The sequence below is a fragment of the Bradyrhizobium sp. USDA 4354 genome, assembly GCF_054060315.1.
This window is the reverse complement of the sequence record NZ_JBSSDC010000001.1, coordinates 3132340-3247682: the sequence shown is the minus strand read 5'-3', so window position 1 is coordinate 3247682 and position 115343 is coordinate 3132340. Positions and strand designations below refer to the sequence as shown.

The following is a 115343-nucleotide window of genomic DNA, read 5'->3' as shown; positions in this document are numbered from 1 at the left end:
GGCGTCCGTGAATGAACGGTAGCGCCACCGCGAGGCCGCCATAGACATTCGTCTCCTGCACAGCGATCCAGCAAAAATCGTCGAGCCGCGGCAAACCACAGTGCTCAATGATGAAGTTGAGACCTTGGAAATCGGTCGCCGCATGATCGACGTCATGAACATCGAACGCATCCTTATCCAACGGAATAATTGTCGGTCCCTTATGGACATGGATGTTGGTGATACCGAGCTTCTGGCACAGCTCGAAGCAGCGATAGGCGTTGGGATCCGTAAGCTTCCACCCGCGCGAGTCGCCCTTCCACTCGGCCGTGTACAGCTTGACGCCCTTGATGCCGAACGTCTCCTTCATGTAGTGAATATATTCAAGTGCCTTCTCGCCATCCCGCGGATCGAAAGCACCGTTGATGATGAAGCGATCCTTGTACTTCTTTGCCATCTCGGCATTGCGATCGATGGTGTTGAACCCGTTCTTGTAGAATTCCGTCAGATAGGTCGACTGAACGACAGCCATGTCGTCTGGGCCGTCGACGAACAGATCGTGGTACATCTGATCGGCGCTGTACTTCTCGAACTGCTCTTTCGGCCAGAGCTTATCTTTGGGGCTCAGCGATGTGTGATAAGCGTAGAAGCAGTCGATGAATTGCTTGCCGTGGACGTTGAGCTGGTTCGCCCGGGCTACCGTCCCAAAAATGGGTGTGACCGTCGATGACGAAAACTTCCTCACCGGTGGGAGTGATGAACATGATGGTCTCCAGGAATTCTTGGTTAAGCCTATTTCGTTCGATCCACGCCATGGTCGCGCGAGGACAATTCGAGAAGCGGCGGGGCTACAGCCGCGTGCGGATGCAGCCCCGCCCAGTCAGGGAGAAACTAGAGCTCACTCGATGTATTCGAAAACCTCGTCCATGTTGCCGAACAGCGTCACCGTGTTATCATCGATGCGCACCATCCGCCCGTAGTGGGTCGAGGTGTTCACTTCGAAGATCTCGGCTGTCATCTCCTTGCCGAGAATTTCGCTGATTTCGTCCATCTTGAAGATCAGCTTGCCCTCGCCATCGATGCGGATCAGGGCCGGCTGATAGGTCACGGTTACGTTCGGCTTTTTGCTCATGAACTCGGCGATGGCACGCGCCTCGACGCTGTCATTCATGGTGACGCCGCACTGGTGGGAAATGGTTTGCTCGAAGCGAAGGTCCCCCATCTTCTGAAAGATATTTTGGTTAGTCGCAGATCTAGAAACGACAGACATCGCAGGTTACTCCTTGGGAAGGGTGAGGCCTAGCTCACCGAGAATCTTCTTGATGCGTTCGACCGACTGCGCGCGCGCGTCGGCGTACTGCACCGGCTTCGAATGCGGTTGCGACCAGATCGGCTGCAGGCCGGCAGCCGCCTTGTTGGCGAGCGCGACATGCTTGTGCACCCAGCCCTGGAACAGCTGCTTATTGTGAGCGCCATGGTGATTGTCGGTCACCAGAAGGTGCATCAGATCGATCGTATTGGCGAGATTGCGTTCGTAGTCCGCTTCCGCGGACGAAATCACCGGTGGCGTGATGAAGTCTCCGTTCGACGAAGCCACTTGCATGAGGAAGCCGCTGCGGAACAATTCGCCGAGCAATGGCTCAAACACGATGTTTGTGGCGAAGTACTGCTCGAGATAGTCGGCCGAGCCCATGATCGACTCGATCGCTTCCCGCGTTCCTTGCCAGCCCTTGTCTTCCAGCCAGGCGCGCTTGCCGGCCGTGTCGTCGAAGCTCGGAATGTCCATCCCGATCTCGGCGAGATAGAGCGTTATATCCTGGGAAAGGCGAAGCTTGTACGACGAGTTCGTCAGCGTCGCATTGTTGATCATCTGGGTGTAGCCGTAGCGCTGAGCCTGCATCAGCGACGTGCCGAGACCGAACTCAGCGTGCTTCCACGCACCGAGATGGTTCTGCAGGATCTTGATCCAGGCCTTGTCGAAGCTCTTCGGCGCACCCGACTTGCGCCCGTTGGCGATCACGGCTTGGACCATCGCTTCGATCTTGGACTGGCGCTGGTAGTGAGTGCGCTCCCACTCCTGGTCGGGGGCGCGGAACGCATGCCAATTCGAGCTGAGAGCCGCCGTGTTGTCCTTGGTGTATGCACCCTTGCCGTTGGGAAAGGAGATGATCCAGTCCTGTAACAGGTAACGTTCCGGATCCGGTTGCACGTCGACCGTCACGTCTTCGTAATGCGTGGCGCGCTTGCTACGTGGCTCGAAATAGCGGTATCGGCGGCTATCCGAATCCGGAAACACCGCAGAACCTGCGGCACCGGATTTGGCTGATGCGGTTTGAACGGCAGTCATGGTCATCTTCCTCCTCCTGTTGTTGGCTCTAGAATTGCTCGTTAGGCGGTCAAGGCGTCTTAGTTGTTGGCCGGCGTGAACTTGTCGAAGAAGATGCGGTCCGACTCGACATCGTTCATTTGCAACACTGGCGTTAGGGCCTCGATCATTGGCGATGGTCCGCAGGCATAGACGTCGACGTCTTCACCGTAGTCCGCGCTGCGAAGGTGCTCTCCGACCGCCTCGTGCACGAAGCCCTTTGCTCCGCTCCAGGCCGTGTCGTCGGCCGCATGAGAGAGAACCGGCACGAAGGTGAATTCCGGATGCTTGATGGCAAGCTCCGCGAAATGATCCAGGTAGAAAAGATCGTTCTGCGTCCTGGCCCCGTAGAAGAAGTACACCGGACGTACTTCCCCGGAGCTAATGTGATCATGCAGGATTGACCACAGCGGCGACATTCCGGATCCGCCGCCGACCAGGATCATGGCACCAGTCTTGTTTTCTCGTCGGAAGCAGGTCCCGTAGGGTCCTCTGACCCCGACCTCGGTTCCGACGGCGAGATCTCCGTCGAGCCGTGAGGAGAAGCGTCCGTTGGGGTACTTCTTGATGATGAACGCGAGTTTTTGGCTTTCGCTCGGCGAATTTGCCATGGAAAACGAGCGCGTAATCGTCTCTGGTCCCGGAAGCGTGATGTCGACATATTGACCCGCCCAGAACTTCAGAGGTTGCTCCAGTGTAATTTCGAGGCGGCGAATGTCATGGGTCAGCGCAGAGATGCTGGTCACCGTACCCTTGAACTCTTTGACGGGAATCGATTTCAATAGCACTTCCTCGTCGTAGTTGAGGAGTTCCACCTCGAGATCCGAGTAGGCCAAGGTGCGACAGAGCAAGATGTAGTCCTGACCTCGCTCCATCTCGTTGAGAGCGAACGTGGAATATTTCTTCAACTCGACATCGCCGCCGGTGAGGACGCATTTGCACGCCGAGCATTGGCCCTCCTTGCAACCATGAGGGAGTGCGATGCCTTGGCGGAAAGCGGCGTCGAGAACGGTCTCGTTCTCTTCAACCTCGAACTCTATGCCTACTGGCTGCAGGCGAACGACATTAGTGGGCGCGCCCATAAGGGGCCTCCTCAAACCAAGTCTGCAAATCTTCAGGGGATCTATCGGGAAGGAGCCGGCCGGAGCCGGCCCCTTCCGTTCAATTAGTTGCAGGGATTGATACTGAATCCCTTGCGATACTCGGCAAGATGCTTCTCTCGGTCGGCTGGGCTCATCTCCCGCAGCGTAAGCAGCGGACTCTTGAGAATGTGGCCACGGACATCATCGAGCGTCCACATTTCCTTTTCTTCGAACCGCAGGTGCGGCCTGGGCCACCAGCGTCTTGCCATCCGTGCGCACGAAGCCCAGGTCCTTGATGGCGTCGGCGATATCCACGTTATGGTAGACGCTTTCCCATTCGCGGCGGCCGCTGAACCGCCCCATCGCGGGGGTCGGACGTCCCTGGTACTCGCCGGCGAAGGCTTCGACAGCCGTCCAGCGATCGAGCTCATGGGCGAACGTGTAGAGCTTGCCGTCGATCTCGTCGGTGACCATGTCTTCGCGGATGAGGCATGGAACGAGGCACGACCAGCAACGATGCGGATAGACGTACCCAACATCACTATTGAACAGGATGTTGGTCTGACCGCGATGCGACAGCTTTTCGTACCACTTCCAGAACTCGCCGAACTGCGCATACCAGCCCGGATACTTGTGTTCGAACCACTCGAAATCCTTGTCGGTCTGCGCCTCGATGCGCCAGAAGTTCGCCGACCAGCCGACAGCGAAGAACTGCGCAACCTTATGCACGTAGTGCTTCTCGGTCAGGCGCTTCCAGGCCGTTTGCACATCGTCATGATGGATCTTGATGCCGTACTTTTCGAGCGGCAGCATATAGGTCCGGTAGTAGTCCTCGAAGATCCAGCGGTGCCACATCTCCGCGTAGGACTCCTTGGTCTTGTCGCGGTTAGTGGTGCCATACTCGATGAACGTCCCGATCGCCGCGTCGACAATGGCGTGATTCTGCCAGAAGGCATACCGAAGGTCGCGCTCGAGCAGCAGGTGGTTCTCCGGCTCCTTCAGCATCGACATCAGCATGGAGTGGCCGTTGCCGATGTGGCGGCTCTCGTCCGATTGGACCGATAGGAAGACGGTTGGCAGCGCATAATCGCCGTTCCGGGCGGCTTCCGACGGCATGGCGACGAACAGCGTATTCGTGAACGCGGTTTCGGCGACCACGGTCAGGTAGACGTTCGCGGACGTGATGGCGTCACCAGTGATGAAGCCTTCGCCAAACTGGCGACCGATGGTTGTGGCGTAGCACTTGCCGAACGCTTCCTCGGTAATGTCGAACCCAGCCGGGTCGATGTAGTTCTCCATGTACCACTTCTTCAGGTTCATCTGGATGGTCGAATGACGGAATTCGTCGACCATCTGCATGGTGAAACCGGTGCGGAGATCTTCGCCGGGCGCCAGGCGTCCGACCATCGCCATGGAACGTGCCGCAGAGATTTCCGGGAAGGGGATGATCGCCAGGAACAGCTTCATCCACTCGACCCATCGCGGCTCGACATTGCGGAACATGTCGCCGCGGAGCGCCGCGTCAAGCGCGCCGTAGACGCGATTGTCCTTTTCCTCCTGCATTGGAAAATATGAGCGGAGGACCTGCTTCATCGGATCCTTCGGTGCCTTCGTGATCTTGTAGTCCGTGGGAAAGGTCATCGCCTCCTGGACGTAGGAAGGATTCCATCCGAGGTCTGCGATCTTCTTTGCAGCCTCACCCACCGAAATGCCGCGCTGGGCTGTGATTTTGTTGAGTGTTAACGTTCCAGACATTTAGTCTTTCCTCCTGATCGGGTCAGAAACCACATCGATATTCCGCCTACCCAGAACCTTGATGGTCCAGGCAGTGCTTACCCGTGCGTTACGGGCCACCTCACGGCCGTTTGCGCGACCGGACGTTTGATATCGGCAAGGGTCTTGGGACGACTGTGGTGCACCGGAAGATGATTAGCAGCGATCTTCAGTCCAACAGACGTTCCGATCACAAGCATCATTCCGCACAAGATGCGCCCTCAGCCAGGCATCCCCTTCCCTCGTTCTTGTCGCGGCTCGCCCCAGACGGAGCAGTCAGCGTTGTTGTGCTCCGGAGCTTTGCAATGGGCGTGCCAATGAGTTCGGTATCTCGCCAAACTGGTTTCTGGCTGAACGGATGCGCGGATGACCGTGGACAGAGACATCACAGCTGCCAGCTTGCGCCGAACCGAGATGCAAATTGCGACAGATTTTCAGAATGAGATTCTCAGCTACGAGAGCGCGCCAGTTTGCACTGCAATGTTTGCGTCGCAATAGTTCGCTCGGATACTGAAATTGATTTTACTGCCCGTAGAACGCTGCACGCGTTCGGAAAGGTATCCCGAAGATCGGCTCTCAGCCGCCACATAGCGGCAGAGAGGTGGACCAAAGCTCCCTTGTGGAACGCGCCTGGAGCGTGGATCACATTGATGGCGATCGATTCCCTGTTTCGGGACTGCCGTTCCGATGCGCTATGTTGAACCTGTAGGACATCCGGACGCCCCTTCGATCTTCACGAGGTGACAGGCCTGCCTGCAATCGGCAGCAGCGCGGCCGGCTCCTCGCGCGCATGGTCCAATTAGCGGTAATCCTCCATAACGGCCGAGCGCTCTCCTTGCTCGCACCTCGAGATCCAGCGGCCGGAATAAAGGGCGTAACAGCTGTGATCGCAGAAAGGCAGCCCAGTGCTGAATTCTCTCAGATAGCTCGCCTGAATTGGCTCACAGCAAAGCATGCAAAAGGTCTTCGGGCACGGCGTCCTGCCGTTCACCAGAATGAACCTCATGTGGCGTCTCCCAATGCGAAGCAGCACCATCCCATAGTTTGGTTGAAGAACGGTCTAAGCAGCTCGCAACCAGCGGAGCCACTTATGGTCAGCCTCCCGGCGTACTCTGAACCGGTCGACGCACCTCTTAGAGCAGAGCGCCCTTCGCCAGCAGTAGTAACGGATGAGTCCAAACTTTCCGCCGCAGACGGCGCAGCAGCTCGCTGTGCCGTGAACGGGATTTCGGGAGCTATCTCGCATTCCGGCCTCCTGGAAGCATCACGTGGACAATTCTGCTGAGCCTCCCCCGGCACCGCGCCCGCACCCGACGTCAGCTATGGTCGTGGCGCTCCATGTCTCGCGACGTCTACCGACGCCGGGAGAAGAGCTTAAGTCTCAAGAGTTTGATCTCTGATTTTCGCCTCAAAGCGAAGCGGCTCGCTTTTTGGCCGTGTGCTTCGCCGAGGGATACCTGCACAGGGGATGTGCAACGGGCGTGCCAGATCGTTCGATGGCATCTCAGCGGGCGAATTCCGGACAAGCCACCGATAGAGCCACGCCGGCCGACGCAAATTGCGACAATGATGCAGAATGAGACTCTCTGCGAACCGGGAGGCTTTGTTCATCGCGCAGAGATTACACTGCAATATGAGCTCGCACGGAACTGATCTGATCGAACGCTTCGCGCCCGCCGCGCGAAAATTGTCGGACGGGCTTCTGGTGGCATCTTCGGCTACAGTGGCCGAGCAATCGCACGGGCATGCGATAACGTCAGATCCATCGCAAGTGAATGCATGCTCGCGATGGATCAAGTAGTTCTAGTATCAAGGAATCAGGACCGCGCGTCCATGGATCCTGCCGGCATTGAGATCGTGCAACGCCTTGTTTGCATCCGAGAGGCTATATTCGGCCGTGGCGAGTTCAACCAAGCCTCGATCCGCAAGCGCCATCAACTCAGTTAGCTCAGCCCATGTTCCGACCAGGTTTCCGATGATGTTCTTCTCGGTAATCACCATGTCGACGGTTGGGACACGGATGTCCTCGCCGTAACCAACGACGTAGTAACTCCCCATAGGACGCGTCATTGAGAGTCCTTTGGAAGTTGTGCCTTTCTCTCCGACGAAATCAATCACCGCCTCCGCGCCGTTTCCGGCAGTCAGCGCCAAAACGGCCGCCACTTCGTTGCCGTCAGCCTTGACCAAGTGGTCAGCGCCTGACTTTTCGGCAAGTTTCAGCGATGCCTCGGACTTGTCGACGACGACAACATCGGCTGCGCACATTGCCTTGAGGCACTGGATTCCGATGTGGCCTAACCCACCCGCACCGATAACGACGCAGAATTCACCTGGCAAGAGGTGACGCGTGGCCTTCTTGACCGCGCGATAGGCCGTGAGGCCCGCATCCGCGTATGGCGCGACATCCTTTGGCGCGAGAGTCCGCGGCAGTGGGACGATATTGCGCTCCGATGTGCAAAGGAATTCTGCATAGCCGCCGTTGCAATCAAGCCCCGGAAACGCGCCAGGACCATGCATGTCGAAGCCTCGACGACATGCGAGACACGTGCCGCCGGTGATCTTCGGATGGACGATGACTGGATCGCCCTTCTTCAGTCCCTCGACCTCCTTACCAACCTCTTCGATCCAGCCAGCATTTTCGTGTCCCATGATGATGGGTAGCAGTTTGTCGCCGCTCGGATCCATATGCGGCTTCCAGACGCCTTCGATAATATGAAGGTCGGTCCTGCATACGCCCGCACCACCGATGCGGACGATGACGTCCGTCGATTTCGTCAGCTTCGGATCAGGCACTATCTCTTCGCTGACCCACTGGTCGTTGGAAAACTTCTCGTCATACGCTCTCAATACTTGGGCTCTCATCATCTCCTCCGTCTCCCCGGCGAACTTCGGTTCGCCATCGGCGATCGAGCCTCAGCATTTTTCATGCCAGCACTTTTTCTTCGAGGAGCCGACAGCCCTTCCTCGAAGCGAAGCAACAGCTACTGCAGTGCACTCCGAGGGACGCCGTTCACCTCAGATGAAACAACCCGCTACTACCAAACCTGTATCGGTGTCATCTAGCGTTCTCGATCGTCAGGGAGGATCTATGGCCAAGCAGGGCTCGATACAAGGAATGGCAGCCGGCCTTTGCAGCGCATTGCTTGCCGCGCACACGGCCAGCGCCCAGATGCTGTCGCCTGCCGCCAAGACTCCCGATGGCTCAACACTGTTCAAGCAGCAATGCGCCACGTGTCATACAACAAACCTGTCGGATCCAGTCCGACAGGGACCATCGCTTTACAAGATCGTCGGGCGGCCTGCTGGCAAAGTCGACGGGTTTCACTACTCGGACGGGTTCGCCAAAGCAGACTTCGTCTGGGATGAGACCAGGCTCGAGGCCTGGCTGACCAATCCGCAGGCGGTGATTCCGGGTGCGGTGATGGCTTATCGACAGTCCAAACCGGAGATCCGCGCGGCGATCATCGCCTACCTCAAGGAGTTCAACTGAATGTCAAAACCGGTTCACTCGATGATCCGCGTGCTCGACGAGGCGAAATCGCTGGACTTCTACAAGCGGGCTTTCGGGCTGGAGATCGCCGATCACCTGAAGTTCTCCGACTTCGCCCTGATCTATCTGCGCCATCCATCTTCGCCGTTCGAGATCGAGCTGACCGTCAATTTCGATCGCAAGGAGCCTTACGCGCTCGGCGACGGATACGGACACCTCGCCGTCGTGGTCGAGGATCTCGACGCCGAACATGCCCGGTTCGAGCGCGAGAAGCTCGCACCGGGTCCGCTGCGCGACTTCAAGCACGATGGCAGCACGCTGGCGCGCTTCTTCTTCGTCTCAGACCCCGACGGCTACAAGATCGAGGTGATCCAGCGGGGCGGGCGTTTCGCCTAACCAAAACAAGACAGACAGCATTGGAGGAGCTTATGAGGGAAGTTGATCGTCGCAGGAAATTCGACCGCCGAGTCTTTCTCAAGGGTGCGGCAAGCACGGTGCCGATTGTCGCGGCCGCGACCACCACAGGGCTCGGCATCCAGGATGCTTGGGCGGACGATGCAGCTGCGCTGACACCCGCTCAGCTGAAGACGTTGGTGAAGGTCGCGCGTGACATCTTTCCGCACGACATGTTTGGCGACAGTTACTACGTCACGGCGATCAAGCCGTGGGACGTAAAGGCGGCGAAGGATCCGGCGATCAAATCGCTGATTGCGGACGGCATCGCCAGGTTGGATCAGGATGCCCGCGAGCGCCACCAGGTGCCGTATGCCGAGGTGCAATGGGAGACTGACCGCGTGGCGCTGCTCCGCGGCGTTGAGCAAAGCGACTTCATCAAGACGGTGCGCGGCGACCTGGTCGTCTCGCTGTATAACCAGAAGGAGCTGTGGCCGAAATTCGGCTATGAGGGCTCCTCCGCCGAACACGGCGGCTACATCAAACGCGGCTTCTCCGACATCGACTGGCTGCCGAAGGCTTAAACCCGGTCAACATCCCATCAGGAGGACCGCACCATGGCAAAATTCGATTTGAACGACCCGGGGGTAGTTGTGATTGTGGGGTCTGGCGCCGGCGGCGGTACGCTGGGCAACGAGCTCGCGCAGAAGGGCATCAAGGTCGTCATTCTCGAAGCAGGTCCGCGCATCGAAAACCAGGACTTCATCAATGACGAATGGGAGAGCTTTTCCCAGCTCGCTTGGTGCGATGCGCGCACCACGTCAGGCAGCTGGCAGGCGGCCAGGGATTTTCCCAGCCTGCCAGCCTGGATCGTGAAGGCGGTTGGCGGCTCAACCACCCATTGGGCCGGCGCGTCGCTGCGCTTTGACGAGCACGAGTTCAAGACGAAGAGCGCCTATGGCGGCATTCCCGGCGCCAATCTCTTGGACTGGCCGATTACGCTCGCCGAAATGGAGCCGTGGTACGCCAAGGCCGAAAACAAGATGGGCGTCACCCGCACTAATGGCATTCCCGGGCTGCCCGGCAACAACAATTTCCGGGTGCTGGAGGCCGGCGCGAAGAAGCTCGGCTACAAGGAAGTGCACACCGGCAGAATGGCCATCAACAGCGACGCGCGCGACGGCCGCGGCTCCTGCCTGCAGATCGGCTTCTGCTTCCAGGGCTGCAAGTCCGGCGCGAAATGGTCGACGCTCTATACCGAAATCCCCAAGAGCAAAGCCACCGGCAATCTCGAGGTGCGCCCGAACAGCATGGTCAAGATCGAGCATGATGCGAGCGGCAAGGTCTCCGACGTGGTCTATGCCGATGACAGCGGTGTGATGCAGCGGCAGAAGGCACGCGTGGTCGCGGTTGCCGGCAATTCGATCGAGAGCCCGCGTCTGCTCCTCAACAGCGCGTCCAGCATGTTCCCCGATGGCCTTGCCAATTCATCCGGTCAGGTCGGCCGCAACTACATGCGGCACAAGACCGGCAGCGTCTATGCCGTGTTCGAGAAATCGGTCCATATGTATCGCGGCACCACCATGGCTGGCATCGTCCGCGACGAGGCGGTCAACAATCCGGGCCGCGGCTTCGTCGGCGGCTACGAGATGGAAACGCTGTCGCTAGGCGTGCCCTTCATGGCGGCATTCCTCAAGCCGGGGGCCTTGGGACGCGAGTTCACCAACGCCATGGAAAGCTATCCGCGGATGACCGGCATGTGGCTGGTCGGCGAGGACATGCCGCAGGAGACCAACCGCGTCACGCTCGATCCCAAGGTGAAGGACAAGTTTGGCCTTCCGGTCGCGAGCGTGCATTTCGACGATCATCCCAATGACATCGCGATGCGGGCTCACGCTTACAAGCAGGGCGCCGCGGTCTATGAGGCGGTCGGCGCGACCGTCACCTACCCGACCCCGCCCCCATAATCTCGGCACCAACCGTATGAGCGAGAACCCCAGGGATGGCGTGGTGAACAAGTTCGGCCAGACCCACGACATCAGGAATTTGTTTATCTCTGACGGCAGTCAGTTCACCTCTGGCGCGGCCTGCAATCCGACGCTGACGATCGTGTCGCTGGCGATCCGGCAGGCGGACTTCATGGCTACTGCGATGCAAAAGAAAGAGATCTAAACGCGACCGAAGGCGGGCAGCCCTGTCATTTCGGGAGTGACAGAGCTGCGTCGGTGTGCTGCCCGCGCTCCAATGCGGATAGTCGGGGCTCCGGTCTGCTGCTCCGCAAGCCTGACACAGGAGCAACGAAATCGGTTTGTGCGCTATCACCGCCGGAACGATAGATGAGACAGCAACATCGCAAGAGCGAGGCGAAATTTTTCACCTCCCCATGATGTTCGAGGACCTCGTTGTGGAGACTCGTAAGGAACTTCGCGACGCTCATCCTCTCCCTTGCCGCAATCTCCTCAAGTGTGTCCCAAAATGCGAGTTCAAGACGGATTGATGTGCAATGACCTCCGATCCGCAACGAACGCGTCTGGGTTTCGTAATTACGCTGAGGCTGTCGCGCAAATAAATTGCACACGGCGGTCCCCTCGAGATGCTTGATTCCGGTCATGATGACATAGTCCGCTGCGTCGCGCAGCCATTTCGCGGTGAAATTCACCGGAACTGGAGCCGAAATGCCATACGATCGAATCGACGCCCGCATCCTTGAGATCGTCCAAAAGAATAACCGTCTGACTTCCGAGGTGATCGGCGAACTTGCCGGGCTTTCTGCCACCGCCTGTCAACGGCGCCTGAAGAGGCTTCGTTCGGAAGGTATCATCGAAGGCGATGTCTCGATCGTTTCGCCGAAGGCTGTTGGGCGGCCGCTTCAAATGCTTGTGCTAGTGACTATGGAGCGGGAGCGTTCAGATATCATCGATAGATTCAAGAAGGCCATCAAATTGTCAGCTGAGGTTGTCAACGGATTCTACGTGACGGGGGACGCGGACTTCGTCCTATACGTTACCGCTACTAGCATGGAAGAATACGAGGAGTTCACTCGGCGATTCTTCCATGTGAACCCGGACATCAAGGGGTTCAAGACGATGGTCGTATTGGATCGCGTGAAAGCCGGCTTCGTCATTCCAGTTGAGAGTCCGTGCCAGGATTGACTGATCGCTGATGCGGTGTCTCCTGCGCGGGTCGACGCGTTCGCGCCTTTTTCCGTCGCTCAACCGCTATAAAACGCAAAAAACGTCCCTGCGATGCTCTAGTCTCAGGTTAACTTCCCCAGCTGGTCTTGACCCCTCCGGAATTGGGATTGGCATGCACCTCAAGATTCGCTTGCTCATGCGCAAGATCCGCCTTTCGCTCACAGACCGGCCTCGGGCAGCCTCACATATTCTGCTGGTTCGCTGTCGTTGTCGAACGCCGGCGTCATTCGCTACCTGTACGCACTGAAACATTGCCCGTCATGGGGGGAAGGCAATTTGGTTGTCGAGACAGAGCGCGTCGAGAACCACAAGCACGCGGAAAAAGAGAGTCCGCCCCGCTTCTTCGATCTGGAAGGATCCGAGAATATTTCGGCAGTGCTTTGGGGGCGCTGGCACGGTGCCAAAATTTGCGTGCATGGCGCTTGCGGCCCCTATCCCGACAACGTGGGCCTTGGCCGCATAAAAGGCGAACAAGCCCCGAAAGGCGTCACGGGAAACGGCAAGGCTTAGCCATCGCAATATCTCCCCACGAATTCTTCTACGATTAGTCAGCACTTGCACCCCTTTTTGCTGCGCCCTGCGCCTCCGCGCCCCTTGAGCTCTCGTTGCAGTTGATCCGCCCTTGGATTACCATTTGGTTGTTTTTAGAAGCCCTTTATCCGGCATGGGAGTTGAGTCATGTCGCGCACCGGAGCGTTTTTGTTAGGCGCACTCGGTGGGTTGTTACCTATACTGGTAACCGTGCTCGCCGTAGATCTTGCGCCGTTTATCGATCACCCTGAAGTCCTTAGTGTCGGCAATTATGTAGGCTATGCAATACGGGTCGTTGTGCTGATCTTTCTCGGCGGCATGATGGCATTGCTAAACAATGAGGTGAAACAGCCATTCGCAATTGTTCAGCTCGGCATCGCCGCACCTGCACTCGTTACATCATTTATAAATGGCGCGACGCCAGCTAAGCCCCCCGCAGTCCAGCATGCCTCCTTCTCCATTGTTTCCGTTGCATACGCTGACGAGGTGCGTTCGGCACCGGTCAAAGCGCAACTAGCTGGATTCCTTGAAGACGTAAATAAGGGCCTGACTCAACGACTGGACGGTGTGGCCGCACAAAACCTACAGAGATCTCAGGACGCATCGCAAAAGCCCCCGCAGGGACTTGGCAACGCTTGCATAACTGTCATGGGGAGAATCCCCGGTCCGACCGGGCCGATAGGCGGACCTTGCACAGTGCCGGCACCAAACGGTGGTGTGACTAATGGCTACATCGGTCAATAAGCTATGACACGCATGACCCGCCGCACCTCACCGTAGGTTCACTGCATGCGCGATGTTCTCTTGGCCACGCCCCCGCTGTCGTGGCGACGACCATTAGCGAACCCTGCGTCTTCGGAAGCGCCGAGGCTAGCGCCTTCCAGAGCTCAGCATTTTTCCAGATGTGGAGCTCGTCAACCAAGACGAAAGCCGGCGTGCGACCATGTGCAGGTGCACCCTCGCCAGAAATTGCCTCAAGAAAAGAGTCATCTAGCTTAAATTCGATCGGCCTTTGCACAAGTCGGGCATCACGCGCCGCCATTCTGCCCTGGCGTGTTTGGAGGGCTATGTGGGCGGGCTAATGTCCTCCAAAGCGTTCGCGTTTGCGGCGAGCTGAGGTTTTCCGCCCTTCATGCCGCCCCCCCCTCGACAAGGTCGCTAATTCGCGCCAATTTTTTGGAATGCGGCAGGCGCACCTCATTGTCACTATTGCGGTAGTTTTCTTCTGACGCAGACAAAGACGGTTCAATTACGCTGCTCCACGCTGTCAAAGATGAACTCGTGGAGAAACACTATCTGCCAGAGGCAGGCTTCTTCGCGCGGGATCATTCAGAACCTATCCAAGCCAATGACGCCGCTCATCTAGAAACTAAAGAGGCGGGTCCGCCAAGCGTTTGCCGGTCATCCGCCTCGCGGTGGATCGAGCTACGTCAACCTGTATGAAGACCTTTGGTCCTTGCAGGGGATTATGGACCGAATATCTGTAAGGCGCATCCAGTACGCCTCACCCGGCAATGTCGATGTCAACGGACGCGCAGACATCTTCGACGAGATGCACATCTCGCTCGCCGAATTTGCTAAGAACTTTGAAAACCTGAAAATGGGATACGGTAACCTCTACAGGTTTTTGGCCGCGAACCAGCTACTCAAGGCTGATGCAGAGCGTTTCGATAAATCAGGCCCCCTGGCTGACCGCATCAATTCGTTGGCGGGAGCTTTGGCTGCGGCGCTCAAGCTGCCAGATATCGAAACGATTTACCGTCTGACAGATCGAAACGCATTGTCGTTCGCAAAGATTGTGCTCTCCTATTTCCGTCGCCTTGAGCGCTACTATCTCTTTTTTGCTGAGGGGCGCGTGCAGGAAGGCTAGCGCCGCCTGTCGGTGTTCCGCCCATTTCGAGCGCGCAAGCAGCGCAACACAAGGAAAAGGCCGCCCCGTAGGACGGCCTTCGGAAGCTTCGCCATTGACGTGACGACCGGGGCGGTTGGTGACACAGCCGCCCCACTCCGGAAAGGTGGCTCGACGGGCCGGAAAGTCAACGCGCCGGATAATTCTCAAGGTCATATGCCTTCGCCAGGACGTCACGATGGCGTGCACGATCTTGTGCTCGCCGTTGGCTCGCGCGGTGAACCTCACTGGAGGCAGTCCACTTCGCATGATTCCAGAACTCGACCTAATGCATGTTATTGCAGCCAAACTGCGGTCGTGTGGGCGGCTTTGCAAGCGCACAGGCCGAAGGGCACAGTGGGATTACCGTGTCTTCGACCGCAGAAAGCTTAGAGCTTCGGTGACGATCTTAAGGAGGTTATGACCATCTATTACGACTGCTCCCCACACATCACCAGCCATTGACATACCAGCCATCGCCCTGCCTGCCATTGCGGGCGGTCGTTCGTACACTTCGGCAGCTTCGAGCCCTCTCTGGCTTGTGGTTTTGACGTGCTTGAACGCGTTGGCCGACTAGCTCGCTACTCGGAACTGTTCGCATTCTTCTCTGATTGCTTTCGCAGCTTCGCGCGCCTATCGCGATGCGCCTTTCCGTCCCATTGCGAGCGGTCTCCCGGATACGCCAAATAGTCGACGGAATGATCTATCGCCACACAGGTGAGGAAGCCTTTCCTCACGCTTACGGGTTTTCCCGGAAGTCGTTCACGGTTGGCTCGACAATCTCATTTAGGTAGCGCTCTAGATCTTCCACTCAGGCCCCACATCAATGTTCTCAGGCGCAACCGCTCGTTTCTCTATCGATGCAGATTGAGAAGCACCTTGAACGTGCCTTCTCCTTTTGCTCGCGCGGTTGCCGGAGTGGTTGCAATTGCGGCATCCAGGGTCGGATTGCCGGATGAGAAGCCACGAATAAGCTGGTATTGGTAGTCGAACGCGAGCACACCTACGAACGTGGTCCCATCCACGTAGCCCGTTGCATAGGTTGATACTGTGAACTGGAAGCCAGGGACAGGAATCGGGGGCAACCCGGGCAACAATTGGGCTTTGTGTCCCGGTGGAAGCTCACCGCTCACCACGTTCTGACAGATCGTTGGCCTTTCGACATTTCTAGAAATGAACTCGTCCGCACAATAGAAGCTGAAGTCTTCAAGACCCGCGAGCTTGTTCAGGGCTGCAATTTGCTGAAAGGGACTCCTCACGCCTACTATTGCGAGAAGGCGCCCGTCCTCGTTCCGCTTGACTTGGCCGCCCGTAACCGTTCCCACTAATCCTTTCAGCGCGTTGGGTCTGAAACAAGGGATGGTCAGATCGGTGATCGCCATACAAAATCTCTCCGCCCACAATCTTCACTTCGGAAGGAAGTCCCGGCCCTAAGGGCTTATTGATGTCAGGGCGAGTTATCTCTGTGAGCCTTCGGATAGCGTCGTAGCCCACGACGTTGAAGAGGTTCATTAACTTCAGTTCAGTCTCTTCGTAAGTCCAACTCAGATAGGGCTCCTTAAGCTGCCCCGTCGCGTACAGCCTAAACTCGCGGCCGTTCGTCAACAGGAAATATGCTGCGCTAATCTCGGGGTGCGCGCAGTAGGTGTGAGCCTGCTCAACATCGTCCTGAGTAAGGGGCTGCGAAGGCGCTTTAACCTCTACGGCCCAGCGCCCATAGGACGTCGCATCGCAGATTCGCCCTGCCAAGGGAGGGTCTTTCTTTGGCTGCTTCCGCCCCAGGAAGGCCCTGTCGTACCGCAGCGGGACTTCGGTGCGGATATTGGCGACTGTTCCGTGTGCATAGCCAAGTCGGTGGAGAAGAGGACGCACGATGATTTCTCGCACGCCCGTTTCGTTCATCGCATCGAAGTTCGGGGTCATTCGTCTCGTCCCTTCAGAGGCGCTTTCGCCATGCACAACAAAACTTCCGCCCTACGCCATTACAGTGATTCGACGTGTAGGCTCGTCGCCGAACACGTATCGCGTGGCTTAGAGGCTCAAGAGCTCTTCGAGGCCCCTACGCACGAAGGAGCAGGCTGGGGTGACTATGCAAAGATGGTCGAGCTACTAGAAGACTTCGAGGAGGAGGAGCAAGTTCGAATGATGCATCAAGGGCACGCCCGTGCCTCTGACCTTGTTTTCCTCGCACCGCGCAATGGTTGAGCGACTTGCTACCGCATTGCTCGACAAGAAGCGCTTGGAAGCCGATGAGGTCGCAAAACTCCTTGCGGACTGACCAATATCAGCGTTCAGCGAGGAAGCTCTGAATGTCTCTAATCATGCTGGCAACGTCTTCTCTCTTGAAGCCCTTGCTATCCCCATGTGCAGCACTGTTGCGAATATCTGCAAATGCTGTGATTTGCTTCTGACGGAGCCTATTGTAGATGCCAGCCTTAGCCAAATCCGCGTTCATCCTGTCGAGCTTCCCAACTTGCAAGCCATTTTCGGTGCACATCTCACGGAGAGTAGTTTCTAGCACAACTCCTGCAATAACGGCAGCAGCAGTTTCGTAACCCGAAGCCAACAGCTCGGCCGCCTGATCGAGTTCACTGTCAAAGACTTCACTCTGGATCAGCGTTTTGAGACTGGAAAGGTAGCCGCCCTCGAAATCTTCTCTTGCCGCAGACAGCACCGCTCTTTGCTTGAGAAATGTCTCATAGTTGGTCGTGTACATCGACGGCTCTTCGCGCTTCACGAACTCCTGAAAGTGCTGTGAAGTCTCGCCGCAGACCGTGACCAGCAGATGCCGGACCTTTACAGACCAACTAATAAGGTCGTTTTGATCGATGCGATGGCCGGCAAAGCCATATTCGCCTCCTGATTCATACTTCTTGGAGGCGTCAATTGCATCAGCTTGTTTGCTCAAGTCCTCAAACCGACGTCCGAAATCTACCGCCACAACAATCCTCCATCAGTCCTCAGCACGCCATCCGTATCTCGGAGATGATCGTATCGCATCTAAGCCTCCAGCACCCACCGCAAGAACCGCTCCGTGCGCTCTACATGGGCCTTGGTGGCCGGCGGCGTGAACTGCAATCCTGACAGCGCTCCAGTGGCTACAGGCACTCGTGGAGCTTTATAGGTCCCGGCAGTCTTCTTCGCCTTTCTCCGCTCCCAAGCAGACCGTGTGTTGCTTTTCTTCGGCAGCAACGGCTCCACATGAGCCCTAACCGTCGCGCCAAACAGTGGCAACGGACCTCAATAGGTCTCCACAGCCTTCAAGAGCTTTTGTATCGGTGCGCCATGCCGTCTTGTAAGTAACGTCCAGCGCCTTTTCGACCTCTCTTACGGTGATCACTGCTGGCAACGTGTTGAGCATGTGAGCGGCCTGAATCCATGAAGCCAAGCGGAGCTTAGACCCCTCTAGCGGAGTGCCCGCAGTGACCGTGAACTGTTGCCGGCATTCAGAGCAGAGGTAGATAGAGGCCGGGACGGTGCGACGCACCACCAACCACGCTAATGGTACGGCCTGATGCTTTGCAATGAGGACATACGGGACCGTTGGGCCACCTAATGCGCTCCAAAGCCGCCCTGCAATCGTCCGCCTGCACGAGAGCTCCCTCGTGTTTTGTCTCGTATACATCTTCCGTAGTGTTGTCAGGCAACCTGGATTCGAACCAAGATAAACAGAGTCAGAGACCGAGTGTCACGAGAGCAAGGCCGACATCTTCGCCGGCCAAGCTCTATGATTTCGTACTGGAAGGGATCGCCTTAAACACAATAGACAGCAGCGCGAACACTATAGCTCCGACAATGGATATGCAGATCGTTGCGAATTTTAACCACGTAAGAGCTGTCGCTCTCTTGGCATCGTCATCGCGAATAGCGCGTCCGGGCTGGAGAAGCATACGAAGGATAATATCCTCACCCAGGTCGGACAGACCGTAAATAGCACCCCCCATTCCGCAGAACATCGCGAGGGACGACACGAGCGACGAGCCAGCTTGCTGCGTAGCCACAACCCAAGACAGCAGGCTAAAAAAGCCCAAAGCAACAGCAAAACCCATGTCAAATAGCAACACACGGTCTCGGTACAGATCGAGCGCGGATTTCCCGAACGCTGTCGGCTGTTTGAAAGCGGCTATCCTGAACTCGTTGAGATCCTGGGCGCTATATCCGCACCATCGCCGCTCAGGGACCTTCATCGGGGCGACTGCCCGGTCGACCGCCGCCCTGAACTTATGGTTTGCACCGAAGAAGCCGAGCGCCGCTACGCCAGTCACAACCAGGCCAACGATACAGACCCCGCTGAAATCCATCAGACCCCCAGCATAAGCTTGCTAGCCCGCGATATGATTAGCCTGCAACCGGCGCAGGACTTCAGCGATTCTCCCCGGTGTCGCGCAGTATTTCAACGAACGAAACCGCCCACTTCAACGTTGCCCATACGGGAGCATCCACGGCACGTTGACTTGGCCGGATTCTCGCAGCAGGTTAACACCGTCTGCGGGATCTGCGGTTGAGGGCCTCAAGCCCTTGAGTCGCAGGAAGAGCGTATTACGCGGCCGATGAATTTGGCGCCGGGTCGGGTCGGCTTACGTCTGGACGACGGTGCCGCTAGTGAGCCTTAACGCCGACCGCGGCCCGACCTTCACGAGAGCCTAACATCTCCCCGCATCTAAAATCGCTGGAGGTAGCCAGCCCGGCGAGAAACCAGAAACACCATCGCAATCGGTACCGTGCGCGGTAGCACCATTCGCACTTACGATTTGAGAATTTCACTGCCCTGTTGCGCGAATACGACATACAATACAACTACATTGTGCCTACAATCAGAGGATTAGACGTTGGCAGGGGACATCCGATGTTTATTCGAATATTTGCCGCGAGCGCGGCCGCATTTCTGTTGGTGAGTTGCTCCATCCACCCGCTTCCAGAAGACGTCACAGGTGTAAATACGTATCATATTGCTCGGCAAATCCGCTGTGAAACGCGGGAAGCCGCGCTGCAGTTTCTAATCCGACAACTTACACGGCTTGCCACCGATCATGATGATCAACTCGGCGATCCAATCGCCCGACAAGTATTAGCGGATTATGAAGCGGACCCCGACTCGATTAGCAACTTCAATCCCGATCGATTTCCGGGTCCGAAATATGAACAGGTGCGAAATTTTTATCGCGTAATCTACTCGACGGCGATTGCCTACAATTTTGACCTCACCATGAGTGAACAAAATGATCTGGGCACCACCGTGAACCTATTGGGTCCTTGGGCACGAAAATTGACGCTTGCTGTGTCAGGCGATTTCAACAGGAACCGAACTAACGAGCGTTCCTTCACGGTGACGGACACCTTCAGCGAACTCTTGGTAAGAGTAAATGTGCCGGTTCGAGGTCATCGATACTGCGACGGGCAAATCAAGCAGGCCAACTACGTCTATCCTATCGCCGGTCATATCGGTGTCGACGAACTTGTGAAGACCTTCTTCGAACTGGTTTATCTCGGGCAGTTGTCTGAAAAGGACGCCGCAGCCGGCGCGATCGGCGCTCCAACCATTGCAGACAAACTTACCTTCACGACGACAATTGACGGGTCATCAACGCCCAAAGTCATTTTTACTCCCGTCGGCACTGGCTTCCAACTCGCCGACGCTTCGCTCACTGGTTCGCTAAACCGGACGGACACTCATAAAGTCACTGTGGGTCTTGCTGTAGATAAGGACGTCCTAGCTTATCTTACTGCGCTGCGTAGCTACCTTTTCTCCCGAGAACGAAGCGGCGGTGCCTCCGTCGTCTCCCCTTCGGTGCGCAGGGTGCCGCCCCGCGCCCCTGTGCGCACACCACGCCTACCGGCGGACGACATATATGTAGGAACCACTCTTACTGCCCAGGCTCGTAATTGGGCCGAAGAACTTGCGGCCAGAGCGGTCGACCAACTGAAAAGTCGCGAGCTCCAGCTCATCCGCGCTCCATAAGGGATCACCTCCAAATGGCAAAATCAGTCTCGAAAGCCCAGAAGCGCGCGCCACCTCGCCCATCCAGGCGCACAAAGAAGGCAAAAACACTGGTCATCAAGCCAAAACCGAAGACCCGAACGCCTAGGACGGTAGACCCAATTCCGCGTGACAAAGACGAAGATCCATTTGGTGATTTGTGATTCCCTCGCGCATGCAGAGCTAACCCTTTTTAAACCGCTACTCGAAGGAGCTTCGCGATGATTAGAGCAGCCGCATTCAATCAAGGGAAATTTCCGACCATAAGTTTTGTGAATCTGGCTAAGGCGCCCCTTGAGGTCGACCTCAAGAAACTGGTGTCAGCATTAGAAAAGCAATTGGAGCGAGATTTCGTACCCATATGGGGTTATCCTGCGAAGCTTCAGGTTGCCGACAAGCCGAAGCCTGATGAATGGCAAATTGTCTTTCTGGATGATTCTGATGCGGCCGATGCCCTCGGTTATCATGATCTGACCAAGGACGGACAGCCCGTGTCAAAGGTCTTCGTCAAGAGTACCGTCGCGGCCGGGGAGAAGGTGAGCGTCACCACGTCCCATGAGTTGCTCGAAATGTTGATCGATCCCGGCGCGCAGATGTGGGCTCAAGCCAGCAACGGCCTGTTTTACGCTTACGAAATGTGTGATGCGGTGGAGGACGGGGAGTATGAAATCGATGGCATCGCCGTAAGCAACTTCGTCTACCCTTCTTTCTTCGAATCCTGGCATAAGCCGCGGTCGGTCCGATTTGATCATCTAAACAAGGTCAGCAAACCGTTCCAGACTTTGAAAAAAGGGTATCAAATCGTCAGCAACGGTTCAGCAGCGCGAGAGATCTTCGGCTCGCGCCACAAGGAGCGCCATTTCCATGAGGTCGAAGATCGCACTATGCATCGCAGCGAATATCGCAAACGAATAGCGAATATACGCGCTGCCAGAGCCAATATGCCGGCAGCACTTGTTACCGAAACCGGGTTAGCAGCCGACACGAGAACGCCTCGCGCGGCTGTACTGCATCACGCCGGGCGACTCTTAACGGAGTTGGCCGCCATGGTCGACCCGCTTCCAGGTGGCGATCCATTTGAATTGGCAAGACGCGGTCGTCAAAGCAGAGTGGTCGATCCGCTACCTGGTGGCGACCCGTTCGAATTGTGACGCGGAGCTACCGGTGGCACCGACCTTTCCTGTAAATACATGAAAATCGACTGCCCACGACGCAGAAGCCAATCAGTATCTTGCAGCCGCTTGATAGAAGCGTTCTGTCCTCTGGACGCGATTGTGCTAGACCCGTTCTGCGGGTCTGGTTCGACGGTGGTGGCTGCGCGACGTACTGGCCGATCAGGTGTCGGCATCGAACTCGAAGCACAGACATGAAACGGCGTCCGTATGCCCCAACCCATCGGACTTTTCACTTACGACAAGAAACTCATTCTGGAGCGGTCCTATTGCGTTTCAAGCCCATCTCCCGTTGCGCCTCTGATCTCAATACACGGCAGTTGGACGGGGAAACTGGCGCTGAGGCGCGTCGGAGCAAGGCATCCAACCGTATCCCTGAAGGGAGCCCTCGGCCGTACCCTCCGTTGCGCCGCCGCCGTCTCCTCGTGTGCCGAAGATTTCCCGTCCGGCCGCGATCGGCGCAGCCGGCAGAACCAAACGGGAGATAAATAGATGAAATGTAACGAAAAGAACCAGCGCCCCCAAGGAGTTTTCGTGGTCGAGGGCAAAGGCGACAAAGCCTTCTGGACCAGGATCGGCGCCGCTTGGCCGCATGATGACGGTAAGGGCTTCAACCTTCAGCTCAGCTGCATGCCGCTGGATGGCCGCCCGATCGTCCGCGAACCGAAGGGCGACAAGGAGACGGCGCGATGAGCCCCGTTTCCACTTCCCGCTTGCCTGGGCCGGCCAGCAGAACAAAGCCGTGCGGGGAAGGGGCCGCAAGGCGCGGGTCGATCACCGGAGCCTCTCCGCGCAGAAGGTTTCCGCCCTCACTCGTGGCGACCGCGTCAAGGTCGCTGCACTTGAGCGAGTGCCGAAGCTGCATGTCGGCCACGAACAGCGCGCCCGAACCGGGTCGCACCTCTCATTCAATGACGCTTCAGCTGCAAACGCAACTCTATCTCGGCGCTCCAACCTCCAGCCGTTTTGATGAAGAATGCGCGTCGCTGGAGCGCCCGGCTCCGATGAAATGTCCGCTCGCAAACCGCGCTCCCGTCCGAGGCGGGAGCCCTCGTCCCGACATCACGGTCTCGGAGGTTTCGTTCGACAACGCTGACAAACAAACAAGGCCATCCGCCTCGTCCAGTTGTGTACCGGCGTGCCGATCGGGCACCAAGCGTCACTGGAGCGGCAACCGTTTCAGTCGCCCGTTCGAGCGAGCGACCTCGCGAACTCCGCCCCTCCGCGGCGGGCCCCTTAGCGGAAAAACGGCTGGACGCGGTTGCACCAGCGTTCTCTCTCGCGTTACAGTGAAGCGCCCGTCGCTTTTAACCAGGTTCAGATGTCGATTGAATCAACCCCGGCCATTATCGAAGACGTTATTCGTATTTCCAGAATTCCCAATCGCGAAAACGTTTACACTATCAGTCCCTTCGGGTATCGCGTTGGATTTGCCTTTCAGCAGCAGCGCGCACTCAATCTCGTTTCTGCCCTCAAAGCGAATCTCGGGAGAGACCTTCAAACCCGTAGCATCGTGATCGTCGGCGGCGGCGTCGCCGGCGTCACCGCTTTTTCTGCCTTGGCCAAATTGCGCTGCGAAGACGTCAAAATCTACGAGCGCGCCTCTGACGTGCTGGACCTGCAGAAACCCGCGCGCCACCGTCTGGTCCATCCGAACTACAACAAGTGGCCGATCGTCGATAAACTGAACATTTTCACAAATTTCCCTATTCTAAATTGGCATGCCGGTCCGGGAGACCAAGTAGTCGCCGAACTAAGAGAGCAGTTCAATTCGATTGTCGCCGACGCCGACCTAGCCCAGGCAATTTTTTACGAAATGAAGTTCGAACGGATAGTTCGAAACGATAAGACCGGCACCACTATTCAGTTCACAAATGTGACAACCGGAGCTTCGGAAGAAGTGTCGTGCGATATCCTGATATTCGCTTCGGGATTCGGCCCGGAACGCAGGACTGGCGGACACTTCAGAACGTATTGGGATAAGCCCCTTCCTTTGTCGGACGGCCCCAAAATCGACAAGCCGATCAAGATCTTCGGCACCGGTGACGGCGCGCTCATCGATATGCTCAGGTGCTACACCAGGGTCGGCGAGGACTTTTGGAAAATTCCGCTGGGCCTCATCTCTTATTTCAGAGACAGGAAGCATCTTTCTATTCTTACCGGACGCCCGTCCGATGTATCCAGCAGGTCTCCTTCGCTGGATTGGACCCGCTGGGAAAAAGCGATCCGCGAGCATGAGCTGACGACTGCGCCGCTGGTATGGCAGCTGGCCACAGCGAACGAAAACCCGTCCCTCTGCGCCGCCCTGAGTCTCAAGGAGAAGGACTTCTATTGCGATCTGATGAAGCGCGCTGGGAAACAAAAGTCCATCAACAAGTTTCTTGACTCTAGGTTGAAGGAGAGGCCCACGGAGACGCCGGTTCCGGAATTGATCGGACTTAACGAGACGCCGTTCGAGCCCACATCCGCGCCGATCAACAAGATGCTTCTGGCCTTTCTCATTAACACGGATCGCATCAAGTACAGTCGCGTCTCGAAAGCGGAAGCGGAACAGATGATCGACAAGATCGCCAAGATGGAGGCGGACGAGGCCGCCCGCAGGATAGACATCGTGCGCATAGGCTCCACTGCGCCGGTCACCGGCGCATTCGGGCTGTCTCGGGAAGAAGTTTTGGTGCTGACAATTTTATCCGGCAGCTCGCCTCCGAACACCGAGCACGACGACGGGCTCCTTGACGACGCGATCAAGGATCAGGCGGGCGGCGACCCTGCCAAGTACAAAATCAGCGCAGCTCAAAGAAGAACAGAAATCATCTCGAAATTCTTCGAAGTGCATTTCGACGCGGAGGAAAAGTGCGCTACATTCGAGCCAATGGGGCACTTCGATGACGGGCGATTCCTCATTAGGAAACCTCAAAATCTCACCGATGAGCGGGTGAAGTCAACCTTATGGGACCTTGGCGGCTTGGAACGGGAAATATTCGGATTTCCGCTGGCGTGGCGGCAAGAGCACGTCGTTGCAGACCAGGGCATCTAAATGCTGATCACCCCGTCGCTCGTTCTGGAAACGCCTTCCACCCCACGGCGTGCCCGCTTGTCTTTCCTGTTTGCGACGCCGGACGACAAGATCGTCGGGCTGACTTCCGACTGGCTTGCCAGCGGAGGCGACGAGTTCAGGATCGACGTGAGATCGGAAAGGCAGACGATCGGCCTGGGCGAGCAACCTCACCCGCTTCTTTCAGAGATGGAAAAGATTGGTCCGGCGCGATGCGGCTTCCTATTCTTCCTGGACGAAAGGCAGACGATTGCGCCGACATTCGGTCGTCTAAAGTCCTCCATGCCGGTTCGAAGCATCGGAGGAGCTCTCGGCCGTAAGGTGTCTTTTTTGGGACTGCGCCCATATTCCGAAGGAACCGTGCTTCCGCACTACGACGAAGCGATGTTGGAAATCGCCGGCAGCAAGCGATCCGTATTTCCCCTGTTGGCCGTCCGTTTCAAAAACTTGACCGCGCTGTGCCGGCAATTCAAGGTGCTCAATGGGGCAATGCTCGCGGACGAGGAAGGTCATTTCGTCGGCATCGTTGTTGGAAGAGCCGACGAAATCCTGCTTGCCGCTCCGATCGCGGACTTGTTGGATGCACACGGCCTTTCTTTTCTCTCTGAAGACCGAATAAAGTCCTGGAATCGCAAGTACGAGCCGCACGCCGAAGATTTCGAGCTTGGCGAATTGCCCGCCGTGCCCGAAGATTCGATGTTGGATCAGCTCACAAAAGAGCCCGCATGAAACTATCGCGGCCCTTGAACAAGGAGCAATGGCGTTTGCAATTGGTGCAAAACGCTGCATTCGCCGCGCTCGAGGGTTCGAAGCGCGCCGCCCTTCGTAATTATAGGAGCGGACCACGGCGCAAGGTCATATATGTCTACGATACCGATATCATCAAGACGAATTGCGCACCTTGGATCCAAGGACCGGTGGTGCACGAAGCTGAGAAATGGATAGGCGGTTACGGCCAAGTATTGCCGCTACGCCCCACCTACGATCGGGAGCTCCAAGAACGGCTGAAGATATCACGAGATGAAGACCGACAGGCTGAAGCGGTTGCGCAGCTGATCGTCAAGCATGCACTAAAAGCTCGTCTTGAGGTAAGCGCGACGCTTCCGATTTATCAGCTTCCGGCACATTTCCGCGAGACTACAAAAGTCTACGACGCTGTTCGCAAGCAGGCGGATGCTTTTGACCGTAACGACAGCAATGCTATCATAAAGCGCTCGGTCGCCGCCGTGTCTGGCGCGCTCGTGGTGCTTCGGGACATGGCGGCAAACACGCCGCGAGGCACTGCGGGTCAAAAGCGGATCTCCGAATTCACGTTCTCAATCGTCAAAAGGATTCTCGACAAGACTCGCAACCCAGTAAAAGCGGTAAGAGAATGGGATCGATTCTATGCGCTGAACGTAAACAACGGCGGCATATTCTCGACCAAAGCCTTTCGCGGAATAGATTCAAGGAGTGCGCGCGATTCGGAGAACGGCGCCGTAATCGATTGCTTCACCAGAGACCTTTCTGACATCGAAAAAGATCAGAAGCGGACACTCACCGGTGCCGCTGAGAAACTAATAATCGTACAGAAAGGACGCTTCTCCGCGAAGAGCGAGACCATAGCAGACGATGCAGACGCTATCGCAGATCTCTTTCTGATAAATAAGCGACTGAAGGAGGCCGATACAGAGTGCGGGTTGGTCTTGGTCACGGGCGATCGTAATATAACGCAGCTTTTCTTCAGTGAATTTCATGCCGCACTGGACATCGATCGGAAACTTGCAAGAAATTTCGGGCGCAATTTTATCCACCATCATTGGGCGTTCATCGATGAGGTGGCCGTCGATGTAAACGGACAGTTTCAGAGTTCGCCGGCCAGCGGGCGCCCCACCATCGAACACGCAACAAATGATCGCCCCCCTGAATTTTTTTCGGGTCTGTTGGCGTTTAGGGATGAGCCGGACCTGGAGCTGGGGAAAGAGGACTGGGAAGCCGAGGCGCTGAGGAACAAGCAAAACATACTGTACGAAATCTCCACGAGAACGGAACAGTCGAAGTACAGCGAATTCTTGAGCGACGTCGACGACACTGCGATCGGATCGGCCTATAAGGTCTGGGCTGAATTCACAGAAAGGGCGGTCATAGCGGCCGAGTTAGACGCATATAGCGAACCGGCGTTCGGCGACCTGCAAGATCTTAGAGAGCGCGTGGTTAAAGTTGTCCAGAAGTCGGTCCAAAACGAAGAGATAAATTGGGAAAGACTTCAAGATGAAGTAACCGAAGAGGTCGTCCGCGCGCGCGATCGGTCGAACGTTGTGTTTTCGGACATTGGCGCCGACGTGTTGATGGCCGCCCGCGAAAACGGCGTCCGCAATCCGCCGGACCTGATGTTGGACCGGCTCAACAATACGAACGTCATTTTCGATAGGTTAGCGAGCCCGGAAAATGTGTACAGCACGGTTGATAGCTTCAACGCCGATTTCGATCGGATCGCTGAAGATTGCCACGACTCCACTGCCGACGGCGACGATCGGCAAGAAGTCTATTTGAAATACTTGGTCCTCGGCGCACTCGTCGCTAGTGCCGAAAGGTGGTCGGTCGCGGAGGAGCACGCGCGCAATGCGATCTCAATAATCGAGAGGTCGCGCCGATCGAGAAAGCCGATTCCGACAAGGGAAGACGTCGAGCGGGGCGCTGCAGAATCATTCTTGAGCGGACGCGAAGCATATTTTCTGCGCGCGATAGCGTGCCGCATACTTGCGCACGGAGATCGGGACTTGGCAAGAGCCGAGGCATTCCTGTCGATCGCACGCGAGAGACTGGATGAAGACCGGGAGAAAGGATCCGCGACTGTTCCATTCATTCGTTTTGACAACGAGAAGCTTGCTCTCGCGCTGAGCGGTTACTACTGGAAGCGAATGTCCAACAGCAGCGATTCTTGCGACGAAGCGGTCGATAGCATCTACGTCGCTGTGTGTGGCTTACTGGAGGAAAGGGCGCGCCTGATCTCCAACTCGAAGGCCCGAACATCGGTGGTAGGCGAACGGTACGAATCAATTAAGCCCATAACGCTCGTGAGCATTGCAACCAACCTAATCCAGGTCAAAGCAATCTGGTCGTTCAGGGCGGCCAACGACAAAGTCGACGCCGCTTGTCCGGTTAGTTCGGCGTTGTTGAAAACTGCGCTGCATGACATCTATTGGAACAGCAATATCGTCGAACGCCTGAAACGACTTGTTCCTCCTCGATTGGCCCCCTATCACCCGAACAACGCTTATCGCCCGCTATCGATCTGCACTCCGCTTATTCTGCGATATGCGGCCGTTGGTGCATTACTTCTTAGCGATGACGGAGCAGGGTTTTGGCGCCCGACAACGATCGACGAAATCGATTCAATCTTCCAAAGCGACCAGAATTCCACGCGGTATGACCCCTGGAGATATCCTCGCCTACAGGAATTCGCTCGAAGATTGGTACAGGCCCAAGTAATGTCTCGGTGACCACGAACTCGGTCGGACCCAGCAATTGTTCGGAAGCAGTGTCAGCGCTACAGGACGGCCATGAACCGGGTCCGGCGAGCCCATAGGCTGGCGGCGAGCGACACGCTCTGTCCCACCAGCGAAGGGGGTCTGCTGAAACGACCCTGCCTTCCCTGAAGCGGTTGGACGGCAGCTGCGCTGCTAGCCAAGTAGAAGCCGCAATTCCCGCTCGGCGAGCGGCGCCTTGTAGTGGGTTTGACGCCGACATCGGCGTGAGGTCGCCGTTCATTTGGGGCCGCCTCGTTGCGGTGCACCGCGGCAGTCCGTGTTCAAAACCGCATCGCATTTTGCGACCGCGGCATTCCAGCTCCGGGCGCACGTTTGATCGGGCCAAAGCCCGCCCGGTCTCAGCTGATTGCCAAAACGGCTCCAAACGAGCCGCGGCGGTTTTTCCTCGTCCGGCGGTAGACCGCCCGATGCGTAGGAGCTCGGAGTAGCGAATGGTGCCTTGGACCGTTCTTCCAAATGTAAGATCATGACCCTGACTACACGGGAAATTTGGCAGCCGACGCCAAGCAGAACGCTGAACGGTTGCCTGCTACCCCCCCCCTCCCCCCCGGGTCAAGCTCGCGGACCTTCTTCAAAATTATCCAAAAAGGCCCGGCGTAGACATTCGCCAACTCGCCCACGGACACTCAGAGGGCCGTGCTCCGCGCTCCCTACTGCCCATTCTTGACGGTCGAGTCGTTCGCTGGGTATGCTTACACGGTGAAAACGCTTGGCCAAAAAATCCGCGAACGCCGCGAAGAGCTCGACCTCTCGCTGCGTGAATTCGCAAAGAAACTCGATTGCTCACCCCCCTTCATCTCCGACGTGGAGCACGGTCGGCGCTTTCCCTCCGAGCCAATGCTGGAGGAGATGTCGCGCCTGCTGAAGCTCGATGTCGCGGAAATCAAGCGGCATGACCAGCGCGCGCCGCTGGATGAAATCAAACGCATGACTGAGCAGGACCCCGGCTACGCCTTCGCGTTCCGCACGCTCGTCGATAAGAAGCTGACGCCGCAACAGCTTCTTGAGCTCGTCAATAAGAGCAAGCCTCTGCCCAAAGGAGGCAAGAAGTGAGCACGTATCGGGCGAACCGGGGGCCGTTCGCGACCCGTCCTTTCTACAAGCCCGCGGAGATCGACCGCATCTGTGCGGACGCTTTGAAAGCCGCGGGGCTGATGCCTGACACGCCAGAAGCTGTCAGGGTCGAACGGTTCGTCGAAAAGCACTTCAAGGTCTCACCGCGGTACGAGGCGCTTCCCGAAGGCGTGCTCGGCTATACATCGTTCGGGCCGAAGGGGGTCACGGGCATCGTGATCACGACGGCGCTGGATGCGGAAGGCGGCAGCGTCTCCGAGCGCCGCATCCGGACGACGCTCGCCCATGAGGCGGGGCACGGCCTGCTTCATACGCATCTCTTCGCCCTCGGCGAGAAGCCGCCGAAATTGTTCGAGGGCGGAAGCGACCGACCGGAGATTCTGTGCCGGGACGTTCACGGCACGGCGCACGAGCCGCGCTACGACGGGCGCTGGTGGGAGTTCCAGGCGAATCGGGCGATCGGCGGTCTGTTGATGCCGCGCGGTCTCGTTATCAAGGCGGCGGCCCCTTTTTGCGAGGAACGCGGCGGGCTGGGCCTGCCCACGTTGAAGGAGGACGAACGGGAGCGCGCCGCCCGCGAACTGGCTGAAATCTTTGATGTAAATCCTGTAGTCGCCCGTATCCGACTGGATGATCTTTTCGCCCGCCCGGAGAGCGGTCAGCTGACCCTTTGATTTTTTTTGCCGAACGTGTTAGCTATATAAGCTAACGTTGGCATACACTCCGACGGAGAATCTGGATCGGCACTACAGCCCCGGCAAAGGAACGAACATGGAGAGCGGAAAGATGAGTCAAGCGAAGGCGAAACCCGATAAGGAACCGAAGTACATTATCAACATCGAGGGGGAGGAATTTCCCTGGGACGAGGACACGATCACGACCGAACAGATTGCCGAGCTGGGCGGCTGGGACATCTCGCAGGGCGTGATCGAGGTCGACCAGCACAACGTCGAACGGACGCTTGCGCCGGGGGAGACCATCGAGATCAAGCCGGGCCAGGGATTCGGCAAGAAGCACCGCTGGAAGCGTGGCTGATGCGCGCGCGTATCAGCCACGAGCTGGCCCTCCTGCGCCGCCACTTCGGCGACGTCGAGCACGCGGAATCGAACGGGGAAGACTGGTTCAGGATTCCACGTTACATGCTGCCCAAAGGCTGGCGCATCAGCAACGAGGCGGTGAGCGAGCTGCCGGTCTGTTTTCTGATCAAGGGCAACTACCCCGGCGATGCGCCTTACGGATTTCTCACGCTGGCCGGACTGAATTTCGAAGGCGCCGCACCGAATAACACAGGCGCTCCACCTTCGCCGCCACCCTTCTCCGGCGAGTGGCTGCATTTCTCGTGGTCGGTGGAGAATTGGTCGGCAACCGCCGAGGTGGGCAAAGGCTCGAACCTGCTCGCGTGGGTGCGGAGTTTCATGGTGCGATTGCAGGAGGGGGCATGAAGGCATTTTTGAAGTTGGAGAACGGCGCGCTCGATGATTTGATGGCGCACCTGCTGCCGTCTGACTCCGAAGAAGAGCAAGCGGCGTTCCTGTTTTCCCGCACCGTGCGCAGCGATCATCAGGTCACTTTCGAGGTCGCGGAAACGAAGAAGCTTGGTCCTGGCGACTTCATCGTGCAGCAGGACGACTATTTGGAACTGGCCGATGAAACGCGCGCCGCGCTGATCAAGCGCGCGCACGATATCGACACGTCGCTCGTGGAATTGCACTCGCATCCCGGCCCATGGCCCGCGGGCTTCTCTTACGCCGATCGCCTTGGGCTGCAGGAGACCGTGCCGCACATGTGGTGGCGGCTCAAGAAGCGCCCCTATCTCGCCATCGTAGTCGCGAAGTCCGGGTTCGACGCCCTGCTCTGGCTCGACAATCCGAAGATCCCGCGTCCGCTGGACGGGATTGTCGAGGGCAGTCGCGTGCTGAAGCCGACCAACTTTTCTCTGGGAGGCTGGGGATGAGCGATCTTCCTGCCCGCTTCGACCGGAACATCCGCCTCTTCGGCGAGGAAGGCCAGCGCAAGCTGCGAGCCACGAGCGTCGCGGTTATTGGCGTCGGCGGGCTCGGCAGCCCGCTCGTCCAGCACCTCGCCCTGCTCGGCATCGGCGGCATCACGCTGGTCGACGACGAGGAACTGGACGAGACAAATCGCAACCGCTTCGTCGGCGCAAGAAATGATGATCCGGTGCCTGGCAGTCCAAAAGTCGAACTGGCCGCGCGTCTTGTGCGCGAGATCGATCCCACCATTCGCGTCACTCCGATAAGGGCAAGCCTGATCAGCGAAGAAGTGTTTGCTACCGTGAAGCAGGCCGATTGGATATTTGGCTGCTTCGATGAGGACGGCCCGCGCGCGATTCTGAACGAATTGTGCGCCGCCTACGCGAAGTCCTATATCGATCTCGCCTCGGACGTACCGGAGGAAGGCGTCTACGGCGGACGCATCTGCGTCGCATGGCAGGGCGGCGGCTGCCTGCACTGCCTAGATGCTCTCGATCGGCGCGATGTCGAACTATACCTGAGCACGGACGCCGAGAAGGCGAGCCGCGCCGCAATCTACGGCGTACCGGTGGAGGTGCTGCGCGAGACCGGGCCTTCCGTGTCGCCCATCAACGGCGTCGTCTCCGCGCTCGCCGCAACCGAGTTCATGGTCGGTGTCACCGGCGTGAGAGAGCCGCAACGCCTGATCAACTATTATGGCCAAGTCCCCAAACTCACCACGGCGAAGCCGAAACCGGATTGCTATTACTGCGAAGGAATTCGCGGCAAACCGCAAGACGCGGATGCCGAGCGCTTCCTGCGGATGCCACATCTTCGTGAAAACCGGCGGAGGGAAACGCGCTGAATCAGAGAACCCGGAACCGCCCGCTGCGGTTCGGGAGATTTCTCCTTGCCGTTCGAAAGACAGAGCTCTGGTGCCAGCTACTGACCAGCTACTACGTTGCCTGCCGGCCCGTATCTCGTCATACGCACGAACAGCATGAAGTGCTCTGCTCTTCAAGGAAAACGTGCTGCGTGGATACGTGAGGCTCGTGGCCGAGCGTAACGGTGTAAAGCTCGGCGCCGACGCAACGTTTCAAGCTTTTGATCTACGACTTGCCATTGGTTCACCTCGGCTATGCGCCGGACTTTGCGACCCAAAGTATGATTGCCCAGTGTCGCGGCCCGTTGGACAACGACTTCAAGTCATTCGGTCTGCTATACTTTAAAAATGCAAGATGATCTGAGCAGCCGACGTCAGCGGGCGGCCATATGGGGTTTCTGCTTCCTTCTTTCGATTGTTATTCAGCAATCCGTGTTGCGGGCTCTGAATGCACTACAGCCGGGGATCACACTCAACTTCCTCGCATTCACTATTGTGACGCTCGCTTTTTTGCCACGTTCATTTTGCATGTACGGGGCTACGCATCCCTGAGATACAAATATAGTCTTGCTGCTTCGATGGATGTCCAGCGGATTCGCTCTGGTGCTAATCGTGTTGTGCCTTGGCAATTTGGCAGATATCTATGCTGTAGGTGTAGGGGCGGATGATCTGCTTACAAAGGCATTCATTGGTTTTAGTTTCATCTTTTATGTAGCTGAATTGTCGGGTCTTGGCTTTGGTGCTTCGTTGCTGGGACAGAAGCTTGGCTTTGTTGCAGTGATGCCGAGCATTGTTGGCATGCTCATACTTGCATATGCGTCGTATTGTGATCTCCCGCTATTGTTCGGATTGAATCCCCGCATTTCCTAGGTTCACTGATCTGGGTACCCATACCCGAAGCTCTTTTCGCTGTTGGGAGCATTGCGCTGTTCTTCCGAGCCGCCGGAGATTCGACGTAGGCATACGCATCCGGATCACCGCAAACCAGCTTTCCCGAGCTCAGCAATAGCTGTAATCTAGAGCAATACTTTGCTTGATCGGCGCCGTCCGGAGGATCTGGAAATGGGCGCACATATTTCGCGAATTGGGTTCGTCTTATTACCCCTTTGCCTGGTCTTCGAGCCGTCGGTTTGTTCTCCTGAGGGCTCGATAGCCTTTAGCCAGGAGCCGGCGGGCGGTTGGCACGCAGGGACGGCTGAAGCGGCTCAAGCTTCGCGGGTTTCTACAGCATGAGAGCAGCGATTTTAGACGTTGTCCGCCTGCGCGAGCCGTTCGAGAGTTTGTGAGAGCCATGCATGCGGATTGACAACATTCATCTTCATCTGTCTGCAGAAGCGTGGCGATGCCCGCCTCGGCCCGGCCGACCCGATGACTGTGGGCACGAGCATTTTGATGCCGGAGGAGTCGTTTAGCATTTTCGTGTAAACCGTCAGACCGTCAGATTTGGTTGCCACTCGCCGCGAGAAATGGATGATGGCCAGCGAGCAATTCCGACTATCACCCTTCTTTTTTCTGTTTGCTCCGTTGCCTGCGCTTTGACGCTCTCGGAAACCCGCCTTGCGGAGTTGCACAAACACTCTCATAGCAATCCTTCTCACCATTGTAGTTGGCCAGCGCTTCGACCAACGGCGGCGTGACGTGCTGTTTCAGCTCGTCGGGGATAGGCTCAGGACCGCCTAGCGAGTTCAACGCCACCTCGACCAATTCGATTGCGCGATCCTTGTTGCCGCTCTCATAATAATACTGCGCGACCGCCCCATAGGTCAGGTACTTGAGGCCACCGTCCCGGTGCGGAGGATTCAGCGCAAGAATGTGTTCGGACAACTCTTTGCCCATCGCAAAGCGCTCGGCAGACGGGACGTGGGAGTTGTCATTCGCCGGATTGAAGAGTTGGCGCAGCGCCTCTTCCATCCACACCTCATTGTTTTTGTCGATCGCGTCGCGAGCGAATTGCCTCATAACCGGCAAGCCAGTCTGCATGTTGCGCAGTTTGTGAAGCAACAGATCCGCATGGCGCGCGCGGAAGTTGAGGTCGTCCGGCATCACCGCGAGGGCCTCTTCGACCGCCGAAACCGCCTTTGCCCAATCCTCCGCCTTCATCGCGGCGAGAATCGGCTCAGTCAGCGCCCGCTTGCGCGTCATTTCATCCATTTCGCGTCGTCCGGTTTCGATCCGCTCTGTGTCGGCGGCTTTAGCTTCATCGCTGGTCCGCCAGCTGCCGTTAAGAACTTTCGGCAAGACGTCATCGAGCTGCATCGGACGACCGATAAAGGCGATGTGGCCGTCACGATCAACGACGAACGAGGTGGGAATCCCGACAGAAAAGCTGGAATCCATCCAAAGCTTGTTCATTTCGCCTGTGGAGTCGAACCCGATCCGAAAGTTCAGGTTCGAGAACTTGTCGGTCAACCACGCGTCCAAGCTTGTTCGGGCCTCGTCCGCCGTTGGAGCTTGTTCGTAAGCTGCGACGCCGAGCAGCTCAAGTCCGCTGTCTTTGTATTTCTCTTGCAGCTCTACTAGATGAGGCATCACTGCCGCACATGGTCCGCACCAAGTTGCCCAAAATTCGACGATGTACACCTTCCCGGGCTGAAAGCTCGTGAGGGGCTCGCCTCGCAGCCAGTTCTCCACCTTGATCGGGGGAGCTGGGGATTCCATGTGCAGTACCATGTTGCTCTCCAAAACTATTGCCACTCGTTGCGCGACTTTGTGTGCTAGCCTGTCTCTCTCAGAAACAGAGCACACGGGTTCAAGAGAAGGCGAGCATCACTCGTTTGCGCATCTGGTCTGCGCTCGGCCCTCACTCCGCGTTTCTGCATCCCAATAGCAACAGACGTGCCATCTCGGTAAGCACGCATCAAGCGCCTGACTACGCTTTGAAAACTCCAAGGCGCCCCAAAAGCAGCCGGTGTTTTGAACCTGACAGACTTTGTCCGGTGTCAGAAGTTGGATCACGAAATCGTTGTGGCTGAGCGCTTGGTTTCATGCTAGCCGATCCGGCAAGACCACTTGTCTAGGACTGCCGCCGCCCTAACGCATCATGTAGCAATGGCAGATAGGATCGTCGCAAGGGAGGCGCGCTCCCGCTCCAGGGTGACCAGCACAAGCTTTGGAATAGGTCTTCCCACCGCCTTCGGCGAGACGATTAAGACGTCGGCTTCGATGATGCCCTCTGAGTGGAGCCTCTTCAGTCGTCGTTGACAGGGCGGTAGCAGAAAGCCCGGCCATTTCGCCGAGCACCTCGCAAGTCAGGCGGTTGTTCTTTTGCACAATGTCTAGGATGTTGGCGTCTATTTCGATCATATCGCATGATCAGCTCCCGCCTGAGGTGAATTCCGCCGCGAAATTCCTGTGCGATGCAGGACATCGTCCGAACCTCAGGAAAGTGCGCCGCAAATAGGTTCAGGACAAGAGTATGCTGAATGAAGATAAGGAGCGCAGGGAAATCAAAGCCATTGCAACCACCATGCTTTCAGACCTGCTGGCAATTCTTGCGGAGGATTTCACGGAAGCCTCTATTCCATCGGGCAGCGCAAGGCGGCGGTTTCCATCAGCAGACCACGAGCGACTGCCCGCTACTGGCTGTTTTTCTGGAGGATGGGCAGAGGATTCACCTCACCGTCACGAAGGCCCGGTCATAATCGTCCTTCCACGAGGGTAATAATCTCCGGTGCCGTTTTCTTCGATATGGCCGGCATCTATGCACCGCCGCTCGAGGTGCTCGGAACAAGGGCGCCTATTATCAATGGGTCAGACGCTTTCGCGACGATCTCGTCTACGAGCCATTCCATGCGGGGGAAAGCGGATTTCGTGAGATCTGAAACGAGACCTCGGTGCCCTTGCAGCGCGGGTGTACTTCTTTGTTGACCGGGACTTCGATGACTTCCGCGGCTTTCAATCCGATCCAGCCACTACATTCTGCACCGATCAGTATTCCATCGAGAACTATTTAGTCACGCGGGAGGTATTGGAGGAACTGTTGAAAGACGATTTCACTGTCCTGCCGAGCCGGATGTACGCGGTGCTTGCATAGCAGTGTTCGACGCAGGGCTAGCCGAATTTCTAGTAGCGACCGAAGCAATCAATTCCGTCTATTTGTCGGGAGAAGGAGGGGTTTCGAACTCAAGAAGAACCTGCCCAATCGGCTCAACAACGCGGCTCAAGTCGCACTTGTCGTTGTGAAACCCATTGCAATCGGCCCGGAGAAGATCGTTATTTTCGATGAACAGATGAGCGCGGAGCAATTCGACGCGCTCAAGGCCGAGTTTACCGGGTTGAACCCGCAGAAGCGCTATCGTGGCAAGTTCAATCTGTTGTTTTTCATGAAATGGCTGGAACTGCTAGCCGCTGAGCGCGCGGCTCAAAACTCAGTTCACTTCAGCAAGCTCGGTAATGCAAATGGCGTCAATTCAGGAGGCATTACGATCGGTGTGCTCGGCTCCAAGTGCGAAGCGCCGGCCGGACTCAAAGAATTTCTGCACACTGTTCATCAGCGACAGTCGAAGCTCATTCCCAGCGTATCCGGTGGTTATCTTCGCCGATGATGCGCTCTAGCAGGTCGTCGAATAGGAGGCGCATCTTGTTGCGTACTTGCTGCGATCGCCTAGCGCGTTCCTTGGTCGGTTTCAGGGAGCTGGCCTTCCGGAAGGGAGAACGCGAACAAAAGCCATCACACCTCTCGACAGGCTCGCTTGCTCGTCGCAGCATTTGAGCATGAAAAAGTCCTCGACCTCGAACTATGCCGTGCTTATCTTGAGTGCAAGCAACTGAGGACAACGCCGTAGGAGCTGCTGCGCGCCACCACGGGACGCCCGCTGCGCACCTGCATTGATGCCTGCTACCGCGCTCGTAGGCACGACTACCTCGATTACTACAAGACGCTGGTACGCGCCTGGCGACCGGGGCATTTCAGTCTCGCCGGCGCGGCCGAAGATGGCCTTACCCTTCGACGGAAAGCGGTGGGGCGTACCGAGCGGCCGCCGGGGCACATCCTCCAGGAGCCGATGCCTCACCTGCGAGGCACGACTGAGAAACAGTACGCGTGCCTGCGTCTGGCGAACCACCTCGGGATCACGGCGGCCGAAGCTAAGGTCGGCAAGTTTGGCGAAGAGGTCGCGTCGTCGTCACCTGGTACGACCGCGAGATCGAAGGATCGCCTCGCCAGACGATTCCACCAGGAAGAGATGTGCCAGGCGCTCGGCGTGCATCCCGCCGTCAAGTACCAGAGCGAGGGCGGCCCCTCGGGGTTGCGTGCCGTTCCCGCGATCCAAAGCGGCCGACGAAGCATTCGAGACGATCGTTCGTGACGTCGCGACCTTGCGCGATCAGCTTGGGGCCGGACATTTTGGCAATGTCAAAGTCCCGACTGCCGGTGATCTGAATGTGCATCCGGGTCTTGTAGGGGCACCGGCAAACGCGTTTCGCGGTGCACTCAAAGCATCGATTGAGAAGCATCTCTCGCCGCAGCGCCTCAACACCATGGCCGCGATGGGCACCGCACCGCCCGAACCCTGGGTTTTCATCTCGATGTTTAAGGGTCCCGCAAGCTGGCCTAATCCCAGGTGATGGCATGCAAGTGGCACAGATGTTCAGCGCTATCGGCGGAAAGCACGTGGTCCCGGAACCGAGCACGGACAATCAAAATCCGACCACTTGTCGACACGCGGCGGTTCACCGGAAAGCATGCCGCCTCATGGTCCGCCTGCTGCGCTAACGCACGAGCCGCCTCCCAACTCGCCGGTCAGCTCGCCGCCGATCTGAACGTCGGCCAACTGACCGATTTCGGACAACTGCGCGCGCACTTTGTGGCCGCTCCTGCCCCTTGTCGCGGCTCACGGCCCAGCTTGCGCGGTCTGCGATCCGTGCCCCCTCATCGGCAGCATAGCGTCCAGCGCCTGATCGATATCATTGCAGATGACCGTTTTGCCGCCATCGCGCGCGATGGACGATTGCGCAATGCGCCGCATGAACTCCTTGATGAAGGCGGCGCTGACGCCCTCGCTCTGTCGCACGGCTTCAGCGACAACGGCCTCCGTGAATGGAAGGCGTTTGCCATAGAGCCGCACCAGCTTGTCGCGGCCATGAGCATCAGGTAAAGGCACCTCGATGACCTGGTCGATCCGGCCAGGCCGCGCAGCGATCGCGCCCTCGAGCTCTTCCAGTCGGTTGGTGGTAAGTAAGAAGAGGGTGTCGGCGTCCTCCTTCAGCCCATCCATCTCATTGAGCAGCTTGTTGAGCAGCACTTCTTCTCTCGTATCTCGCATCTCATTGCGGTCGCGCGCGATCAGATCGACGTCCTCGATCACCACTATACCGGCTGCAACAGCCGGGCGAGGTTCATATATACACCGAGCGCACCGACCTCCCCGGCTGTCATTATTAGGGTGGTCTGATCAGCCAGGTTAGTTGCGAGGTATCGGATCGTGTGGGTCTTGCCGGTGCCGGGCGGGCCATAAAGCAAGATGCCCTTGCGTGTCGATTGGCCGAGCCGGCGCAGCGCATCGCGCATTCCGACAAAGCTCAATACATTTCCATCGAGCAGTTTGAGCACCTTTTCGGGCAGGATCACGTCCGCGCGGTCTAACCCGGGGCCAACGATGCACCGTAATGCCGCGCGAACGGCCGCTGTAATTCGGATCCCTCTCGAGGACAGGATCTTGCCACGGTACGATCCGGCGGATTGTACCGCTCTCTCCAGTTCAACGAAGCAGTGCTGCGCGAAAGACTCGCCGGCCCCGCCGGCGGGCACCGCGACCTCAATGAGCATCATCTCTTCTGGGTCTGTCCCGCATTGTTGAATGGGCTCGCGGTAATAGGACAGCACGACAGCGTAACGAAACTCGTTCGCCACGGATAGCCACAGCCCATTGTGCAGGCATTTGACTGGCGTAGCCTCGCCGTTGTCGAGCTCGTGGTATTGTGGCGACGTCAGCAAGACGGGATCGTTTCCGGCGCGCCGGAGCTGCGCGAATGAAGGCTTCTCCAAAGTCCATCGCTGCTGCAGCAGGCCAAAGAAGCGGACCGGCGAAGCGAACAGCTTGTCGATTGCGATCTGGATGTCCGCGCGCATGTGGCCGGGAAATTGCCGCACCATAGTCACGAGGCTGTTCGGCGGGATATCGGCGAAATGCCAGGCAATCGCGTCACGGGCCCATTCGAACTGGATTTCGGACGGATCTGGCGCCTCGGTTTCGCCAGCAGGCTCGGAGGTGATTTGCAACGTATGTCCTTCAGCTCGGATTCGTTCCTGCGCCGCATCGAAGAGCGCCTTTGCAACTGACGGTGGGAAGGGACCGCACGTGGGCCTTGTCCTGCCGTTCGATCAACATGGAAAGGCCGTAGGCATCGCGCTGATGTCTGCCGAACACCTCCCGGAATAGATCCACCACGAAACCGCGCGGCGTCTTACCGCCATCTTGAAAAACCAGCTGTACAGACTCGGGCACAGTGCAAACTTGATGGCCCATTTGAAGCTCCTAGTATGAGTGAAACGGTTTGTCGTTGGCCTTACTTCGTCTGATGCGCTCTACTCCACGCACGGTTGTTAGAGGAATTTGCGCTTTGCCGTCCAGGCGCCGCACGGACGCCGGAGAACTCATTGGCGGCTCACGGTGCGCCCCATCAAGGCCGGCGTCGATTGGGCCGAATGGCGCAATCGACTGCGATAGCCGAGTAAGGACACGCAGGCTCCAGCGGATCCAACGCACAATCGCGTCGTGTAGCAGGGCGACGGCATGTTTGGGCTTTGTCAGTATGCTCACAGTTGTGCTCTCTCCTGCAGTCCTCACGCGCCGTGTTGGTGTAAAGGGCGAATGATGTCACTGCTTGTCATCCAGCCTCTCTCGTTTCCGGATCTTTCAGCAAAGTTGCATGCCGGTCGCGAAAACGACTCTCAAATTGCTCTTTGCAGGAGACTCGGGAGCATGAGCTTCGCTTCTTCTCGCGAGTTGGAAGATTAGCGAGCGGAAATTCACGCGCATCGCGGTTCTGCCAATGGCTCTAGCCACACTCTGGCCGGACTTTTCGCAACCGACATCCCCCTTTTGGACAAGGGCTAGCTATAGGCCCCGCCGCGCCGGGATACGGCCGCACTGGCGCTAACAACCGCATCACCGATCACTATGATGTCCGCTGACTCTTGGGTTGCGCCTCATCACTGCTGATGTGGTGGATAATAGGCGGCATGGGGCGTCGGCAATCAAGAATAGCCAGCGGTATCGGCGACGCGGTGCCGCATAATGCATCGACAGCTGCGGCATTTTCGTTCTTTGTGCCCAACATCGTTACCGGACAACTCCTGCCGTGTCTCCGGCGGAGCTACCGAATCGGTTCGGTGGCGGCATGGCAGGAAAGACCGGCACGCGCGCGAAGCGCGAGATCACATCAGCGCTGGCGAAGCGTTATCGGGTGGGCGGGCAGCTCGAGAAGGAACGGATTTCAGACGAATTTTGCGCCGTTACGGGGCGGGGTCGTCAACACGGGATCCGAGCACTGAGGGTTCGGCGGTGCCGCGACGACGGGGCCGGAGCTACAGAGCTTTCATTCACGCTGTACTAATTGTGCTATGGGACAGTTCTGAGCGGCTCTGCAGTAAGCGGCTCGTGGCGAGGACCCCGTTCTTCCTTCCGGGTCTCGATCCTCTGTTCAGCTCATTCCACACCTCGTCTCGCCTTAAGGCGTCCTTCTTGTTGTGGAAGAGGTGAAGTGTCGGGCGATCAAGGTCCGCCTCTCGCCGTATAAGCGTGTCGGGATCGACTGCTGTGAACTTCGCTGAGGGATTCCAAACAACGTCCTTGATCCGGCTCTCGCGGTCGCAAGGCGCGGTTACGAGGCGCCGCGTCCTCTCGGATCGATCCCAGTCAATGCAGTGGGCGCGCCGCAGCACGTCAATGAAGAAATAGACCTTTGCGAGATGCATCCTCTCGGGCGCCATCACCTTAAGTGAAAAGAACACGACGCTCCGCGGTGTCAATTGCTCCAGGCGCACGCCGCAATCCGAAACAAAGAAAAAGCAGCTGGTTGGCCTGGAGATGTCGGGAAACGCGTGGGTGTCATCAACTGTTAGGTTCCAAGCCATGGGATTCTGTTGAAGTTCAACACCCTCAATATGCTGATCCATGAGTTGGTACGAACGACTTGGTACACCCCCACTCATCTCCCGTTACAGGGGTAATACATTTCGCTCTCTGCTGTTGAGCTTCTACGCGGCGCCTCCCGATCTGCTCGCGACCTGAAGGTGCCGATAACCTACCGTTATCCGCGCTTCACACGAACGCTGATCCGGCCAAAATCGTCCTGCCGCAGAACGCGGACATCACTTGTGAGATTCGATCGAGCTAATTAGTTCTTGGCGATCGCGCCCTCGCATCCAGCACCGGCTCAGCGGCTCGATCGAAGCCGCGTTCCAGTTAGGGGGTGTCTGCCAACGAATGTTGCGAACGAAGAAATCCACGAGCTTTAGTTTGCAGTAATTGCCTGGCACTCCGTGGTTTGCGTTCGGCACCACAAGCATGTCGAAGAATTTTCCTGCGTCGATAAGACGGTCGGCGAGTTGGAAGGTGGAGGACGGATCGACGTTTTCATCCAGTTCGCCGACGATCAGCAACAGCTTACCTTGTAATCGGTGCGCGTTGTCTACGGCGGAGGATTGTGAATATTCGATGCCGACAGGCCAGCCCATCCACTGCTCATTCCACCAGATCTTGTCCATTCGGTTGTCATAGCAACCACAATTAGCGACCCCAACCTTGTAGAACTCAGAATGGAAGAGGAGTGCGCTCACCGCATTCTGACCACCGGCGGACGCACCAAAAATGCCGAGGTTTGAAATATCGTACCACGGATAGTTTGCGCTTGCGGCCCTGTGCCACAGGATTCGATCCGGAAGGCCACCGTCCTTCAGATTTTTCCAGGCGACGTCGTGGAACGCTCGGGAGCGATTGTTCGTCCCCATCCCATCGATCTGTACAACGACGAATCCAAGTTGCGCGAGCGGCTCGGCCGAGCCCGAGAATGACTTCGGAACGAAAGAACCGTGAGGGCCAGCATATATTCTCTCTACGACCGGATATCGCTTGGTCTGATCGAAATTAATGGGAAGGTGAATGACACCCCAAATATCAGTCTCGCCATCTCTCCCCTTCGCATGAAAGCTGAGCGGCGGCGTCCAGCCAGCAGCCACGAGCTCCGAAATGTCGGCGCTTTCGACCTGCATGAGCTCCGAGTTGTCACTGGTTCGGTATAAGACCAAGCTCGGCGGAAGGTCGATTCGTGAACACAGGTCTACATAGTAGCGGCCATCTGGCGAGAACTCGATGTGATGATTTGCCGCTCGAGGCGTGAGCGCAGTCAGGCCCGTCCCGTCAAAGTCGATTCGGTAGCCATGGATGAAGTAAGGATCTTCGCCTGCGTTCATTCCGCTCGCGCCAAACCAGATCTGGCGCCTCACCGGATCGACAAAATAGACCGTGCGGACCACCCAATTGCCTCTTGTGATCTGATTTTTAAGCTCGCCGCTTCGGCCATCGAAAAGGTACAGATGCTCGTGTCCGTCGCGCTCGGACGCCCAGATGATCTCCTTCCCGTCTGCGACGTTATGCTGAAAGATTTTACCCGTGCACTCCTGGTCCATGTTTAGCGGCTGATAGTCGACGAAGGTCTTGCTGCACTCATCGATCAGCGAGCGGACTTCTCCGGTGGCTGCTACCACTTCTAGAAGGCGATAGAGCTGATGACCTCGTTGATTATACTTAAAAGTGAAACCTCGACTGTCCTCCCACCACTCGATCGGCGAAAGTTCGTATGGATTTCGGAATAGATTGTTGTCGAGTTGGATCTCGCGTCGGCTGCCGATCTCAAACAGCACTGGATGTGATCCTGTCAACAGGTCGCCAGGTTTAGGATACGTCATCGTCCGGCGCCTCGGATGAAGCTGGTCGGTCGGAGACGATTCGACGAAATGAATCTTACGCTCGTATCCGGGGCGGAACCGGTATCCCGCAAGATAGCGCGAGTTCGGAGACCAACTCAGTGTCGACAACCCGTAATAGTTGCTCTCGGATCCGTCCCAGGTCAAGGGCATGTCCTGCGAGCCATCCTTGCTGCACAGGAATAGATTGTGCCTATTGATATAGGCCAGCCATTTACCATCAGGAGATGCGCTTTTCTCCTCCGGATCATTTTCTACCGGAGGGCTGGCATAGGGGTTCTCCTCATGGACTTTGGAGGAAGCGTTCTGGGCTCGACAAGTGTAGCTCACAAGATCGCAGCTCCACCTGGTGTTATCGATCTGGAAGCTGATCTCGCGACCATCGCTAGCCAGGTCAAAGCGACGGAATGGCAGATTGTCAGCGTCGTAATGCCTCTGCGTTGCTCCGGTCAGGGCGGCAGCCAGCTTTTCATGATCGAAGGCCAGCTGTTTTGCGCCCTTGACAGCGTTCACTAGGATGAATTGGCGCCGGCCCCTTACCCTTCGGCAATAAGCAAAGGCCTCACCATCTGACATCCAGAACGGCACGTCCGCGACATCGACCGTGAGCTGAGCATAGTAGCCGTTGATCGAAAGCGCTCGTTCGTAATCCGCTACCTGCAGGATCTCGTGTCCCATTGTGTCTTTCCGGCGGTTCACGGCTTCCTCCTCCTCTAAGCTAACGGATCGACCGTTAAGGTGCCCGTATACGAAAGGAGCAATAAGGCTCGCTGATCGGGTGCGGCTAAGTCGTCCGCCGAAAGATCTCCAGTGCGCTTTCGGTTCAATCCCCCGTGAGCTCCGTTCCAAGTCCTCCCTGCAGAAATGATGCCATCGAAGCTGCGGGCGTTATGACATTGTTACTGATACCCTTGGCGGTTAGAGCACAAGAAGAGTAACGCGAACACGAATGTGTAACACAGAATGGAGTTCGGCAGTATCGGCAGGTCAAGCGAACAAGGTTAGGCAGCGGTCATCTCCCGGAGCCGTGACTCTCGAGAAATATCAACCTGCTTCGGACGCGAGTGCGAGGGCATACAAGCACACGCGACCTTGCACAGTTGCGCCACAGCACGCGGTTTCAAGTGGCATGTAAGGGTGCCAGATTCTCCGAGCCGGCGCGGATGTCCGTTGCGGTGTCGTGGCATTTGTTCGAAGGACATCCAACGCGTTTGATGCAATCTTGGCTGAATTGCTTCAATCCTGTCATCGGGCGCTACTCTAGTCGCGGTCCGCTTGGTGAGCAGCGATTTCCACCAGAGTGCTTTGGACCAGACCAGGAACATATCGTCCTGCACTCCGGCGCTGGGCCCCGTCTTTGAGGCCGTTTCAGGATTCGCCACGGTGGCCCTCGCGGCCGCGGGCGCAGCCCCATTTCCTTCATGCGATGCGAAGGTATTAGGCCTCAGCGTTCATCCACTGATCGCGCGGGTTCTCGCGACTGATGCGGTGACGAAGGGTGTGCCGGATCCAGACGCGTCAGTCCGCCTTCGGTCCTGATTGTCACCCCTGAACGAAATGGACTCATTCGCCCTCAAGCCGGCCCCCAGGAGCATCGAAATCCTCGTGCCCCAGAAAACTTGCCGATCCGGACCTGGCTCGTTATCAAACCGTCAAAATCACTGTGACGAGCTACTAGGGAGTCGTAACACTCGATTATTGAGATAGATTGAACCAGAGGCTGCAAGGTTTGTTGCATGAGAGAACGCTGACGGGGCCATTGATTAAGAGTGATCCTCGACCTAAGAACATCAATAGCTTACTGGCCGCACCACAGGCTTACCCTACCAAAGTGGCACATTCGTTGGGTCATCGGCGGACCAAAGCATCGAGAATACGACGTAGCGTCCCCATCAGCCCCGCCATCGAAGCGGATGCGGTGCCCGGTACCAAGATCAATCTCGATGATGCCCTGTCCTTCGTCGACGCGCCACCGTTGTCGTCAATGGCGCTTCGGCCACTTCCGGCGGCGGCACAGACGCCCCAATCTCGACCGCCACGAACGGCGCTATATACTCGCTTCAGCGTGCTTGCAAAGCTTCTTGCGCTACCTAACAGCTGGCTCACATGAAGGCCGGCCATGCGAGCCGCCTCGGAAGCAATGGCGCCGAGCTCCAGCGATGCCGTTGGCCAGCGCTCAGTGGCCGCCCTCGCGTTTCGTCCACAGCATGCCATCGCACCATACGTGGTCAACGCGGTTCCATTGGCAGGCAGATGCCGCATTCGGGAAAAACCCGCGTCCATTGTGATTGGCGCTGGTGTTGCATAGAAGCGGAATGCCCGTCAGGCCTTCGTATTCGACGAGAAGTTCGGCGACTTTGTGCTGAGAGGTCCTGCAAATAGTCTGCAATCGCGCAGATCCGTCCAGATGCACGACAGCCGGGATCTTATCCCGCCATTCTGCTCGTGTTTGGTGCTCGAAGAGCATGTAAGGGTCTGGCGTTCCAGGACTAAAAATATCCGGGGCACGATCCTCCAGGCATATTGGCGCTACAGGCCGGAAGTGCTCGCGAAGCTTGATGTCGTTGAGACGGTCCTTCATTCGCGGCGATGTCGCCGCGGCCAGTATGCTTCTGCTACCCAAAGCCCGAGGTCCAAGCTCCGCGCGGCCGGCAAGGAAAATGACGGGCTTGTTGCTGGCGAGGATGGTTGCAAGGTCACGCATGCTACACGGTGAGCCGTCCCATCGGGGCGGCAGGTCGCCTCGTTCCACGGCTGGACCACTATAGACGGACCACTCCAATGGTACAAAACCTTGGTCCGCCGCCAATGCGGAGCAAGCAGCACCTATTGCCGAGCCACTGTCATTCGGAAAGGGGGGCACCCAGATAGCATCGAACAAGCCGGCAGCTCGTAGTGCGCTATTCCATTTTATGTTGAGACCGCAGCCGCCGGTTATGCACAGATTGCGCGCGGGAAGGCTCGAATGCCTCTGTATAGCACTCGCGAGCTTGCTAACGAGCAGTCGCTCTTGGAAGCAATGAAAGGATGCAAGCACATTTGCGGGGGGTTTGGCCTTTAACCGTAGCGCGCAGGCATCGAAGAACGCATGGACAGGCTCAAGCGCAGCGTCCTCGCTGCAACGACCGACTGGCTCCGTAAACGTGCTAAAGTGATTTTCGTAGAGCCCCTGAAACACCTCGACGATGCTTTCATCGACTGAACCGAGCGCGATGTAGGCCATCAACTTGCCCGCAACACCGAGGTCCCACTTGGTCCGGTTCGCCTGCTTGTATGGTCCGAAGTGATAGCCTGCGGCAGCATAAGCATGCCCGATCAGCGGGAAGAGACACTCGAGGAACTTGGCTGCGCGGCGTTCCACATGGTAGAGACGCGGAAAGGAGGCGCCGTCCCACACCAGACAGAACGCGGGCTGCCCGGCCTTGGCGAAAGGGCTAGTGCAAAAAGCGGAAGCCACATGGGCTGTGACATGCGGATAGCTTTGATAAGGGAAGGCGCTCCCGTTTAGCATCAGCCCAGAGCCGTCGTGCGCTATGAGGAGGCCTTCGGCCTCGCCCTCAACATACGGCGCCCCTTTAAGGGTAATGGGTGCAGTCCCACTGAGAACCTGAAATTGTGACTCAACCTCGCCCCACCATCCGTCGATGACGAACCGATCAACGTCACGCGGATCTAAACCGTGCTCTGCCAAAGCGACAACAACTGCATCGAGATTGTCGATTTTTCGATATCTCGGATTATTGTCTCGCTTTTCCTGCTCGACACAAAAGACAAGCCGTCCGTCCTCGATAAGGGCGACTGCTCCGTCATGGGTCAGTTTGATACCGCAGATGCGCATACTGTCTTCGAACCTAATGTCGGTGATCCACACGATTTGAGGGCGCCGCAACTGTTGCTCATGTCGCGAGACTCAGATGGGCTCCCATCTGTCACGATGCACACTCTGGGCCAGTTCCAATCAGAGGAATCGCTTGCGATTGTCCGATCAAAGTCGGAGTTGGAAGCGACTTGACCGATTCGTAACACCGGACGCGTTCGGTTTCGGACCAAGCACTCCCGCCTACGACAACAATATGCGTGCGCGCGACCTTCGGCCCGTTCGCCTTCTACCGACGTCGAGCGAACGAGTGCAGCGGAACTCTCTACCGGTTAAACGAGATCATGGCCGCGCGATGCCACCGAGTGGGTCACGGTGAAACAAACCAACTTTGTAATTCAGTTAGAACCTAGGCATTCACTCTAGCACGACCTCAAATAGGCCGTGGCGAACCGCGCGTATCATAGGTGCCATATACTGAGATGGGGGGAAATCAGTAAGACCGAATGCGCTTGTCTGCACCGCTCTTGGGTTGAAGGAAAGCGCCGTTCAGGGGCCACCTACCGGGGGAACGGGGTGATCTGCGAGTCTGCGATTCGGTTTAGCCGTTAGGCTTAGAATGGCCTCAGTGCATACTGCTATCACGGAGCCGGTGCGGCGGCTCGAGGTCTTCACCGGAGCCGGCCGTCGGCAGAAGTGGAGCGACGAGGACAAGGCCCGGATTGTTGCGGAGTTCGTTACGACTGGCGAGTCGGTGCTCGGTAGCGCGACGGCATGGATTGTCGCCGCAGCAATTGTTTGGCTGGCGCCGTCAGTCGCGAGAAGCAGGCGCGTCATTTCGAAGAAGAAGTACAGTTTGTGCCGGCGGTGGTGGATGCCGTAGTGCCGGCGGCTGCTCTTGGGCGCGAGCGCAAAACGGTGCGCTGCAAGACCAAGGCGGATACCGGGGTCATCGAGATCGAAGTCGACGGCATCACGATCCGGGCGGGCCGTGGTGCGGACCCGACGATGATTGCGTCGATCGTCTAGGCGCTGAAGGCGAGCCGGTGTGTGCGGTCTGGATGATGGTGGCGACCAAACGGTAGACTTCCGCAAGGGAATGGAGGGCTTGCTACCCTGGTGCGCGAGAGCATGGGGCAAATCCGTTCTCGGGAGCTGTCTATGTGTTCCGGGCCAAGCGGGCGGAGCGGGTCAAGCTGGTGTTCTGGGACGGAACGGGCCTGTGTCTGTTCGTCAAGCGGCTCGAGGATGGGATCTTCCGCTGGCCGAAGATCGCGGACGGCGTAATGCCTATCGGCGGCGCAATTCTCAGCATTGCTCGAAGGTCTCGACTGGCGGGCGTGTCCACGAGGGACGCGAGACGCGGGCGCCAACGCAAGCGTTGTTGGCGGTCGGTCTGAAGCGCGACGATCCGAGCTTCACCGCTCCGATCTTCGCCAACCTCTTCGCCGACGAGGAAGGTGAGGGCTTCAGCCTGATCTGGTCCCGTCCCAGCCGTCGCAACGGTGACTGACCCGATCCACAACGCCTCGCCCGACTGGTCCGGGCGGGGCATTACCTTGCGCAGGAGCCGGCCGCGATCTTGCGGCAGCGTCGCCCCCGACCATGCGAGCTTCGCAGGACGCGCGCACCGATTCCCTCAAGGAGCTTTAGTCGCAAGTAACCGAGGGCGCATCATCGTGCTTGAGGTGTCGCTTTCGGACATTGTAACTCACCAGCCAGATCACGCCGACCGCGATCGGCACGAAGGCTGCGGTCAAGAACGAGGGCTCTACTCGCAGTCCGACATCATGCGCGCCCTTGGCAAGATAGCTGAACAAGCTGACCACATAATATCCTATCGCCCCGACCGACAATCCTTCGACCGTGCACTGCAGCCGAAGTTGCTGTCTCGCGCGCTCGTTGATAGCCTGCAACAGGTCACGATTCTGTCGTTCGATTTCGACGTCGACCCGGGTTCGCAACAGATCGGCGGCGCGCGCGAGCTTGACCGACAGAGTTGCCTGGCGATCCTCCACAGTTGCGCAGGTTCGCATCGCCGGCGCCATGCGGCGTGCCAGAAACGACGACCAGGTTGGATATCCCGAGACATCGTTGCCTTCAATGATGGATAGTCGCGATTGGACCAGCTCGTTATAGGCCCTGCTGGCGCCGAATCGAAACAGGCTGCCGGTCGCTCCTCTTTCGAAGGATGCGGCCAAAGCCGTCAGCTCGGCAAGCAGATGGTTGTTGAACTGCAGCCCCTTGCCGCTTTGCATTTTCTCGAGCGCCTCAACAAGACGGCGGTCGATGCGATCAACAGATGGTGCAAGCTCAAGGGCCGCCGACAAGCCAAGCAGCGCCAATGGACGGTAGGTCTCGATTTCCAGGAGCCGTTGCACGAGCGCTCCGAGATCGTGCGACGTCAACCCGAGGTCGCAGACGAGGATTTTCGTGAAGCCTTTTTCGTCTACGCGGAAGTCTGAAGCGGCAACGGCTGCGCCGCTCTTTGTGGCAACCATGGCCAGGCTGTTCTTGTCAAAAATCTGTTCGGCCCGCCTGGTCGGCGAGGCGTCCCGCTCCACTTCTAGCCTGATCGCGACCAGCAACTGTCCGGTCTGACGTAACGCGCGGATCAGCGATCGGACGGTGCCATCAACTTCGTCAAAATGGTCTGGGGCAGAACAATTTGCGTTGGTCCAGATCCAGGTGAATGTTGTAAATTCCGAATGCTGCTCCCAGCGTAGCGTAGCGGGCCCGATGACAATCTGATGAAGTTTCGCCGATTGCTCAGGCGGAGTAAGATTGCGCTCGAGGCAAAAATCGATAAAACGGCAGCGATCGCTTGTGGCTGCCTCGCCCTGTGCAAGAAAAGCGAAGTGGATCACGCTGAAGGGCGAAACAAGGCGCATGAAGGGGCGCGCGTGCACTTCGCCGAGCACAGCGTCGCGTTGCGGATGTGGCGTGAAGGTTCGCAGATCCAGTTCATCGATCATGTATTGACGCCTCGCTTCAGGGTGAGCAGGCAACCGTCAGCCTTGACGCGGGAGGCAATGGCGGTGCTGGGAAATGGTCGCGCGCGGCTAGGTTGCTGATCGAGTCATGTCGACGATCACTACCGAGGCCGCCCTGAACTCGGGAAAGAGGTCTTGCGGGAGGAAGGTCAGGCCAGGCAGATTGAGATGGAGCCGCCTCATCCAGCTTTCGAATGACGCCATCAACGTATGGTCCGGTGTCTATGGCAAAATGCCGGCATTGTGGCTCAATAGGTGTAGCGGCGCGCCAGCAAGCCGTTCCGCGACCTTGGCGGTGGCTCGCGGCACCGTTCGACGAATGCCTAGATTTACGTGAACATGGTTGTCTGTCTCCGAAACCTACCGACATCGTCCGCCACCGAAGGGGTGCCGCGTGCAAGTGAAGATACGCCGGCCCTCTTCTGAAAGCAGTTTTCCGGTGGGATGACCGATGCCGCGCGAGGCCGTGGCAAGCAGGAACGTCTTCCGTTCTCCCAGCGTGGTACAGATAAACGACCTCGGTGCGGCAACCGCATTGTCGATTGACGGATCGAGGCCCAAACTCGACTCCCATCTTGTTGCCGGCGCCAAACTTCCTGGCGCCGAGAGCCGGTGCAGGATTTGGGCCAGCACTATAGAAGGGGCACTCTCGCGTCTTTTTTTACGCAATGTGGCTTTCGAAGACAGCCGGAGTCGGTTTCAGACATGATGACGCTTGTATTCCGACAGATTGCGCACGTGGCACAGGCCACAGGGAAGGGGCTGCTTCCGGCAAGGTGATCGCTCGCCCGGCCGCTGCCATTGTTTGAGCGGGCCACGCTCTGGTTGGATTTGTCGATGCAGAGCCATGCGAGTGACCCCGCCCGCCCCCGGGCAAGGCTCGGCGATGGGCCGGTAACGTCACGTCGCGTGAGGTTGACTGGATCAAGCAACTGGAGCGCTCTCCTCGCCTTTGAAGCGTCACTCAGAGCAGCGCAAGCGTTGCGGCTCAACCGGTTGTCGCAGGGAGGCAGACCCTATTCCGTTCATGCCGTGTTCGGAACAGCGTGCGCACAGCGGCATCAATTGTGAGTTGGCCAAAGAACGCAGGACTAGCTTAAGTCCATTCGTTACTCTGTCCCGCACACGGACGGGCGTACTTCGTCTGTCCAGACCCGGCTGGTCGGTATCGGCAACCGCGCAATGCACTCGCTCTGCATCATCTGCCGACTCTTACTCGCAAAATACGAAAATACCAGGTCGCCGCTACCTGACCTGCTTAGAGCCCGCAAAGACCCGCTTTGGTGGCTTGCCGTGGCGCTTTTCGCACAGTGTCGTAGCATCTTGAACACCGTGTGAGGGCCTGAACGACGCACAAGACGCACTGAGTGGCTAGAATGGCTCGTCTTCCAATTCTCCCCGCTCCAGAAATGCCATCCAGTATACTCAGAGCACTGGTACGACGCTTGCTTAAGGATGAAGCGAAGTTCCGCCTTCATAGGCAGATTAGCCATGCGAGGCGGCCCGCCAGATCGGCTCCTTAACAAGTAGGTGACTATATGTCCGGTGTCGCCGGTGCGTTTCTCTGCGCTTCAAGCAAACCATCGCCGCGTGTTGTTGATCAGCTGAAGAAAATGATTCCGACACTTGCACTACGTGGGCAAGCAGGTGTCGTAGTCTCTGCTTTCATGCATGAGCGTGGGATCCGATACGGAAGGGCGTTTCAATCGAACGATAATTCAGTGCGCATTGACTGCATCGAACAGGAGCCGCGCTTTCGGCCTCATGTCGCAATCGCGCAGATCCGTAGCGGATCCTGTGGAACTGGGGGTGACGGCAATGTGCAGTCAATTCCTAGCCGCCATTTTGCAATTTCTCTGGATGGCGCCTTGGTGAACGCCCGTGAACTCAGGAGCGAATTACGCGCTCAGGGCCAACTGATAGGTACCAACACAGACACCGAGCTCTTGCTGAGGTGGATTGAACGATCTTGCGAACAAGAATATTGGCGTCACGGCTTGCCCGCAGACTACGAAGCTATCTTTCGCGAGCTTGATGATCGTATCGATGGTGCCATTACCGCGCTTTTACTAGATAACAACGGAGATCTTGTTGCATACCGCAATCGAAGCGGTTTGCGACCATTGGAGACTATGCGGACAAATGATGGATTGTTGCTCTTTGCTTCTGAAACTTGTGCCTTCGCCGGCTTGGAAGGTGAGACCCAGCAGCTCGTGCCTGGGAGCATACAGCGCGCGGACGCCAAGACGGGCGGCAGCGTTGACCATGCTCTGAACAGCCGACGACATAAGGCCAAACTCTGCGCCTACGAAACTCTCTATTTGGGAAGTCCGGACACGTCGGTCGAGGGCCATTCACATCGCCAAACTCGTTACAACATCGGGCTCGCCTTGGGGAGAATTGTTGCGGAGCGAGTTCAAGCAGAGCCGCTCTTGATGCCGCCAATCGTGTCCTCCATGCCAAATACTGGGGGGCCGTACGCCGATGGTCTGTTTGACTCACTCGCCGAACAGGGCGTGCTCGCCGAGCGTAGTGACGTAGTGGCGGCGCAATTTCCTGAGCGAACGCTCCTGGGCAAATCGAGGGCCCGGCAATCTCGCATTGCTCAAAAGTATCGAGTGTCGGAACCTGCCGTCGCTAAACGGACCATAATAGTTGTCGACGAGGCCCTTATTCGAGGCGATACCAGCCAAGCCGTCACAACAATGCTCCTTGCCGCTGGAGCCAAGGCCGTACATTGGGCGATTGGTTCGCCACCTATAGTTGCTCCAAACTACTACGGCATGGGTATTGATACGCTAGATGAGCTCGCATTCTGGCAGGCACTGAAGCGACTGCCGCCCGAACTGCGCGCCCAGTGCCTTCGTTTTCACAGAATGGACCCGCCAGCCCTCAGGCTGATTGAAAGCAACATTGCGACGGCGATCCAAGCAGCAACAATAACTTATCTGCCCTTCCGCGCCCTTGTATCCATATTGGCCAACAGGCTGGACGGCATCGATTTGTCACCCTTCACGTTGGAGATGCCGACCCCCGCTGGGCGGCGGCGCGCGGACAGAAACTTGGAAGCGTTCCTGGCCGCTCTTCCTGTCAATCCCCGTCTGAGGTCAGGATCATGAAACCCGCTCTCGTATTTGACTGGAACGGAACACTGCTCGATGACACGTACGCGCTGCTCGAAACGACCAATGTCATTTTGGACCGCTTTGGTCGTCCGAGCATCGATATAAACACCTTTCGAGAGCATAGTGATGTTCCTCTCTCTCGTCTCTATCATGGACTTGGAATGTCGCAGGAGGAGGTTGAGGCAGTTGAGCGCGACGATGGCGCACTGTTTCATGACACATACGAGCCTCTTGCGGATAAAGCCGATTTACGTGAGGGGGCGCGCAGAGTGCTCGAGTTAGGGCGACGAGAATCCGCTCTACTCATCATCCTCAGCAACCACATAGTCGCGCCTCTACAGTCCCAGCTGAGGAGACTTGGAGTGGATAACTACATCACCGATGTGCTCGCCTTTGAAAGCCGTGCCACGCAATTTAAATCGATGAGCAAAGGAGAGCGGCTTCGCCTTTATATGGACAGGCACAACCTGACGCCCTCATCAACCTTCATCATCGGCGATATGCCCGTCGAGACTGATATTGCGCGCAATCTCGGGCTGACAAGCATATCCATTACCGGAGGATTTGTTTCGACCTCGCGCCTGCAAGCCGCGCGTCCAGATTACACGATCAACAACCATCACGAGCTGCTGCCCATCCTACAAAGCCGTGGCTTCTTTTCGGACCGCTAAATCATGACCAAAGGATCATCAGCGAACGCAGCTCCCAAAAGGATCAAGCAGAGCATAGGGCTTATCGGAGCGGGGCGGATGGGAACGGGTATAGGCATCAGCCTGCTGCGTCAGCGACGCGAGCTTCACATCAAAGTCAACAAGAGCCGACTCGGTGCTGATCGCCTGACAGGTGCAGGAGCCAGAGAGCATAAGTCGATCGCTGAATTGGCGCAGCATGTCAGTGTGGTGGTGTTGTCCTTACCGTCCAGCCGCGAAGTTGAGACTGTGTGCCTCGATCATGATGGGCTGTTTGCGCACATGTGCCGCGGAGGTTTGATCATTGATTGCACGACCTCGTATCCTGCCTCGACGATTGCATTGGCCAAAAAGGCGCAAAGACGAGGTCTAAGCTTTATTGATGCTCCGGTGACCCGGAGCCCCGAGCAAGCAGAGCTCGGCCTTCTCAATGCCATGGTTGGATCGGATGCAAGACTCTTTCCTGTCGCCGAACGCATTCTTGCGGCGTTTTGCGAGACCGTGATGCACGCTGGAGATATCGGACAAGGGCACAAGCTCAAGCTTGTTTACAACAGCATGACCATGGGCATCGCTGCGGTTGCCGCTGAGGTTTGCCAATTCGCGGATAGTCTTCAGATAGATCTTGTAACGCTACGCTCTTTGGTCGGTCGGGGCTCTACTAACAGCGGAATATTCCAAGCCTTCGCCGCCTTTTTGTTGGGAGAGAAACCAGATGCACTGGCAATCTCAATTGCAAATGCTGCAAAGGACATCGAGTGTGCGGTGCGCCTAGCGCGCGAGAATGCCGTGTGCGTGCCGGTCCTGGATGCTGCCGCACAGGAATTCAGCGTTTCGGTTATCGCAGGCAAAGGTGAACTGACCCTGCCGAATTTGGCCCGGTCATAAGCGCTTCGTATGACTCCAAGCAGGCCATCTTACCGCGAGTCCGTGGTGTGCATGTTTCGGCGCATGCCGCATCCTGCGCTATGTGTGATGACCTTGCCCCTCAGGCTTAATCCAGGTTGAAGTTCGCTCTGGCCCAAGACAAGGACCAGGCATGAAGCGCAGCCGCTTTTCGGAAGAGCAGATCATCGGGATTTTGAAGGAGCACGAGGCTGGCGTTTCGGTTGCCGATCTGTGCCGGAAGTACGGCGTCAGTGACGCCAGTATCTACAAATGGAAAGCCAGGTTTGGCGGGATGGAGGTCTCGGAGGCCAAGCGGCTGAAGTCACTGGAGGACGAGAACACGCGGCTGAAGCGGTTGCTGGCTGATGCCATGCTGGACAATGCAGCGCTGAAGGACTTGTTGGGAAAGAAATGGTGACGCCCGCGGGGAAGCGGAAAGCTGTCGCGCATCTCGTGGATGCCCACGGGGGACCATCAGATACCAGACGACCCGGGCGGATGATGCCGCCCTGCGTCAACGCATGAGGGCGATCGCCCAGGAGCGTCGCCGCTTCGGCTATCGGCGCCTGCATGTTCTGCTCAAGCGGGAGGGCCATGTGATCAACCACAAGAAGCTCTTCCGGCTCTACCGGGAAGAGAAGCTTGCGGTGCGTCGCCGTGGTGGCCGCAAGCGGGCAATTGGGACCCGGGCGCCGATGACAGTGCCGATGGCGCCGAACGACCGCTGGTCGCTCGACTTCGTCTCGGATCAGCTCACCGACGGCCGCCGCTTCCGCATCCTGACCGTGGTCGATGATTGCACCCGCGAGTGCCTGGCGCTTGTGGCCGACACCTCGCTCTCGCGCGCCCGGGTCGCGCGGGAACTGGACCGACTGGTGATGGAGCGGAGCAAGCCCAGAATGGTGGTTAGCGACAACGGTAGCGAGTTCACCAGCAATGCCATCCTGACCTGGGCCGACCAGAGCCGCGTCGCATGGCACTACATCGCGCCGGGCAAGCCCATGCAGAACGCCTTCATCGAGAGCTTCAACGGCCGGTTGCGGGATGAATTTGAACGAGACGCTGTTCACGTCGCTGGCCCGGGCCCGCGTCACGCTTGGATGCTGGCGGGCCGATTACAACGACGCACGACCACACTCGCAGCTCGGATGGAAGACCCCGTCGGAGTTCGCCTTCACCTGTCATCCGCGCCGGGATCTGGCGCTGCGCTATGCCGAAGGCTCCGCGCCAGCTCCCGTCGCTCCCACCGCCCAACCGGGCAAATCCAACGACCGGGGCGAACTCAGAACCGGATAAAACTTGGGGGCAAGGTCAGTGACATTAGGCTTTAGCATGAGCCGAATCCGGCAGCGCGTCGCGAAGCTCCAGGGCACCGAACTGACCCAGGGCGCTGCCGGTCGCAGACGGTGGTTTAGCGATGAACGCTATCGTTAGGTCAAGCGCAGAAAGGGCCTCGACCATAGGAGCATGATTCGCATTGCACCCCTTCGGTCCATCATACCGCGCCGCTCCAACGCCGACCGAAGAGAAGCGGCATTATGCCAACGCGAACCAATCGCGCTGCCTACCCGAGCCGCAGACCGCCAATCTGCGACGCGCGAGCGCATGTCCCGCTCTGGCCACTTCCCAGGGAATCTCGTCGAGTTCGAGGGCTATCTGCTCGGCACTACGCAATTTGCATCTTCGGAGAGATTCGAGAACGCGACGTTCGAGCGCTGCGGCATCATAGCTCGGCTCGACGTTCCCTTCTTCGAAGCGATCGCACCAGAGAACGTGGCCGCGCCAGACTATGAAATGGCTTCCGCACCCTCCGTCGCGCCATACCGATGGATACAGAGTCGCCTTCCCAGCGCGCATGTCGAGCTTCCACGCCTTTCCAGCGCGCGGATCGAGGTTGACGACCAGGGTTTCACCGCAACCGTCCGGGCAGCGCATCAAAACGGATCGGAGAGCGCCGCGACGCACGAAAACCGCGTCGCCGGGCTTCTCCAGCAGGCACTCGCCCTCGTCGCGGTACTCCGCTTCGCCGCGCAATCGAATCCATCTCGCAGGACCTGTCATGTGGTCGTCCTCGTTCTTAGGTCCTCAGCCAGCCGGGCAGCAACGACATAGCCCTTGGTGCGCCGATAGCGATCGGCGGCGGGTCCATCGTCCCACTGGCATCGTCGAAGTAGCTGCACGGCGACCGCGGCCTGATACTCGCTTGGGCACGATTGGGTTGCCATTCCCAACCGCCTTAGTTGCCGCACGACCGTGGACATCCAACAGTACTGGGCGGTCGGCTCGCAAGGGCCCGGGGCATGGATGAAACTAGACGCCGCATAGAGGCGATCTATTTCGGACCACCAAACCAGATCTTCGTACTGCTCTCCATTGCATTCTGGAGGTAGCTCGAAGGCGAACCACGTCTCAAGAGCCGCAACGTCTGCCGTGAGCGGAGCCTGCCGCAGCACCGAAGCGAGGTCGATGAGAATCGCCTGTTCGTTCTTCACGCGCACGTTTTCGCCGTGCAGGTCGCCGTGGGCCGGAGCCAAGAGATAATGTTGCTGAAGGCTTGTGAGTTTCTTCCATACTTCGTCTGGGCCGATAGCAATTCCATTTCGCTGGGCGGCTTCAGGGTATAAGGGACGGATGTCTTGCGGCCGACACATTTCGGCGTCGTACATTGCGTCAGCCACTGAGCCCTCGATCAGACCTCTGGCGTAGGCTTGGTCCCGCCAGCAACCGAGCGTCTCGTCGAATAGCGAGGTGACCGCCCGTGCCGCGAGGTTGCGGCGAGCCAGATCCCACAATGATTCCGATCGATCGACGAAGTTGCCGACCAACAGGCTCCGTTCCGTTCCCCGAATGATCTGGTGAACGTTGGGTCTGAGGCCGAATGGAATGAACCTGTCGGCGAAATCGAGGTAGTTCCGGTACTCTCGCTCAATCTTGTCGCGTCTATCCAGCTTCGCGAAGGCAGGCTGCGGCCATAGTCCGGCGTTCGACCCTTCCACGATCATGTGCACGGCAAATACACGCGCACCGGAGCGTCCGCCCGTCAGTTCGTCAAGTGTGATGCGGCTGCAGTGCGCGAACGCGCGTTGCAGGAGCGTCGTGTCCACTTCGCTAACCGGCTCGCGGTTCTTGGCAGATTCGACAATCAGATTGGCGCGCGGTTTCGGGCCTGCGTTGTGCCGCGCGGCTCCTTCCGCTAGCGCGTGCGCCGGCGGATTGGTCCGGGCAACTATATTGGGAATTTTGAGGATCTCGCCCGCCACTGCCTGCAGCCGCCCCATGGCCGCATCGTTCCCCGTCACGAGATCCACCCGGGCCCCATAGTCCACGAGGGCCCTTAAGTGACGCCGGGCCGTCGACACGACCGCATCGGGGACATCGGCGCCGAACCAGAAAACAGCGGCGCACGCGTTCGAGGCGTCGACGAGCTGCGCACACCCGCATTGGCGGACGATCAGATTTCGGTTCTCGAACTCGCGTTGAGTTTCGTCGGTCGGTGGAGCCCCGAACCAGAGAACCTCGCGGCGCACGTCAATCATGAGGCACCCGTGGCCGGACCGGAAGGGGCCAAGAGTGGCCCCTCGCAAGCGCGCCGCTTCGAGAACAAACGATGCACCCCGGCACTATCCGAGCGATGGTCGGGCGTACGGTGCCGCGGATCCCGTCGTAAAGTTGGAAACGGGCCTGACTGGGGATGGGCGTCACGGCGGCCATGAACATTGTCGCGGCCAAGGACGCCACCGTCGAATTGATTGACATGACCGCGGGCTGCGGTTCATGGGCACCCACCAGATACGGATCCGAGGCGCGTTGCTCCGGACTCATCATCTCGCGTCGGATCTGATTGGCGTCGAGTGCTCCCGTGCACGTCAGACACGGCAACTCCGGAGCCAGCATCTGTACGCGACCGGTGATGTGCGTGACCACGCCGTCGCGCGCCGTGATGCTTGTTCCCATGTCGATCGTCGGCACGAGGTGCTGGTAGGCGAGCTGGGAGACGACCGCTCTACTCGCATGCGAATCGGTGCACAGAAAGATGAAGTCGACGCTAGTCAGCTCGGCGGCGCTGCTCTCATCAACCACGTCGGCTCTCAGGCCGCGGACTCGGGCCGAGGGCAAGCACGCGCGAATTTCCCTCTCCGCGACATCTATCTTGGCGGCGCCCACGTCGCTCGTACCTGCGCCCGCCAGGCGGTTCAGGTTCGTGGTTTCGACCGCGTCGGGATCGATCAGCACGTAATAGCGGACGCCAAGGCGCGCCAATTGTTGGATCAGCACCGATCCCGTGCCACCCAGACCGACTACGCCTACCTTGAGGGAGGAGATCACGCGCTGCCCTTCGGCGCCGAAAGCGCGAACCTGCCGGTCGTACTGACCTTGAGTAGAGTCCGCGGCTCCGCCTTGCGACAGCAAGACCAGCCTTTCGCCGACCTCCCAGGTCGGCACCTCCTCGGACTTGCCAATCCGGCGCGCACGACAGCCGCCCTGCCCCAACACCAGCGTCAGGTGGTCCCCGGCCGACGCCCGACGCCGCAGATAGTCGGCAAGCGCCACCTCGCCCTCGTCGTCGATCTTGGAGAAGCTCGGGTGCCCCCGCTCGAAGGGATGTGTGTGCATGAGCACGACGCTGCGACCCTGAGCGCGCGCGCGATTGGCGACGTCCACGATGAATGCAGGCCGAAGCGAGGCCGATGTCTCGTCGCGATGTTCGTACGCCGATTCCGGCACGACTCCGATTTCGTCGACCACCCATGTGCTGGTTCTCGCGTCGTGGACCGAATAGGCCACCCCGCAGCTCTCCAGTGGCGCGGCCGCGAGCAGCTTGGCCGACGTGGTCCGATATGCCGAGGCGGGGAATCGCAGACCGCTCATTGTAGGCGCCTCAGCCGGTCCGCGATGGTGTTCATCCAGCTCGACAGCGTGTCGCGATTCGGATTCCAGCCTTGAAGATGCCACGAGAACCAGAGACCGGATTCGGCCGTTTCAGGAATTGTGTTGTTGTTACCGGAGTTGCAGGGCATGCGCCCGCCCTCTAGCAGCAGGTCGTTGTCCGCCCAGAAGCAGTCGGGAGCGGCGAAGGGATAGCCGGCCGGGACCAGGAAGCGGATCGAAGTGGAGGTCTTGCTCCAGCCGACGGGCAGCGACACCGAGCGGATGGTCACGAGTGTGGCGCCCCCCGGGAGAAGCTGCGTGCACACTTCCGCGTAGCGCTGGCGGAGCTCGTCGATCTGCAATTCTGGAACGCCCATGTCAGCCGAAGTTTGCTTTCGGCGCCGACGAAAAGCGCAGGGGCCCCTTGTCCTTGTCCAGGGCGACCAGTTCGTCGTCCGCGATGATGCGGTCAGGGTCGTTTCCATGGCCCTCAAGAACAAGGTCGTGCGACGGGTCCCAATCCGTGACGCGCGCCTTGATCTGCAGCCCCGTCAATGCCGGCTGGTCCGTCTCGTATTTCTTTCCGCCGACTAAGAAGAAATACGTTTCCTGGTGATCGCCTTTGGCGCCTTGATTCTCGTTCATCTGATCGTCGTCCTTGTTGACTTCGCGAGGTCTCGGCGCCGCAGGACTTCCCACCGGCCCGGGAATGTGCGAATCTGTGCAAATCACACGATGCGGGTTCCCGGCCCGCGTGTCAATGCGTGTCATTCGCACATGAACGATGAATTCCTTCGAAAAACGTCTAGTTGAAGCAGTAAAGCGCAAACGTGAAGCTGAAGGACTCAGCATCCGGGCGCTTTCGTCCCTCGTCGGGCTCAGCTTCTCGACCCTGGCACGCATCGAGCGCGGCGAGGGGCTTCCCGACAACAATTCCAAGATCAGGTTGCTGGAATGGCTGGGCCCGGACGGCGAGCAGGCTGGGCTTATCTTCGACAGGGTAGCCTTCGTGCATTTCCGTGCGGCCAAGAACGTGCGCTCGCCGACGGTCCACGCACTCCTCCGCTCGGCGGAGCTCATACGACGACACTCGAGCGTCTCATTCTCAGGCGAGTCCCCCGCTGCGCCCCATCAGGGCAACGAAGCGGTGACGCTTTCGAAGGAAGAGCTGGAGGAGACCGCAGACCGTTTCAGGAAGGATCTCGGACTCGCTCCGGAACGACCTTTGGACTCCCTGAGAGTCGAAGTGGAAGGAATTCTTCTCTTCAAGCTCACGAAGACGAACTGCCTCGATGGTGCTCTCGTGAAGCATCTTTCGATCGACGCGTGCGACGAGTGGTCCGCAATGAGCGTGCCGCTCAATCAAGCTGAGGACACGTGGGCGGTCCTTCTCAACGACTGCCACACTGTCGAGCGACAACGGGTGACTCTGATGGAGGAATATTGGCACATCCTCCTCGGGCATAAGCTGACGAAGATTGCGCGCGTGGCCGACGGGTACGGCCGCACGTACGACCAGTCCGAGGAGCACGACGCCTTCTATTTGGCGTCCGCCACGCTACTTCCTCGATCCGCCATGATCGACGCGGTCTCCAATCGCTCGACATCTGTCGATATTGCACGGAAGTTCGGCACGTCCGCCGAACTGGTCGACTACCGGCTCAAGAGGCTGGGGCTGTGGCGAGAGCACGTCGGCAAAAGAATCGCGCTTTCCTCGGACTGAGGAGGCTTCGGCCCTGAGGCACTACATCGCCTCGCGCCCTCGCTGGATAATATCCACCGCCCTGCTGTTTCAGTTGGGTGATGACATTCCAGGAGGGTAAATGATGCCCCGCAAATCCGACCCTGATCGCCAGGCTTGAGGCAAAGCCACTCCCAAGCCAGTTCCCGGACCGGCAATCCCGATTTGCAGGCCTGCTCGAGCAGGACGGCAAACGGATGTTCGCGGACTGTCAGCAATTCGAATGCCAGTAGCTCGAGCAAAGCATGGCAATCGTTGATGGCCTTGTGAGCTTGGTGAAGAAGCCGGCACCGATAAGCAAGGCCGAGGCGCGAGACCTCGAAACCGTGCTTTCGCCATTTTCCAAGCTGTCCGCTGGAATATAGGCCAGTAGCGCGTCGCACATTTGCGGTCGAATCCCGCATTGTTGGGGTCACGATCACCGCATCGTCTGCGAACGTGGACACCGCCGCCTCGTCTATCCGATGGCCCGCGACCATCTCCTTCGTCATCCCGGTGAGTGCGATTACATCCGGCGTGATGGCTCGCACAGCTCATTGAACGAAGAGAACGATCACCAAATCGTCCGGTGCTGACAAAGGCATCCAGCAGGCCGCAGAGTTCGGTCCGGGCCGTCAACCCCAAGATCCATCGCTGTTTCATTCCTGTAGTACGGCATTAACTGGGATAAGGCGTGAACTATCAAGAGATGGTCTCGCCGTGCTCAAGGATCTGCGCTTTGATCAACCTCGGCGCTCGTGTTGTGATCGGATCGGGCGTGGCCGATCAAGATCGTTGCGGGACGCATAAGGATATCGCCAGTTGGCTGTCCTGTCCGATCGCGGGTTCAGGATCTTGTCCGAGGGAACCGAACCCTTCTGTCTATTCCCCAGCGATGAACATCCTAACCTTCGGGTACACAGGTTCTGCCTGCGGCGCTTGTTCGCGGCGCGTCATGCCCGCACCTTAATGTCCCCAGCGTAGAGCCAGCGGATTGAGCTCACGCGCAAGCTCGATCAATCCAGCTCTCGTCGCGGGATGGATCTGCTCGAGCGGATGCCGCACGGCATCGCATTTGATGACGCCACCTTCTGTCATCACGCTCTTGGCGGCGCGAAGGCCGCACTGGCGGTTTTCGAAGTTGATGAGCGGCAGCACCCTTGCATACGCAAGAGCGGCTTTGTGCCTGTCGCCCGCTCTGTGATGATCGAGCACGGGGCCGAGCAGGTCGGGCAACAGCGCGCTTGACATTGTTCCGCTCGCACCGGCATCGAGGTCTGCCATCATGGTGATGGCTTCCTCCCCGTCAAAAGGACCAATGATGACCTCACCGCCGAGCTCGATCAAACTGCGCAGCTTGGCAGCCGCAAACGGCACCTCGATCTTGAAATATCTGGCGAGCGGCACCTCGCAAGCGAGCCGGACCAGAAACGGGACCGTCAATGTAACGCCGGAGAGCAGCGCGTCCTGGACCATGATTGGAATCCCGGCTGCGTCCGCGACCCGGCCGAAATGCCCGATCATGGCGCCTTCATCCGCCTTGAGGCTTGCGCCATGATAAGGCGGCATCAGCATGAGGAGGCTTGCGCCACGCTCGGCCGCATAGCGGGCGCGTTGCACTGCAATCTGGGTGCTGAAATGGCTGCAGGTCACCATGACTGGCTTGCGGCCCGCGACATGCGAAAGACAGAGCTCGACCAGAACGTCACGTTCCTGATCAGACAGCAGGAACTGCTCGGAATAGTTGGCCAGAATGCAGATCCCGTCCACGCCTTGATCAATCATGCAATCGAGAACGCGCCGCTGCCCTTCGAGATCGAGATCTCCAGAGTCCGTAAACGGCGTCGGAGCGACCGGGAACAAGCCGCGATAGATGGGCGTTTTCGCATCTCTCATGTGGAGGATTCCAGACAGGAGGCAGTCAGTTGCTGTCGAACTCGATCAGCCCATCGCAAACATCCAAGCAACGGAGCCGATGCCGTCGAACCTTTTGGACAGATTGACTGGCGTGGCGTCCACGAACAAGATTGGTTTGAGACCTTGCTCGCGTTGGAAGCCTGTCGCGCCTCCTCATTAGATCCAGCCAGGCGGCACCAGATCCGTCAGGATGGCAAGGCATTCAAACAGGAAGTAGCTTCCGAAGATCAGCTCGACGTTCTGGGCCGCATCGATATCGCGCACGATCGCCTTTCGGGTGAAGCAGCCGCCGGTGAGCATTCCAGGCGGGCGCGGGTCATCGGGAGCAGTCGGTGTCAGGTATTTCGAGCTCAGCTGAGTAACTGTGCGCTCCGCAAATAAGCGATATTTGGCGCCCCCCTCAGGACCAAGCGCGGATGCGAGGCGCAGCGCCGCGGCAGCAGCGATAGCAGTGGCCGCAGTATCCCTACTTGTGTTGGGGATCGCCGGATCGTCGAAATCCCAGAAGGCAACGAGATCCGCAGGGACATGGTCGATCCACCAGTCAAGAAGGCGCACGGCGTAGTCGCGCCATAGCGGTTCGTCCGGGCGGACCATGGCGGCGTGAGCGGTGTAGAGCATCGCCCATCCCTGCGCCCGGCCCCAGGTGCTGGAATCACTATATCCCTTGTGGGTGTGCGTTCTGAGTACCTTGCCGGTGTGTGGATCAAGGGTGGAAGACTGGATAACTGAATTGTCCTGCCGCACGTGGATCTCCAGGACACGCCGCATATGTGCATTGGCGACCTCCTCCATCCGAGCATCGGAAAGCTCGTCTGCGGCCCAATAGAGCAGGCCTGTCGCCTGGAGCGAGTCGATGCTGCTCTCCGAGGCTCCGACTGCGCTCGCCTCCTCGGCATCTCCGCCCAACGGTATCAGTCCGAGGTGTGGATCGAACATATCCCGAAGCGACCTTGCTGCGGTCAAAGCCGCCGCGCGGGCGCCTTCATCCTTGAACAGGATGCTGCCGAGGGCGCCAGCATGATAGAAGCCGAAGCCCTTGAAGGCCGTAAGCCGCTCGGCACGCGGCAACATTCGGCTTAGCGCAGCACGTGCGTCTTCGATTGAGAATTGCCTTCGATCAGCGAGATGCGCGAGCCAAAGCTCGCCGACAAATGCCCCGCCGGTCCAATCACCATCGGGCGTAAACGTCCATTTTCCGTCGGCGGCACTCGCCCAATGTGGCAAGCCCGAGCGTGCAGTGTCCCGAGTCTCGGCGATGCGCTTCAGCATACGCTCGCGCGCGGGCAGATATTGGCTTTGCGACATGGCTTCTGGTCCAACATAAAATTCGCCGCGCGGCTTTGGCCTGGCGGCAACTTAAAGCTCTTTACCAACAGATCCTGGGCTGGCGTGAACGGTTAGTGTTCACTAGACTTCGTGCTGGTTGCATCGCCGCCGAGGAGCACGCCTCGTCAGCAGCACCGCAGGGAACGCTGCGCGCAAGTTGATGTCGATCACCATGCCCCCCTCCTGAAGTAAGCATGCTACTTTCGAGAAGTCTGTTTGTTCGTTTAGTGATGCGAGTCCGCGGTTCCGATGGCGCCCGTATCGTAAAGATCCTTTAATTTCCTGGTGTCATAGCCCAGCTCCTTCAGAATCTCTTCCGTTTGCGCACCGAGCTTTTGCGGCGGCAAACGCACGTCCGGCTGCTCGCCGTCGTAGCGCACGGGATGGCTGACAAGGGTGATGGGAGTTCCGGTCGCGCCCGTCACGACCTGAAAATTTTTGTTGTGCGCGATCTGCGGATCGGCAACCACGTCGGCATAATCGTTCACCGCAGCGTGCCAAATTCCACGCGCTTCGAACAAGACAATGCATTCGGTGGTTGTGCGTTTGGCGACACTGGCCGCAATCATGGCTGACGCCTCGTCCCGCCGGCGATACGCCTCCTCGTCAGGAATTCGCTGGTCGGCCGGAAGACCAAGCGCGTCTGAGAGCGCCTCCAGCGATCCCAACGAGATCGCTATGTGTCCATCGCGTGTCGTATAGATGCCGTAGGGCGCGCCATAGTACCATCCGGCGACCGGGCCTGGCTGACGGACGTCGTCAGGCCTTTGGCCGTTCAGGTAACAGGTAAAAGATTCCATCTGCAGGTCGAGCGCAGCCGACAGCAGGCTAACATCGACGCGGCAGCCCTGCCCCGTCCGCGCTTTCCTCACCAGGGCCGCCAGGATCCCCGCCGCAAACAAGGCGGCGCCGTGATGATCGATGGCGGAAACGCCGACAGCCCGCGGCCCCTGCTCGCGACTTCCGGTGATCATCGCAAGTCCCGATAGCGCCTGGATCAAGAGATCCTGGCCTGGGCGATCGACGTAGGGCCCGTCAGGACCGTAGCCGGAGGCAGCGGCATAGATGATCTGCGGATTGATCTTCTTTGCATCATCGTAGCCGAGACCAAGCTTGTCGAGCACACCCGGGCGGAAGTTCTCTGCGATCACATCCGATTTCGCGATCAGTTGCCTGGCGATGACAACGGCTTCGGGTTTTTTCAGATCGAGCGTGAGGCTGCGCTTGTTGCGGTTTCCCGTCAGAAGCAACATCGATTGGCCATCAACCCGCTTGTCTGCCCCGCCCCATTTCCTCTGAAAGGCCCCTCCGGGCGGCTCCACGGCGATCACGTCCGCACCGAGGTCGGCGAGAAACTGGACGCCGACCGGACCCATCAGAAAGTGATTGAAGCTGAGGACACGAATGCCCTTCAAGAGATCGACCATCATCCTTGCTTTCGGTTTTGCCTGAAATCGAGCTGCTTGGGTCCCGATTTCTGAAATCGATTTCAGGATTATGCTGGGCAAGAACCGGAGTCAAGCGAATCGACCAACTTTCGAATGAGATTCGCTTCGCCCCGCTCCATCTGCGCATGAGAGGGCCAGAAATAGCCGCGATGGCCCGCATACCGGGCTTGAGAAGGTGGCGCTCGTGATGGTTTAACCCTTTTGAGGGGAGATCCTCTCCTTCTCCTGGTAGCTAACGCAAATGGACAAGAAACCTGTGATCGCGCCAAAAGGCCGCCAGCAGCCGCGCGTGAAGATCGAGGACGTTGCCCGGAAGGCGAATGTGTCGCCGGCGACGGTGTCGCGGGTGCTCAATCACCCCGATATCGTACGGCCGGAGCTTCGCGACAGGGTCATGCGGCATATCAATGACCTGGCCTACACGCGCGATAGCGCAGCCAGGGCATTGAAATCGGGCCGCATGCGGACCGTCGGCGTCATCGTTCCGACCCTGGCGCTCGGTATCTTTGCAGAAGGCGTGGAAGCGCTCCAGAACCGCCTCAGCGAAAGCGGCTACACGCTTTTCATTGCGAATTCGCAATATGACCAGCGGCGTGAATTTCAGGAACTGCAAAGTCTGATTGAACGTGGCATCGATGGAATCGTGCTGGTCGGAGCTTCCCACGGACGGGAGCTGAGGAGCCTGATCGAACAGGCAGGCGTACCCGTCATCACCACCTATGTTGCCAAGGCCGGCGGCGGCATCCCCGCGATCGGAATCGACAATGAAAGCGCCACCCGCGAGATGACGGAGTATCTGCTAAGGCTTGGACACCTCCGTTTCGGCGCGATTGCCAACGTTGTCGCCGCGTCCAATGACAGATCCCGCGCCAGGCTCGAGGGAATTCAGCGCGCGCTCTCGGACGCGGGCCTCCCGCTCAAGCCAACCCAGATCGTCAAGGCCGATTATTCGCTAGCCCAGGGCCGTAGTGCCCTTCGTCAACTCCTCACCGATCACCCGGACACGACAGCGGTCATCTGCACCACCGACACGCTTGCCATCGGTGCAATGGCAGAGGCTCGCAAGATGGGTCTGGCCGTACCGGCCACGCTTTCCATCACAGGATTCGATGATGTGGAGCTGGCGGCGCAAATGGATCCGCCGCTCACGACAGTCAGTGTTCCGGCAGCAGAAATCGGCCGGGGAGCCGCCGATTATCTCATCAATGCCATTGCCGGAAGTCCTGTCCCGAGAAGCGTCGTGTTGCCGTACCGGCTGGTCGTGCGGTCATCGAGCGCCCCGCCGCGGTCCAGCGTCCGTCCCGCCCGTCGCGGGCGCAGCCGAGATCATTGATCGGGTCACGGTCCTGAAAACTATTTCAGAGCCGTAGCCTGGTCTCGCGTCCCAGACCCGTTGACGCAAGCTGCTCGCCCCCATTTCACTCATCGTCCGTAAGTAGAGTTGGCTGACCATACGATGCGCCACTTGCGCGACCGTCAATGGCACAAGAGGCTTCTCAATGCTCGCGTTCGACGTGAACGGAGTGAACGGGCGCGTGGTGGTGGCTGGCGCCCAGTTCATGCAGTCTATGATGCAGGCGATGATGCGCAAGTTCCAGGGCAGCTCGCAGCCGCGCGTGTCGCGCTTCGTCGGACTTGGGAGCGAGCGTGTCCATATAGGCGATCGATCCCTCGATTTGAGCAAGGACCGACACTGCATCCGCCGTGGCAAAGATGGGCATTCCGCCTACCTTGACATACACCGCACTGGTGTGCGCCGCAATGTCGGCCTCGCGTCCGGCGACACTGCCCCGAACGCGCAGCGCGATCCAACATGACTCGCTAATGGGCAGCGAGAGCTGCCCCTTGCACGACAAGCCCCCGCATCGAACCTCCTCGAGGACCGTGCCGTTACATATGAGCTCCACCCGCGCCGGCGGAACGCTGACCGATTCGATCCGCCACTCGATCGTGAGGGTGCCGCCTGAACGGGGAAGCGCCACCGTGGCTCCAGGGCGACGTCCTTCAACGGTCATCTCAACCAGAGGCCCGACCGTGATGAACGTGTCCCCGCTGCGTACGGCATCCATCCAGTTGCGATACGTGAAGTCGCGTTCGCCCAGCCGCACATAGGTCCGCGAGCCCCCGAGGAGTGCGGCCGCGTCCATCTTGTCGGAGCCGGCTACTAGCGGCAGATGGTACCCGATGTTGAGGTAGCGATACCAGTCGGCGAGACCAAACGCGCTGATCTGCGCGGTCCGCGGGTTGAACGACATCATTTCGATGGCGTCGACAAGGCCGAGCACAATGTCGGCCGCACGTTCCGCCTGTGGGTTCGGCGCATGCGGCATTACGACCAGTCCCCCTTGTTGACGGCAGCGCTCCGCCCAGTCGGCCATGGTGGCTTCCAGAACATGGCCGACCGCAGCTTCGTTGGATCCGCCGCAAGAGAGCGGATTTATCATCTCACCTTCGTAGCCGAGCAGAGATATGTGCCCCAGAACCTGCATCCGGTTCTCCGTGCCGACCCGAACCAGGAATTCTCCGTCCCCGCCGAAATCCTTTGCCCCGATCGTCGTGCGTCCGTCGAAATCGGCGACGTTGGTGAATAGCTCGCCCCACTGTGCGGCGAGCAAGTTGACGACGTTGACCCCCTCAGCCTTGCCCTCAAGCAGCGCTGTCTGCGGGCTCAGGAAATGGACGTGCGTATCAGAGCTAACCCACCCCTGTTCGCGCCAGCGCAGTACACGATCGAGCTCAAAGGTGAGATTGTCCGTCGTTGCAGTGATTTCGACGATGGTGCGCAGCGGGCGCACCTCAAAACCCCTGCAGATCTCTACGAACACGGGCCCGAGCGGCAGGTCCGCCTCGCAACTGCCGTCCACGTAGGCGTACTGGTTCAGCCCATTGGCAAATTCGCCCGAGAAGTCCTCGAACCTGCCGGTATTGACCTTGCGGTGATGTCCCTTGGGTGGCAGATACTCTCCGTGCGCACCATGGACATGCAGCCGCGCGGCAACACGCACGCCGCTGCCCTTCTCCACGATCCGGATCTTGACTGGCCTTGTGGCCGGTTCGACTGTCGCCACGGTGAGCGAGGCGCCGCCTGCGTTACCCGCCACCTTCCAACGATCGAAGATCGAACATGTGCAAGCGGCCATCGTCGGAGCGCAGATAGAGCCTTGCGTCCGGATGCGCGGAGTACTCGACGATGACTTCGTTGTCGGAGCGCACGGGCTGCACATCAACGTTGGCGCCCAGCCAATCCGCTCTGGAGTACTCGAGCACTGCGCGGGCCGAGATGACCGTGCCGAGGTCCATGCCAATCTGCTCGCCTCGATCGTCGACATCGAGCTCGCCAAGCTTGTTCAGATGAACCCCGGGCGGCAGCCTCACCTTCAGCTTGCGACGGCCCTGGAGGCGCAGCGGGTGCTGGGTGAGCGTTGTCGTGGTCACCGCAAAGACAAGAGAGATTTCCTGTTCCGCGCGCAAGCTTAGCGCCGAAAGCTCCTTGTCCGGATAGGGATTCGGGAGCGCGTAAAGCCACAGGTTCTCACCTTGTCGATCCATGCGTCCCGATTGGGTGCGGGCCTCGCCCTGGAAGAAGCTCGCACCCGGCGCTCTGCCGAGTACAAAGTCCTCGCCGGTGCTTGCATGCACGATGGGCGCGCGTAGCGGCAGGGCGGCGAACGCACTCGCACTCCAGGAGATGTGGTTCTGCTGGATCGCGAAGCGGCGCAGCACCGGCACGTCGGTCTCGCTACCGTCGGCGTAGCAGAGCCCGTATGTCGCCACCCGGTCGCCGAGTGGATTACCTTCAACAGGCAGCGTCGCCGGGCCGATCTCTCCGAAACCCTCGGGGCTTGTACTGGGGCGGTCTGCCGCCACTTGCACGAACAGCACATAGCTCGCCATCGTCGGCGGCAACGCAATTACGGCAGGAGGGGCCCCGGGGCGCAGCTCCAGCACATCAGGCCCTGTTTCGCTGCCGAAGAGGAAGGGCATGCCGCGATGGGTCTGGAGCCCGCGAAGCGCATCGATCCAGCCGGTGTCACCTGGGCGGGCGGCGAACCCTTCACCGGCATTTGCGCGCCTGGCGTTGAAATAGCGCTTCAAGTCCACAGGCGTGAAGTGCGGCGATGAAGGTGCTTTCATGCTTCGGACTCCAGTTTCAGCAACTCTGGTGCCTCGCAAGCAGTCTTTGTGTTGTGAATGACTGCTCGCGCAAGGACGCTTGCGCCGACCTCATGCTCATGCCCAGCATCAAGAGACACGCGCGAGCTCTTATGTTTTGCACCTGACGTGGACGCTTTGCGTCTGCCGCGGGCGCGGCGAAGCGCAGGGGCAGAGTGTGTTCATTCACCGATGTAGAGGCGGCCGCGCTTCTTGGCGATCTGGTAGACCAGCACGCTCAGGAGCGCGATCAACGATCCGTAGACGGGAAACATCCAGGCGATGTGCTCGCGTTGCAACCAGACCAGCAGATAGGGTGACGTCCCGCCAAACAAAGAGACGCCGAGCGCATAGCCGAGAGCCACTCCGGTGGTCCGCACGGCGCGCGGCATCAGCGTGGTGGCGATGAAGTTATAGAGGGCCATGTTGAAGCCCACGATCGCGCCGCCGAACACCGTGACAAAGAAGAACGTAACGATGCCTTTTTCCGAATAGAGCAGTGTCAGGAAGAAGCATGGGATAAGCAATAGGCGCAGCAGCGTGAACGCGCGCGAGGGTCGCACCTTGTCCGCGAAAGCGCCGACAAGAGGCGCCGTTGACATCCAGATCAGGACCATCAGCGTCATGATCCCGTACACATACGTGCTGTTCTCCTTGAAGACCGTGTTGGCCATGTTGGGCAGACCGGTGTTCCAGGCATAGTTGGCGATCTGCACCGACCCGATCACCAGGATGACGGCGAGCAGCGAAAGGCGGACGCTCCATAGCGTTTTCCACACACCGCCAGTCGTTTCCTGAATGCGCGAAGACTCGTCTTGACGATACATGGCTCGATTGATCAAGGTTTCCGGCACCGTCGTGCGCAGATAGATGATCAAAAGGCCGAGCACGCCACCGACCGCAAAGGGTATGCGCCAGGCCCACTCGCGCATGGCTTCAGGTGCGACCGAGGCGCTCACCAGGAAGGCAACCAGGCTGGATCCAAGGCTTCCCAACTGGATGAATGTGCCACCAATCAGACCGAGGTAGTGTCCTTCCTTTCCAGGTGGCGCCAATTCAATGGCAATGGCGTTGGCGACACCAGCCTCAGCGCCTGTGGCAAGCCCCTGAATCAGCCGCATGATCAGCAGCGCTATGGCCGCTGTGACGCCGAGGTCCTTGTAGGTGGGCAGCAAGGATATCAAAAGCGAGCAAGCCGCCATGGCCGTGACCGAGATCAGCATCACGCGCTTGTGGCTGATGCGATCTGCGACCGGCCCCAGCAAAACCGCACCCAGCGGCCGAGCGCAAAAGCCTGCCCCGTACACGGCCAGTCCCGCCAGCAGCGAGGTGGTGGGATCATCGGAAGGGAAGAAGTGCGGCGAGAGAAACGCTGCCATTACGCCGTAGACATTCCAGTCGTACCACTCCAGCGCCACCCCTCCTCCAAGGCCGGCGGTCATCCGCTTGTTGGCAGTTTGCTTGTCAAGCTGGATCGGTACAGCGCTGGGCTGAGCAATGATGTTCATGGGTCCTCGGGCTCTGTTGATGACGTTAATGATGTTGCGGGTCGCGCGAGAACGAGCAGCCGCTCGTCGGCTCAACTGCGCCCGCAGCGACGGGGTCTACGAGAGCGGCGGCCTTGAGCAGGCCCGACCCGCGGAAGCCAGGCGCAAAAGGTGCCCGGGATGCCGGCGGAAAGCCCGCCTGGCTTCACGTATTTGCGGGCCTCGCCTCACGAGTGGCCATTGCACGACAATCGCGCAGGACGCCTCCATCGTTGCTTCCGACTTGCGCGGCGGCTCGCATAAAGCGCGCGCGACATTCCGTGCCATTCCCATGGCTAACCCTCCTCCTGTTGCTCTAAGCGCGCTTCTTAAGAAGCTGATGTTCTTGTTGGACAGCGCGGCGTCGAAAGACCGCCGCAGCGTCAATGAGATCCTTCAGATGCGACCACTCTCGTCGGCCGCACGCTTCCGGTTTCCCGCATTCATCGGGCATTTTGACACCGATAGCTGAAATCGATTTCACAGTCAATAAGAATTCGGAACTGTGGAGTCAAGCCGCTTTTTCAAGGCTGAGGGCCGCCTCGTGGGGCACCGTCAGCCCGCCTTGAGCTTGTGGCGCCAGCGCCGCGGGCGGCTGATACCGTGAAAACAGCCCCAAGAAGCGTCGTTGCTAAGAAATCGATTTCAGTTTAAGGGCTGACTCTCATATTCCTTCAGGAGAACCGCTCCATGACCAAGACGTCCGATCTCATCCTGTCGACATCTGTCGCACCCCACGTGCGCCTTTTGACGCTGAATAGGACTTCGAAACGAAACGCCTTGAGCAACGACATGATCGTGGATCTAGGCGCCACCTTGCGCGATGCCGCAATCGACGAAGATGTCCGCTGTGTCGTGCTTTGTGGCAGCGATGCGTTCTTCTCTGCCGGCGCCGACATCAAGGAGATGCGAGAGCGCGGCTTTGAGGCAATCGACAATTCCGCGCGACGTTCTGCCTGGAGGGATGTCGCCAATTTCCCCAAGCCTCTCATTGCCGCAGTCGAGGGCATTTGCTTCGGCGGCGGCCACGAATTGGCACTGCTCGCGGATATCGTGATAGCAGGCGAAGGGGCGGTATTTGGGCAGCCTGAGATCAACATCGGAATATTGCCGGGCGACGGCGCGACGCAAAGGCTGACACGCGTGGCTGGCAAGTCGCTGGCCATGCTGATGATCCTGAGCGGCCAATCCATCACGGCGCGCAGTGCGATGCAGGCCGGCCTTGTGGCGGAAGTTGTCGAAAGCGGCAGGGCGCAGATTCGTGCGCTCGAACTAGCCGATCTGATTGCGCAAAAGCCTCCCCGTTCGGCTGAACTTGCCAAAGCCGCCGTTCTCGCCGCGTTTCAGACCACGCTGGAGGCAGGGCTCGAGTTTGAGCGCCAAGCGATCAGGTTTGCCTTCAGCACAGCTGACCAGCAGGAAGGCATGAACGCCTTCTTCGAGAAGAGGCCGCCGAACTATCGCGGGAACTAGCTATCGCGATCTGCCCGCATGCGGCGCCAGCGAAGCCGGCCCGTGCAACATGGGCCATTCAACACTCCTTCGGCTCGACCAGGCCGGCGCTACGGGCGACGATCTCATATTGGCCGGCCTTTGCCACGCCAACGTACATGTTCATCCTGCAATGGCGCTTGCCTGGCACCATCTCCGCCGGCCCGCCAGGCCCTTGCGCAAGCTTTGCGTGGTCGAGCGCGGCGGCGACCGCGTCGCGGTCAATTGTACCGGCTTCCTTGACTGCGGCTTCCCACAGCTTCAACCCTCGATAAGTGCCGGTTGCGGCGCTACCTGCTGAGAACCGGAACTTGCCAGGAAACTGCTTTTCGTAGGTCGACTGAATTTTGGCGCTCACCGGATCTTCCACCGCGAACGCCCTGTAGTAGTCCAGGCTGCTGGCGAGGCCTTCGATCTCGTGAGCCTGATTCATTTCGAGCGTGTTCTCGTCGTAGTAGACGCAGCCCAGCCGTCCCCCATTCCTGGAAAAGCCCGCTTCATAAAGCTGTTTGAAGAAGGAGCCGACGCCCGGGGGGATGACGCTGTTGAAGACCACGTCTACTTTGTTGGACGTGATGCGGCTCACGGTCGATGAAAAATCGATCTGGTCGAGGGGATAGTACTCCTCGAACACCACCTCCCCGCCGCTGCTCTCGATCAGCTTGCGCGCATAGGCGTTGATTGTTTGTGGCCAGACGTAGTTGGAGCCAGGCAGCGCGAAGCGTCTGCCACCGTTTTTGATCAACCACGGGATGAACCGGTCGCAATTCTGCGCCGGTACCGGGCCGGTGCAGAACAGATAGGGCGTGCACTCCCTGCCTTCGTAGGCCTGCGGATAGATGTAGAGCGTCTTGCCACGAGAGATGATGATGTCCTTGATGGCGTTGCGCATCGAGCTCGCAATGCCGCCGAGCACCAGGTCGACCTTGTCTCGCTGAATCAGCTTGCGGACATTGCCGACAGCGACGGACTCGTTGGACGCGGTGTCCTCGATCAGGAGCTCTATGGGGCGCCCCAGCAGACCACCAGTCTCGTTGATCTCGTTGACCACCATGCGAGCGACATTGGCGTCGGTATTTCCGGCAAAGCCGAGTGCCCCGGTAAGGTCGGTCGCAATGCCTATCCTGATCGGGCCTTCGCCGGCGTTGGCCCAGTCAGGACGGATCACCCAGCTGCCCGGGCCGGCCGCAATGGACGCAGAGGCAAAGGCGAAATTGCGGAGAAAGCGGCGGCGGCTGAGTTGTCGGTGATCATTCAACATCGAACTGACCTCCCCTTACCTCATGGCCTTAAATCCACGTGCCCTGCTCTTTCCCAGGGGCGCAACAGCCTGAAAGCTATCCCTCATTTTGGGTTTTAATCAGCCTCTTCAGCTCATGTTTGGGTAAAATCGCGTAACGAAGGCAGCATTCAGGGCAGTCCGAAATAACTCCTTCGCGTTCTCGCCAAGGATTCTGATCGCCAAGCGCTCTGCGTCTCGCGACTGAAAGTAACCGTTCGCGACTTTTTCGTTCAGAACCTCGCCGATCAAGCGGCGCGCGCCCTGTATCGCGGCAAACGTCTCCTCAACGTGGAGACAATCTCCTCCAATCATCATTCGCGATTCATCTGGCAAAACTTCAATGGCTTCGTGCACGGCGAGCTTGAAATGTGACGGGCTCAACAGAAAAGACCAGCACAAATCAAGCCAAACATTTCGGTACACAAAGGCCATTCCCAACAGGTCCCGGCTCCATGGATAGGCCAAATGCATCAGCAGAAAGCGGGTCCGAGGATGACGCTCAATCAACCCGGTCATGCGTAGGGGGTGGGAGCCGCTTATGATTGCCGTTCCAAGATGAGTTTGGACTGGCAGGTCGGCCTCGCCTGCGAGTTGGCAAAACAAGTCGACGACAAAGTCGCAGAACGCCTTTCGCGCCGCAGGGGATGGAGACCTTTGTCCCCAAGCCTGCCGAGCCAGTTCCTCGTCCGGTTCGTCAAAGCTTAGATCCCGGTCATAGGCGAGTGCGTTTTTGAGCGCAACGTGATTGCGCCGGGCGCAGCCGGCTACGAGCTCACGGATTGCGTCGCAATAATCATCGAAGGTTTTCACCTCGAGGCCGAGGCGCCGCAGCAACGTATGCCCGCAATTTCCATTATGATCGCGAGATTCGGGGTGCCAGCCGAGGGCGAATGCGTTAATCCGCAGGACCGCATCGTAACTTTGCCCAAGGACCGGCCGCGGATCCATCAACGGATCGAGAAAAGGGTCTGTTACGATCCTTCCGATGGCGGCCCGCCCAATAACTTCACTTGGCCATGTCGCCTCCTTGTGGCGCAAGCGCACTGACGCATCTACCGCCTCCCAGTTGTCGCGAGTGATTCCAGTGTCGGCGACGCCGTAAAGCTCGGCGACTCCGCGGACGAGGTTACGGACGAATGCGTTCGATCCGCTCCTCCCGAGGAACGGAGCAAGGGCCTCCCAGGTGGTCGGCTCGGTAGGGTTAGATACCATTTCGATCGTTGCCTTGGGCTCGGATGGCAGCACGTGGCTCGTCCAAGCCGCATAGCTCTGTTGGAACAGTTTCAACAGATTTACGTCCGGGCTATGTACGACCTCGGGCATGTGATGTTCATGGACATCGACGACTTGGCACGCATTGACAAAATCGCTGATGGTATCGGACATGGATCCTCTCTGCTTAGCCATCTCAAGGAACTCGAATGCGCCACCTGCGACCAGGAGGTGTCCGCCGACGAACGCCTCTACGGCGCCAGATACGTCAACAGCCGCGGGTCGTTGCGCAGCTGTTGCGACGGGCCCGAAAGCGCGACACGGCCGCGAGCGAGCACATAAGCCTGCTCCGCTACACGCATTGCGAGGTCGAGATGTTGCTCGACGATGATGATGGCGATCTCTCTGGCTAGCTCGACCAAGCGCTCGGTGATCTCCTCGATGACGCCGATCCAGACGCCCTCGGTCGGCTCATCCAGCAGGAGGAGTTTAGGGTTTCCGAGGATCGCGCGCCCGATTGCGAGCATCTTGCGCTCGCCACCGGAGAGCGTCCCGGCCGGCTGATCGAGGCGCTGACCGAGTTTCGGAAACATCCTCATCACCCGGTCCACTGCCGATCCATCGGGGTGCAAAAGCGATCCGACGGCGAGATTGTCACGCACAGAGAGGCGCGCGAACACTGAATGCTCTTGCGGCACATATCCAATGCCGGCACGCACCCGCACTTCGGTCCGCCGACGAGCGATGTCTTGGCCGTTGAACTGCAGGCCGCCCTTCCATGCCGGCAGTTCGCCCACAATCGCTTTCATGAGCGTGCTCTTTCCGGCGCCGTTGCGGCCGAGGACGGCCACCCCGCCACGCGCTGGGATGGCCATATTGACGCCGAACAAGACCTGACTGCGTCCATAGCCGGCATCGAGATGCTTGATATTGAGGAATTCAGGCACGGCGCAGATAGATCTCCTGGACGCTTCTGTTGGCCTGGATCTCGGCAACCGTTCCTGACGCCAGCACCTTGCCCTGATCGAGCACGGTCAGGCGGTCGCAGATGTCGCGGATGAAATCGAGGTCGTGCTCCACGATGACGAGCGAGCAATACTGTTTGATCGGCTGCAGCAATTCGCCGGTGACGCGGCGCTCCTCCAGGCTCATGCCGCCGGTGGGCTCGTCCAACAGCAGCAGGCGCGGTCGGCACGCGAGCGCCATCGCGATCTCCAACCATTGCTGCTGCCCGTGAGATAGGGTCGCCGCAGCATCAAAGGCGCGATCGGCGAGCCGGAACTGGAGGAGCATCGTCATGACCTCGTCATGCAGTCGTCCTCGAGTGCGCGAGAACGCCAGGTCTAGCAGTGAGGACCGGGCCTGCAGCGCCAGCAGGATGTTGTCGTAAAGCGTGAGGGTCGGTAGCACGGCGGTGATCTGGAATTTCAGGCTCATGCCGGCTCGCGCACGCTCTGGCGGCGTAAACGAGGTGACGTCAGTATTGATGAACGTCACCTTGCCTCGGGTCGGCACAAGCGCACCTGCAAGACACTTCATCAGCGTGCTCTTGCCCGAGCCGTTCGGCCCGATCAGGCCATGAAACTCTCTCTCGCCGACCGTGAGCGCCGCTCCGTCCAGCGCGGTGAGCTTGCCAAAGACCTTGGAGATGCCGGCGGCTTCAAGGAGCGGCATTGCGCTTCTCCTTGAGGCTCGGGCCGAAATGACCGACACGTTCCCGCTCGCCGAGCACGAGGCTGATCAGGCCGAGGGGCCGGAACAGAATGACGAGCAACAGCAGAACGCCGAGAATGATCGGCCAGATATCGCGATAATTGTCGGAGAGCCAGAAGCTGAGTCCCTCAACAATCGCGGTGCCGATGACCGCACCGATCAATGTCCCGGAGCCGCCGAACAAGACGTAGAGCACGACCTGGGTCGACATGACCACGCCCAGCATGTTCGTCCAGACGAACCCCTCGTGAAACGCATAAAGGCTACCGGCAGTACCTGCAATCGCGCCGCTGATTGCGAATATGATCGCCTTCAAATGTTGCACTTTGTACCCGAAGAAGGCGATCCGCTGTTCGTTCTCTCGCAATCCCGCCAGCGCCAGTCCGAACTGGGATCGCAACAGAAAGCGCGACAGAACGTAGATCAAAACTAGAATGGCGAGCACCAGGTAGTAGAAACCTGGTCCCTCGCTCAGTTCGTGCGAGCCAATTGTCATCGATTGGATCGAAGGGATACCGTTCTGACCGCCAAGATAATGTGAACCTCTCGCCAGCCGGTCAGCTGCGTAAGCTCCGGTCATAGTACCAAGGGAAACGAAGACCACACTGGAGGGATGGCGGCCGAGCAGCAGGAAGCCTGCCAGCAGCAATGCCGCCACAAAGCCTATCAGGGCTCCGGCCGGAAGAACGGCAAAAATCGATCCAACCCCGAAATCGCGTGAAAGCAGCGCCACACCGTAGCCGGCCATGCCGAAGAACAGCGACTGACCCAAGCTCAAGATACCCGCATAGCCCCACACCAGGTCGAACGACAACGCGAAGAGGCACAGAATGAGCACTCGTGTCGCATAGACAGTGATGTAATCCCGCAGGACGAGAGGTGCGATCGAAGCGGCAATCAGCAATGCTAGTTCGAGAATCGGAAGCACCTTCGTTCGCCCTGCGAAGGCAGATGCCGTGAGGGGCGAGCGAGCAGCTTCAATGACGCGTGGCGGGGGCTGTATGCCAGTGCCGGTCGATGACATCAGCACTCCTTCGGATCGACCAGGCCGCCGCTACGCGCGACAATCTCGTACTGGCCGCCCTTCGCCACTCCAATGTACATGTTCATCCTGCAGTGGCGCTTGCCGGGCGCCATCTCGGCAGGCCCGCCCGGCCCTTCCGCAATCTTCGCGTGGTCGAGAGCGGCGGCTACCGCCTCGCGGTCAATTGTACCGGCCTCCTTCACCGCAGCCTCCCACAGCTTCAATCCTCGATAAGTGCCGGTCGCTGCGCTGCCTGCCGAGAACCGGAACTTGGCAGGGAACTGCTTGTCGTAAGCCGACTGAATCCTGGCGCTCACTGGATCGTCCGCCGCGAGCACCTTGTAGTAGTCGAGGCTGCTCGCAAGTCCTTCAATCTCGTGAGCCTGGTTCATTTCCAGGAAGTTTTCGTCGTAATAGACGCAGCCCAGCCGCCCGCCGTTTTTGGAGAAGCCGGCTTGGTAGAGCTGTTTGAAGAACGGGCTAACGCCGGGCGGGACAATGGCGTTGAAAACCACGTCTACTTTGTTGGATATGATGCGGCTAACCGTAGAGGAAAAGTCGATCTGATCGAGCGGGTAGTATTCTTCAAAGACGACTTCGCCACCGCTGCTCTCGATCACCTTGCGCGCATAGGCGTTGATCGTTTGCGGCCAAACATAATTCGAGCCAGGCAGCGCAAAGCGCTTGCCACCATTTTTGATCAGCCAGGGAATGAACTGGTCGCAATTCTGAGCCGGTACCGGCCCGGTGCAGAACAGATAGGGCGTGCACTCTTTGCCTTCGTAACCTTCCGGATAGATATAGAGCGTCTTGCCGCGAGAGATAATGACGTCCTTGATCGCATTGCGCATCGAGCTCGAGATACCACCGATCACCAAGTCGACCTTGTCTCGCTGAATCAGCTTGCGCACATTTCCCACGGCGACGGATTCGTCGGAGGCAGTATCCTCAATCAGGAGTTCGATCGGGCGTCCCAACAGGCCGCCGGAGTCGTTGATCTCCTTGACCAGCATGCGAGCGACATTGGCGTCGGTGTTGCCGGCAAAGCCGAGTGACCCCGTAAGATCGGTCGCAATGCCGAGCCTAATCGGACCTTCCGCAGCATTTGCCCAGTCCGGGCGAATCACCCAGCTCCCCGGGCCCGCGGCGATGGCCGCGGAAGCGAAGGCAAAATTGCCGAGAAAGCGGCGGCGGCTCAGTTGACGGTTGGCGTTGATCATCGGTTGACCCCTCTTCCCGAAATTAGGCCTTGCGGCCGGAACTTGATGAAAATGATGGCGAGCACGAACACCAGAACGTCGGCGATGACCGGCGACATCAGCCAAGGCAACCAGGCACTGAACGTGCCGATGACGCTGGCGCCAGCGACCGGGCCCGCGAAGGACCCGACGCCGCCGACCATCACGGCAACAAAACCCTGGATAAGAAATCGGATGCCGAGATCGGCGAACAGCGAAAAGACCGGCACGATCAGCGCGCCGGCGAGGCCCGCGAGCGCCGCGCCAAACGCAAAGGTGACGCTGTAGATCATTCCCGTGGAGATGCCCGAGGCCCGCGCCAGCTGTGGGTTCTCCAGCGAAGCGCGGACTCGCAGCCCGAACGAGGAGTAGGCGAGCAGTGCATGGCTCGCGGCCATCACCAGCAAAGTGATGATGACGATGACGCCACGCCAGGTGGCAAAATGCAGACTACCGATCGCGATAGAGCCACTGATTGGCTCCGGCACGGAGAGATAGAGTCCGCCGGTCAGGCCGCGGACGGCTTCGCGAATGATCAGCCCGAGCGCATAGGTGCCAAGCATGCCGACGATTGGAGCGGCGTAGAACCGTCGCACCACGAGCTTTTCCAGGATAAAACCAAGCGCGCCGACCACGACGGGCGCGACAAGCATGCCGAGCGGGACCGGCAAACCGACGCTGTGCACGAGATAAGTGACGTAGGCGCCGAGCAGGACGAACTCGCCCTGGGCGAAGTTGAAGATGCCCATCATGCTGGCAATGATCCCGAGGCCGAGCACGACCAGCACAACGATCGCGCCGAAGCTCAAGATTTCGAACATGGCGATAGGTAGCGTATCCATGCCGCTGCGTCACATTCCTTGGGATTGCGAGCACATCCTCCTCACGCCGACCGCTTGACGGCGTGAGCTACGCGTTGGAATGCGAATGGCTGCTGTCACGAGAGCGCTCCTGGAAGGTCATCCCGGCAATGGGAGTTTGCAGGCGATGGTGGGCTTCTTGGGCGGCCCGCCTCTCGGCGCTTTATTCACGACATGCGGCGCGAGATTGCCTAGAGAAACGTAGGGATATCTGAGTAATCTTGGGTAATGTTCGCCGGACAAGCGACATTGCGCCCGCGAAGAGAGCCGCCGGCGGGCCGCGAACGTTCTCGCCAGGCCAATTTCAATTCAGCCAAAACGATAGGAGAGCTACCCGCATGTCCTAACCGAGTCGCAGGGGGCGCAAACGCGTTCCGCGGCGAACGATGTCGAACCATTGGAAGAAATCAGGTGAAATGACGCACCACTTGACTATGCCGCAGGCTGTTTGTTCAGTACTGAAAAGCTCATTGCGGCCGAACACCTGCCTTGCCAACCAGCGGAAATGTAGATTCAATTCGCCCCGCAAACGTGTTTTACAAGGTTTGAAGCAACTTGTCGGACGCCCGAGGCGTGTCATTATACTCTTCTAGCCGCCTGATGACGGCGCATGACAACCCGCTTCGGTCGGCGAACTCCTTCACCGACCAGTTCAGCATCACCGGGGGCTCGCAACTGCCTCCCGGTGAGCGTTGATGCGGGCCGACGGTTGCGACGATCTTGGCGTGGCGTGAGCGGCGCATCGTGCCCCTCCAGATCATGAGATCATAGTTGCATGAAGCCCGGCAGGGCTCATAACGTGTTTATAGCGGTGCTGGTTGGCCATGCGCACTCCTGCTTTACTCCTGGTCCGTCGTCGCGGGGAACAGGAGAGAACATTCGGCTTACGCTCCCGATGCCGCCGCGGGCTGCTCCTGTCGCGCGGACCGCACGATGCTGTGGACCGCGCGGTAGGCGAACACGATCGCCGGGCCGATTGTAATGCCTGCCCCAGGATAGATTCCACGCATCGGCGAGGTCATGTCATTGCCGCAGGCATAAAGACCTGCGATCGGCGCCCCATTTCCATTCAGGACCTGTCCCTCTGCATCTGTTGAGAGGCCGGTCGCCGTCCCAAGGGTTGCCGGGACAATTGGGAGTGCGATGAATGGGCCACTCTTGATAGCCCCAAGGTTCGGGTTTTTCTTTCCGACCGCCGGATCTCCCAGCGTGCGGTTGAAAGCCGATTCACCCCGGTTGAAGAGCGGATCGCGTCCTTCAGCTGCGTGGGCATTGTGTTCTTCAACGGTCTTTTGGAGCTCGTTGCGGTCGAGCCCCAATTCCGCTGCAAGCTCCGCAATAGTCCGGCCGATCTCGATGTAGCCCAACCGGGTATACTTGTTGATGCTCAATGTCCATGGCCAGGGGAGCAGATGTCCCATGCCCCTGAGGCGGACGAATTCCTTGTCGCAGATAAAATAGAACCGCTTGTCCGCCGGATAACCGTTATTGAACATGGCAAGGCAGATATCATGATACGAATTGGATTCATTGACGAAGCGCTTGGCATTTGGCCCCACCGCGATGACGCCTGGACGGCCACGATCGAGCCAGCCGTACGGAACCACTTGCGAGGAGCGGCCGTTTCTGAGTATCGAGACGGGCGTCCAGAAGCCGCTCGATGCCACGTCATTATCGATCGCAGCTCCGAGCTTGCCTGCGAGCGCAATGCCATCGCCGGTGACATCGCTGTGGGCGAGCGTATCATTGTGCTGGTGGGCTCCGCTAAGCTGGGCGCGCAATTTCCCGTTCCGCGCAAATCCGCCGGTTGCCAGGATCACTCCGTGCGAGGCGCGGACGCGGAGATCTCTGCCATCCCACTTGAGGAGTGCGCCAGTAACTCTCCCGCCCTCCCTCGTCAGATCAACCGCCGGGCAGCGTGGCCGGATTTCAACGCCATATCTACGAAGGCTTACCAATAACCGCGCAATCAGCGCATTCCCGCCACTGAGTTCAGTGCCCCTCCTGTAGCGCAGCCGGTCGCCTGCGTAGCGGCTGACCCGGCGCAGGACGTGTTTGAGCGAGGCAGCCGACTGGAAGGGGTTGAGGAAACTTCTGACCTCGGCGGACGAAATCATCATGCCGCCGAGCACGACGCGAATCGGATCACCTATCAGGTCGAAATCCTTGCCGAGAAGCCGTCCGTCGTAAGGTGCTGGGCTCAGCGCCCGCCCCTTGTCGACCCCGCCGATTTGGCTGGAATGATAATCTGGAGCGGAGGCCAGTGTGAACTTCACTTCGCTCCCATTCTCCAAGCTGGCGAGCGCCGTTGGGCCGTCTTCAAGATAAGCGTCCACGAACTCGGGGCGATAGTAATTGCCAAGTTCGTGTTGCAGATAGGTCTTCGCTTTCGCAATCGAATCATCGATTTTCGCGGCTCGGGCCTGCATTGAGCATGGAACCCAGATCATGCCGTTCGACAGGGCGGTCGTGCCACCGAGCCGGTCAGACTTCTCGCACACCGTCACGCGAAGTCCGGCCTTTGCCGCATAGAGCGCTGCGGACAATCCAGCTGCGCCGCTTCCGATCACAAGCAGGTCCGTCTCCAAATCGTCCGTTGGCTTGCTCGCTTTGGAGAAGGAAGCGGCATTGGGTTTCAATTCGGTGATTGGGCTATTCATTCGTGCCTCGGTGCAGATTCTGCAGTGGATGCTGACGCTCTCGCGGGAGGGGAACGGCCTTGAATTCTTCGGCTGCAGCCTTCACCGCCCGCTCGATCGGGATCCGTTCGATGGAGGAGGCGCCAACGAAGCCGACACATCCGGTCGATCGGTAGACTTCCGAGGTATCCTGGGGCTCAGCGATTGCCCCGCCATGGCAGAGAAGCGTGACGCCCGGGCGGATGGCTTGAGCTGCAGCATTGATGTCGTTGATGCGCCTGATGGCCTCTTCAATCGACTGTCCCTCCTCATGCCCCACAAGCCCGCCGCGCGTTGCGCCGACATGTGGGACTATGCAGTCGGCTCCAGCGCTTGCCATCGCTTTGGCGTCGTGCGGGCTTGCCACATAGGCGAGCGAGAAGATGTTCTTCTTACGGGCCGCCGCGATCATCTCAACTTCACGCTCAAAGCCGAGCCCGACGCGGCCTCGACGCTCACGCCATTTCTCACCCATCGTTGAAATGGTCGGGTAGTTGATCACGCCGGAGAAGCCGGCAGCCCAGAACTTGTCCAGAAGATCATCGAGGTCGAGCCGGAGGGGATCCCAGGCCTCGACACCGCCTATAACAGGAACGGAGGAGACGACATTGCGGATCTCCGCCGCCAGCTCAAGCGTCCGGGCATTGGAATCGCCGATCCGGCTCGTCGGCAGCCCCATCAACCGCGATAACCCAGTACTGTAGACCACGAGCATGTCAGCCCCGCCCAGAGCTGCGCATTTTGCGACGAGCCCGCAACTGCTCGCCGCGGCAAGCACTGCCTTTCCCGCCTCAACTTGAGCTGTGATCTTTGCGAGTATTTCGGGCCGATCAAACATCCGCACGGGAGGACCCTCCTCGTGTCAGTCGTTCAACGATCCACGATGCGGCCGCGTCCGCAAATTCCGGATCGTTGATGTGACAATCCAGCTCGCGAGCGATGATCGAGGGCGGTAGGTTTTGCCTGACAGCGTCGAACCAGGCTCTATCGGCTTCAGGATTTCGAAAGATTCCACCGTCCCGGTCATAGTCAGACACCCCCTTGGCCGGCCACAACACGAGGGCGGGCGCCTTTGCTTGCGAGAGGCGCTCTGCTGTGAGCGTGCCTATGCGCTCGTTCTCCGAGGCGGTCGTGCGCATGAGCGTCGTGAAGGGGGTATGCGAATAGAATTGGCGCCCCTTGAACTCGGCAGGCACGCTCGAGGGAGGGCCAAAGTTCACCATGTCGACAGCTCCCGGCGCGATAAGCTGAGGAATCATGCGGTGAGAAGCTGCTTTGAGCCGATCCGGACCTGCACTGGCCGTGCCGCCGACCAGCTCGTCAGCGAGCTCGGTTGTGGTCAAATCGATCACCGCATCGAACTCACCGGCGGACACGAGCTGCTCCATCTTGCGGCCCCCAGCGCCATTGGCCGGAAAGACAATCGCGTCGACGCCTGCCTCTGCCAGCCGCGCTACACAGCGATTTGCCGCCGGCGTCGTGACCCCAAAGGCAGTGATCGCAACAGTCTTTCTCTTCCGCCGCTCTCGAGCAGGCACATAGCGCATCGCCGCAATGGCGCGCCCTGCATTGTCCAGAACGCGTTCGGTGAACGCGTTGATTCCGAACAGATCGATCAGGGTCGGATAGAGGATGATGTCATGGTGGAGGGCGAGTTCGGCCAGGAGGGCTGGCCTCGCGCTGCTCACCAGCAGCTTTGGGAATCCATACGGCAAATCCGATACAACTTCACCGAAGACTGCGCTACCTTTGCCGCCCGCCACTCCGACGGCGGCGTCGATCGCACCTGATCGCAGGAGCTCCTTGACTTCTTCACGCGCGCCCGCGGCTATTTCCCGTAAGAGCTCAGCGGGTGCAGCCACCCGTTCATCGCTGCTATTCGCCTCGCTTCTGCACCTCCTGTTTGATGTGCCTACATCAATCGTAAGAGTCTTGCGGCCCCACTGTTCGATGACGCGCGCGAGATAAGCGCTTTCGCGGCCCTTTGTGTCCAAGGTTGCGATAATCGCGACCTTGCCCGCATGATCGGAGGCGTGACCATCCCGGACCGACCTCAGGTCGCCCGCGCAATGGTGAGACACGATCTTCCTCCTAGACGTTTCTGGACATTTGGAGGTCTAGATCGAAGTAAAATGGCCCATAAGCCCGGATACGAGCGCAACTGGGTAAAGTTGGGTAGGTGCCAAGCAGCCATATGAGCAGCAGCCGCTTCGCGGAGAACTCGAAATCCAAAACAATTAGATTCTGAGACTGTCAGGGCTCGTCCAAGGCGATCCATGTAACCCATTGAAACGGCCCCTTAATTGACGCCGCCTCCAGGCTCGTCTTAAACAGAACAGGAACGATCAAGCCAATCTTGGTGCAAAAATTTCCCGGGGGAGACCGCGCGCCGAACCCCGGAGCCGGAATCCCATGTCCCGCTTCACCGCACGATTTGTCGCCCCCAAGGGACTGAACGCTTCGAGGTCAAGGCCGACGCCTGCAAGGGGCTAGCGATCCGAGTAACGGCTTCGGCAGGAAGAGCAGGCCGCGCGCAACCGCTTCGAGGAAGTGAAGGCCCGTGCCGATGCTAGGGCGCCTTGGGGGCTCGGGCTTTCAAACATCATGGGCGGGCCGTGCTGCCCTTTAGCAACAGGAAGAAGGGATGCGAGCGGCGTGGCCGCTCTCCTTATGCGCGCAAGCGTGATCGAAGCCGAATGGCCGAGACGCCCTATGCGGCTCGGTTCACGAGAGCACCGGTGCGGCAGAGCCGCATACGCCCAGCCCATCTTTGGTCATGGCTGTTTCCGGCATGGGCGAATCACTTAGCCAGAGGTACTGCCGCCACCGCGGCTTTGCGGGTCGTCGATCTCTTTATGTTAAGGCCGCCTTGAAGGGCGTTTCAAAAGCCTTTCAAAGACATCCGTGACAAAGAAATCCGCGCATGGTTGACGGCCGTCTGAACAACGGCGACAAAAAGAAATTCCCCCGCAAGGTAATTCTCGGAATTCTTAATGGAGAATTGCGCGATGCGTGAGCCAAGACTCGAAGTCAGTCTGTGGGGTTTCAGGATTAGTGCAGTCGGCGCGCTGGCGGTTTTGCGCGGCTGTGTTGATCTTTTTTGCGCTTTGGCGGCATGCGTTTCTAGCCATAGCCAAGGACCAAATAGGTAAAACACCCGAAGGTGCTGCATGCCGCAGAGCGAAAGCACAGGACCGCTGCACTGCGTCGAGCTCGTCACGGGGAAGAACCTCACAGGAACGGTTCTGATCTTGGAGAACGAGCTCCGCGCCGATATCTGTAGCTACACCGATCACTTCTATATCGAAAGCGAAGAGCCGGTGTTCCCGCAAACCGTGACGAACGAAATCGTCTCGCGGCATTCGAACGTCACGACTGTCCCCGGAACCTCCACGCGCAGCATGCCGCCCGAGCGGCGATCGAAGCTGCGTCCTGCAATGCGGACCTTAGACCTTGGTCGGGTCGATGATGCCTTTCGCAAACAGATTACCGTATTCTGCTGTCTGCGCATCGAAACCCCAGGCGTAGTCCTTGGCCTCAAGCACCTTTCCGACCACGATCGAGCCATCTTCTCCCGCATTTTCCGCGATGTGCCGTGCTGGCCAGGTTAGCGCCCGCTTGACGCTTTCTAGGCCGTGTCGCTGACCGTCGTTTGCGGGCTTGAGTTTCGCCAGCGCCGCTGTAGCCCGTAGCAACGCCACTCCGCCGCCCGGAGGAATGCCTTCTTCGACGGCTGCGCGCGTCGCATGCATGGCATCATCGACACGGTCTTTCCGCTCCTTGACCTCGACTTCTGTCGCGCACCTACCCGGACGACGGCAACTCCGCCAGCAAGCTTTGCCAGCCGCTCCTGCAGCTTTTCCCGATCATAATCCGAAGTGGTCTCTTCGATTTCGGCTCTGATCTGTTTAATGCGCGCCTCGATCTCCGACTTCTTGCCGGCGCCGACGATTGTCGTATTATCCTTGTCGATCGTCACCTTCTTAGCGCGCCCCAGCATGGCTAGCGTAACGCTTTCAAGCTTCGTGCCGAGTTCCTCGGAAATGAAATTGCCGCCAGTCAGGATCGCAATGTCCTGCAACATGGCTTTGCGTCGGTCACCGAACTCGGGTGCCTTGACCGCCACGACCTTCAATCCGGCACGCAGCCTGTTCACGACAAGCGTGGCAAGCGCCTCACCTTCCACGTCTTCGGCGATCATAAGCAGGGGTTTGCCGCTCTGCACGACCGCTTCCAGCAGCGGCAGCATCGGCTGCAACGCGGAGAGCTTTTTTTCATGGATGAAGATGTATGGATCGTCCAGCTCAACCCGCATCTTCTCCGCATTGGTGACAAAATAGGGCGAGATGTAGCCGCGGTCGAACTGCATGCCTTCAACGACTTCGAGCTCGGTATTCAGGCTCTTGGCCTCCTCGACCGTGATCACTCCCTCGTTGCCAACCTTTTTCATTGCATCGGCCAGGAACCGACCGATTTCCTTGTCACCGTTGGCGGAGATCGTCGCGATCTGCGCAATTTCTTCATTTGAGGTAAGCTTCTTCGTGTTCTTCTTGAGTTCATCGACGACCGCATCGACCGCGAGATCGATACCACGCTTGAGATCCATGGGATTCATGCCCGCTGCGACCGCCTTTGCGCCTTCACGTACAATTGCGTGTGCAAGAACGGTAGCAGTGGTTGTGCCATCGCCTGCTTGATCGGAGGTCTTCGAGGCGACCTCGCGGACCATCTGTGCTCCCATGTTCTCGAACTTGTCCTCGAGTTCGATTTCCTTGGCACCTGTTACGCCCGTCCTTGGTTATGCGAGACGCACCAAAACTCTTTTTCAAGCACAACGTTGCGACCCTTCGGACCCAGCGTCACTTTGACCGCGTTGGCTAGAACGTCGACGCCACGGAGCATTTTTTCTCGGGAGTCAGTCGAGTTGAGCTCATGATCGTTCCTCTCTAAAATGGCTGCGCCGAGAGCGCGCGCCTGCGACTAGTCACCTCTTGTCTCAACCGAAACCTGGTCAGCACGCCAACAGCCTCTGCTTACTTCATGACCGAGTATTCGACGGCATCGATCTCGGTTCCCGACTCTTTGCGGTCCACAAGATCGCCGATATTGACGTCGATGCAGCGCGAGCTATGCAACGTAGCGCACGCCACCGGGCCTACCGCCGCTTCAGTTGACCTGAATCGCTCGCGGCTTGGCTTTCTGGGCCAAAGGCAGCATGAGCGACAGCACGTCGTCCTTGAGTTCAGCTGCGATCTTGCCCTGGTCGATCTTGCTCGAGAGACGAAAGCTTCGCGAGAAGTGCCCGACATTGTATTCGGTGTAGAGGGGCTGGAGACCGCGGTATTTGGAGAAGTCGAGCTTTCCGTCGACCTTCAGCACGTCGTCCTCAACTCGAATGTCGACGCTATTTTTGTCGACCCCCGGCATCTCGAGTACCACATTGAGCCCGTCCTTGGTCTCATAGATGTCCGCGCTCGGCATAAATATCCGGGCAGGGATGGTAGTCTCCTCCTTCTTTTCCAACTCGCGCTTCTGCGCGACCTGCAGTTCCTTTTTAGAAGCCATGATAGTTACTCCTCAAAGCTGCCACGCCACGCGGTCCTCCGCCGTTCGGTCGAACTGGTGGCGACAGAGGGGTTCATGTGATCTTGATGGTGCGCGGTTTGTCGCTTTCCGCACGCGGCAGGAATAGCGCCAAGATGCCGTCCCGATATTCGGCCTTGATGCCATCCGGGTCGATCTGCACCGGCAATGACAACGTTCGGTCGAAATCACCGGAAACGCGCTCGCGCCGATGCAGGCTCGTCTCATCGGGATAGCCAACCGCCTTCTTTCCGAAGATGCGGATCGAGTTCTCCTTGGCCTGGATCTGCAGGTCGCTTTTGCTAACACCCGGCAATTCGATGATCGCCAGGATGTCGTCGCCCTGCTGGAAAACGTTGGTCGGTGGGAATGGCCCGCGAGTGGTGGTGAGATCTTGCAGCCAGTCGCTGGCCAAAGTCGATTCAAGGGAGCGTTGTAGGTCGAGCAGTGTGTCGAACGGATCAGCAAATCCCATGATCATGTTTGCAACCCCTATTTTGTTGACGGGGCGAGGAAGGATCATGGTCGCCCCCTCGAGGCTTTGATTTGGGACGATCACTGGCACTTTCAAGAGGTGAGTGCTAGTCAGTGGCTCGTCAGCCGGCGCGGGTGTAAGTTATTGAGCTATCGTAATAATTCATTGCGCCTCACGGGCGGCAAGCAGGACCGCTTGCTTCTCGTACTGGCTAAATTCTGAAAGTGTCAGCGAGGGCTCGGGGCCGAATGGGGACACCCATCTTATTGGCCTGCCAATCCTGGCAATTCGCTCCTGATGCCCGTCGTGATGAAATTCACGCCGATCGCCGCGACGATGAGGGCCCTGACGCGGGTCATGACATTAATGCCGGTCCTGCCTAAGAAGCGCTCGATTGGCATCCATGGCGGCCGCCTGATGAGCGCGCGATCATCGCGCTTCGGCAGATTCCCGTTCGCTTTAACGCGGACGGGTCGTTGGCAGCTCTTCGGCGTCGTCGGTTGCGATCGTCGGATCCTCCAAATCGTAACCGAAGCCTTCGTAAACGAACGCGCTACGGATCAATTCGCAGTCACGCTCGCTGACGCCAACCTGTCGGCAGACCCTATACCAGGACTCCCCAATGGTCGCTTTCATGCCGTCGACGATTGCCGTTGCCTCTTCTTTTGATAAGAGGAAACGTTCGCTCTGCGAGAGCAAATTGAGCCGGTTGGCGTAACGCCCCCAGTTGCCAAACGCCATCGCCAGGTCCCGGCGCTCCAAGGCAATCATCGGGTTCGGGGTGAGATCGTATGCCGGTGACAGAGACCACGCTTGGTCCTTTGCCAAGATGGCATGGTTACGTGGATGATCGTCGGTATTGGAGATGAGAGCGTTAAAGCACACCCGCCGAAACAGCTCTGGCAGATCTTTCGACTGACTTCCGGATGCGGCTCGCCGAATTTCGTCAGCCAGCAGGAGATATGACCATTTTTGACGCTTATCGACAGTATCAGGCGTGTCATCGGCATCGAGCAGCGTCAAGGCGCTCACCATCCTGCTGCGGTGGTAACCCTTCTCCGCCTTATTCCGATCGAACCGTTTAATCAGGACGACATCTTTATCGCCGATCGTGGTCATCTGGCTCTCTGCGCACGAGATCCCGCACCCGCGAGCAAGGGTCAGCATGGCGTGCTCGACCCGAGGGTTATTCCATCGATCGTCGCGGTGGGGGAATTTCGCGAGCCAAAGCGCACCCTCGTCCTCGACAGTAGCCTTCGGCCGCGCGCCCCCCATCGAAGTGCCCGCGCGCATCAACGCCTCTGCCTGTTCAGCGTCAGCACCTGCTGGTGCTGCTGCTGCTGGATCCTTCTCGGCGGCAACGATCTGGTCGGCTACTTCGATTAAACGCGCCAAGTCCAGCGTCTTGTTGAACGTACGAACAGGTGCCGGCGGTTGCACGTTGAGACCAAAGCCCAAGGCGCCGGCGCGATCGTCGGGTGAATTGAGCAGATATTGAATTTCGCTCGGCGACGGATTGCCCAGACGAGCTTCGATCAGCTTGCGTCCCCAGGCGTCCGGAGAGCTGTCGCGCAACGCGCCAAAATTGCCTCGCAGCTTTGTTGTCCGGAATGGCGGAACTTGAATCTTGAGCTCGACCGGATCGAACTCGACGCGATCCTTTCGCTCGAGGTAGCTGCGGCCATAGACGAATTGTCCAACGGCGGCACCTTGGCGTGTCGTGTCGAGCTGATACCGCCCGGCCGTAACCGGTTCTGTCTGGCCTGGCAGCGTGATATAGACGAAACATTCCTCAGAAGGCATTGCTTGGTCCCCCCCTCTGCCGCGCACGCTCGCGCTCATCGAGGCCGCTTAGAGCGAGCCCCTCCTCATCGTTCTTCGGGTTGGCAACGTCGGCAAGAGACGGGAGAAGATTCATTGCCCACAGCATGCCGAGATACACGCCGGCACTGGTGCTCAATTTCCCGTTCTCAGCATCGGCGATGACGTGCCGATCTACGCCCAGCTTAGTTGCCAGCTCTGTATGGCTCAGGTTGCGGCGCAGGCGCGCGGTCCGGAGGTTGTTGCCCAAGCGCTTGATCGCTTCCTGAACGGCAGAGGGTGGTGCGCTGATAAATTGACTGCGAGGAGGCATGGCGTCTTAAGGCTCCCTTAAAAGGCTTATTGGCGCCTTATGGCACCGAGAAATATAGCACCCCTCCCTGCGATGTCAACTACTTGGCGCCTTAAGCTACCGCAAAGCCACATGTTGGCGCCTTAACACGCCAAGACTTCCCTAGAAAAGGCTGAGAATTAACCGCGTGCACACCTTGCGCTCAACATGGGCCCGCTGATCCGATCCCGACATGCATCAGATGGGAAACCAATTGACGGCAGCCTCGCGAGTACATAACAGGAACATCGAAGACCGCCCTTTCAACCTCGCTCAATGCGGCAAAGCCAGTTCTTTGCCAAAGAGCGGGCGATTTCTGCCCGGCTCAAAAGGTGCGGATTGCGTGGAAAAGGGCGGCGACCGGCGAACAGCATGTAGACATCGCCGCCGCAGACGGCCCAATCGCACTTGGATTGATTTTCAATCCGGACCGGTCGGAATGGGGAAGTTCATGAACTTAAAGCAATCGCAGCCGGCGCTTCAACTGAACCGACCCTGCAATGCCCCAACTGCAATCACGAGATCCACCTGACGGAATCATTGGCTGCTCCGCTGCTCGCGGAAACGCGTCAGCGCTTTCAGGAACAGCTGGCGAGCAAGGACGCCGAGTTGGCTCGAAAAGTCGAGGCGCTGCGGCTGGAACGCGAGCAACTTACGAGGGAACGCGAGCAACTTGAAGACCGGGTCGTACAACGATTGGCGATAGAGAGGGCGCAACTTGCCTCTAGCGAGGGAAGGAAGGCGCGCGAGGCGGCTGAGGCGCTAGCCTGCAATCTCCTCCTGCTCAAAGCCACCGGCTCTGATGCTAAGCTTGCCGTGCCTCGGTCGCACGATTTCCTATATCAAGGTAACGCCACGGCGAACCCGGTCTATGGCCAGCACTTCTTGACGGCGATTGACCTCATGGCGTCGTGTGGCCTGATCGAGGAAGACCGGCGCGGCTACAGGATATCCGAGAGAACGAAGATGCCTTCGCTCATCCAGCCGGCGGACAGCCTTGGTGAGCATCTCCCACTCCCTACGCGAAGGACAATCGCTGAGGACGGATGCTGCTCCATCCATCGCTCCTAGACATTCTTCGAAGGGGTAGCCCAAAGGTATCCGCGCAGGAGGGAGCGTCAGGGATGAACGCCACCATCCCCCGGAGATCATGGGTCGCGGGCATTAAGAGGATGCGAAGTGAGGCAGAATACCGTGTAAACTTTAGGGTTCAGTCCTGTGCTTCTTCAACCGTGCAGGATCGGGGAGCACGGTGCTCGTTGTCTGAAGGCCGTTCGCTCGATGATCGCGATATCATCACTGAGGAGAGGCGTAAGGCCGCCAACAAGTTGTCGTATCAACTCGGATCTCGTCCGACCTCCAGCTGCTGATGAACAGGTAACCAAACTACTGCGACCCGCGCCATAGTTGAAAGGCTTCGACTTCACAGCCATAATAGTTCCGAGGTGCCCCATCAACTCAAGATGGAGAACGCATATGTTTGGACGGATGCTAACCTCGCCTGCGATAATTCTCGTGCTAGTATTCCTTCCCGGTCACCTCGCAGTAGCGCAGCGCTGCGCGAACATTGATCCAGGGATGAATCAGCCGCTAGGGCAGGTCTCGTCACTTCAACAGAAATGCTCTATTCAACTTAGAGAAGGTTTTCCGTTCCCGGATCCCTCATGCACCCCCGGAGCCGTAAACCCAACCGTGACTCTCGAACTTATCCGTGCCCCCGATTTTCACACCAATTGTCTACTCAACAAGAACATCTCTGAGGAGCAGCGAGCGAGTATCTACGAACGCTACAATCTCAGTCGACCGGTAAACAACACTGGAGACAAACAAACGTGCGAGTTGGATCATCTGATTCCACTCGATTTAGGGGGCGCTGACTCGCTCGATAATATCTGGCCGTTGTGTGGACCGCCCGGTGCGGAGTTATGGCAGCGATATTTCAAGCAGAAGCTCTTCGTGCAGAGGTTCCTCGCTGCTGAGGTCAAAGCGGGTCGCATGAGTTTGACACAAGCTCAAAGAGAAATGGCAGAAGATTGGACAAAATGGGCGAGACCGGCTTGGGCAGGTTCAAGTCCTCAAACAAGCGGATCGAGACCCGAATCGACAGGGCCGCAGGAGCTCACCGCGCACACTGTCGATGTGTTGATCGCAACAACTCGCAGAATTCAACGGATACCTGCTCCGAAGGAGACACAACTGGAACTGGTCGCGGACGAGCAGCGTCAGCCGTTAAGCTTCGGCGCTGCGCGGATTCGCGTGCCAGCAGACAAAAACCATCGTATTGGTCAGGTGGAGCGGCCCAGGCAGTGGGTCTTCTTTGGACTCACCTTGTATCGCGAGCAGGAGCAGGAGAAGAAGCACTTTACAATACGGTCAACTCGCTGGTTGTCGAAGAATGACTTTATCGACAGCGTCAAGAGCACTGGTAGCGATCAGGCTCTGATCTTCATTCACGGCTTTAATACGCGCTTTCAAGATGGATTGTTTCGGTTAGCTCAGATCGTTTGGGACACTCAGTTTCGAGGCGTACCTATTATGTTTTCTTGGCCTTCCAAGGGAGCCGTGCTCTCCTACGAATTCGACCGTGAGAGCGCAGAGTTCTCAGTTCCTGCGTTCCGTCAGCTGTTGACCATGCTACAGAACGAGACCCGGCTCTCCGCAATCCACATTATAGCGCATAGCATGGGAAGCTTAATTGCTGTCCAAGCGCTGTCTGCCCCCGGACCCGATCTCCAGAACAAATCGCTTGGTCAACTACTCCTGGCCGCCCCCGACATTGATCGAGATTTGTTCAACGTACTCGGGCCCAATCTAGGTGGATTTCGCGGCATTACCCTGTACGCTTCCTCAGCCGATAAGGCGCTTCGGCTGTCGCACAAGATTGCTCAGGGGCCTCGGGCTGGCGACATTCCCGCACTTCCAGAGCTTCCTGTGCTGTTGCCGAACATCGACACGATTGACGTAACGGCTATTGGTAGCGAGCTCTTCGGTTTAAACCATAACACGTTTGCTTCAACGAGGTCAGCTATAGATGACATTGGAAGACTGCTGAGAACAGGCGAGCGACCGCCGAACATTAGAACGCCTGGAATACGTTCAGTGTCGCTCCCGGGACAGCTCCTATTCTGGCGATACGCGCAGTGAAGCATGGAGATTTGGTAGCCGCGCGAGGGAAGTGCTCGGCCTAGTTTATTTCTTGTCCATCACCGAGCCTTTTGAGGCCAGAAAAACGTCCAACATCTGGCGCCATCGATCGCAAGGATGAATGAAGGCATCCTTCTCTTTGACAACATTTTGTATCTCTTTGTCCTCGTCCACGATCTTTAAGATCTTCTCTTGCGTAAACTCTGATGGATCCCGGACATTCCGGGCTGCCCACAGAGCAATATAGTTTGCCGCTTGATTGACCTTGCTCCGGTCGGCTCCGCAAGCCCCTGCAATGGTAAGCATCGTCATTGACCAGCCTGGTTCTGCAAATTTTTGTGCAATCGTCTCTGTCGCGAACGAAGCCAGTAACAACAAAGCGGGCAAATACGGTCTACGCATTGCTAAGACCTCCAAATTATCGCGTGTCTCCAATTAGAGAAAATGCCCCCCAGTATGCCGGATGTAATTTGTTGCCCTTTGTCCCAAGCGCGAGTTCGGCCCTTCCTTGACGATGGATCTTTGTTATAGCCACGCGGAGCGCTTGGGGCCGCGTCAAAGTTGGATCGGCTGCCATAGCCTGAATCGCAGAAGTTGAAACCAAGATTGCGGCGTCTGTAAATACGCTCCAGTGAGACACGAGCACCGATCGCGCACCTGCATACAGGAACGCTCGCGCGAGCCCGGACAATGCCTCGCCTCCGGGTCGATTACCCGCTGCAGTGTTGCATGCAGAAAGGATCACCCATTCCGCATCGAGCTTCAGTTCCGCGATGTCACCAGTGGTCAAGATCAGGTCGTGTTGCTTCGGCCTAGATGCACCCTGAGGCGCTGACATCACCAATCCAGGTTCAACGGCTTCCGCGAATTGCCCTGCCATGATGCCGTGCGTTGCGAAATGTACTATGCGGTAGCTCTGCAGCGCAGATCGACCACTTATTGGATCGGCCGCCCCCATCGCTTTAATTGCAGATCTCGTCATACTAGATCCCACGTACAGGCTTCGGCGTGTCCCCTCGCGGCTGAAATGTCTGCCGATAGTACATATTTCACACGCAGTTTGCGGAATGGGTTCCCAAGACAACTCACTCGCCTGACCTGTCCCGGACACCGTCAACAGGCTTTTCGGCATCTTAAATCTGCAAATAGCCGTTTGCTCCTCATGACACCCGTTGATCTGAGTCTCCCCGGGTCGGTTGAATGCAATCGGATTTCCAAACCCCACATAGGCCTCGTGTGCTTTGCTGGGCCAAGCGTTGCGACTTCTCAGGCTAGAAATCGCAGGCAAAAAGTTCAAGGTCCGTTCGATGCCGAGCCATTCTGCGCCCGCATAGGCTGGCGTACTATCGTCGAGAGATTCGGGAACGCTGATTGCAAGAGTCGCAAAGGAAAGAGAAGCGAGAGCTCCGCTCGGAATGATAGTCCACGTTTCCGAAGCGCCATCAATCCCCTGAAACAATGCCAAGTATAGACTGTGCGCGGCTTCCAATTCGAATGGCAAATCACGCGCATCGAGCTGCGGTGAGAAAGGCTGAACATTGCCAGCGCAGGAGCGTGTATTTTTCTTTCGGTCAGAGGACCAAACCAGCGTATCGACGCTGCATCGCACTTTGGCAATCATCTTCGACATGTCGCTTGGCTTAGTCGGCAATCGGACTATTGTTGCTGGCTTGTCCTTGGCTATTGTCCAGCGCACCACGTCGGTGGTCCCGAAGACGAAGTAGATAAGCTGTTCGTCTTTATCGAGCCGGCTAACTACTTCACTGATCTTGAGAATGGGAACACTGATGAGCTCGTTGCCGGCCGCGGAGATGTTCTTGTCTACGCCCTCCATTGCGACTTCAAGTTTACGGAGCTGAGTTGCGATGTTTTGGCGGGCTTGTATTATCCCAGAAGAGCTTGAGGTTCCGATTATGCTGGCAAACTGACTTTCCAGTAGGGAGCGCTGGTAGCTTAGTTCTCCTCGTTTCTGTACAAGCGATGCCAATTTCTCATCTTTAATTGCATTGCGGCGTGCCAACGCTTCGACAGCACGCCCGGCCTCGTTGCTGAGCCATTTCTGCGAGAGCTCAAAAGCCGCGTCAAGTAAATGGACTCTCTCTCTCGGGCTTGCGGTTGTGTTTACTAGATCGGCGTAGATCGCAATTTGCCGTTCGATGAGGGTCTGCTCCTCAGGGGTCCATCCTTGACGATCTACCGAAGTAATTATGTTCCCGGACTCTTTGAGTAGGTCGAGAGCCAGCATGCCCCTGCCCTCTGCGTGCAGGACTTCCGCATGTTGATGAAGATATGCCGCAAGAATTCGGTCATTTGGCCTCTCAAGTTCTCGCTGAATCCAAATGGCTCGCGCCAGCGCGAATTCTGTACCGTAGTAGTTGCTGCTCGACAAATATGACCGTGCTCTTTGTGCGAGCAGCCAGGCAACCTGCGGCGCCTTATTATCAAAGATGAGCAGACATGATTCTAAGTTCCTCTGCCAATTCATCATATCTGATTCAGCATTCCGCTTCTGCGCGACCTGCCATAAACGGATGGAAATTACCGACTGCTCGATAGGACGGCCACAGACGCTTTCTTGCATGCTGATGTAGTATGCGCTCTCCAGCAGTGGGATGGCCTTGTTCCATGATTTCAGTTCCTGGTAGATTCGTCCAAGAGTAGGAATTAGCTCTTGCTGAAGGTCGGAGGCGGAACGAAGGATGTGTAACTTCGTCTTGTTTCTCTGAGAGGTCTCTTCGCGCATCCTCAGCTCTCGTGGCTTGAAAAGCCCGTTTGAGCCAGTCAGATCGATGACTTCCTTCAATGTCGCCAAGTTCCGGTCCAACTTGACCGCAACCTCCGTCAACCGTTCAGGCCGCGGGTCGTACTTCAGTATGGTCTCGGCAAGCGCCAATTCGATCCAGCCTGTATGGAAGCGCTTGCCGGGCCACCGAGCGGGAATCTTTCCTTCAATTCGGAGTGCGATGGGTTCGATTTGCCGCCTAAGCCCTTCGAATTTTGGAAGATCAGCTATTCGACTGTAGTTTTGTAACAACATGATACCGAACTCGAACGCGACAAGTTGAGAGTCGATGTCCTTTAGTGACGATGTAGCGCCCCAACGTTTCTCCAGACGTGAATTCGCAAGTTGCTCCAACCCAGGAACATTGAAAGTCCTGCTCAAATCTATCCACGCCAAGTAGCGAGAGATTTGATCTTCGAACAAGTCATCGATCGACTCTTCGGCCGCATTGAGCTCGTCCTCGGCGTCCTCGTGCTTGCCCAAACCCATGTAGGCGCGGGCTGCATAGCCACGTGTCTCAATAGGATGTCGCCAATTTCGGGCGAGAATGTTTATTTCAAACTCCTTGATCCAATTCAGTGCAGCTTGGTAATTGCCGCGTGCGAACTCGAATTTGAGTAGCTCTTCAAGAGCTCGCCAATTTTCGCCGAACGATGAAGAAGAGCGCATAAAGACATCGTTCATGCCTACGTAGTTGCCACGAACACGACTTCTATGCCGATCCTGTTCGTACGTCCCCCACACCGCTTCATCGAACGACTTCAGAACAACGTAGTCTGCCACTCGCACTGCATCCCAGCTGGGTTCTCTAGCAATGGCATTTCCTGGAAACTCAATCATCCCGTCTTGGTCATGGAGATTTCGAATAGCAGCGAGGGAGGGTATGTGATCTCCGCTTAGGCTCGCTACCTGCGCCGCCAGGTGACGGCAGACCTTCTTAACGCCGGCAGCGCTCTCGCTGGAGCAAGCTTCGGACAAGGCGCGTGAGGCCGGCTCAAAGGCACGTTCCTTCAAGAAAACGAGTGATCTAACGAGCCGAATGACTGTTGAGAGCCTGGCACCAGTGTCCCTGCGTGTTTCAACACGTGAGAGCTGGATCTTTGCGTCGTCGAGTTTTCCAGTTGCGAGTAAGGCGACGGCGTAGTCGATCGACTCCGATGCAGTCTTAAATCCACCTGCGGCAGCCGCTTCCTTCTCCAGTGCCTCAAGCCGCTTTTTGTCTTGCGCAATTGCCGCTTGCAGCAACGAATTTGATTGATTGGCTAAGAACTCTCGCGGATACTGCGCAAATCGGTCATCTTGTGCCGCATAGCAAGCACTAGAGAGCCCAACAAAGATGGCAACGGCGAAACCGAAAGCACCTATTGTGCCCATCGGAATCCCAAAGAAAGCCACTGCAATAGCTCCTTAATAAGCTCTTGCTCTTATCGGATGTCCTCCCACCGGTTGCGAAGTAGGGAAAGGACAGCGCAACAAGTCGCGCTAAATTTCTGCAATCCATTCAGCCATGACGGCGGCTCGCGTATGCACAACGAAGGTAGGCTACGTAGCGTCGCTCGCCCCAGGGCTCTTTCGCCGATGCTATGTCGTTATTCAAAATTAAGCTGCACTCAAGATTGGATAAGTATAGTCGGGCTGCGGTTGTATGTAAATGACAGGACAACTGACCAACGTGCAGCTCTAAAAAGTTGGGCCGGCACTCATGGACGACCACCACCTCCCCATCCGCGATGGCTTGGTCTGGAATGTCGAGGGGGCCGGTGGTCGGGAAGGGCGCTCAAAGTAACCGAGGTGACATCGGACGGATTCTGGAATCAGCCCCGCGTTTTCTTTTGGGGCACCAACAGCCGGTCTGAGGTTGCCTTCAGCGCACGAGCCAAGCGAGCCAGGACAACAATCGTGCAATTACGAGTGCCGCGCTCGACCTGGCCGACATAGGTACGGTCCACCCCCGCCTCTAAGGCCCAATCCTCTTGGGACAGCCCGAGACTCTTGCGGGCCTTCCGAACGGCCGCCGCCACCCCATCAATGATGCCTGTCTCGTCTTCCATCTTCGGAAGCAGGCAGTCATGGTGACTTTCGGTATACGGACTATGAGTCGCATTTTCTCGTTGAACCATGATAGTCATATTAGTTGCCAGCACACCGGTAGTCTTTCTCCTCACGATGAATCACATCGAGAGAATGCACGGGCTCGGGTGATCGTGGATCGCGTTCGCAACGTCGTGATCTTGACGGCGGCGGCTCCTTTCGGGGCATACCTGCATGGCGTCCGCAAAGACTAATCGTATGAGAGTCACCTACGCGATGGCGCTTTCCTCGCCTGTGCCGAGATAAAGGCCCGCAAGACGTCCGCGACTCAATACGCCAATACGAGATGACGTCTCGGCCTTGCAGACAAACCTGATCTCTGTATCGAGGTCTGGTTTGCCGAAGACCAATTGAGCGTGGTCAAATCGGCGGGTGAAGCGACTTCGTCCATCGCCTTGGCCAGAGGACTCAAGGAAAAGCCACGACCATACGAACGACCCACACTGCCGCTGTTCGCGTGACCTGTCAGCGCATCATGCAATTCCTCTGGGAGACCTGCATCGCGAGTCATGCGCTTAAATGTGTGCCTGAAAGAATGAAACACCTTGGCGATATCGGCGATGCCGCATGTCGAGCGTAGATAGCGGCCCAAACCACTTCGACCAAGCCGACGACCGGGTTCTTTGGCCCTCAGCCATCACGGCAGGCCACAGAGGATCATCGAGCTTAAGGCCTGCCTTCATGAGCGACTGTCGATATCGCAGCAAGCCAATACGCTTCAGTTCACGATGCATCGGGACATGACGGATCGATGAGGAATTCTTCGTCGATCGCCCGCCCGTCCGGTCGATATCGAAGTACCACCGCTTGGTATCATCATCCTGCCGTAGGTCGCGGATTCGCAATTGAGCGATTTCATCCAGACGCATCCCCGATAGAAGTCCGATCAGGGGGAACCAAAAGGCTGCCTCCTCGCCGCCGCCGGCCGGACGCTCACCCAACAAGAAAACAGGTGACGAGAAAACCGCTCTGAGGTCAGCCTTATCAAAATTCTTTCGGGCTGCCTCATTGCGATCAACGGAGAACCGAATAGCTTTGCCAAACGGATTCACGTAACCGGGCACCTTGTCCAAAAAACCCTCTCGCTCAGCCCGGGAGACGATCCCGCCCAAGATCTGAACGATCTTGTTTACGGTCGTGGCCATGCGCGGCTTAAATCCGCTGAGATCGCGTTCAAGCAACTTCGGAAGGGGCAGTTTGCGGAGGTCCCTTGGAAGAGCGCTCGGCACCTTTGCAACAGCGTCACGAAACTCCCTGGCCTTCTCGCGAGTGATCTCCCCTAAGCGCAAGTCCCCATGAAGCTCATGAAAGTATCGAACCGCCTGCTCCGCCTCCGTGACGGTGTTGGCGTTCGGCTTCTTCGCGTTCTGTGCAACTCCACCGGCTGCCCATGCCTTCAACGCTTCCGAAGGTTTTGGGCCAAGCTCCTTCTTTGCCGGAGCGACCTTTGGCGTTGAAATAATCTCGCCGCGCTGCCGCCGACCCATCGCGTCATAAGCACGGACGTGCGCCTCAAGCACCACTAGGGCCGCAGCCTGAAACTCTGACGAGGACTTGCTCCAATATATTCCACGCTTCTTTAGTGCGATGTTTGTCTCCGGATAGACAATCTTCGGGTCTCGCCGAGCGTATGCTGCGCGGAACTCGTCTTCAAACACCGGCAGTAATTCGCCGTAGGCATGAAGATGATCGGCCGACATTCCTATTTGAGTGCTTGGCGGGACTTCCAGGAGATCAGGCCATTTGGCTCGATCCTCAGGCGTTTGCAGGTGCGGACGATCATCTCCGTCCAGACGCTCAGCTTCATCCCCACCAAGAAGTTCGACCAAGACCTCTTGGCCCAGCTCTTCCAAATCGAGGGTTGGAGAGGCTGCCAGCGTAACGTCACGCGACGATAGCGCACTCACTGCATCCTCGAAGAGCTTGCTCGCTTGGAGCGCTGCTCGATGGTCGCGCCTTTTGGCTTCTCTAAGGTCTTTCGTCCGAAGGGATCGGACGAGTTCGCGCTTGAAACGCCCCGTCTTGGAGTTGACCAGATCGGCAAACCCATCGCGCATATGCGAAGGAACTGGCTTTCCTGCCAATGCTTCAGGCAGTCTCTTTCGAAACTCGTAGGTGCCGGATGCCCGTCGCTGCATGTAACTCAAAGGCGCCATTGTGGACCACCTTTGTGGGCTACGTTTGTGTAGCAGGGCGGCCCCTCTAAGCTCATGATTGCTTAGAGTTTTCATCTTTTCAATGGCTTAGAATTCGCTGGCGCTCCCTAGGGGAATCGAACCCCTGTTTCAGCCTTGAGAGGGCCGCGTCCTCACCGCTAGACGAAGGGAGCTAAACCATCAAAACGCCAACTATAAAGTAGTTCTTGCCGACTTTTTCACAAACATTCTCCCGACGCCGAGGCTGGTAGATCTACCACATCTAACCCGTTGAACTTACACACATGGTAGGCTCATTGGGGGATATTAGCGTCCGAGGTCCTTAGCCAGCCAAGAGCGTGCCGGGGCCTGCCGCATCATCGAAAGGATCGCTCGCGATGGAGCGACCTGACGGGGCCCTCTGCGTTTCGATGAAGGCGCCCGATGAGGTACAGCAGTTCCGAAACGAGGTGATTGAGCGCCACCGTGTGGATTGGAAGCCGCCTCCCATGAACCGACCGGGGCAAGCGTAGCTGGCGGATCTTTGATGAATTTAGGCTCCGGCATGGTCGCGAGCCGTCCAATTCCGTGACACCAGTTTTCTCGCGCGGCGAAGCGCGGTCCGAGTCAAAAAGATGCCGCTGCCGGAGTTTCCAGCAGCGGCGCCAGTCAGGGAGGAAGCAGACGAGCCGGTCTGCTAGCGGATCCGTAGGGCGCAGATAGCTCGCCCGAATTTTTTACCCGAGACGCTTCACGGCCCTCTTTCACCGCGAGCCGAGCTCGCTCAGTACCCTGCAGCAAATCGCATCGGCACTCAGGACGGCGCGGAGAGCCCAGTTAAGCAGCCAGGAGGAACGGCGCCAACGACCATTCCTTCCGATAACGATCGACGTCGTGGTCTAGACCTGGATGAAGCGGCGTGTAAGATCGGCGGAAGCATCAATTGGGTAGGGTTGGGTAGAAACCGTGAGAGCCAATGTCTTAGGTCGCCTTGCCGTAAGTCTCTCCTCGTCTCGCGGTGATCAGATGACGATCTATGCGCCGTCACTGCGGACCCTTCCACAGAACGCCATGCTGGTCATGGCCACGCTTCCCGTCATCGACTGGAACGACTGTCTCCTGCGGGACTTGCAAGCGGGGCCCAAAGTGCCCCCTTCCTGCTATGCAGCGATCGTCATGATCGACCCGTTTGCATGCTGGGAAGATCTTGGTGATTTGTTGGAAGGCGCAAGGATGACCGGAGTGACGAACTTTCCGCCTGCCTCCATGATTGAACGGACACCGGCAGGAGTGCCGCTCGATCGCGGTCAGGAGCTCGAGCTTCGCCGTATGGAGTGGTTTGCAAGCCGAGGGTTCAAAGTCCTGTTTGTTGCGGCGGACGAGGCAAAGATGACAGTAGCGGAGCAACGCCTAGGCTCGCAGCTGGATGGGTCCGTCTATCTGCGACCCGAGGCGCTTGCGCTGCCGATTGGATCTGACATCGGGCTCGTGAGCCTTGGCTCTCATGGATCGTCGTCGGTACCGAAGTTCTCCCTGGAGCAGGCTGCCACGGCCAAGCAGCCGCTCCGACGGGCATGAGGCCTTATTCGAGGATCCGCAGTTTCTTAATTTTGTTGTAGAGGGTTTTGCGCGAAAGCCCGAGAGAGCGAGCAGTCTTGCCGCGGTGAAGCCGGTTTCTCTTCAGGCCCTCGATAATCCAGTCTCGCTCGGACAGCGTGGCCGCGGGCCGTGCGCCTGAAGGTGGCTCCAACAACGGCTTTAGCACCTCTCCCGTGATGTGACTGGATGGCAGAGTCACGAGCTGGTTCACGATCTGCCGCAGCTCGCGCAAATTGCCTGGCCAGTCGTGCCCGGCGAGCGCAAGGAATGCAGAGTTTTCTATCGTGAGCGTCTGGGCGCTGGAATCTCCTTTGGCTTCGACGGTGAAGTGTTGAACGAGTTGCGGCAGATCTTCAAGCCTGTCGGGTAGCGAAGGTAACTGGACATCCAGCCCGGTAAAAAGGTCGAGAAGCCGCGCGCCCAGAACCGTTTCAAGCCCAGCGCCTCGGGCCACCGTCGCGGTCGCAATGATCCGGGCGTGGGAACGCATGACAGTGACCCCGTTCAGAGGGGTAAACCCGCCTGTCTCCAGGTAATCGGCGAGGCGTTCCTGGCCTTCGCGCGAAAGTTGGTCAACATGCAGCAGCAAGACGGCGCCGTCGCTCGACGCCTCCAGGAGCGACAATTGGCGTCTGCCACTCTCAAGGCGCTCGGCGCCGAAAAACGGGCCGAGTGTATCCATCGCCGGACCTGGTCGGCAATGAAACAGCGTCGCCTTGGCGTGCCTGCGGTCGCTGAACGCGTGAACCAGGCTTGCTATTCTACGCTTGCCGGAACCGGCCTCTCCCCAGATCAGGACTGGGCTGGGGGTTGCCGCGACGCGTTTGGTCATCTCGAGGATGCGCTTCATTGCCGAGGACTGCGCGATCACGCCGTGCCTGAAGCCACTCAACTGCAGCTTCCTTTCGAGCAGATCCACCTTCTCGCGCAACAGGTGGATGGTCTTGAAGCCCGACGTCACCTCGAGGACCGACATCTCCAGAGGCACGCGGTCCAGCGAAGAGCCTCCGATGAACCCCTGGATTCCGGTTTCGCGGCAGATGTCCAGGAGCTCGTCTGGCTTTGTGATCGGGCCGCCCCCAAGCAAGCAGATGGTGCTCTTGTTGACGGATTGAGCAACGCGCGCAACGGCATTCGTACGCGCTGCAAGTTCAGACAGGCTGATCGAGGGATCGGACCCGCTTTCAACCGCGCGGTTTAGATTGAAGTTGATGCAAATGGCCTCGGCGCCGGCTTCGACCATTCGACGCGCCTCAGATTGACTGCGAGTATAGCCAATCGTCATCAGGCCGCGTTTTGCAGCCTTCACAAGGAGCTCGATCTCCCGGGAATAGCCAAGGCCGGACTTCTCGAGCAACGACCTGCGGTCATCATCGATGTGTATGACCGAAGGGAAGTTGGTCACGCCAGCAAATCCCCATTTGATGATCCGGTCGAGCCATCGATCCAGATCAAGCTCGGGGTCGAATGTACAGGTGCCGAAGAAGACCGGCAGTTTCGTATTTGGCAGAATCTCGGTCCGTCCGAACCCCGCTACGAACTCGTTACTGTTGCGGATTGGAAGAATGGAGGCGGGCGAAGCCCCGCCCATGGCACGAAAACGGCCAGCATTGAGTGCGAGCACAAAATCGGCGCCCGCCCGCTCGGCGGCCCTGGCCGTCATGCCCGATCCGATCCCCGCACCAAGGACAAACGAACGGGAATTCCGGAAGAACTGCCTGATGCCCGCTCCCTTCACCTCAGTGGTCCGCGTGTCGATCCTGAGCCGGCATCATCGCACGGCTCGACGTCAAGACTAGCTCCAAGTCGCAGGTGCTTGCAACCGCCGTACCGCCTTTCCATTGCTCGTGAACAAGTGGCAATCGGCTGGAGCGGCAGTCAGGGTGAGCTTTCCGGCGCCTTTGCGCGAGCCGGATTTTGGCGCCCTGGCGACGACCGTTTCGTCTCCAACGTTACCGTAGATGTACGTGACGCTACCGAGATGCTCAACGAAATCCACCTCGAGGCCAATGGAGATCTCCTGCTGCTCGGGTGCCGGTGAGGAGAAGTCATCCGGGCGAATTCCGACAGTGACCGACTTGCCAACTAGCATTTGGTCCGGCTGGACCGGAACGGAAATTGTAGAACCGGCCTCCAGTCGGACGTGCAGGCCATGCTCGTGAGCTGCCTCGACCTTGGCGCCCAGGAAGTTCATCTTCGGCGAGCCGATGAATCCTGCCACAAAGCGCGAGGCGGGATTGTGATATAGATCGTGGGGGCTGCCGACCTGTTCGATGTTGCCGTCCTTGAGGACGACGATCTTGTCGGCCATGGTCATCGCCTCGACCTGGTCATGCGTCACATAGATCATGGTATTTCCGAGCTGCTTGTGGAGCTTGGCGATCTGAACCCGCATTTGCACGCGCAACTCGGTGTCCAGGTTGGACAGGGGCTCATCGAACAGGAACACTTTTGGTTCTCGCATGATGGCGCGCCCGATTGCGACGCGCTGGCGTTGCCCGCCCGAAAGCTGTCGAGGCTTGCGATCCAATAGCTGGTCGATCTGCAATAGCGACGCTGTTTTGGATATCTTAGCGGCGATCTCGGCTTTCGAGGCTTTGGCCATGCGCAGGGGAAAGGCCAGGTTCTCTCTCACCGTCATATGCGGATAGAGAGCGTAACTTTGAAAGACCATGCCGAGGTTGCGATCGGCCGCATCGATGTCGTTGACGAGCTCATTGTCGATGAGGAGCCGCCCACCGCTAATGGGCTCGAGCCCGCCAATCATGCGCAGAAGGGTGGATTTTCCTGACCCGGACGGACCAACGAAGACGACAAATTCGCCGTGATCGATGGTCAGGTCGATATTACGCAGGATCTCGATAGTCCCATAGGCCTTCTTGAGGCCTTCCAGGCGAACGTTGGCCATTATGCCCTCCTTTGTCGCGCCTGAGCCGCGCGAGCAGCACTTACCTCAATTTCGCGCAAGCTCGATACGATGAAGTCGGGGGCGATCAAGAACGGATCCTGACGCATCGGCACGCCGGTTGTGACAAGCACCGTGGCAAGACCCGCCCTCTTTCCGGCTTGAATATCCGTAGGAACTTGGTCTCCGATCATAATGGTCGAAGCGCGGTTCGTGCCGAGGCGTGAGAGCGCTGTCTCGATCATCGGCACTTGCGGCTTTCCGGCGATCGAAGGCTGCACTTGCGTGGCGGCAGCCACAGCTGCAATCGTCGCGCCAGCCCCAGGTTCAAACCCGCTGGCCGTCGGCAGCAGAAGATCGGGATTGGTTCCGATGAAGACAGCGCCATTGAGGATCGCCTTAACGGCAATTCGCATCTTCTCGTGCGTGATATCCCGATCAAGCCCCATCACAACGGCTTCGGGCGTCCGGTTAGTGACCTCCAGCCCAACATCGCGCATGGCCGTGACAAGCGAGGGAGCGCCGATGACATAGATTCGCGTCAACTGCGGATAATTCGCTCGAATGAGTTCTGCGGCGGCGATGGCGCTTGTAACGACCTCTGACGGTGCGATGGAAAGACCAAATCCTCTCAGCTTGCGGACGACGTCCTCCGGGGTATGCGTGGAATTGTTCGTCACAAAACAGAACGGCAGGCCGGCTTTCTGCCATCGCGTAAACGCTTCTATGGCATCCGCGATTGCGATGCTGCCGCGATAGACGACGCCATCCAGATCGGAGATAATACCTTCTATCGGCGGCCAGTTGACGTTGGAGCCGGTGCTAACCATTCATCAGCATCCCGCCATTCACATGGACAATCTGCCCGGTCATGTAAGAAGCAGCGGGGCTAGCTAGGAACACCGCGAGACCTGCGATATCTTCCGGCAATCCGACCCGGCCCAGCGGAATTCGGCCACTGTGGCGCGCTTCGGTCTCCTCCCGCGGACGCCCGTGCATGGGTGTATCGATAATCCCGGGTGCGATCGCGTTGACGTTGATCTTGAGCGGAGCACATTCATAAGCGAGCAGCTTTGTCACGTCGTGCACGATTGCCTTTGACAAGCAATAATCAGCGCCGCCAGCCTGGTAGTTGAAAACCGCGCCTTGAGATGACAACGAGGACCCGACATTGACGATGCAGCCGCCCTTGCTCTTCATGAAGCGCTCGATCGTTTGCTTGGCACAGCGAAGCACCGCGACGGAGTTGATCTGTATGGTTTTTTCGATTCTATCGGCATTGCCGGTCAGAAGCGGCTGAGCCGATTTTATTCCGGCGTTGTTGATCAAAACATCGAGCCTGCCGAAGCGCTTGGCGATCTCATCAAGCACCCTGCCGACATCATCTTCTCGTGAGACGTCCATGCTCATAGGCAGGATGCCATTGCCGTGCGGCAAGCGCGTCAGAATGTCCCGGAGGTTTTCCACATTTACGTCGGTTGCCAGGACGTTCGCACCGCCTTGACGGAAAGCATTGGCAATGGCTGAGCCAATGCCCCCGCCCGCACCGGTCACGAGCACGGTCCTGTCTGCAACTGAGAACTGTTCGGTCATTCCAACTCCAAGATCGTTTGAGAATTCAGAAATTCGTCGACGGCCCCACTGCTGGGCATCGAGCTTTGGGCGCCGCGTCGCGTCACACATAAGGCGGCAACCGCGAGCGCCTTTTTGATCGCTTCTCGTATCGGCAACCGGTGGGCAAGAGAGGCTGCGAAGGCTCCATTAAAGGCATCGCCCGCGGCGGTCGTATCAACGACCTTCACAGGAAATGCCCGGAGCGCAAAAGACGCGCTGGCATCTGCGTAGTAGGCCCCCTGCGCACCAAGCGTGATCAGCGCAGCTCTTGGCCCGAGATCGAGAAGCTTTGCGGCCGCATGAGCTGCGCTGTCGAAGTCGTGCACCTCGACACCGGTGAGCTCGAAAGCTTCCGTCTGGTTTGGAGTGACGAAATCGACACTCCTCCATGCCGCCGCCGACAGGCCCGCCCTCACAGGCGCCGGATTAAAAATGAGCTCGAATCCTTTGCTGCTCTTCATTGCAAAGAGGTGATTGAGCGCGGGGACCGGCATGCCCATCTCGGCAACGACGATTGCGTCCCGCTCAATGAATTCGGCCGCCTTTTCGACCATGCTTGGTGTGACATTTGCATTGGCGCCCGGGTCTATGACGATCATGTTGGAGCCGTCGTCACCGACAAGGACGAGAGCAGAACCCGATATCTCCCCTGGGCACACCGCTATGGCATCGAGACGGATACCTGCCTCACGCAGCGCTTGCAGCAAGGATCGACCGGCGTCGTCATCGCCAAGTCGGGTGTACAAGCTCGGCCGAACGCCCAATCGAGCGGCGGCGACCGCCTGATTGGCGCCCTTGCCTCCCGCATTCCGCTTTAAGCTTCCCATCAGGCTTTCACCCGGCATTGGAAGCCGCTCGACGTTGAAGCAGAGGTCGAGATTGGTCGTTCCGAAGAACATCAATGGTCTGGGGCTCATTTCACGGCCCCGAAGGTAAGACCACGTTCGAGATGACGCTGGCCAAGGATGATCAGGACGACCGGCACAATCATGGTCACCACCAGACCCGCAGCCATCACCGGATAGAACTGAACGCCCGGATTGAGCAGCTTGAGCAGGGCGACGGTGACTGGTGCTTTCGTCGAACTGAGGATCAGGCCGAGCGCGAAGTTGTGCCACGCGAGCAGGAAGATAAGCAAAGAAGCGCCTATCAAGCCGGGCTTTAGAAGCGGAAGAACGATGTGCCAGACGACCCGGAATGGCTTTGCGCCATCCATGGCGGCCGCCTCCTCAATGTCCTTTGGGATATCCTCGATATATGAACGGCTCAGCCAAATGATCGTTGGCAGCGTGACGACTTGATAGACCCAGATCATACCGAAATAGGTGTCATAAAGGCCGACTGTCTGAAACACGCTGAACAGCGGTATGACGACAAGGAGAGCCGGCGCGAAGCGGAAGCCCAGAATGAAGAATGCGATGTCCTCCTTCATAGGGATATCACGCCTCGCCAGGACGTAGCCTGCCGGTACCCCAGCAATGAGCGATACGAGCACCGCACCAAGCGAGATCACGACGCTATTGGTGACCGGGGTCAGGAAATCAACCTTGATGGTGCCGTAGCTTGTTGCCCCGGCGTGGGCTGCATCGAACAGAACGCGGAAGTTTTCAAATGTTGGAGTGAAGATAAAGCGCGGCGGCCAGGTCATGACCTCGGCCTGCTGCTTCAGCGACATCATCACGATCCAGACCAGCGGAAACGTCAGGATCAGCGTACAAGCAACAATCAGCAGATTAAAGAACAAGCTTGCAGGCGTTGAGCGATTGAAACGCATGTCAGCCTCCTCTAGCTTACGCGCCGACGGACCAACCGCCACAACTTGACCATGGCCATCGTCCCGAGAAGCACGATCATCCAATTGACGACCATGAGCGCGGCACCACGCCCGAAGGCGAGATTTTGAAAGGCCGTGATGTAGGCGCGGACCGAAAGCACCGAGGTACTGTCACCCGGTCCCCCTTGGGTTGTTCCGAAGATGATATCAAACTGATTGAGCGATTCGATCAGCCGAAATACCGCGGCGATCAGGATGTACGGCGCAATGAGCGGAAGCTCGATATAGAGGAACGTTGCCCAACCTCGCGCGCCATTGACCCGCGCGGCTTCTCTGACCTCATCATTGATGCCCTGCAAGCCGGCGAAGATGATTAGCGCAAAAAATGGTGTGTAAGTCCATATGTCGATGAGAACCAGCGAGCACATCGCCGTGCTGGCATCCGAAATCCATGCGAACCGATCGATCCCAACGAGCGAAAGCAAATAGTTCAGGATCCCATTCTGCGGATCCATCATTGTGGTCCACATCAAGGCGACGCTCATTGGCGGCAGAACCAGGGGAAGGAGAATGACGGGCCGCATCAGCCGCGCAAGGAACACCCCACTTGCGAACAATTTCGCGAGCGCAAGCCCAAAGAACGCTTCGGCGAGCACGGCGGAGCAGGCATACGCCGTAGTCGCCCGCACGCTATTCCAGAAATCTTGGGTCTTGATTGCCACTTCATAGTTGGTGAATCCAATGAAGCGAACCACGGGACGGCCAAACTTGAGATCGGTCAGTGATTGAAAGACCCCATAGAAAAACAGAAAAAGAAATCCAAGCAGGATGATGATTGCGGGGGCAATCGCAGCAAGGCTCCACCAGTCATGAGCATTCTGCTCGGCCTTTTGCACCTGCTCGTTTTTGGACGAGGCCAGCTGGTCTGCCGATGATTGTAGCGTCACGATTGCGTCGATGCCTTGAAGGTCCATCGCTCACTTCTCAAAAGATACTCGGGCGTGGTGGGGGCGGCAAACCCTTATGCCGCCCCCGACCTCCTTACATGGAGGAGCGGATCTCGGAGGCGAGGTCGGTCAACGTCGCCTTCACGTCCGCGCCGTTGACCATTTTCTGCATGGCGACTGCCCAGGCGTTCATTGCCTCGGCAAATCCCGCGCGCGGCGTGAAGGCCAATGCAGCCCTGTCCTGCACGATTTTGAAGGTATCCACGAAGTTCGTGAATTCCGGTTTGGCCGCGTAGTCGAGCCAAACCTTGTCGCTCCAGGTCGAGGCGCGCGGAGAGTTGACGAGCTTCCCGGCGACGGCACCGTTGAGCTCGACCTGCTTTGACGTCGCCCACTGGATGAACAGCCAGGCTGCTCCCTTTTTCTGAGAGGCCGCATTCATGGCCAGGGACCAGATCCAGATGTTCGATTCGAAATTCTTGCCGTTCGGAGCTCGCAGAGGGGGAGCGAATGCAATCTTGCCCGAAGCGGGCTTGCCGACGACATCGTTCCAGAACCCGAACATGTTGGAATCGATCGCCATCGCTGTCCGACCCGAATTGATGCCATCGACCACCTGATACCAGTTGTCGTTGGCAAAGGATGGAGCAGCGCACTTCTTGATCATCTCCACATAGTCCTTGTGGAAGGCGACGGACTCGGGCGAATCGAGACCAGTTTCTAATTTGCCGTCCTTGACGACGAAGTCGTGCACACCGTAAGACTTGGCAATCGAGATTGCGGCCGTGTGGATGCTGCTCCAAAAGCGGACTCCCCGCACGCCCAGAGGTGTGATCGCCGGATCCGCAGATTTCAGCTTCTCGCAAGCCGCGGACATCTCCGGCGGGGTTGTCGGAAGCTTGATACCGTGCTTGTCCAGAATGTCCTTACGGTAGAACAATTGGATGTTTTCGAACCCGTGCGGGATAGCCCACACTTGACCCCGGCCCGCTTCGATTTGGCCGCCATTGACTTGCCAAGTCAGCGCGTCACGCAATGCGGGGAAGAAGTCCTTGTAGTCATAGCTTGCCGAGGTGAGCTTTGGGTCGTTCAGATAGCGGTCGAGCGGCTCGAGCAGTTGACCGGGCGCGAGATCCCAAGCCGGCTGAATCCCCGTGCCGACGACGTCCCACGAGGGCGACTTTGTGCTCAGCTGGATGGTCAGCTTATTCCAGTAGGCGTCGTCCGGATAAAGCTCGGGCGTCACTTTGATGCCTGTCAACTTCTCGAACTCAGGCAGCTGTGCTGCAACGGCGTCAGCATATGGATGGATGTCGTAAGCCCACACGATCGAAGAGCCCTCGAACTGGCGCCAGTTGATATCCTGCGCTTTGGCCTGGACGAAAGATGCGGCCGCACCGCCAAAGAGAGTTGAGCAAATCAGAGCGGTTTTGAAGAAATAAGCCGAATGGCCGCGCAGAGCGGCTTGCGTCCTTGGCATTAATCCCTCCTCTGGGCTCTTTGGCCCGGAAATTCACGTGCCCCTCCTCTTCCAGGGCCGCGAGTATCGGGAACGCTAACCGTCATTTTCGGCCCATATGCACCCATTCAGATCGAAGTTGGGTAACATTGGGTAAGTCAAGAAAGCAGCATCACATGAGCGCCGTACCGGGAGATGATCAATGCAGGCGCATGTTCAGGCCCCGCGAGGCCACCCCCAAAGAAGGGCCGATCCTGGCCAACTGCTCGCGCTTTTGCATCAGTAGCTGGTTCAAATGCTCTATTTGCGGCTCGGGACCGAGGTCTCTCACTTTTTGCACGGCGCAGACGGCTGCGACCATTTGCATCCGTTGCATCATCTGGTCTGGTCAAGGAGCGCATTCACTACTGGATTCGTTCATCCGACCAACACGGCGCCGATGCCGCAACCGAGCTTACGTTGCAGAAGGCGTTCTTCGACCGCTGTGGATATGCCGCTTGAAGAGGTCATGCGTATGATCGGAGGAAAGTCGCCGCCTGACGCCTCGATTTCACCGTTTCTGGATTGAACGAGGGCGTAAAGCAACACGCAGATTAACTGAAGAGCTTCGCCCAAGCCTCGGAGACCGAGCTTAAGGGCACGATTGAGCTTGGCGCCGATATCGCCATGGACGTGATAGGCGATATGGCCAGGAGAGGATGGGCGGCGTTCTGGAACCAGTGGCAAATCTGCTCTGCATTGTGCTCGAGAAGCGTCTACAAGTCCTGCAAAGCTTCGCGCGCTGCACATTCATGCTGCGCTGCATGCGGCGTTCCGATGGGACAAGGCGCGGCGTTTTACCAGCGATGACTTGTATGTTGAGCACGCATCGGCAGCGCTGGCTTATTGCCAGGCTTTCTTCTGAAGATGGGCTGCACTCCACTCTCGTCGCACGTCACGTTGCTCTAGATCGACTGTTTCAGTGCCGGGTCGCCTCTGACACTGCGGGTGCTATCGAGATTCTAAAGCAGATCGAGACCGAACTTCAGGGTGGTGCGCGGGCATAGCAGGGGCTATTTGCTCTTCTTCTTTCGCGCCGCGGGTCTCGCTCGCTTCTTTGGCTTCGGCTTTGCCTGCGCCTTGGCAAAGCTCGCTTTTTCAACCGTTAGGGCGACGCTCCCGATATCGTTCGATAGGTCACTGATAATTTTCAGGAATATCACGTTGTCGACGGTCGGGCGAATAGAGAGCAGCGAACTAGTCGCGATATTGAGCAAGATGGCCATCATATGGATCGGATCGGTAAAGCCAGAGTTGCGCTGTCCGACCAAATGAACCGGCTGGACTGACTCGGGCTTGGGATTTTTGAGAGCTACCGAGGCCCAGCCATATTCGTTGTGCATTTCTTTTCCGAAGAGCCCTTCGAGCGCATCGCACCGTGCCGTCATTGCCTTGATTTCCTGAGCGGTAGACGAGTGTCATGTTCGCGCGTACGGCATGGTCATTCAGCTGCTTGGCAGCACGCGTCGCCGCCATCAGCGCCGCGTATATGGTGATTAGCCCTGCGCCTTCCTCAATCGCGAGCCGGTCTGTCACGAGCTTCAGTTTTGCAGTGGCCGATACCGCGAGTACCTGCGGCAAGTCGGCGCGACTTGATGTTCGCTCCTATATCCATAGCAGGCAGCTCGTCTTCCGGATGAGGACACAAGCCCGCAATCTTGATATTGGCAGAGCTCGAAATGTTACACCACGCTCAAAGCTTTTGGCTAAGAGATTTATAGTAGCGGTATTGACCCGAGCCTGCCGGATGCTCGAATTGAAAGCAACCCGCGAAATTCTCGATCGCCTGCATTACTCCTTTAAGTGATGGTGCCGTGAAGGCGTGGGTCTGCCCCGTAGACCAGTGCGAGAGGTAGTTGCTCACGATTGTCGCCACCGAAGTGCCGAGGCCGGCGAGCTGGGCAGGCTCCACGACCAGGCGTCCGGCCGCCTCATGGAGGTCGACGGCTGCCTTGATGGCGTCTATAAGGTTTTTTGCCATGTGCTTGTCGTCATTGAAGGCAATGCCGATAGGCACGGGAATGCCGACCCTCGAGATGACCTCCTCGAGTTTGAACTCGAGGTACTGCCTGATCCGAGGCGCGGCATCGTCGGTGTTTCCGGTATCGAGAAAGGCGTGAGTCGCATCGCGGATCTTGTGGATTGCGCCGGACTGCGGAAGCACCGATGTTCGCGCGGTGCCCTGAATGCACTGATGCCACCAACCGCCCTCGTTGGCATTCGTGTTGAAGAGCTTCTCCAGGACTGTGTCATGGCTAAACAGGATGACCTGCGGGCCATTTGGGACCCCAGGGCGCGCAAATTGTCCTTTGATCACGTTCATCAGATGGAACTGGTGCCCGGAATCAAAGCTCGATGTGACATCATCGAGAATCAGAAACTTGGCGCCCCCACCATAGAGCGAGGCGGCCGCCAAATAGACGCTGATCGCGAAGGCGTTGCGATAGCTCTCGGAGAGGACGGCTTGGGCCGAGATGTCCGGCAGTGTCCAGAATTGAGCGAGAGAGATGGAAATATCTTCGCTGCCGGCGCGCTTTTTCAGGGCCGGCACCACGTCGGTGTACATGATGGCCGCGAAAACACTTCGCGTAACAGGCTCGATTGCGGCGAGCCGACGCGCGCTTGCGGCGGACTCGGCACTGGCGACGCGTGAGTTGGCCGTGTCAAGGAAGCTCTTGACCCGAGCAATTCGCGCAAGTTCGGCAGCGATGGCGGATTGCTCTCTTACGGCGGCGCGCAGGTCCGACAAATTGCTCTGGAGGCGGCGTGCGGCTTCAGCTTTCTCCACGACAGCCGTGAGCTTGTCGGGAAGGCTCTTCTCCAGTGTGATTTTGCTGTGGGTGAGGTGCTCGAGCTTGGCGACCGCGCGATCAGTCAGCGTCTCCTTCCATCCCACGACCGAGCGGGCGCGCGCCCCGTCGATGACTCCCTTCAATCCGATGTCCTTTGCCTGGGCGAATAGGGCCTGCTCATCTGGTTGCTGCCCTAACCGTTCCAGCTCGTCGAGCTGATTCCAGCCTTTTTTGGTCCATTCTTGGGCCAGATTGGCCGAAGCTGTCTCCACCGCCTCAAAGGCCGCGAGCTTGTGACGAACATGGTCGAGCAGCGAACCGGCACTAGATCGATCACATGTCGGGCAGACACATTTATCCACCCAACCGTCATCCGCGATGATGATTTCGCTGAGGCCGTAGAGCTGTCGGAAAAGATCGCCTTGAGTAAGCTTTAAGGCGGTATCACGAGCATCGGCCAGCTCCACGAGGCGCTTGGCGTCCTCTTCGCTCGGCGCGGCTTTCAGTGCCTCCGACCACCTCGCCTCGTCGCGCAAGACTTTTGCGAGCTCTGCTCTCGCCTCACCTCCTTCCGCGGCCTTCGCTGCATCGACGCAAC

General features: G+C 58.2%; 95 protein-coding genes, 1 tRNA gene and 9 pseudogenes (2 of these 105 only partly in view). 41 read left to right on the top strand and 64 right to left on the bottom strand.

Annotated features, from left to right (window positions below):
- The 6 genes and pseudogenes from ACVIIV_RS15120 to ACVIIV_RS15095 all read right to left on the bottom strand — a co-directional run.
- Positions 1-743, bottom strand: a pseudogene (locus tag ACVIIV_RS15120) (amidohydrolase family protein); it reaches 281 nt to the left of the window's first position.
- Positions 744-877: 134 nt separating this feature from the next.
- A complete protein-coding gene (locus ACVIIV_RS15115) occupies positions 878-1249 on the bottom strand; it encodes an MmoB/DmpM family protein (RefSeq protein ID WP_456744895.1) in 372 nt (123 codons plus the stop codon).
- A 6-nt stretch (positions 1250-1255) separates the two neighbouring features.
- Complete coding sequence (locus tag ACVIIV_RS15110; protein ID WP_456744894.1) at positions 1256-2326, bottom strand: aromatic/alkene monooxygenase hydroxylase subunit beta; 1071 nt, start codon at positions 2324-2326, stop codon at positions 1256-1258.
- Positions 2327-2385: 59 nt separating this feature from the next.
- Positions 2386-3426 carry a 2Fe-2S iron-sulfur cluster-binding protein gene (locus tag ACVIIV_RS15105; protein WP_456744893.1) on the bottom strand — a complete coding sequence of 347 codons (1041 nt, stop codon included), beginning with the start codon at positions 3424-3426 and terminating at the stop codon, positions 2386-2388.
- Between the two features lie 83 nt (positions 3427-3509).
- Positions 3510-5181, bottom strand: a pseudogene (locus tag ACVIIV_RS15100) (aromatic/alkene/methane monooxygenase hydroxylase/oxygenase subunit alpha).
- Positions 5182-7008: 1827 nt separating this feature from the next.
- Positions 7009-8061, bottom strand: a complete 1053-nt coding sequence (locus tag ACVIIV_RS15095; RefSeq protein ID WP_456748732.1) for an NAD(P)-dependent alcohol dehydrogenase — start codon at positions 8059-8061, stop codon at positions 7009-7011.
- A 307-nt stretch (positions 8062-8368) separates the two neighbouring features.
- Here ACVIIV_RS15095 and ACVIIV_RS15090 point away from each other — a divergent pair, with 307 nt between their 5' ends.
- The 4 genes and pseudogenes from ACVIIV_RS15090 (at position 8369) to ACVIIV_RS15075 (ending at position 11254) form a co-directional block, all read left to right on the top strand.
- Positions 8369-8689: a c-type cytochrome gene (locus ACVIIV_RS15090; protein ID WP_456748731.1), complete on the top strand. Its 321-nt coding sequence runs from the start codon at positions 8369-8371 to the stop codon at positions 8687-8689.
- Complete coding sequence (locus ACVIIV_RS15085; RefSeq protein WP_456744892.1) at positions 8690-9085, top strand: VOC family protein; 396 nt, start codon at positions 8690-8692, stop codon at positions 9083-9085.
- A gap of 32 nt (positions 9086-9117) precedes the next feature.
- Positions 9118-9666, top strand: coding sequence for a gluconate 2-dehydrogenase subunit 3 family protein (locus ACVIIV_RS15080; RefSeq protein WP_456744891.1), 549 nt, complete (start codon positions 9118-9120; stop codon positions 9664-9666).
- Positions 9667-9699: 33 nt separating this feature from the next.
- Positions 9700-11254 (top strand): annotated as a pseudogene (locus tag ACVIIV_RS15075) (GMC family oxidoreductase).
- A gap of 25 nt (positions 11255-11279) precedes the next feature.
- Here the strand turns inward: ACVIIV_RS15075 and ACVIIV_RS15070 are convergent.
- On the bottom strand, positions 11280-11660 hold the full coding sequence (locus ACVIIV_RS15070; RefSeq protein WP_456748730.1) for a ribbon-helix-helix domain-containing protein: 381 nt from the start codon (positions 11658-11660) through the stop codon (positions 11280-11282).
- Positions 11661-11757: 97 nt separating this feature from the next.
- Here ACVIIV_RS15070 and ACVIIV_RS15065 point away from each other — a divergent pair, with 97 nt between their 5' ends.
- The 3 genes from ACVIIV_RS15065 (at position 11758) to ACVIIV_RS15055 (ending at position 13551) form a co-directional block, all read left to right on the top strand.
- Positions 11758-12234, top strand: coding sequence for an Lrp/AsnC family transcriptional regulator (locus ACVIIV_RS15065; protein WP_456744890.1), 477 nt, complete (start codon positions 11758-11760; stop codon positions 12232-12234).
- Positions 12235-12483: 249 nt separating this feature from the next.
- On the top strand, positions 12484-12786 hold the full coding sequence (locus ACVIIV_RS15060; protein WP_456744889.1) for a hypothetical protein: 303 nt from the start codon (positions 12484-12486) through the stop codon (positions 12784-12786).
- Between the two features lie 168 nt (positions 12787-12954).
- Positions 12955-13551: a hypothetical protein gene (locus tag ACVIIV_RS15055; RefSeq protein ID WP_456744888.1), complete on the top strand. Its 597-nt coding sequence runs from the start codon at positions 12955-12957 to the stop codon at positions 13549-13551.
- 1 nt (position 13552) lies between these two features.
- On the opposite strand, the gene ACVIIV_RS15050 is transcribed toward ACVIIV_RS15055, so the two are convergent.
- Complete coding sequence (locus tag ACVIIV_RS15050; protein WP_456744887.1) at positions 13553-13849, bottom strand: terminase large subunit domain-containing protein; 297 nt, start codon at positions 13847-13849, stop codon at positions 13553-13555.
- A gap of 414 nt (positions 13850-14263) precedes the next feature.
- Here ACVIIV_RS15050 and ACVIIV_RS15045 point away from each other — a divergent pair, with 414 nt between their 5' ends.
- Positions 14264-14677, top strand: a complete 414-nt coding sequence (locus ACVIIV_RS15045) for a hypothetical protein (protein WP_456744886.1) — start codon at positions 14264-14266, stop codon at positions 14675-14677.
- 872 nt (positions 14678-15549) lie between these two features.
- On the opposite strand, the gene ACVIIV_RS15040 is transcribed toward ACVIIV_RS15045, so the two are convergent.
- The 5 genes and pseudogenes from ACVIIV_RS15040 to ACVIIV_RS15020 all read right to left on the bottom strand — a co-directional run bounded on the left by ACVIIV_RS15040 (position 15550) and on the right by ACVIIV_RS15020 (position 18996).
- Positions 15550-16077 (bottom strand): hypothetical protein, encoded by a 528-nt coding sequence (locus tag ACVIIV_RS15040; RefSeq protein ID WP_456748929.1) that lies wholly within the window; start codon positions 16075-16077, stop codon positions 15550-15552.
- 202 nt (positions 16078-16279) lie between these two features.
- A pseudogene (locus tag ACVIIV_RS15035) lies at positions 16280-16597 on the bottom strand (type I restriction enzyme HsdR N-terminal domain-containing protein); the annotation flags it as partial.
- Positions 16598-16979: 382 nt separating this feature from the next.
- Positions 16980-17636 carry a DUF4145 domain-containing protein gene (locus tag ACVIIV_RS15030; protein ID WP_456744885.1) on the bottom strand — a complete coding sequence of 219 codons (657 nt, stop codon included), beginning with the start codon at positions 17634-17636 and terminating at the stop codon, positions 16980-16982.
- Between the two features lie 505 nt (positions 17637-18141).
- Positions 18142-18288 (bottom strand): transposase, encoded by a 147-nt coding sequence (locus ACVIIV_RS15025; protein WP_456748729.1) that lies wholly within the window; start codon positions 18286-18288, stop codon positions 18142-18144.
- 132 nt (positions 18289-18420) lie between these two features.
- Positions 18421-18996, bottom strand: coding sequence for a hypothetical protein (locus ACVIIV_RS15020; protein ID WP_456744884.1), 576 nt, complete (start codon positions 18994-18996; stop codon positions 18421-18423).
- Between the two features lie 545 nt (positions 18997-19541).
- On the opposite strand from ACVIIV_RS15020, the gene ACVIIV_RS15015 reads away from it, so the two are divergent.
- The 14 genes from ACVIIV_RS15015 (at position 19542) to ACVIIV_RS14950 (ending at position 33226) form a co-directional block, all read left to right on the top strand.
- On the top strand, positions 19542-20654 hold the full coding sequence (locus ACVIIV_RS15015) for a hypothetical protein (RefSeq protein ID WP_456744883.1): 1113 nt from the start codon (positions 19542-19544) through the stop codon (positions 20652-20654).
- Between the two features lie 239 nt (positions 20655-20893).
- Entirely contained in the window at positions 20894-21823 is a 930-nt protein-coding gene (locus ACVIIV_RS15010) for a hypothetical protein (RefSeq protein ID WP_456744882.1), read from the top strand.
- Between the two features lie 39 nt (positions 21824-21862).
- Positions 21863-22042: a DNA methyltransferase gene (locus ACVIIV_RS15005; protein ID WP_456744881.1), complete on the top strand. Its 180-nt coding sequence runs from the start codon at positions 21863-21865 to the stop codon at positions 22040-22042.
- Between the two features lie 294 nt (positions 22043-22336).
- Entirely contained in the window at positions 22337-22537 is a 201-nt protein-coding gene (locus ACVIIV_RS15000) for a hypothetical protein (RefSeq protein WP_456744880.1), read from the top strand.
- A 628-nt stretch (positions 22538-23165) separates the two neighbouring features.
- On the top strand, positions 23166-24881 hold the full coding sequence (locus ACVIIV_RS14995) for a hypothetical protein (protein ID WP_456744879.1): 1716 nt from the start codon (positions 23166-23168) through the stop codon (positions 24879-24881).
- Positions 24882-25628, top strand: a complete 747-nt coding sequence (locus ACVIIV_RS14990; protein ID WP_456744878.1) for a hypothetical protein — start codon at positions 24882-24884, stop codon at positions 25626-25628.
- A complete protein-coding gene (locus ACVIIV_RS14985) occupies positions 25625-28381 on the top strand; it encodes a hypothetical protein (protein ID WP_456744877.1) in 2757 nt (918 codons plus the stop codon). The genes ACVIIV_RS14990 and ACVIIV_RS14985 overlap by 4 nt, the downstream gene beginning before the upstream one ends.
- Positions 28382-29128: 747 nt before the next feature.
- A complete protein-coding gene (locus tag ACVIIV_RS14980; RefSeq protein WP_456744876.1) occupies positions 29129-29482 on the top strand; it encodes a helix-turn-helix domain-containing protein in 354 nt (117 codons plus the stop codon).
- Positions 29479-30177 (top strand): ImmA/IrrE family metallo-endopeptidase, encoded by a 699-nt coding sequence (locus ACVIIV_RS14975; protein WP_456744875.1) that lies wholly within the window; start codon positions 29479-29481, stop codon positions 30175-30177. The genes ACVIIV_RS14980 and ACVIIV_RS14975 overlap by 4 nt, the downstream gene beginning before the upstream one ends.
- A gap of 112 nt (positions 30178-30289) precedes the next feature.
- Positions 30290-30538 (top strand): multiubiquitin domain-containing protein, encoded by a 249-nt coding sequence (locus tag ACVIIV_RS14970; RefSeq protein ID WP_456744874.1) that lies wholly within the window; start codon positions 30290-30292, stop codon positions 30536-30538.
- Complete coding sequence (locus ACVIIV_RS14965; protein ID WP_456744873.1) at positions 30538-30945, top strand: hypothetical protein; 408 nt, start codon at positions 30538-30540, stop codon at positions 30943-30945. Before ACVIIV_RS14970 ends, ACVIIV_RS14965 begins: the two co-directional genes overlap by 1 nt.
- An 8-nt stretch (positions 30946-30953) precedes the next feature.
- Positions 30954-31457: a hypothetical protein gene (locus ACVIIV_RS14960; protein ID WP_456744872.1), complete on the top strand. Its 504-nt coding sequence runs from the start codon at positions 30954-30956 to the stop codon at positions 31455-31457.
- Positions 31454-32338 (top strand): HesA/MoeB/ThiF family protein, encoded by an 885-nt coding sequence (locus ACVIIV_RS14955; RefSeq protein WP_456744871.1) that lies wholly within the window; start codon positions 31454-31456, stop codon positions 32336-32338. The genes ACVIIV_RS14960 and ACVIIV_RS14955 overlap by 4 nt, the downstream gene beginning before the upstream one ends.
- Before the next feature lie 621 nt (positions 32339-32959).
- Positions 32960-33226 (top strand): hypothetical protein, encoded by a 267-nt coding sequence (locus ACVIIV_RS14950; RefSeq protein ID WP_456744870.1) that lies wholly within the window; start codon positions 32960-32962, stop codon positions 33224-33226.
- Between the two features lie 627 nt (positions 33227-33853).
- On the opposite strand, the gene ACVIIV_RS14945 is transcribed toward ACVIIV_RS14950, so the two are convergent.
- Positions 33854-35026, bottom strand: coding sequence for a redoxin family protein (locus ACVIIV_RS14945; RefSeq protein WP_456744869.1), 1173 nt, complete (start codon positions 35024-35026; stop codon positions 33854-33856).
- 398 nt (positions 35027-35424) lie between these two features.
- Positions 35425-35666: pseudogene (locus ACVIIV_RS14940) on the bottom strand (winged helix-turn-helix transcriptional regulator); the annotation flags it as partial.
- A 105-nt stretch (positions 35667-35771) separates the two neighbouring features.
- On the opposite strand from ACVIIV_RS14940, the gene ACVIIV_RS14935 reads away from it, so the two are divergent.
- The 5 genes from ACVIIV_RS14935 to ACVIIV_RS14915 all read left to right on the top strand — a co-directional run bounded on the left by ACVIIV_RS14935 (position 35772) and on the right by ACVIIV_RS14915 (position 37921).
- Complete coding sequence (locus tag ACVIIV_RS14935; RefSeq protein WP_456744868.1) at positions 35772-36017, top strand: hypothetical protein; 246 nt, start codon at positions 35772-35774, stop codon at positions 36015-36017.
- A 189-nt stretch (positions 36018-36206) separates the two neighbouring features.
- On the top strand, positions 36207-36389 hold the full coding sequence (locus ACVIIV_RS14930; RefSeq protein ID WP_456744867.1) for a DUF4435 domain-containing protein: 183 nt from the start codon (positions 36207-36209) through the stop codon (positions 36387-36389).
- Positions 36390-36534: 145 nt separating this feature from the next.
- Positions 36535-36900, top strand: a complete 366-nt coding sequence (locus tag ACVIIV_RS14925) for a hypothetical protein (RefSeq protein ID WP_456744866.1) — start codon at positions 36535-36537, stop codon at positions 36898-36900.
- 243 nt (positions 36901-37143) lie between these two features.
- Positions 37144-37662 carry a HipA domain-containing protein gene (locus tag ACVIIV_RS14920; protein ID WP_456748728.1) on the top strand — a complete coding sequence of 173 codons (519 nt, stop codon included), beginning with the start codon at positions 37144-37146 and terminating at the stop codon, positions 37660-37662.
- Complete coding sequence (locus ACVIIV_RS14915) at positions 37607-37921, top strand: hypothetical protein (protein ID WP_456744865.1); 315 nt, start codon at positions 37607-37609, stop codon at positions 37919-37921. The genes ACVIIV_RS14920 and ACVIIV_RS14915 overlap by 56 nt, the downstream gene beginning before the upstream one ends.
- A 266-nt stretch (positions 37922-38187) precedes the next feature.
- On the opposite strand, the gene ACVIIV_RS14910 is transcribed toward ACVIIV_RS14915, so the two are convergent.
- The 4 genes from ACVIIV_RS14910 to nodU all read right to left on the bottom strand — a co-directional run bounded on the left by ACVIIV_RS14910 (position 38188) and on the right by nodU (position 47121).
- The gene (locus tag ACVIIV_RS14910; protein ID WP_456744864.1) at positions 38188-38661 is read right to left on the bottom strand and encodes an AAA family ATPase; all 474 of its coding nucleotides are present in this window, start codon (positions 38659-38661) and stop codon (positions 38188-38190) included.
- 2 nt (positions 38662-38663) lie between these two features.
- Complete coding sequence (locus ACVIIV_RS14905; RefSeq protein ID WP_456744863.1) at positions 38664-39575, bottom strand: AAA family ATPase; 912 nt, start codon at positions 39573-39575, stop codon at positions 38664-38666.
- 2094 nt (positions 39576-41669) lie between these two features.
- Entirely contained in the window at positions 41670-43961 is a 2292-nt protein-coding gene (locus ACVIIV_RS14900) for a DPP IV N-terminal domain-containing protein (protein ID WP_456744862.1), read from the bottom strand.
- A gap of 1498 nt (positions 43962-45459) precedes the next feature.
- A complete protein-coding gene (gene nodU, locus ACVIIV_RS14895) occupies positions 45460-47121 on the bottom strand; it encodes a nodulation protein NodU (RefSeq protein ID WP_456748727.1) in 1662 nt (553 codons plus the stop codon).
- 701 nt (positions 47122-47822) lie between these two features.
- Here nodU and ACVIIV_RS14890 point away from each other — a divergent pair.
- The 3 genes and pseudogenes from ACVIIV_RS14890 to ACVIIV_RS14880 form a co-directional block, all read left to right on the top strand.
- Positions 47823-48185, top strand: coding sequence for a transposase (locus ACVIIV_RS14890; RefSeq protein ID WP_456744861.1), 363 nt, complete (start codon positions 47823-47825; stop codon positions 48183-48185).
- 57 nt (positions 48186-48242) lie between these two features.
- Positions 48243-48500, top strand: a pseudogene (gene tnpB, locus ACVIIV_RS14885) (IS66 family insertion sequence element accessory protein TnpB); the annotation flags it as partial.
- Positions 48491-48613, top strand: a pseudogene (locus tag ACVIIV_RS14880) (DUF736 family protein); the annotation flags it as partial. The pseudogenes tnpB and ACVIIV_RS14880, both read left to right, overlap by 10 nt.
- Before the next feature lie 136 nt (positions 48614-48749).
- Here ACVIIV_RS14880 and ACVIIV_RS14875 read toward each other — a convergent pair.
- Positions 48750-50075: a DUF3422 family protein gene (locus ACVIIV_RS14875; RefSeq protein WP_456744860.1), complete on the bottom strand. Its 1326-nt coding sequence runs from the start codon at positions 50073-50075 to the stop codon at positions 48750-48752.
- A gap of 1556 nt (positions 50076-51631) precedes the next feature.
- Between ACVIIV_RS14875 and ACVIIV_RS14870 the strand changes: the two genes are divergently transcribed.
- The 4 genes and pseudogenes from ACVIIV_RS14870 to ACVIIV_RS14855 all read left to right on the top strand — a co-directional run bounded on the left by ACVIIV_RS14870 (position 51632) and on the right by ACVIIV_RS14855 (position 56091).
- Positions 51632-53212 (top strand): hypothetical protein, encoded by a 1581-nt coding sequence (locus ACVIIV_RS14870; RefSeq protein WP_456744859.1) that lies wholly within the window; start codon positions 51632-51634, stop codon positions 53210-53212.
- The gene (locus ACVIIV_RS14865; RefSeq protein ID WP_456744858.1) at positions 53209-53889 is read left to right on the top strand and encodes an HAD family hydrolase; all 681 of its coding nucleotides are present in this window, start codon (positions 53209-53211) and stop codon (positions 53887-53889) included. Before ACVIIV_RS14870 ends, ACVIIV_RS14865 begins: the two co-directional genes overlap by 4 nt.
- Before the next feature lie 3 nt (positions 53890-53892).
- A complete protein-coding gene (locus ACVIIV_RS14860) occupies positions 53893-54795 on the top strand; it encodes an NAD(P)-dependent oxidoreductase (RefSeq protein ID WP_456744857.1) in 903 nt (300 codons plus the stop codon).
- A 151-nt stretch (positions 54796-54946) separates the two neighbouring features.
- Positions 54947-56091, top strand: a pseudogene (locus ACVIIV_RS14855) (IS3 family transposase).
- Between the two features lie 240 nt (positions 56092-56331).
- Here ACVIIV_RS14855 and ACVIIV_RS14850 read toward each other — a convergent pair.
- The 5 genes from ACVIIV_RS14850 to ACVIIV_RS14830 are packed head-to-tail and all read right to left on the bottom strand — an operon-like array spanning position 56332 to position 60309.
- Complete coding sequence (locus ACVIIV_RS14850) at positions 56332-56856, bottom strand: DUF6527 family protein (RefSeq protein WP_456744856.1); 525 nt, start codon at positions 56854-56856, stop codon at positions 56332-56334.
- Positions 56853-58331: a hypothetical protein gene (locus tag ACVIIV_RS14845; protein WP_456744855.1), complete on the bottom strand. Its 1479-nt coding sequence runs from the start codon at positions 58329-58331 to the stop codon at positions 56853-56855. The genes ACVIIV_RS14850 and ACVIIV_RS14845 overlap by 4 nt, the downstream gene beginning before the upstream one ends.
- Positions 58324-59664 (bottom strand): ThiF family adenylyltransferase, encoded by a 1341-nt coding sequence (locus ACVIIV_RS14840; RefSeq protein ID WP_456744854.1) that lies wholly within the window; start codon positions 59662-59664, stop codon positions 58324-58326. Before ACVIIV_RS14840 ends, ACVIIV_RS14845 begins: the two co-directional genes overlap by 8 nt.
- Positions 59661-60026, bottom strand: a complete 366-nt coding sequence (locus tag ACVIIV_RS14835; RefSeq protein WP_456744853.1) for an E2/UBC family protein — start codon at positions 60024-60026, stop codon at positions 59661-59663. Before ACVIIV_RS14835 ends, ACVIIV_RS14840 begins: the two co-directional genes overlap by 4 nt.
- A 16-nt stretch (positions 60027-60042) precedes the next feature.
- A complete protein-coding gene (locus tag ACVIIV_RS14830; protein WP_456744852.1) occupies positions 60043-60309 on the bottom strand; it encodes a multiubiquitin domain-containing protein in 267 nt (88 codons plus the stop codon).
- 139 nt (positions 60310-60448) lie between these two features.
- Between ACVIIV_RS14830 and ACVIIV_RS14825 the strand changes: the two genes are divergently transcribed.
- Positions 60449-61387 (top strand): helix-turn-helix domain-containing protein, encoded by a 939-nt coding sequence (locus tag ACVIIV_RS14825; protein WP_456744851.1) that lies wholly within the window; start codon positions 60449-60451, stop codon positions 61385-61387.
- Between the two features lie 963 nt (positions 61388-62350).
- Here the strand turns inward: ACVIIV_RS14825 and ACVIIV_RS14820 are convergent.
- The 3 genes from ACVIIV_RS14820 to ACVIIV_RS14810 all read right to left on the bottom strand — a co-directional run bounded on the left by ACVIIV_RS14820 (position 62351) and on the right by ACVIIV_RS14810 (position 66060).
- Positions 62351-63280, bottom strand: a complete 930-nt coding sequence (locus ACVIIV_RS14820; protein WP_456744850.1) for a dihydrodipicolinate synthase family protein — start codon at positions 63278-63280, stop codon at positions 62351-62353.
- 177 nt (positions 63281-63457) lie between these two features.
- Complete coding sequence (locus tag ACVIIV_RS14815) at positions 63458-64609, bottom strand: hypothetical protein (RefSeq protein ID WP_456744849.1); 1152 nt, start codon at positions 64607-64609, stop codon at positions 63458-63460.
- 245 nt (positions 64610-64854) lie between these two features.
- On the bottom strand, positions 64855-66060 hold the full coding sequence (locus tag ACVIIV_RS14810; RefSeq protein ID WP_456744848.1) for a CaiB/BaiF CoA transferase family protein: 1206 nt from the start codon (positions 66058-66060) through the stop codon (positions 64855-64857).
- A 259-nt stretch (positions 66061-66319) separates the two neighbouring features.
- Here ACVIIV_RS14810 and ACVIIV_RS14805 point away from each other — a divergent pair, with 259 nt between their 5' ends.
- Complete coding sequence (locus tag ACVIIV_RS14805) at positions 66320-67411, top strand: LacI family DNA-binding transcriptional regulator (protein WP_456744847.1); 1092 nt, start codon at positions 66320-66322, stop codon at positions 67409-67411.
- Between the two features lie 163 nt (positions 67412-67574).
- Here the strand turns inward: ACVIIV_RS14805 and ACVIIV_RS14800 are convergent, their stop codons facing one another.
- The 3 genes from ACVIIV_RS14800 to ACVIIV_RS14790 all read right to left on the bottom strand — a co-directional run bounded on the left by ACVIIV_RS14800 (position 67575) and on the right by ACVIIV_RS14790 (position 71738).
- Positions 67575-69101, bottom strand: a complete 1527-nt coding sequence (locus tag ACVIIV_RS14800) for a CehA/McbA family metallohydrolase (RefSeq protein WP_456744846.1) — start codon at positions 69099-69101, stop codon at positions 67575-67577.
- 67 nt (positions 69102-69168) lie between these two features.
- Complete coding sequence (locus tag ACVIIV_RS14795) at positions 69169-70212, bottom strand: hypothetical protein (RefSeq protein WP_456744845.1); 1044 nt, start codon at positions 70210-70212, stop codon at positions 69169-69171.
- A 200-nt stretch (positions 70213-70412) separates the two neighbouring features.
- Positions 70413-71738: an MFS transporter gene (locus ACVIIV_RS14790; RefSeq protein WP_456744844.1), complete on the bottom strand. Its 1326-nt coding sequence runs from the start codon at positions 71736-71738 to the stop codon at positions 70413-70415.
- A gap of 708 nt (positions 71739-72446) precedes the next feature.
- Here ACVIIV_RS14790 and ACVIIV_RS14785 point away from each other — a divergent pair.
- Positions 72447-73229 (top strand): enoyl-CoA hydratase-related protein, encoded by a 783-nt coding sequence (locus ACVIIV_RS14785; RefSeq protein ID WP_456744843.1) that lies wholly within the window; start codon positions 72447-72449, stop codon positions 73227-73229.
- A gap of 58 nt (positions 73230-73287) precedes the next feature.
- Here ACVIIV_RS14785 and ACVIIV_RS14780 read toward each other — a convergent pair whose 3' ends face one another.
- The 16 genes and pseudogenes from ACVIIV_RS14780 to ACVIIV_RS14705 form a co-directional block, all read right to left on the bottom strand.
- Positions 73288-74508, bottom strand: coding sequence for a substrate-binding protein (locus ACVIIV_RS14780; RefSeq protein ID WP_456744842.1), 1221 nt, complete (start codon positions 74506-74508; stop codon positions 73288-73290).
- A gap of 108 nt (positions 74509-74616) precedes the next feature.
- Positions 74617-75915 (bottom strand): amidohydrolase family protein, encoded by a 1299-nt coding sequence (locus ACVIIV_RS14775; protein ID WP_456744841.1) that lies wholly within the window; start codon positions 75913-75915, stop codon positions 74617-74619.
- Positions 75916-75992: 77 nt separating this feature from the next.
- Positions 75993-76688 (bottom strand): ABC transporter ATP-binding protein, encoded by a 696-nt coding sequence (locus ACVIIV_RS14770; protein ID WP_456744840.1) that lies wholly within the window; start codon positions 76686-76688, stop codon positions 75993-75995.
- Entirely contained in the window at positions 76681-77415 is a 735-nt protein-coding gene (locus ACVIIV_RS14765; RefSeq protein WP_456744839.1) for an ABC transporter ATP-binding protein, read from the bottom strand. The genes ACVIIV_RS14770 and ACVIIV_RS14765 overlap by 8 nt, the downstream gene beginning before the upstream one ends.
- Positions 77402-78478 (bottom strand): branched-chain amino acid ABC transporter permease, encoded by a 1077-nt coding sequence (locus ACVIIV_RS14760; RefSeq protein WP_456744838.1) that lies wholly within the window; start codon positions 78476-78478, stop codon positions 77402-77404. The genes ACVIIV_RS14765 and ACVIIV_RS14760 overlap by 14 nt, the downstream gene beginning before the upstream one ends.
- The gene (locus ACVIIV_RS14755; RefSeq protein WP_456744837.1) at positions 78478-79698 is read right to left on the bottom strand and encodes a substrate-binding protein; all 1221 of its coding nucleotides are present in this window, start codon (positions 79696-79698) and stop codon (positions 78478-78480) included. The genes ACVIIV_RS14760 and ACVIIV_RS14755 overlap by 1 nt, the downstream gene beginning before the upstream one ends.
- Entirely contained in the window at positions 79695-80558 is an 864-nt protein-coding gene (locus ACVIIV_RS14750) for a branched-chain amino acid ABC transporter permease (protein WP_456744836.1), read from the bottom strand. The genes ACVIIV_RS14755 and ACVIIV_RS14750 overlap by 4 nt, the downstream gene beginning before the upstream one ends.
- A 902-nt stretch (positions 80559-81460) precedes the next feature.
- Complete coding sequence (locus tag ACVIIV_RS14745; protein WP_456744835.1) at positions 81461-83236, bottom strand: FAD-dependent oxidoreductase; 1776 nt, start codon at positions 83234-83236, stop codon at positions 81461-81463.
- Positions 83229-84092 carry a phosphoenolpyruvate hydrolase family protein gene (locus tag ACVIIV_RS14740; RefSeq protein ID WP_456748726.1) on the bottom strand — a complete coding sequence of 288 codons (864 nt, stop codon included), beginning with the start codon at positions 84090-84092 and terminating at the stop codon, positions 83229-83231. Before ACVIIV_RS14740 ends, ACVIIV_RS14745 begins: the two co-directional genes overlap by 8 nt.
- Positions 84085-85335 (bottom strand): Tm-1-like ATP-binding domain-containing protein, encoded by a 1251-nt coding sequence (locus tag ACVIIV_RS14735; RefSeq protein WP_456744834.1) that lies wholly within the window; start codon positions 85333-85335, stop codon positions 84085-84087. Before ACVIIV_RS14735 ends, ACVIIV_RS14740 begins: the two co-directional genes overlap by 8 nt.
- Before the next feature lie 1330 nt (positions 85336-86665).
- A pseudogene (gene groL, locus ACVIIV_RS14730) lies at positions 86666-88156 on the bottom strand (chaperonin GroEL); the annotation flags it as partial.
- A 264-nt stretch (positions 88157-88420) separates the two neighbouring features.
- Complete coding sequence (locus tag ACVIIV_RS14725; protein WP_456744833.1) at positions 88421-88819, bottom strand: Hsp20/alpha crystallin family protein; 399 nt, start codon at positions 88817-88819, stop codon at positions 88421-88423.
- A gap of 73 nt (positions 88820-88892) precedes the next feature.
- Positions 88893-89360: an Hsp20/alpha crystallin family protein gene (locus ACVIIV_RS14720; RefSeq protein WP_456744832.1), complete on the bottom strand. Its 468-nt coding sequence runs from the start codon at positions 89358-89360 to the stop codon at positions 88893-88895.
- 215 nt (positions 89361-89575) lie between these two features.
- Positions 89576-89713, bottom strand: coding sequence for a MarC family protein (locus ACVIIV_RS14715; protein WP_283812003.1), 138 nt, complete (start codon positions 89711-89713; stop codon positions 89576-89578).
- A gap of 58 nt (positions 89714-89771) precedes the next feature.
- Entirely contained in the window at positions 89772-91115 is a 1344-nt protein-coding gene (locus tag ACVIIV_RS14710; protein WP_456744831.1) for a type II toxin-antitoxin system HipA family toxin, read from the bottom strand.
- A complete protein-coding gene (locus ACVIIV_RS14705) occupies positions 91105-91446 on the bottom strand; it encodes a helix-turn-helix transcriptional regulator (protein ID WP_456744830.1) in 342 nt (113 codons plus the stop codon). The genes ACVIIV_RS14710 and ACVIIV_RS14705 overlap by 11 nt, the downstream gene beginning before the upstream one ends.
- A 558-nt stretch (positions 91447-92004) precedes the next feature.
- Between ACVIIV_RS14705 and ACVIIV_RS14700 the strand changes: the two genes are divergently transcribed.
- Positions 92005-92535, top strand: coding sequence for a hypothetical protein (locus ACVIIV_RS14700; RefSeq protein WP_456744829.1), 531 nt, complete (start codon positions 92005-92007; stop codon positions 92533-92535).
- Between the two features lie 621 nt (positions 92536-93156).
- Positions 93157-94608 (top strand): alpha/beta hydrolase, encoded by a 1452-nt coding sequence (locus ACVIIV_RS14695; protein ID WP_456744828.1) that lies wholly within the window; start codon positions 93157-93159, stop codon positions 94606-94608.
- Positions 94609-94653: 45 nt separating this feature from the next.
- Here the strand turns inward: ACVIIV_RS14695 and ACVIIV_RS14690 are convergent, their stop codons facing one another.
- From ACVIIV_RS14690 to ACVIIV_RS14670, 5 genes are all read right to left on the bottom strand, one after another.
- On the bottom strand, positions 94654-95010 hold the full coding sequence (locus ACVIIV_RS14690; RefSeq protein ID WP_456744827.1) for a hypothetical protein: 357 nt from the start codon (positions 95008-95010) through the stop codon (positions 94654-94656).
- Between the two features lie 16 nt (positions 95011-95026).
- The gene (locus ACVIIV_RS14685; RefSeq protein WP_456744826.1) at positions 95027-98785 is read right to left on the bottom strand and encodes a CHAT domain-containing protein; all 3759 of its coding nucleotides are present in this window, start codon (positions 98783-98785) and stop codon (positions 95027-95029) included.
- Between the two features lie 419 nt (positions 98786-99204).
- Complete coding sequence (locus tag ACVIIV_RS14680) at positions 99205-99519, bottom strand: helix-turn-helix domain-containing protein (RefSeq protein ID WP_456744825.1); 315 nt, start codon at positions 99517-99519, stop codon at positions 99205-99207.
- 477 nt (positions 99520-99996) lie between these two features.
- Positions 99997-101637, bottom strand: coding sequence for a DUF6538 domain-containing protein (locus tag ACVIIV_RS14675; protein ID WP_456744824.1), 1641 nt, complete (start codon positions 101635-101637; stop codon positions 99997-99999).
- A 98-nt stretch (positions 101638-101735) separates the two neighbouring features.
- A tRNA-Glu gene (locus ACVIIV_RS14670) sits at positions 101736-101810 on the bottom strand.
- 832 nt (positions 101811-102642) lie between these two features.
- Here ACVIIV_RS14670 and ACVIIV_RS14665 point away from each other — a divergent pair.
- Positions 102643-103194, top strand: a complete 552-nt coding sequence (locus ACVIIV_RS14665; RefSeq protein WP_456744823.1) for a hypothetical protein — start codon at positions 102643-102645, stop codon at positions 103192-103194.
- Positions 103195-103198: 4 nt separating this feature from the next.
- On the opposite strand, the gene ACVIIV_RS14660 is transcribed toward ACVIIV_RS14665, so the two are convergent.
- From ACVIIV_RS14660 to ACVIIV_RS14620, 9 genes are all read right to left on the bottom strand, one after another.
- Positions 103199-104878 carry a phosphoenolpyruvate hydrolase family protein gene (locus ACVIIV_RS14660; protein ID WP_456744822.1) on the bottom strand — a complete coding sequence of 560 codons (1680 nt, stop codon included), beginning with the start codon at positions 104876-104878 and terminating at the stop codon, positions 103199-103201.
- A gap of 132 nt (positions 104879-105010) precedes the next feature.
- A complete protein-coding gene (locus ACVIIV_RS14655; protein WP_456744821.1) occupies positions 105011-106123 on the bottom strand; it encodes an ABC transporter ATP-binding protein in 1113 nt (370 codons plus the stop codon).
- Positions 106123-106950, bottom strand: coding sequence for an HAD-IIA family hydrolase (locus tag ACVIIV_RS14650; protein ID WP_456744820.1), 828 nt, complete (start codon positions 106948-106950; stop codon positions 106123-106125). The genes ACVIIV_RS14655 and ACVIIV_RS14650 overlap by 1 nt, the downstream gene beginning before the upstream one ends.
- Positions 106943-107713 carry an SDR family NAD(P)-dependent oxidoreductase gene (locus tag ACVIIV_RS14645; RefSeq protein WP_456744819.1) on the bottom strand — a complete coding sequence of 257 codons (771 nt, stop codon included), beginning with the start codon at positions 107711-107713 and terminating at the stop codon, positions 106943-106945. The genes ACVIIV_RS14650 and ACVIIV_RS14645 overlap by 8 nt, the downstream gene beginning before the upstream one ends.
- Positions 107710-108633 (bottom strand): ribokinase, encoded by a 924-nt coding sequence (locus ACVIIV_RS14640; protein ID WP_456744818.1) that lies wholly within the window; start codon positions 108631-108633, stop codon positions 107710-107712. Before ACVIIV_RS14640 ends, ACVIIV_RS14645 begins: the two co-directional genes overlap by 4 nt.
- 14 nt (positions 108634-108647) lie before the next feature.
- Positions 108648-109508, bottom strand: a complete 861-nt coding sequence (locus tag ACVIIV_RS14635) for a carbohydrate ABC transporter permease (protein WP_456744817.1) — start codon at positions 109506-109508, stop codon at positions 108648-108650.
- Between the two features lie 11 nt (positions 109509-109519).
- Positions 109520-110482 (bottom strand): carbohydrate ABC transporter permease, encoded by a 963-nt coding sequence (locus ACVIIV_RS14630; protein WP_456744816.1) that lies wholly within the window; start codon positions 110480-110482, stop codon positions 109520-109522.
- A gap of 67 nt (positions 110483-110549) precedes the next feature.
- Positions 110550-111935 (bottom strand): ABC transporter substrate-binding protein, encoded by a 1386-nt coding sequence (locus ACVIIV_RS14625; protein ID WP_456744815.1) that lies wholly within the window; start codon positions 111933-111935, stop codon positions 110550-110552.
- A 178-nt stretch (positions 111936-112113) separates the two neighbouring features.
- A complete protein-coding gene (locus tag ACVIIV_RS14620) occupies positions 112114-112275 on the bottom strand; it encodes a hypothetical protein (RefSeq protein WP_456744814.1) in 162 nt (53 codons plus the stop codon).
- A gap of 337 nt (positions 112276-112612) precedes the next feature.
- Between ACVIIV_RS14620 and ACVIIV_RS14615 the strand changes: the two genes are divergently transcribed.
- On the top strand, positions 112613-112960 hold the full coding sequence (locus tag ACVIIV_RS14615) for a hypothetical protein (RefSeq protein ID WP_456744813.1): 348 nt from the start codon (positions 112613-112615) through the stop codon (positions 112958-112960).
- Positions 112961-112966: 6 nt separating this feature from the next.
- Here the strand turns inward: ACVIIV_RS14615 and ACVIIV_RS14610 are convergent, their stop codons facing one another.
- The 3 genes from ACVIIV_RS14610 to ACVIIV_RS14600 all read right to left on the bottom strand — a co-directional run.
- On the bottom strand, positions 112967-113341 hold the full coding sequence (locus tag ACVIIV_RS14610) for a hypothetical protein (protein WP_456744812.1): 375 nt from the start codon (positions 113339-113341) through the stop codon (positions 112967-112969).
- Positions 113342-113646: 305 nt separating this feature from the next.
- Complete coding sequence (locus ACVIIV_RS14605; RefSeq protein WP_456744811.1) at positions 113647-115281, bottom strand: hypothetical protein; 1635 nt, start codon at positions 115279-115281, stop codon at positions 113647-113649.
- Positions 115248-115343, bottom strand: the 3' portion of a protein-coding gene (locus ACVIIV_RS14600) for an AAA family ATPase (protein WP_456744810.1). The gene runs 774 nt beyond the window's last position; the window shows 96 of its 870 coding nt (coding positions 775-870); its start codon lies off the right edge, out of view; its stop codon occupies positions 115248-115250. The genes ACVIIV_RS14605 and ACVIIV_RS14600 overlap by 34 nt, the downstream gene beginning before the upstream one ends.

Coding starts and splice junctions, on each gene's coding strand:
- ACVIIV_RS15115 (WP_456744895.1), bottom strand. CDS start 1,249: ATGTCTGTCGTTTCTAGATCTGCGACTAACCAAAATATCTTTCAGAAG.
- ACVIIV_RS15110 (WP_456744894.1), bottom strand. CDS start 2,326: ATGACTGCCGTTCAAACCGCATCAGCCAAATCCGGTGCCGCAGGTTCT.
- ACVIIV_RS15105 (WP_456744893.1), bottom strand. CDS start 3,426: ATGGGCGCGCCCACTAATGTCGTTCGCCTGCAGCCAGTAGGCATAGAG.
- ACVIIV_RS15095 (WP_456748732.1), bottom strand. CDS start 8,061: ATGAGAGCCCAAGTATTGAGAGCGTATGACGAGAAGTTTTCCAACGAC.
- ACVIIV_RS15090 (WP_456748731.1), top strand. CDS start 8,369: ATGCTGTCGCCTGCCGCCAAGACTCCCGATGGCTCAACACTGTTCAAG.
- ACVIIV_RS15085 (WP_456744892.1), top strand. CDS start 8,690: ATGTCAAAACCGGTTCACTCGATGATCCGCGTGCTCGACGAGGCGAAA.
- ACVIIV_RS15080 (WP_456744891.1), top strand. CDS start 9,118: ATGAGGGAAGTTGATCGTCGCAGGAAATTCGACCGCCGAGTCTTTCTC.
- ACVIIV_RS15065 (WP_456744890.1), top strand. CDS start 11,758: ATGCCATACGATCGAATCGACGCCCGCATCCTTGAGATCGTCCAAAAG.
- ACVIIV_RS15055 (WP_456744888.1), top strand. CDS start 12,955: ATGTCGCGCACCGGAGCGTTTTTGTTAGGCGCACTCGGTGGGTTGTTA.
- ACVIIV_RS15050 (WP_456744887.1), bottom strand. CDS start 13,849: ATGGCGGCGCGTGATGCCCGACTTGTGCAAAGGCCGATCGAATTTAAG.
- ACVIIV_RS15040 (WP_456748929.1), bottom strand. CDS start 16,077: ATGGCGATCACCGATCTGACCATCCCTTGTTTCAGACCCAACGCGCTG.
- ACVIIV_RS15020 (WP_456744884.1), bottom strand. CDS start 18,996: ATGGATTTCAGCGGGGTCTGTATCGTTGGCCTGGTTGTGACTGGCGTA.
- ACVIIV_RS15015 (WP_456744883.1), top strand. CDS start 19,542: ATGTTTATTCGAATATTTGCCGCGAGCGCGGCCGCATTTCTGTTGGTG.
- ACVIIV_RS15010 (WP_456744882.1), top strand. CDS start 20,894: ATGATTAGAGCAGCCGCATTCAATCAAGGGAAATTTCCGACCATAAGT.
- ACVIIV_RS15005 (WP_456744881.1), top strand. CDS start 21,863: ATGAAAATCGACTGCCCACGACGCAGAAGCCAATCAGTATCTTGCAGC.
- ACVIIV_RS15000 (WP_456744880.1), top strand. CDS start 22,337: ATGAAATGTAACGAAAAGAACCAGCGCCCCCAAGGAGTTTTCGTGGTC.
- ACVIIV_RS14995 (WP_456744879.1), top strand. CDS start 23,166: ATGTCGATTGAATCAACCCCGGCCATTATCGAAGACGTTATTCGTATT.
- ACVIIV_RS14990 (WP_456744878.1), top strand. CDS start 24,882: ATGCTGATCACCCCGTCGCTCGTTCTGGAAACGCCTTCCACCCCACGG.
- ACVIIV_RS14985 (WP_456744877.1), top strand. CDS start 25,625: ATGAAACTATCGCGGCCCTTGAACAAGGAGCAATGGCGTTTGCAATTG.
- ACVIIV_RS14970 (WP_456744874.1), top strand. CDS start 30,290: ATGAGTCAAGCGAAGGCGAAACCCGATAAGGAACCGAAGTACATTATC.
- ACVIIV_RS14965 (WP_456744873.1), top strand. CDS start 30,538: ATGCGCGCGCGTATCAGCCACGAGCTGGCCCTCCTGCGCCGCCACTTC.
- ACVIIV_RS14955 (WP_456744871.1), top strand. CDS start 31,454: ATGAGCGATCTTCCTGCCCGCTTCGACCGGAACATCCGCCTCTTCGGC.
- ACVIIV_RS14945 (WP_456744869.1), bottom strand. CDS start 35,026: ATGGTACTGCACATGGAATCCCCAGCTCCCCCGATCAAGGTGGAGAAC.
- ACVIIV_RS14935 (WP_456744868.1), top strand. CDS start 35,772: ATGCTGAATGAAGATAAGGAGCGCAGGGAAATCAAAGCCATTGCAACC.
- ACVIIV_RS14900 (WP_456744862.1), bottom strand. CDS start 43,961: ATGGGACACGAGATCCTGCAGGTAGCGGATTACGAACGAGCGCTTTCG.
- nodU (WP_456748727.1), bottom strand. CDS start 47,121: ATGCGCATCTGCGGTATCAAACTGACCCATGACGGAGCAGTCGCCCTT.
- ACVIIV_RS14875 (WP_456744860.1), bottom strand. CDS start 50,075: ATGATCGATGAACTGGATCTGCGAACCTTCACGCCACATCCGCAACGC.
- ACVIIV_RS14870 (WP_456744859.1), top strand. CDS start 51,632: ATGTCCGGTGTCGCCGGTGCGTTTCTCTGCGCTTCAAGCAAACCATCG.
- ACVIIV_RS14865 (WP_456744858.1), top strand. CDS start 53,209: ATGAAACCCGCTCTCGTATTTGACTGGAACGGAACACTGCTCGATGAC.
- ACVIIV_RS14860 (WP_456744857.1), top strand. CDS start 53,893: ATGACCAAAGGATCATCAGCGAACGCAGCTCCCAAAAGGATCAAGCAG.
- ACVIIV_RS14850 (WP_456744856.1), bottom strand. CDS start 56,856: ATGACAGGTCCTGCGAGATGGATTCGATTGCGCGGCGAAGCGGAGTAC.
- ACVIIV_RS14845 (WP_456744855.1), bottom strand. CDS start 58,331: ATGATTGACGTGCGCCGCGAGGTTCTCTGGTTCGGGGCTCCACCGACC.
- ACVIIV_RS14840 (WP_456744854.1), bottom strand. CDS start 59,664: ATGAGCGGTCTGCGATTCCCCGCCTCGGCATATCGGACCACGTCGGCC.
- ACVIIV_RS14830 (WP_456744852.1), bottom strand. CDS start 60,309: ATGAACGAGAATCAAGGCGCCAAAGGCGATCACCAGGAAACGTATTTC.
- ACVIIV_RS14825 (WP_456744851.1), top strand. CDS start 60,449: ATGAATTCCTTCGAAAAACGTCTAGTTGAAGCAGTAAAGCGCAAACGT.
- ACVIIV_RS14820 (WP_456744850.1), bottom strand. CDS start 63,280: ATGAGAGATGCGAAAACGCCCATCTATCGCGGCTTGTTCCCGGTCGCT.
- ACVIIV_RS14815 (WP_456744849.1), bottom strand. CDS start 64,609: ATGTCGCAAAGCCAATATCTGCCCGCGCGCGAGCGTATGCTGAAGCGC.
- ACVIIV_RS14810 (WP_456744848.1), bottom strand. CDS start 66,060: ATGATGGTCGATCTCTTGAAGGGCATTCGTGTCCTCAGCTTCAATCAC.
- ACVIIV_RS14805 (WP_456744847.1), top strand. CDS start 66,320: ATGGACAAGAAACCTGTGATCGCGCCAAAAGGCCGCCAGCAGCCGCGC.
- ACVIIV_RS14795 (WP_456744845.1), bottom strand. CDS start 70,212: ATGAAAGCACCTTCATCGCCGCACTTCACGCCTGTGGACTTGAAGCGC.
- ACVIIV_RS14790 (WP_456744844.1), bottom strand. CDS start 71,738: ATGAACATCATTGCTCAGCCCAGCGCTGTACCGATCCAGCTTGACAAG.
- ACVIIV_RS14785 (WP_456744843.1), top strand. CDS start 72,447: ATGACCAAGACGTCCGATCTCATCCTGTCGACATCTGTCGCACCCCAC.
- ACVIIV_RS14780 (WP_456744842.1), bottom strand. CDS start 74,508: ATGTTGAATGATCACCGACAACTCAGCCGCCGCCGCTTTCTCCGCAAT.
- ACVIIV_RS14775 (WP_456744841.1), bottom strand. CDS start 75,915: ATGTCCGATACCATCAGCGATTTTGTCAATGCGTGCCAAGTCGTCGAT.
- ACVIIV_RS14765 (WP_456744839.1), bottom strand. CDS start 77,415: ATGCCGCTCCTTGAAGCCGCCGGCATCTCCAAGGTCTTTGGCAAGCTC.
- ACVIIV_RS14760 (WP_456744838.1), bottom strand. CDS start 78,478: ATGTCATCGACCGGCACTGGCATACAGCCCCCGCCACGCGTCATTGAA.
- ACVIIV_RS14755 (WP_456744837.1), bottom strand. CDS start 79,698: ATGATCAACGCCAACCGTCAACTGAGCCGCCGCCGCTTTCTCGGCAAT.
- ACVIIV_RS14750 (WP_456744836.1), bottom strand. CDS start 80,558: ATGGATACGCTACCTATCGCCATGTTCGAAATCTTGAGCTTCGGCGCG.
- ACVIIV_RS14745 (WP_456744835.1), bottom strand. CDS start 83,236: ATGAATAGCCCAATCACCGAATTGAAACCCAATGCCGCTTCCTTCTCC.
- ACVIIV_RS14740 (WP_456748726.1), bottom strand. CDS start 84,092: ATGTTTGATCGGCCCGAAATACTCGCAAAGATCACAGCTCAAGTTGAG.
- ACVIIV_RS14725 (WP_456744833.1), bottom strand. CDS start 88,819: ATGGCTTCTAAAAAGGAACTGCAGGTCGCGCAGAAGCGCGAGTTGGAA.
- ACVIIV_RS14720 (WP_456744832.1), bottom strand. CDS start 89,360: ATGATCCTTCCTCGCCCCGTCAACAAAATAGGGGTTGCAAACATGATC.
- ACVIIV_RS14715 (WP_283812003.1), bottom strand. CDS start 89,713: ATGCCAATCGAGCGCTTCTTAGGCAGGACCGGCATTAATGTCATGACC.
- ACVIIV_RS14710 (WP_456744831.1), bottom strand. CDS start 91,115: ATGCCTTCTGAGGAATGTTTCGTCTATATCACGCTGCCAGGCCAGACA.
- ACVIIV_RS14705 (WP_456744830.1), bottom strand. CDS start 91,446: ATGCCTCCTCGCAGTCAATTTATCAGCGCACCACCCTCTGCCGTTCAG.
- ACVIIV_RS14690 (WP_456744827.1), bottom strand. CDS start 95,010: ATGCGTAGACCGTATTTGCCCGCTTTGTTGTTACTGGCTTCGTTCGCG.
- ACVIIV_RS14680 (WP_456744825.1), bottom strand. CDS start 99,519: ATGACTATCATGGTTCAACGAGAAAATGCGACTCATAGTCCGTATACC.
- ACVIIV_RS14675 (WP_456744824.1), bottom strand. CDS start 101,637: ATGGCGCCTTTGAGTTACATGCAGCGACGGGCATCCGGCACCTACGAG.
- ACVIIV_RS14665 (WP_456744823.1), top strand. CDS start 102,643: ATGACGATCTATGCGCCGTCACTGCGGACCCTTCCACAGAACGCCATG.
- ACVIIV_RS14660 (WP_456744822.1), bottom strand. CDS start 104,878: ATGACGGCCAGGGCCGCCGAGCGGGCGGGCGCCGATTTTGTGCTCGCA.
- ACVIIV_RS14655 (WP_456744821.1), bottom strand. CDS start 106,123: ATGGCCAACGTTCGCCTGGAAGGCCTCAAGAAGGCCTATGGGACTATC.
- ACVIIV_RS14650 (WP_456744820.1), bottom strand. CDS start 106,950: ATGGTTAGCACCGGCTCCAACGTCAACTGGCCGCCGATAGAAGGTATT.
- ACVIIV_RS14645 (WP_456744819.1), bottom strand. CDS start 107,713: ATGACCGAACAGTTCTCAGTTGCAGACAGGACCGTGCTCGTGACCGGT.
- ACVIIV_RS14640 (WP_456744818.1), bottom strand. CDS start 108,633: ATGTTCTTCGGAACGACCAATCTCGACCTCTGCTTCAACGTCGAGCGG.
- ACVIIV_RS14635 (WP_456744817.1), bottom strand. CDS start 109,508: ATGCGTTTCAATCGCTCAACGCCTGCAAGCTTGTTCTTTAATCTGCTG.
- ACVIIV_RS14630 (WP_456744816.1), bottom strand. CDS start 110,482: ATGGACCTTCAAGGCATCGACGCAATCGTGACGCTACAATCATCGGCA.
- ACVIIV_RS14625 (WP_456744815.1), bottom strand. CDS start 111,935: ATGCCAAGGACGCAAGCCGCTCTGCGCGGCCATTCGGCTTATTTCTTC.
- ACVIIV_RS14620 (WP_456744814.1), bottom strand. CDS start 112,275: ATGGTCGCAGCCGTCTGCGCCGTGCAAAAAGTGAGAGACCTCGGTCCC.
- ACVIIV_RS14615 (WP_456744813.1), top strand. CDS start 112,613: ATGGGCGGCGTTCTGGAACCAGTGGCAAATCTGCTCTGCATTGTGCTC.
- ACVIIV_RS14610 (WP_456744812.1), bottom strand. CDS start 113,341: ATGACGGCACGGTGCGATGCGCTCGAAGGGCTCTTCGGAAAAGAAATG.